General features: G+C 68.8%; 99 protein-coding genes, 1 other RNA gene and 1 pseudogene (2 of these 101 only partly in view). 47 read left to right on the top strand and 54 right to left on the bottom strand.

The genetic code is table 11. From position 1 onward, the window contains the following. From edd to pyk, 3 genes are all read right to left on the bottom strand, one after another. Positions 1-549, bottom strand: partial view of a phosphogluconate dehydratase gene (edd, locus tag ACSQ2B_RS18860; RefSeq protein ID WP_436052172.1) — the 5' portion only. It extends 1,263 nt beyond the left edge of the window; 549 of the gene's 1,812 nt are visible here — the first part of the coding sequence; its start codon is at positions 547-549; its stop codon lies off the left edge, out of view. 3 nt (positions 550-552) lie between these two features. Further along, positions 553-1,224: a 6-phosphogluconolactonase gene (pgl, locus tag ACSQ2B_RS18855; RefSeq protein WP_436052170.1), complete on the bottom strand. Its 672-nt coding sequence runs from the start codon at positions 1,222-1,224 to the stop codon at positions 553-555. A 170-nt stretch (positions 1,225-1,394) separates the two neighbouring features. Beyond that, complete coding sequence (pyk, locus tag ACSQ2B_RS18850) at positions 1,395-2,807, bottom strand: pyruvate kinase (RefSeq protein ID WP_436052169.1); 1,413 nt, start codon at positions 2,805-2,807, stop codon at positions 1,395-1,397. A 165-nt stretch (positions 2,808-2,972) separates the two neighbouring features. Between pyk and ACSQ2B_RS18845 the strand changes: the two genes are divergently transcribed. Continuing rightward, positions 2,973-4,865 (top strand): glycoside hydrolase family 15 protein, encoded by a 1,893-nt coding sequence (locus ACSQ2B_RS18845; protein WP_436052168.1) that lies wholly within the window; start codon positions 2,973-2,975, stop codon positions 4,863-4,865. A 22-nt stretch (positions 4,866-4,887) separates the two neighbouring features. On the opposite strand, the gene ACSQ2B_RS18840 is transcribed toward ACSQ2B_RS18845, so the two are convergent. Continuing rightward, complete coding sequence (locus ACSQ2B_RS18840; protein ID WP_436052166.1) at positions 4,888-8,427, bottom strand: PAS domain S-box protein; 3,540 nt, start codon at positions 8,425-8,427, stop codon at positions 4,888-4,890. A 57-nt stretch (positions 8,428-8,484) separates the two neighbouring features. On the opposite strand from ACSQ2B_RS18840, the gene ACSQ2B_RS18835 reads away from it, so the two are divergent. Then, a complete protein-coding gene (locus ACSQ2B_RS18835; protein ID WP_436052164.1) occupies positions 8,485-8,835 on the top strand; it encodes a hypothetical protein in 351 nt (116 codons plus the stop codon). A gap of 6 nt (positions 8,836-8,841) precedes the next feature. On the opposite strand, the gene ACSQ2B_RS18830 is transcribed toward ACSQ2B_RS18835, so the two are convergent. The 3 genes from ACSQ2B_RS18830 to ACSQ2B_RS18820 form a co-directional block, all read right to left on the bottom strand. Continuing rightward, positions 8,842-10,734, bottom strand: a complete 1,893-nt coding sequence (locus tag ACSQ2B_RS18830; RefSeq protein WP_436052162.1) for a PAS domain S-box protein — start codon at positions 10,732-10,734, stop codon at positions 8,842-8,844. A gap of 152 nt (positions 10,735-10,886) precedes the next feature. After that, a complete protein-coding gene (locus ACSQ2B_RS18825) occupies positions 10,887-13,319 on the bottom strand; it encodes a TonB-dependent receptor (protein ID WP_436052161.1) in 2,433 nt (810 codons plus the stop codon). Between the two features lie 21 nt (positions 13,320-13,340). Next, entirely contained in the window at positions 13,341-15,260 is a 1,920-nt protein-coding gene (locus ACSQ2B_RS18820; protein WP_436052159.1) for a sulfotransferase, read from the bottom strand. Positions 15,261-15,665: 405 nt separating this feature from the next. Between ACSQ2B_RS18820 and rpoH the strand changes: the two genes are divergently transcribed. After that, positions 15,666-16,553 carry an RNA polymerase sigma factor RpoH gene (gene rpoH, locus ACSQ2B_RS18815; RefSeq protein ID WP_436052158.1) on the top strand — a complete coding sequence of 296 codons (888 nt, stop codon included), beginning with the start codon at positions 15,666-15,668 and terminating at the stop codon, positions 16,551-16,553. Positions 16,554-16,749: 196 nt separating this feature from the next. On the opposite strand, the gene ACSQ2B_RS18810 is transcribed toward rpoH, so the two are convergent. Continuing rightward, positions 16,750-17,556, bottom strand: a complete 807-nt coding sequence (locus ACSQ2B_RS18810) for a response regulator (RefSeq protein ID WP_436052157.1) — start codon at positions 17,554-17,556, stop codon at positions 16,750-16,752. 79 nt (positions 17,557-17,635) lie between these two features. Continuing rightward, on the bottom strand, positions 17,636-18,922 hold the full coding sequence (locus ACSQ2B_RS18805) for an adenylosuccinate synthase (RefSeq protein WP_436052156.1): 1,287 nt from the start codon (positions 18,920-18,922) through the stop codon (positions 17,636-17,638). 197 nt (positions 18,923-19,119) lie between these two features. On the opposite strand from ACSQ2B_RS18805, the gene ACSQ2B_RS18800 reads away from it, so the two are divergent. Then, entirely contained in the window at positions 19,120-20,106 is a 987-nt protein-coding gene (locus ACSQ2B_RS18800) for a threonine ammonia-lyase (RefSeq protein WP_436052154.1), read from the top strand. Here ACSQ2B_RS18800 and ACSQ2B_RS18795 read toward each other — a convergent pair. From ACSQ2B_RS18795 to ACSQ2B_RS18785, 3 genes are read right to left on the bottom strand one after another with little or no spacing between them, the layout of a single operon-like run. Next, positions 20,103-23,237, bottom strand: a complete 3,135-nt coding sequence (locus tag ACSQ2B_RS18795; RefSeq protein ID WP_436052152.1) for an efflux RND transporter permease subunit — start codon at positions 23,235-23,237, stop codon at positions 20,103-20,105. The genes ACSQ2B_RS18800 and ACSQ2B_RS18795 overlap by 4 nt on opposite strands. Next, positions 23,237-24,331 (bottom strand): efflux RND transporter periplasmic adaptor subunit, encoded by a 1,095-nt coding sequence (locus tag ACSQ2B_RS18790; RefSeq protein WP_436052151.1) that lies wholly within the window; start codon positions 24,329-24,331, stop codon positions 23,237-23,239. Before ACSQ2B_RS18790 ends, ACSQ2B_RS18795 begins: the two co-directional genes overlap by 1 nt. A 14-nt stretch (positions 24,332-24,345) precedes the next feature. Beyond that, positions 24,346-25,800, bottom strand: coding sequence for an efflux transporter outer membrane subunit (locus tag ACSQ2B_RS18785; protein ID WP_436052149.1), 1,455 nt, complete (start codon positions 25,798-25,800; stop codon positions 24,346-24,348). Between the two features lie 328 nt (positions 25,801-26,128). On the opposite strand from ACSQ2B_RS18785, the gene ACSQ2B_RS18780 reads away from it, so the two are divergent. Further along, a complete protein-coding gene (locus ACSQ2B_RS18780) occupies positions 26,129-26,947 on the top strand; it encodes a DUF72 domain-containing protein (protein ID WP_436052147.1) in 819 nt (272 codons plus the stop codon). A 53-nt stretch (positions 26,948-27,000) separates the two neighbouring features. Here ACSQ2B_RS18780 and ACSQ2B_RS18775 read toward each other — a convergent pair whose 3' ends face one another. Then, a complete protein-coding gene (locus ACSQ2B_RS18775; protein WP_436052145.1) occupies positions 27,001-27,264 on the bottom strand; it encodes a DUF378 domain-containing protein in 264 nt (87 codons plus the stop codon). A 161-nt stretch (positions 27,265-27,425) separates the two neighbouring features. Further along, positions 27,426-27,734 (bottom strand): hypothetical protein, encoded by a 309-nt coding sequence (locus tag ACSQ2B_RS18770; protein WP_436052143.1) that lies wholly within the window; start codon positions 27,732-27,734, stop codon positions 27,426-27,428. Between the two features lie 243 nt (positions 27,735-27,977). Here ACSQ2B_RS18770 and ACSQ2B_RS18765 point away from each other — a divergent pair, with 243 nt between their 5' ends. Further along, entirely contained in the window at positions 27,978-29,957 is a 1,980-nt protein-coding gene (locus ACSQ2B_RS18765) for a methyl-accepting chemotaxis protein (protein ID WP_436052141.1), read from the top strand. 92 nt (positions 29,958-30,049) lie between these two features. Here the strand turns inward: ACSQ2B_RS18765 and ACSQ2B_RS18760 are convergent, their stop codons facing one another. Continuing rightward, on the bottom strand, positions 30,050-31,573 hold the full coding sequence (locus ACSQ2B_RS18760) for a DHA2 family efflux MFS transporter permease subunit (RefSeq protein WP_436052139.1): 1,524 nt from the start codon (positions 31,571-31,573) through the stop codon (positions 30,050-30,052). Positions 31,574-31,641: 68 nt separating this feature from the next. Further along, positions 31,642-33,171, bottom strand: a complete 1,530-nt coding sequence (locus tag ACSQ2B_RS18755; protein WP_436052138.1) for a DHA2 family efflux MFS transporter permease subunit — start codon at positions 33,169-33,171, stop codon at positions 31,642-31,644. A gap of 314 nt (positions 33,172-33,485) precedes the next feature. Here ACSQ2B_RS18755 and rpmH point away from each other — a divergent pair, with 314 nt between their 5' ends. The 7 genes and pseudogenes from rpmH to dapD all read left to right on the top strand — a co-directional run bounded on the left by rpmH (position 33,486) and on the right by dapD (position 39,108). Continuing rightward, positions 33,486-33,620, top strand: a complete 135-nt coding sequence (rpmH, locus tag ACSQ2B_RS18750) for a 50S ribosomal protein L34 (protein WP_293482274.1) — start codon at positions 33,486-33,488, stop codon at positions 33,618-33,620. Positions 33,621-33,659: 39 nt separating this feature from the next. Further along, complete coding sequence (rnpA, locus tag ACSQ2B_RS18745; RefSeq protein ID WP_436052136.1) at positions 33,660-34,055, top strand: ribonuclease P protein component; 396 nt, start codon at positions 33,660-33,662, stop codon at positions 34,053-34,055. Positions 34,056-34,066: 11 nt separating this feature from the next. After that, positions 34,067-35,874: pseudogene (gene yidC / locus ACSQ2B_RS18740) on the top strand (membrane protein insertase YidC). 59 nt (positions 35,875-35,933) lie between these two features. Then, complete coding sequence (gene yihA / locus ACSQ2B_RS18735) at positions 35,934-36,539, top strand: ribosome biogenesis GTP-binding protein YihA/YsxC (protein WP_436052617.1); 606 nt, start codon at positions 35,934-35,936, stop codon at positions 36,537-36,539. Between the two features lie 105 nt (positions 36,540-36,644). Next, positions 36,645-37,556 (top strand): acetylglutamate kinase, encoded by a 912-nt coding sequence (gene argB, locus ACSQ2B_RS18730; RefSeq protein ID WP_436052134.1) that lies wholly within the window; start codon positions 36,645-36,647, stop codon positions 37,554-37,556. Between the two features lie 20 nt (positions 37,557-37,576). Then, positions 37,577-38,239 carry a pyrimidine 5'-nucleotidase gene (locus ACSQ2B_RS18725; RefSeq protein WP_436052615.1) on the top strand — a complete coding sequence of 221 codons (663 nt, stop codon included), beginning with the start codon at positions 37,577-37,579 and terminating at the stop codon, positions 38,237-38,239. Between the two features lie 29 nt (positions 38,240-38,268). Further along, complete coding sequence (gene dapD / locus ACSQ2B_RS18720) at positions 38,269-39,108, top strand: 2,3,4,5-tetrahydropyridine-2,6-dicarboxylate N-succinyltransferase (protein WP_436052133.1); 840 nt, start codon at positions 38,269-38,271, stop codon at positions 39,106-39,108. A 125-nt stretch (positions 39,109-39,233) separates the two neighbouring features. On the opposite strand, the gene ACSQ2B_RS18715 is transcribed toward dapD, so the two are convergent. Beyond that, positions 39,234-39,689, bottom strand: coding sequence for a cupin domain-containing protein (locus ACSQ2B_RS18715; protein WP_436052132.1), 456 nt, complete (start codon positions 39,687-39,689; stop codon positions 39,234-39,236). A gap of 57 nt (positions 39,690-39,746) precedes the next feature. On the opposite strand from ACSQ2B_RS18715, the gene dapE reads away from it, so the two are divergent. Then, entirely contained in the window at positions 39,747-40,892 is a 1,146-nt protein-coding gene (gene dapE / locus ACSQ2B_RS18710; protein WP_436052613.1) for a succinyl-diaminopimelate desuccinylase, read from the top strand. A 66-nt stretch (positions 40,893-40,958) separates the two neighbouring features. Here the strand turns inward: dapE and truA are convergent, their stop codons facing one another. Both truA and fmt read right to left on the bottom strand, forming a co-directional pair. Continuing rightward, complete coding sequence (truA, locus tag ACSQ2B_RS18705) at positions 40,959-41,705, bottom strand: tRNA pseudouridine(38-40) synthase TruA (protein WP_436052131.1); 747 nt, start codon at positions 41,703-41,705, stop codon at positions 40,959-40,961. Continuing rightward, a complete protein-coding gene (fmt, locus tag ACSQ2B_RS18700) occupies positions 41,705-42,631 on the bottom strand; it encodes a methionyl-tRNA formyltransferase (RefSeq protein WP_436052130.1) in 927 nt (308 codons plus the stop codon). The genes truA and fmt overlap by 1 nt, the downstream gene beginning before the upstream one ends. Before the next feature lie 73 nt (positions 42,632-42,704). Here fmt and ACSQ2B_RS18695 point away from each other — a divergent pair, with 73 nt between their 5' ends. Then, a complete protein-coding gene (locus ACSQ2B_RS18695) occupies positions 42,705-43,049 on the top strand; it encodes a hypothetical protein (RefSeq protein WP_436052129.1) in 345 nt (114 codons plus the stop codon). A gap of 180 nt (positions 43,050-43,229) precedes the next feature. On the opposite strand, the gene def is transcribed toward ACSQ2B_RS18695, so the two are convergent. Together def and rmuC are read right to left on the bottom strand one after the other, a co-directional pair. Further along, complete coding sequence (def, locus tag ACSQ2B_RS18690; RefSeq protein WP_436052612.1) at positions 43,230-43,736, bottom strand: peptide deformylase; 507 nt, start codon at positions 43,734-43,736, stop codon at positions 43,230-43,232. Between the two features lie 52 nt (positions 43,737-43,788). Next, entirely contained in the window at positions 43,789-45,060 is a 1,272-nt protein-coding gene (rmuC, locus tag ACSQ2B_RS18685; protein ID WP_436052128.1) for a DNA recombination protein RmuC, read from the bottom strand. A 103-nt stretch (positions 45,061-45,163) separates the two neighbouring features. Here rmuC and ACSQ2B_RS18680 point away from each other — a divergent pair, with 103 nt between their 5' ends. Next, positions 45,164-45,457, top strand: a complete 294-nt coding sequence (locus tag ACSQ2B_RS18680; protein WP_436052127.1) for a DUF1330 domain-containing protein — start codon at positions 45,164-45,166, stop codon at positions 45,455-45,457. Between the two features lie 231 nt (positions 45,458-45,688). After that, entirely contained in the window at positions 45,689-47,170 is a 1,482-nt protein-coding gene (locus tag ACSQ2B_RS18675; RefSeq protein WP_436052126.1) for a DUF6880 family protein, read from the top strand. Here the strand turns inward: ACSQ2B_RS18675 and ACSQ2B_RS18670 are convergent. Together ACSQ2B_RS18670 and recR are read right to left on the bottom strand one after the other, a co-directional pair. Further along, a complete protein-coding gene (locus tag ACSQ2B_RS18670; RefSeq protein WP_436052125.1) occupies positions 47,146-47,724 on the bottom strand; it encodes a hypothetical protein in 579 nt (192 codons plus the stop codon). The genes ACSQ2B_RS18675 and ACSQ2B_RS18670 overlap by 25 nt on opposite strands. 12 nt (positions 47,725-47,736) lie before the next feature. Continuing rightward, a complete protein-coding gene (gene recR, locus ACSQ2B_RS18665) occupies positions 47,737-48,339 on the bottom strand; it encodes a recombination mediator RecR (RefSeq protein ID WP_436052124.1) in 603 nt (200 codons plus the stop codon). Positions 48,340-48,384: 45 nt separating this feature from the next. Here recR and ACSQ2B_RS18660 point away from each other — a divergent pair, with 45 nt between their 5' ends. Next, a complete protein-coding gene (locus ACSQ2B_RS18660) occupies positions 48,385-48,792 on the top strand; it encodes a GNAT family acetyltransferase (RefSeq protein WP_436052123.1) in 408 nt (135 codons plus the stop codon). 141 nt (positions 48,793-48,933) lie between these two features. On the opposite strand, the gene ACSQ2B_RS18655 is transcribed toward ACSQ2B_RS18660, so the two are convergent. The 3 genes from ACSQ2B_RS18655 to ffs all read right to left on the bottom strand — a co-directional run bounded on the left by ACSQ2B_RS18655 (position 48,934) and on the right by ffs (position 51,202). Continuing rightward, positions 48,934-49,260 carry a YbaB/EbfC family nucleoid-associated protein gene (locus ACSQ2B_RS18655; RefSeq protein ID WP_436052122.1) on the bottom strand — a complete coding sequence of 109 codons (327 nt, stop codon included), beginning with the start codon at positions 49,258-49,260 and terminating at the stop codon, positions 48,934-48,936. Positions 49,261-49,263: 3 nt separating this feature from the next. Beyond that, the gene (locus ACSQ2B_RS18650) at positions 49,264-51,078 is read right to left on the bottom strand and encodes a DNA polymerase III subunit gamma/tau (protein ID WP_436052121.1); all 1,815 of its coding nucleotides are present in this window, start codon (positions 51,076-51,078) and stop codon (positions 49,264-49,266) included. A gap of 31 nt (positions 51,079-51,109) precedes the next feature. After that, positions 51,110-51,202: signal recognition particle sRNA small type (gene ffs / locus ACSQ2B_RS18645), an RNA gene on the bottom strand. 94 nt (positions 51,203-51,296) lie between these two features. Here ffs and nudC point away from each other — a divergent pair. The 3 genes from nudC to ACSQ2B_RS18630 all read left to right on the top strand — a co-directional run bounded on the left by nudC (position 51,297) and on the right by ACSQ2B_RS18630 (position 53,912). Continuing rightward, positions 51,297-52,220, top strand: a complete 924-nt coding sequence (nudC, locus tag ACSQ2B_RS18640; protein WP_436052610.1) for an NAD(+) diphosphatase — start codon at positions 51,297-51,299, stop codon at positions 52,218-52,220. 62 nt (positions 52,221-52,282) lie between these two features. Next, the gene (locus ACSQ2B_RS18635; RefSeq protein ID WP_436052120.1) at positions 52,283-52,477 is read left to right on the top strand and encodes a hypothetical protein; all 195 of its coding nucleotides are present in this window, start codon (positions 52,283-52,285) and stop codon (positions 52,475-52,477) included. A 31-nt stretch (positions 52,478-52,508) separates the two neighbouring features. Beyond that, positions 52,509-53,912, top strand: coding sequence for a glycosyltransferase family 4 protein (locus ACSQ2B_RS18630; protein ID WP_436052119.1), 1,404 nt, complete (start codon positions 52,509-52,511; stop codon positions 53,910-53,912). Here ACSQ2B_RS18630 and ACSQ2B_RS18625 read toward each other — a convergent pair. Together ACSQ2B_RS18625 and ACSQ2B_RS18620 are read right to left on the bottom strand one after the other, a co-directional pair. Next, complete coding sequence (locus ACSQ2B_RS18625) at positions 53,879-54,724, bottom strand: prephenate dehydratase (protein WP_436052118.1); 846 nt, start codon at positions 54,722-54,724, stop codon at positions 53,879-53,881. The two genes, ACSQ2B_RS18630 and ACSQ2B_RS18625, sit on opposite strands and share 34 nt — an antisense overlap. Further along, positions 54,721-55,458 (bottom strand): 3-deoxy-manno-octulosonate cytidylyltransferase, encoded by a 738-nt coding sequence (locus ACSQ2B_RS18620; protein WP_436052117.1) that lies wholly within the window; start codon positions 55,456-55,458, stop codon positions 54,721-54,723. The genes ACSQ2B_RS18625 and ACSQ2B_RS18620 overlap by 4 nt, the downstream gene beginning before the upstream one ends. A 124-nt stretch (positions 55,459-55,582) precedes the next feature. On the opposite strand from ACSQ2B_RS18620, the gene ACSQ2B_RS18615 reads away from it, so the two are divergent. Further along, the gene (locus ACSQ2B_RS18615) at positions 55,583-56,242 is read left to right on the top strand and encodes a c-type cytochrome (RefSeq protein WP_436052116.1); all 660 of its coding nucleotides are present in this window, start codon (positions 55,583-55,585) and stop codon (positions 56,240-56,242) included. 14 nt (positions 56,243-56,256) lie between these two features. Here ACSQ2B_RS18615 and ACSQ2B_RS18610 read toward each other — a convergent pair whose 3' ends face one another. The 6 genes from ACSQ2B_RS18610 to ACSQ2B_RS18585 form a co-directional block, all read right to left on the bottom strand. Further along, positions 56,257-57,090 (bottom strand): NlpC/P60 family protein, encoded by an 834-nt coding sequence (locus tag ACSQ2B_RS18610; protein ID WP_436052115.1) that lies wholly within the window; start codon positions 57,088-57,090, stop codon positions 56,257-56,259. Continuing rightward, a complete protein-coding gene (locus ACSQ2B_RS18605; protein WP_436052113.1) occupies positions 57,087-58,466 on the bottom strand; it encodes a leucyl aminopeptidase family protein in 1,380 nt (459 codons plus the stop codon). The genes ACSQ2B_RS18610 and ACSQ2B_RS18605 overlap by 4 nt, the downstream gene beginning before the upstream one ends. Positions 58,467-58,531: 65 nt before the next feature. Continuing rightward, positions 58,532-59,059 carry an A24 family peptidase gene (locus ACSQ2B_RS18600; RefSeq protein ID WP_436052112.1) on the bottom strand — a complete coding sequence of 176 codons (528 nt, stop codon included), beginning with the start codon at positions 59,057-59,059 and terminating at the stop codon, positions 58,532-58,534. Between the two features lie 117 nt (positions 59,060-59,176). Further along, positions 59,177-59,347 carry a Flp family type IVb pilin gene (locus ACSQ2B_RS18595; protein ID WP_436052111.1) on the bottom strand — a complete coding sequence of 57 codons (171 nt, stop codon included), beginning with the start codon at positions 59,345-59,347 and terminating at the stop codon, positions 59,177-59,179. A 247-nt stretch (positions 59,348-59,594) separates the two neighbouring features. Beyond that, positions 59,595-60,368 (bottom strand): aminotransferase class IV, encoded by a 774-nt coding sequence (locus tag ACSQ2B_RS18590; RefSeq protein WP_436052110.1) that lies wholly within the window; start codon positions 60,366-60,368, stop codon positions 59,595-59,597. A gap of 207 nt (positions 60,369-60,575) precedes the next feature. Next, positions 60,576-61,349, bottom strand: coding sequence for a tyrosine-protein phosphatase (locus tag ACSQ2B_RS18585; protein WP_436052109.1), 774 nt, complete (start codon positions 61,347-61,349; stop codon positions 60,576-60,578). 118 nt (positions 61,350-61,467) lie between these two features. Between ACSQ2B_RS18585 and ACSQ2B_RS18580 the strand changes: the two genes are divergently transcribed. The 3 genes from ACSQ2B_RS18580 (at position 61,468) to ACSQ2B_RS18570 (ending at position 64,821) form a co-directional block, all read left to right on the top strand. Then, positions 61,468-62,043: a TMEM175 family protein gene (locus tag ACSQ2B_RS18580; protein ID WP_436052108.1), complete on the top strand. Its 576-nt coding sequence runs from the start codon at positions 61,468-61,470 to the stop codon at positions 62,041-62,043. Between the two features lie 11 nt (positions 62,044-62,054). After that, positions 62,055-62,912, top strand: coding sequence for an SGNH/GDSL hydrolase family protein (locus ACSQ2B_RS18575; protein ID WP_436052107.1), 858 nt, complete (start codon positions 62,055-62,057; stop codon positions 62,910-62,912). 136 nt (positions 62,913-63,048) lie between these two features. Continuing rightward, positions 63,049-64,821 (top strand): HWE histidine kinase domain-containing protein, encoded by a 1,773-nt coding sequence (locus ACSQ2B_RS18570; protein ID WP_436052105.1) that lies wholly within the window; start codon positions 63,049-63,051, stop codon positions 64,819-64,821. Between the two features lie 2 nt (positions 64,822-64,823). Here ACSQ2B_RS18570 and ACSQ2B_RS18565 read toward each other — a convergent pair whose 3' ends face one another. Next, positions 64,824-66,275, bottom strand: coding sequence for an AMP nucleosidase (locus ACSQ2B_RS18565; RefSeq protein ID WP_436052104.1), 1,452 nt, complete (start codon positions 66,273-66,275; stop codon positions 64,824-64,826). A gap of 98 nt (positions 66,276-66,373) precedes the next feature. Here ACSQ2B_RS18565 and ACSQ2B_RS18560 point away from each other — a divergent pair, with 98 nt between their 5' ends. From ACSQ2B_RS18560 to htpX, 3 genes are all read left to right on the top strand, one after another. Then, complete coding sequence (locus ACSQ2B_RS18560; RefSeq protein ID WP_436052103.1) at positions 66,374-67,624, top strand: dicarboxylate/amino acid:cation symporter; 1,251 nt, start codon at positions 66,374-66,376, stop codon at positions 67,622-67,624. 137 nt (positions 67,625-67,761) lie between these two features. Further along, complete coding sequence (locus ACSQ2B_RS18555; RefSeq protein ID WP_436052101.1) at positions 67,762-69,165, top strand: putative bifunctional diguanylate cyclase/phosphodiesterase; 1,404 nt, start codon at positions 67,762-67,764, stop codon at positions 69,163-69,165. A gap of 73 nt (positions 69,166-69,238) precedes the next feature. Beyond that, entirely contained in the window at positions 69,239-70,180 is a 942-nt protein-coding gene (gene htpX / locus ACSQ2B_RS18550; RefSeq protein WP_436052100.1) for a zinc metalloprotease HtpX, read from the top strand. Between the two features lie 10 nt (positions 70,181-70,190). On the opposite strand, the gene ACSQ2B_RS18545 is transcribed toward htpX, so the two are convergent. The 4 genes from ACSQ2B_RS18545 to ACSQ2B_RS18530 form a co-directional block, all read right to left on the bottom strand. Further along, positions 70,191-70,952: a hypothetical protein gene (locus ACSQ2B_RS18545; protein ID WP_436052098.1), complete on the bottom strand. Its 762-nt coding sequence runs from the start codon at positions 70,950-70,952 to the stop codon at positions 70,191-70,193. A 133-nt stretch (positions 70,953-71,085) separates the two neighbouring features. Continuing rightward, on the bottom strand, positions 71,086-73,173 hold the full coding sequence (locus tag ACSQ2B_RS18540) for a TonB-dependent siderophore receptor (protein ID WP_436052097.1): 2,088 nt from the start codon (positions 73,171-73,173) through the stop codon (positions 71,086-71,088). Between the two features lie 153 nt (positions 73,174-73,326). Then, positions 73,327-73,839, bottom strand: coding sequence for an energy transducer TonB (locus ACSQ2B_RS18535; protein WP_436052096.1), 513 nt, complete (start codon positions 73,837-73,839; stop codon positions 73,327-73,329). Between the two features lie 386 nt (positions 73,840-74,225). After that, positions 74,226-74,921: a phytanoyl-CoA dioxygenase family protein gene (locus ACSQ2B_RS18530; RefSeq protein ID WP_436052095.1), complete on the bottom strand. Its 696-nt coding sequence runs from the start codon at positions 74,919-74,921 to the stop codon at positions 74,226-74,228. Between the two features lie 180 nt (positions 74,922-75,101). Between ACSQ2B_RS18530 and ACSQ2B_RS18525 the strand changes: the two genes are divergently transcribed. Both ACSQ2B_RS18525 and ACSQ2B_RS18520 read left to right on the top strand, forming a co-directional pair. Beyond that, complete coding sequence (locus ACSQ2B_RS18525; RefSeq protein ID WP_436052094.1) at positions 75,102-75,917, top strand: SDR family NAD(P)-dependent oxidoreductase; 816 nt, start codon at positions 75,102-75,104, stop codon at positions 75,915-75,917. Positions 75,918-76,829: 912 nt separating this feature from the next. Beyond that, entirely contained in the window at positions 76,830-76,952 is a 123-nt protein-coding gene (locus ACSQ2B_RS18520; protein WP_436052093.1) for a hypothetical protein, read from the top strand. Here the strand turns inward: ACSQ2B_RS18520 and ACSQ2B_RS18515 are convergent. Continuing rightward, a complete protein-coding gene (locus ACSQ2B_RS18515; protein ID WP_436052092.1) occupies positions 76,931-79,375 on the bottom strand; it encodes a TonB-dependent receptor in 2,445 nt (814 codons plus the stop codon). The genes ACSQ2B_RS18520 and ACSQ2B_RS18515 overlap by 22 nt on opposite strands. Positions 79,376-79,888: 513 nt before the next feature. Here ACSQ2B_RS18515 and ACSQ2B_RS18510 point away from each other — a divergent pair. The 4 genes from ACSQ2B_RS18510 (at position 79,889) to ACSQ2B_RS18495 (ending at position 84,306) form a co-directional block, all read left to right on the top strand. Further along, positions 79,889-80,770: an LLM class F420-dependent oxidoreductase gene (locus ACSQ2B_RS18510; protein WP_436052091.1), complete on the top strand. Its 882-nt coding sequence runs from the start codon at positions 79,889-79,891 to the stop codon at positions 80,768-80,770. A 234-nt stretch (positions 80,771-81,004) separates the two neighbouring features. Further along, positions 81,005-82,174 (top strand): sulfotransferase family protein, encoded by a 1,170-nt coding sequence (locus tag ACSQ2B_RS18505; RefSeq protein ID WP_436052090.1) that lies wholly within the window; start codon positions 81,005-81,007, stop codon positions 82,172-82,174. Between the two features lie 17 nt (positions 82,175-82,191). Next, positions 82,192-83,265 carry a hypothetical protein gene (locus ACSQ2B_RS18500; protein ID WP_436052089.1) on the top strand — a complete coding sequence of 358 codons (1,074 nt, stop codon included), beginning with the start codon at positions 82,192-82,194 and terminating at the stop codon, positions 83,263-83,265. 204 nt (positions 83,266-83,469) lie between these two features. After that, positions 83,470-84,306, top strand: a complete 837-nt coding sequence (locus ACSQ2B_RS18495; protein WP_436052088.1) for a helix-turn-helix transcriptional regulator — start codon at positions 83,470-83,472, stop codon at positions 84,304-84,306. A gap of 9 nt (positions 84,307-84,315) precedes the next feature. Here the strand turns inward: ACSQ2B_RS18495 and ACSQ2B_RS18490 are convergent, their stop codons facing one another. From ACSQ2B_RS18490 to ACSQ2B_RS18480, 3 genes are all read right to left on the bottom strand, one after another. Further along, positions 84,316-84,486 carry a hypothetical protein gene (locus ACSQ2B_RS18490; RefSeq protein WP_436052087.1) on the bottom strand — a complete coding sequence of 57 codons (171 nt, stop codon included), beginning with the start codon at positions 84,484-84,486 and terminating at the stop codon, positions 84,316-84,318. Positions 84,487-84,583: 97 nt separating this feature from the next. Next, a complete protein-coding gene (ppk2, locus tag ACSQ2B_RS18485) occupies positions 84,584-85,513 on the bottom strand; it encodes a polyphosphate kinase 2 (RefSeq protein ID WP_436052086.1) in 930 nt (309 codons plus the stop codon). 110 nt (positions 85,514-85,623) lie between these two features. Next, complete coding sequence (locus tag ACSQ2B_RS18480) at positions 85,624-86,652, bottom strand: MBL fold metallo-hydrolase (RefSeq protein WP_436052084.1); 1,029 nt, start codon at positions 86,650-86,652, stop codon at positions 85,624-85,626. Between the two features lie 365 nt (positions 86,653-87,017). On the opposite strand from ACSQ2B_RS18480, the gene ACSQ2B_RS18475 reads away from it, so the two are divergent. The 5 genes from ACSQ2B_RS18475 (at position 87,018) to ACSQ2B_RS18455 (ending at position 88,326) form a co-directional block, all read left to right on the top strand. Next, positions 87,018-87,227, top strand: coding sequence for a cold-shock protein (locus ACSQ2B_RS18475; RefSeq protein ID WP_436052083.1), 210 nt, complete (start codon positions 87,018-87,020; stop codon positions 87,225-87,227). Between the two features lie 90 nt (positions 87,228-87,317). Continuing rightward, positions 87,318-87,506: a hypothetical protein gene (locus ACSQ2B_RS18470; protein WP_436052082.1), complete on the top strand. Its 189-nt coding sequence runs from the start codon at positions 87,318-87,320 to the stop codon at positions 87,504-87,506. 15 nt (positions 87,507-87,521) lie between these two features. Then, a complete protein-coding gene (locus tag ACSQ2B_RS18465) occupies positions 87,522-87,881 on the top strand; it encodes a DUF6481 family protein (protein WP_436052080.1) in 360 nt (119 codons plus the stop codon). 20 nt (positions 87,882-87,901) lie between these two features. Beyond that, complete coding sequence (locus ACSQ2B_RS18460; RefSeq protein ID WP_436052079.1) at positions 87,902-88,063, top strand: hypothetical protein; 162 nt, start codon at positions 87,902-87,904, stop codon at positions 88,061-88,063. Between the two features lie 2 nt (positions 88,064-88,065). Continuing rightward, a complete protein-coding gene (locus tag ACSQ2B_RS18455) occupies positions 88,066-88,326 on the top strand; it encodes a hypothetical protein (RefSeq protein ID WP_436052077.1) in 261 nt (86 codons plus the stop codon). A 13-nt stretch (positions 88,327-88,339) separates the two neighbouring features. Here the strand turns inward: ACSQ2B_RS18455 and ACSQ2B_RS18450 are convergent, their stop codons facing one another. Both ACSQ2B_RS18450 and ACSQ2B_RS18445 read right to left on the bottom strand, forming a co-directional pair. Continuing rightward, a complete protein-coding gene (locus ACSQ2B_RS18450) occupies positions 88,340-89,347 on the bottom strand; it encodes an amidohydrolase family protein (protein ID WP_436052076.1) in 1,008 nt (335 codons plus the stop codon). Positions 89,348-89,463: 116 nt separating this feature from the next. Next, positions 89,464-90,105, bottom strand: a complete 642-nt coding sequence (locus ACSQ2B_RS18445) for a carboxymuconolactone decarboxylase family protein (protein WP_436052075.1) — start codon at positions 90,103-90,105, stop codon at positions 89,464-89,466. Between the two features lie 220 nt (positions 90,106-90,325). Here ACSQ2B_RS18445 and ACSQ2B_RS18440 point away from each other — a divergent pair, with 220 nt between their 5' ends. Further along, the gene (locus ACSQ2B_RS18440; protein WP_436052074.1) at positions 90,326-91,195 is read left to right on the top strand and encodes a DMT family transporter; all 870 of its coding nucleotides are present in this window, start codon (positions 90,326-90,328) and stop codon (positions 91,193-91,195) included. Positions 91,196-91,208: 13 nt separating this feature from the next. Here the strand turns inward: ACSQ2B_RS18440 and zwf are convergent, their stop codons facing one another. After that, a complete protein-coding gene (gene zwf / locus ACSQ2B_RS18435) occupies positions 91,209-92,672 on the bottom strand; it encodes a glucose-6-phosphate dehydrogenase (protein ID WP_436052073.1) in 1,464 nt (487 codons plus the stop codon). 374 nt (positions 92,673-93,046) lie between these two features. On the opposite strand from zwf, the gene otsB reads away from it, so the two are divergent. From otsB to ligD, 3 genes are read left to right on the top strand one after another with little or no spacing between them, the layout of a single operon-like run. Next, positions 93,047-93,796, top strand: a complete 750-nt coding sequence (gene otsB, locus ACSQ2B_RS18430) for a trehalose-phosphatase (protein WP_436052072.1) — start codon at positions 93,047-93,049, stop codon at positions 93,794-93,796. Beyond that, on the top strand, positions 93,793-95,208 hold the full coding sequence (otsA, locus tag ACSQ2B_RS18425; RefSeq protein ID WP_436052070.1) for an alpha,alpha-trehalose-phosphate synthase (UDP-forming): 1,416 nt from the start codon (positions 93,793-93,795) through the stop codon (positions 95,206-95,208). The genes otsB and otsA overlap by 4 nt, the downstream gene beginning before the upstream one ends. 10 nt (positions 95,209-95,218) lie before the next feature. Continuing rightward, positions 95,219-97,861, top strand: a complete 2,643-nt coding sequence (ligD, locus tag ACSQ2B_RS18420) for a DNA ligase D (RefSeq protein ID WP_436052068.1) — start codon at positions 95,219-95,221, stop codon at positions 97,859-97,861. A 136-nt stretch (positions 97,862-97,997) separates the two neighbouring features. On the opposite strand, the gene ACSQ2B_RS18415 is transcribed toward ligD, so the two are convergent. The 5 genes from ACSQ2B_RS18415 to ACSQ2B_RS18395 form a co-directional block, all read right to left on the bottom strand. Then, on the bottom strand, positions 97,998-98,297 hold the full coding sequence (locus ACSQ2B_RS18415; protein WP_436052067.1) for a hypothetical protein: 300 nt from the start codon (positions 98,295-98,297) through the stop codon (positions 97,998-98,000). A gap of 136 nt (positions 98,298-98,433) precedes the next feature. Further along, the gene (locus tag ACSQ2B_RS18410; RefSeq protein ID WP_436052066.1) at positions 98,434-99,294 is read right to left on the bottom strand and encodes a Ku protein; all 861 of its coding nucleotides are present in this window, start codon (positions 99,292-99,294) and stop codon (positions 98,434-98,436) included. A 133-nt stretch (positions 99,295-99,427) separates the two neighbouring features. Beyond that, positions 99,428-99,913, bottom strand: a complete 486-nt coding sequence (locus ACSQ2B_RS18405) for a hypothetical protein (protein ID WP_436052065.1) — start codon at positions 99,911-99,913, stop codon at positions 99,428-99,430. Further along, positions 99,910-100,914 carry a hypothetical protein gene (locus ACSQ2B_RS18400; RefSeq protein WP_436052064.1) on the bottom strand — a complete coding sequence of 335 codons (1,005 nt, stop codon included), beginning with the start codon at positions 100,912-100,914 and terminating at the stop codon, positions 99,910-99,912. Before ACSQ2B_RS18400 ends, ACSQ2B_RS18405 begins: the two co-directional genes overlap by 4 nt. A gap of 564 nt (positions 100,915-101,478) precedes the next feature. Then, a complete protein-coding gene (locus ACSQ2B_RS18395; RefSeq protein ID WP_436052063.1) occupies positions 101,479-102,522 on the bottom strand; it encodes a ribonucleotide-diphosphate reductase subunit beta in 1,044 nt (347 codons plus the stop codon). 130 nt (positions 102,523-102,652) lie between these two features. Between ACSQ2B_RS18395 and ACSQ2B_RS18390 the strand changes: the two genes are divergently transcribed. Together ACSQ2B_RS18390 and ACSQ2B_RS18385 are read left to right on the top strand one after the other, a co-directional pair. Beyond that, a complete protein-coding gene (locus ACSQ2B_RS18390) occupies positions 102,653-103,321 on the top strand; it encodes a glutathione S-transferase family protein (protein ID WP_436052062.1) in 669 nt (222 codons plus the stop codon). Positions 103,322-103,344: 23 nt separating this feature from the next. After that, positions 103,345-104,412, top strand: a complete 1,068-nt coding sequence (locus ACSQ2B_RS18385) for a hypothetical protein (RefSeq protein ID WP_436052061.1) — start codon at positions 103,345-103,347, stop codon at positions 104,410-104,412. 7 nt (positions 104,413-104,419) lie between these two features. Here the strand turns inward: ACSQ2B_RS18385 and ACSQ2B_RS18380 are convergent, their stop codons facing one another. The 3 genes from ACSQ2B_RS18380 to ACSQ2B_RS18370 form a co-directional block, all read right to left on the bottom strand. Beyond that, positions 104,420-105,214, bottom strand: coding sequence for a lipid A-modifier LpxR family protein (locus ACSQ2B_RS18380; protein WP_436052060.1), 795 nt, complete (start codon positions 105,212-105,214; stop codon positions 104,420-104,422). Between the two features lie 240 nt (positions 105,215-105,454). Further along, positions 105,455-107,320 (bottom strand): ribonucleoside-diphosphate reductase subunit alpha, encoded by a 1,866-nt coding sequence (locus ACSQ2B_RS18375; protein WP_436052058.1) that lies wholly within the window; start codon positions 107,318-107,320, stop codon positions 105,455-105,457. Between the two features lie 591 nt (positions 107,321-107,911). Then, positions 107,912-109,096 carry an OmpA family protein gene (locus ACSQ2B_RS18370; protein WP_436052056.1) on the bottom strand — a complete coding sequence of 395 codons (1,185 nt, stop codon included), beginning with the start codon at positions 109,094-109,096 and terminating at the stop codon, positions 107,912-107,914. 668 nt (positions 109,097-109,764) lie between these two features. Here ACSQ2B_RS18370 and ACSQ2B_RS18365 point away from each other — a divergent pair. Together ACSQ2B_RS18365 and ACSQ2B_RS18360 are read left to right on the top strand one after the other, a co-directional pair. Continuing rightward, entirely contained in the window at positions 109,765-110,238 is a 474-nt protein-coding gene (locus ACSQ2B_RS18365) for a copper chaperone PCu(A)C (RefSeq protein ID WP_436052054.1), read from the top strand. A 100-nt stretch (positions 110,239-110,338) separates the two neighbouring features. Then, a protein-coding gene (locus tag ACSQ2B_RS18360; RefSeq protein WP_436052053.1) for a M13 family metallopeptidase crosses the window boundary here: on the top strand, positions 110,339-111,986 show its 5' portion. 428 nt of this gene lie beyond the right edge of the window; 1,648 of the gene's 2,076 nt are visible here — the first part of the coding sequence; it begins with the start codon at positions 110,339-110,341; its stop codon lies off the right edge, out of view.

Here is a 111,986-nt window from a genome sequence, read left to right as displayed (position 1 = left end):
CGAGCTCATCGGCCCGCCGGGCACGAAGATGGTCGGCAGGTGGCCGAAGGCGGCCGCGCCGATGAACAGGCCGGGCACGATCTTGTCGCAGATGCCCAGCATCAGGGCCGCGTCGAAGGCGTCGTGGGTGAGGGCCACCGCCGTCGACATGGCGATCACGTCGCGGCTGAACAGCGACAGCTCCATGCCCGGCCGGCCCTGGGTCACCCCATCGCACATGGCGGGCACGCCGCCGGCGTACTGGGCGGTCGCGCCGGCCTCGCGCGCGGCGCGCTTGATGATCTCCGGGTAACGCTCCAGCGGCTGGTGAGCCGAGAGCATGTCGTTATAGGCCGAGACGATGGCGACGTTGGGCGCGGTCGGGTCGCGCATCCGCGACTTGGCGCTGTCGTCCTCCGCGGCGAAGGCGTGGGCCCAGTTGGCGCAGGAGAGCTTGGCGCGGCCGGGGCCGGAATGGCGGGCGGCCTGCATCCGCTCCAGATAGTCGGCGCGAACCTCGCGGCTGCGCTCGACGATGCGCTCAGTAACTTCGGCGGTGACCGGATGCATGGATTAAACCTCGTGAGCCGGGGACCAGAGGACCCTGACAGGAACGCGTGTCTGAGCGATTAGCGCCGCGACCGGCAGGTCGGCGCCAAGCTGGGCCCGCGCGATTATTTCGCGCTTCGCCTCGCCGGCCACCAGAAGGAAGACGGCGCGGGCCTGCAGCAGGGCCGAAAGTGTCAGGCTGATGCGCGGCAAAGGCGGCTTGCCCAGCCCCGCAGGCACGGAAACGGTCAAAGCGGAGGATGCGGGGTCCATTGCGGCGGCGAGCCCTGGGTCGCCGGGAATCAGCGAGGCGATGTGGCCGTCCTCGCCCATGCCCAGCATCACCGCGTCGAACGGCAGAAGAACGGCGAGCGCGGCCGGGTCCGGCTCGGGCCACAGCGGCAGGAAGTGGGCCTTGGTCCCCTCGCCGACCAGCAGCCGCTCGCGCACGGCGCGCGCGTTGGAGGCCGGATCGTCCTCGCCGACGCAACGCTCGTCCGAAAGGGTCACCACCACCCGCGCCCAGTCGATCTCCGGCGCCTGGCGAAGCTGGTCGAACACCGGCCCCGGCGAGCGCCCGCCGGTGACGACCAGGCCGGCCCGGCCGCGGGTCTTGAGGCCCTCGGACAGCTGGCGCGCAATCCCATGGGCGGCGGCCTCCGCCGCGGCGGCCGTGGTGGGGAAGATCTCGATCATCGGGTCAGTCCTGCCGTCAGCCTCATGCGCCGAACGCCCCCTCAGTCGGCTTCGCCGACAGCTCCCCCGCAAGCGGTGGAGCATCTAACGGCCAGCTCCTCCACCGCGCAGCGGGGGAGGTGGCTCGCGCAGCGAGACGGAGGGGGCGTTCGGAGCACCCGCCATCAGCCTCAACGCCTGGGGGCGTGGGTCAGGCGCAGGATGTTGGCGGCGCCGGGGGAGCCCATCGGCACGCCGGCCAGGATCATCACCCGGTCGCCCGGATTGGCCAGGCCGATCGACAGCGCCATCTCGCCGGCGAGCTTGGGCATGTCCTCGGGATTGAGGATGTCCGGCACCACCCGGGGCTCGACGCCCCAGGCCAGCGCCAGGCGGCGCGCGGTCGCCAGGTTGGGCGTCAGCGCCAGGGTGGTGGTCAGCGGCCGCTCGCGCGACAACCGCAACGCGGTCTGGCCGGTCGCGGTGAAGGCCGCGACGCAGGCGGTGTGGGCGATGTCGGCGGCCTGGGTGGCGGCGGCGACCAGGGCGTCGGAGGCCTCCACATAGTGTTCGGCGGCCATCAGCTCGGGCCAGCGGGGATCCTTCTCCACACGGACGATGATGCGGTCCATGATCGCGACCGCTTCGAAGGGATAGGATCCCGCCGCGGTCTCGGCCGAAAGCATCAGGGCGTCGGCGCCTTCGTAGACCGCGCCCGCCACGTCGGAGGCCTCGGCGCGGGTGGGCGCGGGCGAGGTGATCATCGACTCCAGCATCTGGGTCGCGACGATGATCGGGATGCCGCGGTCGCGCGCCGCGCGGATCAGCTGCTTCTGAACCACCGGCACGTCCTCGGGGTTCAGCTCGACGCCCAGATCGCCCCGCGCCACCATGACGGCTTCGGAGAGGTCGAGGATCTCGTCGAGCACCTCGAGCGCGGCGGGCTTCTCGATCTTGGCCAGCACGCCGGCCCGGCCCTGCACCAGCTGGCGCAGTTCGGCCATGTCGGCGGCCCGCTGCACGAAGGACAAGGCCACCCAGTCGACGCCCTGGTTGAGCGCGAAGGCCAGGTCCTTGCGGTCCTTGTCGGTCAGCGCCGGAATCGGGATGGCGTTGCCGGGAAGGTTGAGGCCCTTGTGGTTGGAGAGCTTCTCGCCGGCCTCGACCACCGTCTCGGCGAAATCCGGGCCATGGGCGGTGACGCGCAGGCGCACCTTGCCGTCGTCCAGCAGGATGAGGGCGCCTTCGCGCAACGCAGCGAAGACCTCCGGATGCGGCACGCCGATCCGGGTGGCGTCGCCGAGCTCGCCGCTCATGTCGATGCGGAAGGTCTGGCCGGCGTGCAGCGCGGCCTTGTCCTCCTTGAACTTGCCCAGCCGCAGCTTCGGCCCCTGCAGGTCGGCCAGCACGGCCAGCGGCCGATCGACGGCCGCCTCGGCCTCGCGGACGGCCCGAATGGTCCGGGCGTGGGTCTCGTGACTTCCGTGGCTGAAGTTCACCCGGAAGACGTCAGCGCCCGCCATGGCGAGCTGGCGCACCTGCTCCGGCGTCGAGCTGGCGGGGCCCAGGGTGGCGACAATGCGTGCGCGGCGGGCGCGGATCATCCGGGTCCTCGTCGGTTCATGTGTTGGCGGCGACGTGCGAACGCGCAAGGGTCTCGCACAGCTTCGGAGCCAAGCATAGCCAATGAACGTTTAACGGGGCGTCAGCGGGAAATCGGGGGGGCCCGCGGCTCGTCCCCATCCACACGAAAACCGGAAAGTCCGTCATTGCAGCAGACGCTCGACCTGTTTCCGATCGGAAATTGCACCGCCAGCGCCCTCATCGACCGCGAGGGCCGCTTCGTCTGGGCCTGCGTGCCGCGCGTCGACGGCGATCCCTTCTTCTCGGCCCTGCTCAGCGGCCGCGAGCCGGGGTCGGCCGAGGCCCAGGGCCTGTGGGACATCCAGGTCGAAGACGCCCAGCGCATCGACCAGGCCTATGACCGCAACACCCCGGTGCTGCGAACGGTGATCACCACCCGCTCCGACGCCGCGGTGGAGATCACCGACTTCTGCCCGCGCTACCGCCATCAGGGCCGGACCTACCGGCCGCTGGCCTTCATCCGCATCATCCGCCCGCTCAGGGGCGCGCCGAGGATCACCATCCGGCTGCGGCCCACGGATGACTACGGCGCCAAGCCGACCGCCCAGACCGTGGGCTCCAACCACATCCGCTACGTAGGCCGCGAGGCGACGCTCCGGCTCACCACAGACGCTCCGGTCAGCCACATCCAGGCCGAGCGCACCTTCCGGCTGGAAGAGCCGATCGCGATGTTCCTGGGGCCGGACGAGAGCTTCGACGGCGACGTCGCCCACACCTGCCAGCGCATGCTGGCCCAGACCCTCGACGAATGGCGCGGCTGGGTGCGCACCCTCTCCGTGCCGCTCGAATGGCAGGAGGCGGTGATCCGCGCCGCCATCACCCTGAAGCTCTGCGCCTATGAAGAGACTGGGGCGATCGTCGCAGCCCTGACCACCTCCATCCCCGAGCACGCCGACGAGGACGGCAAGGCGCGCAACTGGGACTACCGGTATTGCTGGCTTCGCGACGCCTACTACGTCGTCCAGGCGCTGAACCGGCTGGGCGCGGCGGACATGCTGGAGAACTACCTGGTCTACCTGCGCAACCTGGTGGACCAGGCCTGCCGGGGCGACGCCCAGGCGCCCGCGCCCTCGCCGGCCGGGACGATCGAGACCTCGACGGCCCCCGAGCTCGCCGCGGCGAACGGCAAGGCCGGCCATGTCCAGCCGGTCTACGGCGTCGGCCTGGAGCCGGTGCTGACGGAATCCATCGCCCCGCACCTGGCCGGCTATCGCGGCATGGGGCCGGTGCGGGTCGGCAACCAGGCGCACGAGCACCTTCAGCACGACGTCTACGGCCAGATCGTGCTGTCCACCGTCCAGGCCTTCTTCGACGAGCGACTGTTCCGGCCGGCGACGAAGGACGACTTCCGCGCCCTGGAGCCGATCGGCGAACGGGCCTTCGAGCTGCACGACAAGCCCGACGCCAGCCTCTGGGAGTTCCGCGGCCGCGAGGCGGTGCACACCTATTCCTCGGTGATGTGCTGGGCGGCGTGCGACCGGCTCGCCAACGCCGCGACCAAGCTCGGCCTCGACGACCGAGCCGCCTACTGGTCGCAACGCGCCGCCACGGTGCGCGACACCATCGAGACCCGGGCGTGGAACAAGGACCTCGGCCGCTATGCGGCGACCTTCGAGGGCGACGGGCTGGACGCGAGCCTGCTCCAGTTCGTCGACGTGCGCTTCTGCTCGCCCGACCATCCACGGATGCAGGCCACGATGCGTGCGGTCGAGGAAGGCCTGAGGCGCGGGACCTTCATGCTGCGCTACGCCATGCCCGACGACTTCGGCGTGCCGGAGACCGCTTTCAACTTCTGCACCTTCTGGCTGATCGAGGCCCTGCACCTCTCCGGCCGCGGCGGCGAGGCGCGCACTCTGTTCGAGGAGATGCTGGGGCGGCGCACGGCCGCGGGCCTGCTGTCGGAGGACATCTCCTTCGACGGCGACGAGCTCTGGGGCAACTATCCACAGACCTACTCCCTGGTCGGCCTGATCAACTGCGCCGCCCTGCTCTCCGAGCCCTGGTCGAGCGTCCGGTAGGGCCTCTCACTCCAGGACGCTGCTAGGCGTCGACGAGGCCGCTCAACCGCGCCGTCCAGGAATGCAGGACGCCGCCGGCGTCCTGCACGGCCGCGCGCATGCGCACGAGCTCGGCGCCGAACGACTGGCCGTCGCGGCAGGCTTCTTCGAGGCGCCGCGCCGCCTCGCCCAGGGTCAACAGGCCGAGCGTGCCGGCCGTGCCCGCGACCTTGTGCGCGTCTTCCAGCAAGGTCGTCCGCTGCTCTATGAGGAAGCGCTGCGTCAACTGCTCCTGGAACATGCGAACGAGCTTGAGCGTCATCGCGGGGCCCATGGAGGTTTCGAAAGCCTCCTGGACCTGCCGCTCCTCGTCGCGGCGCTCGGCAGACTCGCCCTGCCCCAACCCTGCCGACACGCCCTCGAAGATGCGCGCCAGCGCGCGCTCCAGGTCCTGGGGCGCGAGCGGCTTGAGGAGATGGCCGTCCATGCCCGCCGCGAAGCAGCTCTCCACCTGTTCAGGCGTCCCGCTGGCGGTCAGGGCGAGGATCGGCAGCTGCGTATGTCCCGCCGCCCGGATCGCCTGGGTCGCCGCCAGCCCGTCGGTGACCGGCATGTGGACGTCCATCAGCACCAGGTCGAAGTGCTCGCGCGCCACGGCCGCCACGGCTTCCTGACCATCGCAGGCGAGATGCACCTCGCAGGCGTGCTGCTGCAGCATCTCGTGGAACAGCTCGCGGTTCAGCGCGACGTCGTCCACCACGAGGACGCGATGTCCAGGGTAGGTGGCGCGCCCTTGCGCGGCCTTTTCGCGGCGCGGCGCCATCCGCCCGCGCTGGAGCTCGACTTCGAACCAGAAGGTCGCGCCCTCCCCCAGCGCGCTCGACGCTCCGATGCGGCCGCCCATCAACTCCATCAGTTCGCGGGAGATGGCGAGGCCCAGACCCGTGCCGCCGAAGGTGCGCGTGACGGATCCGTCCGCCTGGGAGAAGCGTCGGAACAGGTGGGGGATCTTCTCCGGCTCCACCCCGATGCCCTGGTCGACCACCTCCACCTTCAGCCAGAGGCGGTCGTCTGGCCGAGGCTCGGTTGCGAGATGGACGGTGATGGCGCCCCTGTCGGTGAACTTCACCGCGTTCGACAGGAAGTTCAGCAGCACCTGGCGCAGGCGGTATTTGTCGCCCACCAGGACGCCGGGGTCCTCTCCGAGGATATTCAGCTCGAGCGTCTTTTCCGTCGCCTGCGGCTCGACCATCGAAAGCGCTTCGGAGATCATGTCTCCCACGCTGAACGGCCGCGCCTCCAGCTGGACCGCGCCGGCCTCCAGCTTGGAGAAGTCGAGCACGTCGTTGATCAGGCTGTTCAGCGCCTCGCCGGCTCCACGCACCAGCAGGATCCGCCGCCGGTCCTCGTCGGTCAGGTCCTTGCTCTCCGCCAGCAGGCGCGAGAAGCCGATGACGCCGTTCAGCGGCGTGCGCAGCTCGTGGCTCATATTGGCGAGGAATTCCGACTTCGCGCGGTTGGCGGCTTCCGCCGCGTCCTTCGCTGTCGCCAGTTGATCCGTTATGGCGGCGAGCGCCTGCCTCTGGCGCTCCAGCGCCTCCTGAGCCTCGACTCGCTCCGTCTGATCCTGGACCTGGGCGATGAAGTGCCGTGGTTCGCCGGTCTGCGAGCGCACGATCGAGGTGGACAGATGCACCCAGACGACGCGCCCGTCCTTCCTGATGTAGCGCTTGTCGAGGTTATAGCTCTGGACCTCGCCCCTGAGCAGGCGGTCCACCAGAGCGAGATCCTCGTCCAGGTCGTCGGGGTGCGTGATCTGCTGGAACGTCATCTCCAGCAACTCTTCCTCCGAATAGCCCAAGATCCCGCAGTAGGCCTGATTGACCTTGTTGAAGCCCCCGTCCAGCCTGACCAAGGCCATGCCGATGGAGGCGTGGGTGAAGGCGGTCTCGAAGACCTCCATCTGGGCCTTGCGCTCGCTGATGTCATACATCAGCGAGGTGTATCGCCAGCCCTTCGCCGTGCAGGTGGCGCTCACGGCGGCTTCGACGGGGATCTCCGGGCCGTACTTCCGCAGCGCCATGAATTCGAAGCGTTGATTGAGGGAGGTGGGTTTGCCTGTCGCCTTGAATTGCTCGAGCCTCGCGGCGTAGGCGCCTCGATCCCGCAGCGGAACGAGGATGTCGTGCAGGACCTGTCCGACGACTTCGTCCAGGCGCCAGCCGAAGGTCAGCTCAGCGGAGCGATTCCACTCCACGACGCGTCCCGCTTCGTCGAGGCTGACGACCGCCATGTGGGCGTCGGCGATGATGCTGCTGGCGCGCGCCTCGGTGGCCGCCAGCTGCTCTTCGAGGCCGCGTCGTTCGGAAATGTCGCGGATGACGGCGATCATTTCGTGCGGCCGTCCCGCCTCGTCGCGAACCAGCCGGAAGCGGGTCTCCACCCACACCACATGGCCATCGTGATGCAGGGCGCGGTGCTGCAGGGTGGCTTCCTCCCGGCCCGCCGCCAGCTCGGCGATGGTGGCCAGGATCAGCGGCCGGTCGTCCGGATAGACGAAATCCTGCACGTGGCCGCCGGCCATTTCGTACGGACGATAGCCGAGGAGGGCATGAACGGCGGGCGAGACATAGTCTGAAGATCCGTCGAACCGGATGCTGGTGATCACGTCGGCCATGTTCTCGGCCAGCAGCTTGTAGCGCGCCTTGCTCTTCTGCAGCGTTTCGAACGCGCGCTGGCTGTCCGTGATGTCCTGCACCACGCCCAGGAAGCCGATCACCTCCCCGCGTTCGTCGAATTCGCAGACGCCGCGCGTATGCACCTCCCGGAACTCGCCGTTCGGGCGCCGCACCCGCCGGTGCTCGTCGTAGCTCGTGCGGGCGTTCACGGCCTTATGGAAATCCGTGAGCGCTTCGGGCGCCGAGGTCTCAAACAGGGCCTGCAGGTTTCCCGTGTCCAGCCCCTCGGGGCGACAGCCCATGATCCGATAGATTTCGTCCGACCAGGTGATCGCCCCGGATTTCAGGTCGAGGCGCCAGTGACCGACCGCCGACATCGCCTCGGTCATGGTCAGGAGCCGGCGCTGCTCCGCCAGGTCGCGCTCGGCGCGCCCGCCCTCGAGTTGATCGACCACCCGCCGGGCCAGGCTCTGCAGGCAGTCCAGCTCGGCGTCCGACGGCCGCGCTCTGGGTACGGTGTCGATGACGCCGAGCATCCCCAGATGGCGTCCCTCGCGGCTGGTGATCATGGCGCCGGCGTAGAAGCGGACAAAGGGCGCGCCGGTGACGAGGGGACTGACCGCGAAGTGCGGATCCTGGCGGGCGTCCTCAACGACCATGACGCCGTTGGGCGGCAGCTCCAGCACGTGGCTGAAGAAGGCGTCGGGCGGGGCCGCCGTGATCTCCAGGCCGATGCGGGCCTTGAACCACTGACGTTCGCCGTCCAGCAGCGAAACGATGGCGATCGGCGCCTGGAAGATATGGGCCGCAAGCTTGGTGATCTCGTCGAACGCCGGCTCGGGTTCCGTATCGAGAATGCGATAGGACAGCAGCGCCTCAAGGCGCTTGCGCTCGGTGTCGGACATCCGCCTCAGGTCCCTACCTTGGGCTTGAGTCTGATCGAGCCGCACGCAAAAGTATATATGTCACGGGGTCGCACGACCTTTGCGAGCAATGCCCGCGTCGCCGCCGGGCAGGTGGAAGAGATTGACCGGCGCGGAACCATCTCGGCCTACGGGCGTCCCTTCGGCATGACCGACACATCCCAAGGCGAGGCGCTCGTCGCCGCCAACGCCCTGATCAGCCGCCTCGAGGACCTGGTCGCCGACCATCTGTCCAAGGGCGACGCCCTCGACGAGAAGGAGGCCTTCTACCAGCTTGTCGAGGCCTTGGAGACCGCGCCCGAGATCGGCAAGCTGCGCCTGGCGCTCGGCGACGACCCGCATCGGTTCGGCGAACCGACGCCCGTCGCCGCAGGCGACAATACTGGCTGAGCGGCCTCAGAGCTTCGACATGGCCATGCTGATCCGGCACACCAGCCCGCCGGGTTCGAAGCTAAGCGTGGCGGAGCCGCCCAGCTCGCGCGGCAGGTTGCGCTCGATCAGCCGCGAGCCAAAGCCCTTGCGGCTCGGCTGGACCACCGCCGGGCCGCCGGCTTCCCGCCAGGTGATCGTCAGCGTCTTCTCGGCGATGATCCAGAACACCTCCACGCGCCCCAGCTCGACGGAGAGCGCGCCGTACTTCACCGCATTGGTCGCCAGCTCATGGACGGCCAGCGAAAGCGCCACCGCCGCCTGCGGGGCCAGCCAGACCTCGGGGCCCGCACAACGCACGCGCTCCGGCGCATGCATGACGAAGGGCGCCAGCGTCCGCTCGACCACCTCCGCCAGCGTCGCCCCCTCCCAGTTGCGTTCGGTGAGGATGTTGTGCGCCGCCGACAGGCCGAGGAGCCGGCTCTCCAGCCGGGCGAACGCGTCCTCGGGATCGACCGCGCCGCGCAGGCTCTGGGCGGCCATCGACTGGACTGTCGCCAGGGTGTTTTTCACCCGGTGGTTCAGCTCGTTGATCAGCAGCTTCAGATGATCTTCGTGTTGCTGCTGGTCGGCGACATCGGTGCAGGAGGCGAACCAGCGCGTGATGCGGCCATCCGCGCCGCGGATCGGCACGATCCGGGTCAGGAAGGGGCGGAACACCCCGTCGTAACGCCTGAGCGGAAACGTCATCTCAAAGGGATCGCCGGTCGCCACCGAGCGGCTCCAGCGTTCGCGGACGATGGGAAGGAATTCTGGGTCGTGAACACCCTCCCCGGTCCCGCCGTCCAGCGTGTCCGGGCTGATGCCGGTGTATTCGTGCCAACGTCGGTTGCACCAATAGGCGTGACCGTCGGCGTAGGCCATCCAGCAAAGGATCGGGATGTTGTCAGCCAGGGCGTAGAATTCCTCGGCTCGCGCCCGATCCGACTCTTCGGCCGCCTTCCGTTCGGAGATGTCCTCGACGATGGCGATGAAATAGGCCGCGGCGCCGTCGGACTCGCGCGCCAGGGAGGCCGTGAGGTTGACCCAGACCGGCTCGCCGCTCCGGCGGATGTAGCGTTTCTCCGTCGAATAGGTCTGGATGGCGCCGGCGGCCAGGGCTGCGGCCTGCTCAAGGTCCCGCGCAAGGTCATCGGGATGGGTGATCTGGGCGAAGGTGAGGTCGCGCAGATCGGAGGCCTGATAGCCGGTGATCAGGCAGAAGCGCTCGTTGACCTCGAGGAAGCGGCCATCAAGCGCGGCTCGCGCCACGCCGACCGCCGCCTGGTTGAAGACCGCGCGATAACGCGCCTCGGCCGCCGCCGCCGCCAGCCGCGCCTCGGCCACTGGCGCAAGCTGCGCCACCGAGATCGCCAGGCCCGAGGCGTCGGCGATGGTCTGCAGCAGGTCGAGCTCGTCCGCGCTCGCCTTGTGCTTACGCGACCAGTAGGCGCCGATGGCCGCGAAGGGCTCGCCCCGGCGAACCGGAGCCAGCGCCAGGCTGCGCACGAAGGTCGGCCGGTAGGCGTCGTGCGGAATGCGATCGTCCGCATAGATGTCGGCTATCGCCACCGACTGGTTGTGGGTCATGCACCAGCCGGAAATGCAGGCGGTCATCGGGAAGCGCCGGCCCTTCCAGAGCGGGGTGACGGCGTCCTCGTCGGCGTAGTGGCAGAGGTTGCCGTCCCGCAGGACGAAGGTGGCGCCGTCGGCCTTCAGGAGCGACCGGACCGCCTGGGTGACGATCTCCGTGGTCTCGGTCAGGGTCGGAACGACGGCGAGCCGGCGGATCACGGCGACCAGTCCCGCCACGTCCGAACCGCTGTGCGGCGCATGGGAGGACCTCGCGCCCGGCGCCACCAGATTGTTGGAAAAGCTCACGCTTCTGCCCTCACAACCATTCCGAGCATCATTCGCGAACAACGCGTGAAGTAGCAAGGCGGTCAAGCGCCGCACAAAAAAGCCTGGCGCCGACGCCAGGATCTCCGCCTCGGCGCGCACAGGCGCCGAGGCGGGCGTCTATCCCATCGCCGTCAGAACTTCTGGCCGAAGCGGACGCCAAGCGTCATCGGCTGGATCGGCACCACATAGACCGCCTTCGGTATGCCCGGCACGTCGGCGGCGCAGACCTCCACGGTGCAGGGCGTGTAGCGGTTGACCTGGCCGTGCGAGTTGAAGACGTTCTTCACATAGACTTCGACGCTGGTGCGGTCCTTCTCGATCCCCGCCGACAGATCGGTGACAGCGTAGCCCGGCATGGAGCCGAGGAACTCCACGTCCGAGGTGCGAAGCCCGACCTGGGTGCGGTTCTGGTAGACGAAAGAGCCCTGGGCATGGGCGTTCCAGCCCATCAGCTCGAAGGTGTAGCGGGCGGTCACATTGCCCTTGAACGGCGGGGTGTAGGGCAGACGCGCTTTGTCGGGGGCGACGATGTCCGCCCCGGAGCAGGTCGGGATGATGTCGCCGGTGTCGGGGTCTGCGCCGCAGAAGTTCCGCGCCAGCCGAGCGTTGTTGTAGGCGAAGCCGCCGGACAGGGTGAGGTCGGAGGTGGCGCGCCATTCCACCGAACCCTCGACGCCCTTGATGGTGGCCGCCGGCGCGTTCTGCACGACGGTCAGGCTGTTGAGGCCCAGGAAGGAGAACTGGAAGGCGTTCCACTTCTCGTAATAGGCGGCGAGGTTGACGATCAGGCTGCGGTCGAACCAGGCCGACTTCAGGCCGATCTCGTAGTTCTTCAGCTTGTCCGCCGCGTAGGGACCAAGCAGGCCGTTGCGGTTGAGGCCGCCCGGCCGGTAGCCGGTGGAATAGGTCGCATAGACCAGCCGGTCGCGGTCGAACTTGTAGGTGCCGTTGAACCGGTAGGTCTCGCCCGAGCCTGTGACCACCTTGTTCAGGTTCACGCAGGGCAGGTCGTGATAGGTGGTGAGGAACTGGCAGTTGACCGAATTCGCGCCCATGCCCGAGCTGTAGCCGGTCAGTTCGTTGTAGCCGGCGCCGAAGCCGTAGAAGCCCGCCAGCGAGTTCCGGTACTTGTAGGTGCGGACCCCGGCGGACAGGCTGAGCTGTTCGGTGACGTCGAAAGTCGCCTGGCCGAAGGCGGCCTTGTCCTTGTCGACGCGCTGCTGGTTGGTCAGCCAGATGGTCCCCGGATAGCCGGTCGGCGAGAGCGCCGGGTTGAAGCCAGCGATCTGGTAGTTCTGGAGGATCCAGTGGTCCTGCTGCTCCCAGAACAGGCCGGCGATGAAGTGCAGCCGGTCGCTGGACGGCGAGACGATGCGCAGCTCGTGGCTCTGCTTGCTGAACCGGTCGCGCCCGGTGATCGACTGCTGCGGCGTGGCCAAGGGCGCGCCGCTGGCGTCCTGCCAGTAGGCCCCTGAGCCGTAGGCCGCGTCGTAGAAGATCGAATAGTCCGTATAGTCGGTCGTCGAATCAACCCGGCGCTTGAAGTAGCCGCCGGAGTAGACGAGGTCGTACTTGCCGATCTTGCCGTTGATGGTCAGCGCGGCCTGGGCCCAGCGGTCTTTGAAGCGATCCGGCTGGAAGCGGTTGACCTGCAGGAAGCCGACGCTCGGCTGGTAGCCGAAGACCCCTTTGTACTTCTGCTCCTGGGCGATGATCGTGGGCGAGATCGTCCAGTTCTCGTCCAGGTCCACCTTCAGCGCGGCGCGGCCGCCGAAGGTGTCGGTGGGGTTGAAGTTCTTCTTCGCCACGGCGGCGTTGTCGATGGTCGCGCCGGAGGTCGGGAAGGTGCGCGTGGCGGGCGTGTTGTCGATGAAGCCGCCGTCGCGCTCGTACCAGCCGACCAGGCGCACGGCCGCCTTCTCGCCCAGCGGCTGGTTGACGAAGCCCTCCGCGATATAGCCGGCCTCGCCGTGATCGACGTAGGTCCCCTGCAGGTCATAGCCGGCGTGGAAGCCGTCGGTGGTCGGCTTGTTGGTGATGATCCGCAACGTCCCGGCCTGGGAGCTGGCGCCATAGAGGGTCCCCTGCGGCCCGGGGAGGACTTCGATCCGCTCCAGGTCGTAGGCGTGGACGTCGAGGACGCCGCCGATGGTGGTGATCGGCTGCTCGTCCAGATAGACGCCGACGCTCGGCAGCGGGCCGGAGTGGTTGGCGTTGTCGCCGCTGGAGACCCCGCGCATGTAGATGCTGGTCTGGCTGGGGGCCAGGGTCTGGAAGGTGACCGAGGGCGTGTACTTTATATAGTCCTGGAACTGGTTGACGTTCAGCCGCTCCAAGGCGACCGCGCCGAGCGCTTGGATGCTGGCCGGCACGTCCTGGATATTCTCCGAGCGCTTCTGCGCCGTGACGACCACCTCGGCGATGGTGTTGGCGTCGCCTTCGGCGGCGGCCCCGGCGGCCAAGGCCGGCAGCGGACTGAGCATGGTGCCCGCCAGCAGCGCCCCCACCATGGCCCTGCGGCGTCCGGCGCGCAGCATGCGCGCCGCTTCGAGATCGACGTTCATCTTAAACCCCCTCTTGGTCCTTCACGGAACGGCGTCTTCGCCGCTCGTCCCGCTTCGATAGGTCGTGAGCGCCGCCCCCAGCGCGGTTGCGAGCGGCGCGAGCCAGGGCTCGAAGCGCCGCCATTGGTCCAGGCCGTCGCGGAAGATCGGCCGGCGCACCTGCTCCGAGCTGGCGGTGCGCACCGCCCGCTCGTTCTCGTAGAAGCGCAGGCAGGCCGGATCGAAATCCAGGCCGCAGTAGTCGAGCAGCCGGCGGGTCTCGCCCTCCAGGTCCTCGACCATCTGTTCGTAGAAGACCCGATGGACCCGGCCCGGCAGCACCTCGTCGAAGTGCGCCATCAGCTCCACATAGTCGCGGTAGTAGAGGCCGAGGTCAGCGAGGCCGTAGGAGAAGTGCTGGCCGCGCGCGAAATGCTGTTTGAAGGCCGAGAAGCAGGCGCCCATCGGATGGCGCCGCGCATCGATGATCTTCGCCCGCGGAAGGATCAGCTGGATCAGGCCAGTGTGGACGAAGTTGTTCGGCATCTTGTCGATGAAGAAGGGTCGCGCCGACTTCCGCTGGACCCGGGTGCGCTCCAGGAACTGCTCGCCCAGTTCGCGCAGCCGGTCGGGGGAGAGGCCCTCGACGGCGGTCGGATAGCCGTCGATCTCCTTGGCCAGGGCCGCCAGGTCCGGCAGCTCCATCGTGCCTTCCACGTCCGGATGGCTCGATAGCACCTGCTCGATCAGGGTCGAGCCGGAGCGCGGCAGGCCGACGATGAAGATGGGATCGGCGGCGTCGCAGCCCTGGCCGGCGCGCCGGTCGAAGAGGTCCGGCGTGAACGCCGCCCGGATGCGATGCATCTGCTCGGTCGCCGCCGCCGCGTCATAGCCGACCTGCTCGCGGCGCAGGCGCGCGCCCTCGACATAGGCCGCGAAGGCCGGCGCGTCCTGGCCGGCGTCTTCCAGCGCCTTGCCGTCGGCGTAGTGCAGGTGGAGGCGGTCGTCGTCCGACAGCTCCGGCCGCGCCAGTTCGCGGCGCAGGACCGCCAGGTCGTCGTCCGAAAACCGATGGGTCTTGAGATTGGCCAGGCTCCACCAGGCCTCGCCCAGTCCGGGCTGCAGGGCGATCGCCCGGTGATAGGCCTCGACGCTCTCGGTCTGCCGGCCGAGCGTCCGCAGGGTATGGCCAAGGCTCAGCCACAGCTTCGACTGGTCGGGGTGGCGCGCCAGCACCGTCCTGTAGAAGGCGGCGGATTGCTCGTACTCGCCGACCAGGGTGAGGGCTGCGGCCTTCAGGCCGATGAAACCCATATTGTCGGGCTCGACGGCCAGCAGCCGCTCGACCTGCGCCAGCGCCTCGGCGCCCCGGTTCTGGCGCTGCAGGACGACGGCCAGGGTATGGCGCGCGCCGAGGAAGCTGGGCGCCAGCTCCAGGCAGCGGACCGCCAGCGCCTCGGCGTCGGCGTAGCGGCCGAGCCGGGTCGCCAGCTCCGCCAGCATCCGCATGGCCGCCACGTCGGTGGGGTGGGCCTTCAGCCGCTGCTTGAGCTGCTGCTCGGCCTCCGGAAGCCGGTCCTCGGCGAGGTCGCCGGCGGCGGCCATCAGCAGCGGATCATGCACCGCATATTCGATGTGCCGCAGATAGGCCTCGTCGGCGGTCTCGGGCTCGTCGGCGGCGACCGCCAGATCGCCCAGCGCCAGCCAGACCGCAGGCGATTGCGGGGCGAGGCCGAGGGCGTGCTGCAGGGCCGCGCGGGCGTGGTCGAGACGGCCGAGCGCCTGCTCGGCGGCGGCCAGGATCAGCAGGGCCTCGACGTGCCGAGGCGCGACCTTGAGGATCTCCAGGGCCTGCAGGAGGGCGGCCTGCGGACGCGGGCCCAACAGCCGGCGCGCGTAGTCCAGAGCCACGCCCAGCTCGCCGAAGTCCTCCCGCCGCTGCTGCAAGACCGCCGAATCCATCGCACCTCCGGGCTCGACCGGACGAGCGGGCGGGCGGGGTGTCAACGGAGTTGCGGGCGCGCCTCAGGCTACGGCGGTGCGGCGCCTAGGAACTAGGCGCGCGCCGAATTCATCGTCACACGAGGTCACGCGAGCCGCGAACCCGGCCCCAGGAAGAGATCTCGCCCTGCGCCGCATCAACGACAGCGCAACCGCCCCGAGAGAACCTGTCGCACTTGTAAGAATCCTTGCCTTGAAGCCGCCCCGATGGAGGAATAAATACCCTAGCGGTGTAGTCGGACATTCGGGCCGCCTCCCCCGCATCTAGCTCTACCGCAACCTCGTTCCTATCTGAGGGGTTGGGGGACATGGTGTGCTTGCGCAACCTCGCGCGACGGCCCGCGTCCGGAAATGAGGGGATAGTCCATGGCCGTGAACGCGCTCGCCGTGATGTCGCCGGAAGGCGGCCTGAGCCGGTATCTCTCGGAGATCCGGAAATTTCCCATGCTGGCCAAGGACGAGGAGTTCATGCTCGCCAAACGCTGGCAGGAGCATGAAGACCCGCAGGCGGCCCACCGCATGGTCACCAGCCACCTGCGCCTCGTGGCGAAGATCGCCATGGGCTACCGCGGCTACGGCCTGCCGATCGGCGAGGTGATCTCCGAGGGCAACGTCGGCCTGATGCAAGCGGTGAAGAAATTCGACCCGGACAAGGGCTTCCGCCTGGCGACCTACGCCATGTGGTGGATCCGCGCCTCGATCCAGGAATACATCCTGCGGTCCTGGAGCCTGGTGAAGATGGGCACCACCGCGGCGCAGAAGAAGCTGTTCTTCAACCTGCGCAAGGCGAAGTCCGAAATCGCCGCTCTGCAGGAAGGCGACCTGCGCCCCGACCAGGTGAGCCAGATCGCCACCAAGCTCGGCGTGCTCGACGAGGAGGTCATCTCGATGAACCGCCGCCTCGCCGGCGGCGACGCCTCGCTGAACTCGCCCCTGCGCGCGGACTCGGAATCGGAATGGCAGGACTGGCTGGTCGACGATACGACCCCCAGCCAGGAGACCGTGGTCGCCGACAGCGAGGAGCGGACCATCCGCATGAGCCTGCTCGAGGAGGCGATGACCGAGCTCTCCGACCGCGAGCGGCACATCCTCACCGAGCGGCGTCTGAAGGACGAGCCGACCACGCTCGAGGAGCTCGCCGCCCAGTACGGCGTCAGCCGCGAGCGGGTACGCCAGATCGAGGTCCGCGCCTTCGAGAAGCTGCAGAAGTCGATGCGGACGGCCGCTGTGGAACGGAACCTGGTGGACGCGTAGGGCGAGTAACGCCCCCTCCGGGGGAGAACTATCGCCTAAATGCCCGTCATCCCGGACGGCCGCAGGCCGATCCGGGACCCAGGGCCGCCGCACTGCAGGACCCCCTGGGTCCCGGATCGCCGCTTCGCTCCGGCCGGGATGACGGCTCAGGTTGAAAGCATATGCAACTGCCCTGCCTCACAGGGGGGCATCTGACCTAAGCCGCGTGGCGCGCATCGCGGCCGCCGTAGCCCAGCAGCGACTGGGCGCGGCGGCTGGCTTCGGCTGCGTTCAGTCCGCCGGCGCCAGCGACTTCGAACAGGTAGCGGTGCAGCTCGTTGGTGGCCATCGCCAGGCGATTGTCGGAAACCTCCGAGGCCGCGAGCGTCAGCTCGGTGGTCTGGGCGAGCAGGGCGCGCAGCGCTTGGGTCGGGTCACGGTCGATGGCCGACAGCGCCGAGCGGACGATCTTCAGGGCCTCGGCGATGCGCACCGCCTGCGGCGGCGCGGGCTGGTCGGAGAGCCGCTTCAGCGGCCCCTGGTACTCCGCCGAATTGAACCGGCGCCGGTCCGGGCCGACATAGTCCATCGCCTCCACCCAGCCGCGCGAATGCAGAGTCACGGCCTCCAGCCGGCGGGTCAGGTCCTTGACCGTATAGGGCCGGCGGACGAACTCGTGCGCGCCCGCGTCGCGGCCGGCGAGGATCGCCGCTGCGGGGGCCTGGTGGGTGACCAGGATCACCGGCGCTTGGCGGCAGGCCAGGCGCCCCCGCCGCAGGGCCCGCGTGAACGCCGCGCCGTCGACGGTGTCGGACGAAAGCTCGCAGAAGATCACCTGAGGATCGACCTTGTCGGCCATCTTCAGCGCCTTGGCGTTGGTCGGCGCCATCCACAGATCGGGCTGGCACATGTCGCGCAAAAGCTCGCCGAGCATCCGCGCGCTGTTGGGCTGCGGATCGACGATCAGCACCCGGCGCAGCATGGGCGACATGCGTTGGGTCGTCTTGGCGATTTGGTTGAACACGGCAGGCTCCAGGCGTCTGCCTGTCCTAGCGCGCGGTCTGTAAAGAACGCCTTGACGGACCCCTGTTCCGCGGCCCGAATTAGTCCTGGAACGGATCGCGCATCAGGATGGTGTCGTCGCGCTCCGGGCTGGTCGAAAGCAGGGCCACAGGCGCGCCGATCAGCTCCTCGATGCGGCGCACATATTTGATGGCGTTGGCCGGCAGGTCGCGGGTGTCGCGGGCGCCTGCTGTGGTCTCGCTCCAGCCGTCCAGTTCTTCGTAGACCGGCTCCAGCGACGCCTGCGCCTTCAGTCCGGCGGGGAAGTAGCTGAGGGTCTCGCCGTTCAGCTTGTAGCCCGTGCAGACCTTCAGCTTGGAGAAGCCGTCCAGCACGTCGAGCTTGGTCAGCGCAATGCCGCTGATGCCGTTCAGCGCCACCGACTGGCGGACCAGGGCGGCGTCGAACCAGCCGCAGCGCCGCGCCCGGCCGGTGACCGTGCCGAACTCGTGGCCGCGCTCGCCCAGCCGCTGGCCGACCTCGTCGAACAGCTCGGTCGGGAACGGCCCTTCGCCCACGCGGGTGGTGTAGGCCTTGACGATCCCCAGCACGAAGCCCGCGCCGCGCGGGCCGATGCCGGAACCCGCCGCCGCCTGGCCGGCCACGGTGTTGGAGGAGGTCACATAGGGATAGGTGCCGTGGTCGACGTCGAGCAGCGCGCCCTGGGCGCCTTCGAACAGCACCCGTTTGCCGGACTTGACGATCTCGTCGAGCAGCAGCCAGGCGGGACGGGCGAAGGCCAGGATCTGCGGCGCCAGCCTCTCCAGCTCAGTCAGCAGGGCGGCGGCGTCGACGTCCGGCAGGCCCAGGCCGCGGCGCAGTGGCGTGTGGTGGGCCAGCAGCCGGTCGATCTTGGCCTCCAGCGCCGAACGGTCGGCAAGGTCGGCGACGCGGATCGCCCGACGGCCGACCTTGTCCTCGTAGGCCGGGCCGATGCCGCGGCCGGTGGTGCCGATCTTGTTGGTCGCGACCGCCTCGCGCGCCTGGTCGAGGTCGCGATGCAGCGGCAGGATCAGGCAGGCGTTGTCGGCCAGCACCAGCAGGTCCGGGGTGATCGCCACGCCCTGGCCGGCCAGTTTCTCGATCTCCGACAGCAGGTGCCAGGGGTCGACCACGACGCCATTACCGATCACCGACAGCTTGCCCTGCACCACGCCGGAGGGCAGCAGCGACAGCTTGTAGGTCTTGCCGTCGACCACCAGGGTGTGGCCGGCGTTGTGGCCGCCCTGGAAGCGCACGACCACGTCGGCGCGGTTCGACAGCCAGTCGACCAGCTTGCCCTTGCCCTCGTCGCCCCACTGAGCGCCGATCACCGTCACATTGGCCATGGATATGTCTCTTCGACCCGCCTGGAGGGACCCAGCCGCCCTTCGACAGGTGCTCGGCGGATGGGCTTGGTCGGTTGTAGCGCACAAAAACCGGTTCGGCGGCGCGCGGGCGGTTTAGACGAGACCGAGGCCGGCCTCAAGAGGGCGCCGCGTCGGAGGGCTTCGCGGCCCCCGCGGGGCGCGGTATCTCTTCACCCATGCCCGCCCCCAGCGTCACCCTCGCCGACATCGAAGCCGCGGCCCGGCGTATCGCCGGCATCGCGGTGGAAACCCCGCTGATCGAGAGCCCGGCGCTCAACGAGCGGCTGGGGGCCCGGGTGCTGATAAAGCTCGAGACCCTGCAGCGCGTCGGCGCCTTCAAGTTCCGCGGGGCCTACAACCGCCTGTTCCAGCTGGACGTCGGGGCGCGCCGGCGCGGGGTCGTGGCCTTTTCCTCCGGCAACCATGCCCAGGGCGTGGCGCTGGCGGCCCGGCTGCTGGGGATTCCCGCCCTGATCGTCATGCCGTCCGACGCGCCCGAGGTGAAGGTGGCCGCCACCCTCGGCTACGGGGCGGAGGTGCATCGCTACGACCGGCTGACCGAGAGCCGCGAGGCGATCGCCGCCGCCATCGCCTCGGAGCGCGGGGCCGTCGTCGTCCCGGCCTTCGACGATCCGCACATCATCGCCGGCCAGGGGACGGTGGGGCTGGAGCTCGCCCGACAAGCCGCGGCGGTCGGCGCCCACCTGGACCTGGCGCTCGCGCCGGTCAGCGGCGGCGGCCTGCTCGCAGGATTGTCGATCGCACTGAAAGCGCAGGCGCCCGACGTCGAGATCTGGGGGGTCGAGCCCGCCGGCTTCGACGACCTGCGCCAGTCGCTGGAGGCCGGCCGGCGGGTCGCCATCACCCCGCCGGGCCGATCGCTGTGCGACGCGCTGGAAAGCCCCGTCCCCGGCGAGCTGACCTTCCCGATTCTCCAGCGAAACCTCGCCGGCGCGGTCGCGGTCACCGACGCCGAGGCCGCCGAGGCGATGCGCTACGCCTTCGGCGCGCTGAAGCTGGTGGTCGAGCCCGGCGGATCCGCCGGATTGGCCGCCCTGCTCGCCGGTCGCGTCGAGGTCGCCAGCCGCACCGTCGGCCTGGTGCTGTCCGGCGGCAATGTCGATCCCGAGCTTTTCGCCCGGGTGATAAGAGGCGAGCTCTAGCCCGCCTCCTCCGGCGTGGCGGCCGGAGCCGGCTCGCGCGGCGTCACCACCTTGGCGAGCTTGGGGCGCAGCCACTGTTCGAAGTCGTCGATGAACTCGTAGACGACCGGGACCAGGAACAGCGACAGGGCCGTCGAGGTGATCAGGCCGCCGATCACGGCCACCGCCATCGGTTGCCGGAACTCCGACCCCTTCTCCAGCGCGAGCGCCGTGGGGAGCATGCCGGCCGCCATGGCCAGCGTCGTCATGATGATCGGACGCGCGCGCTCGTGGCAGGCCTCCAGCAGGGCGGCGCGCTGGGTCATGCCCCGGCGCTCGCCCTCGATGGCGTACTCGACCAGCAGGATCGAGTTCTTCGCCGCCAGCCCCAGCAGCATCAGGAAGCCGATCAGCGAGGGGATCGACAGCGAGAGGTGGAAGATCAGCAGCCCGAGGAAGGCGCCGCCCACCGCCAGCGGCAGGGCCGAGAGGATCACGACCGGCTTGAAGAAGGACTTAAACAGCAGGATCAGCACGCCGTAGATCATGCCCACGCCGGCGAACACGGCCAGGCCGAAGCTGCCGAACAGCTCCTGCATGAACTTGGTGTCGCCGGTGGCCGCCGGGCGCACGCCCTTGGGCGGGCTCTTCATGATCGGCAGCGCCTGGACCGCCTTGGCGGCGTCGCCGAGCACGACCCCGGCGTTCAGCTCCGCCTGGACCCCCATCTGACGGGCGCGGTTGAGGCGGTTGATCTGGCCGGGCCCCGCCTGGAACTGGACATCGGCGACGGCGCCCAGCGTGGTCACGCCGCCGGCCGCGGTCGGCACGCGCAGATTGCGGATGCGCTCCAGGTTCGAGCGCGCATCGGCGGGCAGGCGCACGCGGATCGGGATCCGGCGCTCGCCCTCGTCGAACTTGGCGACATTGGCGTCGATGTCGCCGGTGGTGGCGATCCGGGCGATCGAGGCGAGGGTGTCGGTCGAGACGCCCAGGCGCGCGGCTTCGTCGAACCGCGGCCGGATCACCACCTCCGGCGAGGTCGGCGGCGTCGACGGGCGCGCGTCGTTGAGCACCTTCAGCGTCCGCATCTGGCGCTCGAGCTCGGCTGTCGCCGCCTCCAGCGCCTTGGGGTCGTCGCCGGTCAGCACCTGCTGGAAGCCGGCCTGGCCCTGGATATCGAGGAAGTTCAGCCGCGCGTCCGGGATGGCCAGCAGCCGCTCGTGCACGCGTGAGCGGAACGCGTCCCCGCTGACCGTCCGCTTCGGCTTCAACAGGACCGTGGCGGTGCCCGTCTGCAGGTCGGTGCCGCCGAGATTGAGGCCCGCGCCTCCGGTCGAGCCGATCTGGACGAAGACGTCGCTGACCTCCGGCTGATTCTGGAACAGGGCGCTGACGTTCGAGGCGGTGCGCTCCATGTCCTGGACAGTGGCGCCCGGCGGGCCCTTGATGCCGACGTAGAGGTAGTCGGGGTCGCCGACCGGCTGGAAGCCCTGCGGCAGCAGGGGCACGAGCGCCAGCGAGCCCAGGAAGATGACGCCGCCCGCCACGGAGGCCACGATCCGGTGGTCGAGCGCCCACTCCAGGACCCGGCGATAGCGGCCCTCGAACGGCTTCGGCACGTGCGGACGCACCGAGGGTTTCAGGAAATAGGCCGCCATCAGCGGGGTGAGCAGGCGCGCGGTCAGCAAGGAGAACAGCACCGCGACGGCCACCGTCAGTCCGAACTCGCGGAAGAACTGGCCGCCGATGCCCGGCATGAAGCTGACCGGGGTGAAGACCACGACGATGGCCATGGTCGTGGCCACCACCGCCAGGCCGATCGCGTCGGCGCCCAGCATGGCCGCGGCGTAGGGCCGAAGCCCCGCGGCGACGCGTTTCTCGATGTTCTCGATCTCGACGATGGCGTCGTCGACCAGGATGCCGATGACCAGTGTCAGGGCGAGCAGGGTGACCACGTTCAGCGAGAAGCCGACCGCCTGCATCACCAGAAAGGTCGGGATCAGCGAGATCGGCATGGCGAAGGCCGTAATGACCGTCGCGCGCCAGTCGCGCAGGAAGAAGAACACCACCAGGGCCGCCAGCAGCATGCCTTCGATCAGCACGTGCTGGGTGGCGCTGAAGCTGGTGCGGGTCTCGTCGACCGAGGAGAAGATCCGGGTGAACTTGACGCCCGGATGGCTCTTTTCCATCTGGGCGAGCTTGGCGATGACCGCGTCGTCCACCGCGACGTCGCTGGCCTCGCGCGTCTTCATCACCTGGAAGCCGACCACCGGCCGGCCGTTCAGGCGCGCGAAGCCGCGCACCTCCGAGGTTCCGTCGCCGATGTCGGCCACGTCGGTCAGCTTCACGAAGCCGCCCGTCCCGGTCGGGATGGTGAGGTCGCGCAGCTGGCGCAGGGTCTCGACGGAGCCGACGACCCGGAGCGTCTGCTCGCGGCCGCCGATGTCGAGCCGGCCGCCCGGCGCCTCGGTCTGCACCCCGCGCAGGGCGTTGTTGATCTGGTAGGCGGTGAGGCCGCGCGCGGCCAACCGGTCGGGATCGACCAGGACGTTGATTTCGCGGTTCACGCCGCCGACGCGCGACACCTGGGCCACGCCGTTGGCCGACTGCAGCTCGCGCGAGATGGTGTCGTCGACGAACCAGGAGAGGTCCGCGTCGCTCATGCCCGGCGAATAGACCGCATAGGTCAGGATCGGGGCGGAATCGATCTCCACCCGCTTGACGATGGGTTCGTCGATGTCGCGAGGCAGGTTGGCCCGGATCCCGTCCATGGCCGAACGGACCTCGTCGGTCTTCTTCTGCAGATCCTCGCCCATCTCGAACTGGATGGAGGTGGTCGACACGCCCTGGGTGACGGAGGACTGGATATCCTCGACATTGGAGATGCCCGCCATCGCGTCCTCGACCGGACGCGTGATCTGGGTCTCCATCTGGGCCGGCGCCGCGCCGCTCTCGGTCACGGTGACCGTCACCAGCGGGAAGGTGATGTTCGGGAACTGCTTCACCGGCAGGCCGCTGTAGGCGATCATCCCCGCCAGCATCAGCGCGAGGAAGAGCACCGCCACCGGCACCGGGTTGCGGATCGCCCAGGCGGAGATCTTGAAGCCGCCGTCCTGCGGGCCTTCGGGCTCGTGCGGGGCGTCGCTCATCAGCGGGTCACCGCCGTCTGAACCGCGCCTTCCACAGGCCGCACCAGATCCCCGTCAAGCAGGAAGCTCGCCGCGTTCGCCACGACGCGCGATCCCGCCGGCGGGCCGTCGGTCAGCTGGACCAGCCCCGAGCCGCGCAGACCGGCGCGCACCGGAACCTGCTTCACCCGGTTGTTGGTCTGCAAGACCATCACGCTGGCGCCGTTGGCGTCGTAGCGCACCGCCGTCTCGGGAACCGCCAGCGCCTTGCCGGCGGCGTCGGTGAACACCGCCCGGCCGTAGCCGCCGGCGCGGATGTCGTCGCGCACGGGCAGGGCGAGCCGCACGTAGCCGAGCTTGGTTTGCGGATCGATCTGCGGGCTGATCAGGCGGACCGACCCGGTCACCACCGCGCCGCTGGGCAGGGTGACCTGGGCCTGCTGGCCCGGACGGACCCGGGCCAGGTCGTCTTCCGAGAGCTGCGCCTGCAGCTCGACCTGGCCGTCGGCGGCGATCCGGAACCAGGCGTCCGTTCCGCCGGCGGACAGGTCGCCCGGACGCACGGTCTTCTCGAGCACCAGGCCGCTGACGGGCGCGACGACCTGCAACTTGGCCTGGCGGACGCGAAGGTCGCGCAGCGCCGCGGCCTGGGCGTTGGCGGTCGCGCGGGCGGCGCGGGCCTGGAAGCGGCGTTGGGCGATCTGCTCCTGACTGAGCACGCCTTGGTCATCGAGACCTTTCACCCGCGAGGCCTGGTCCTCGGCCTGGGCGGCCTGGGCCTCGGCCTGGGCGAGCTGGGCCTGTTGCTGGGCGACCTGGCTCTCGATCAGCGCCGGGTCGAGGCGGACCAGCACCTGGCCCCGGCGGACGTACTGGCCGACATCGGTCAGCACCGCGGCGACCCGGTAGCCGGTGACTTCCGGCAGGACGGCGGCTTCCTGGCGGGCGACCAGGTCGCCCGAGGCGGCCAGCGCGCCGGCGATGGCGCGCGGCTCGATGCGCACCACCGTCACCGTGCGCGCCTGGGCCGGCGCCGCTTTGGGCTCAGCTTTGTGGCAGCCGGACAGCGCCAAGGCGGCGCCGAGGGCGAGAAGGGCGGTCGTCGGTCGTCTCATCCGGTCAAGTCTCATTAGGCGCCGCGATCAGGGGCCGGCGTAAGGGTCGCCTGCGGTTTGGAAGGGGCCTCGCCGCCGGACCAGCCGCCGCCGATGGCCTTGTAGGCCTGCACGGCCCGACGCACGGCCTCCACCTGGGCGGAGGTGAGCTGGGTGCGCGTCGCGCGCCAGGACTGTTCGGCCGAAAGGGTGTCCTGCAGATCGTTCAGGCCCAGGCTGTAGCCCAGGCGCGCCGCCTTGAAGGCGCGCTGGGCGCGGGCTTCGCCGTCGGTCAGCAGGGCGACGCGGCGGCGGTCGGCGTCGAGCCGGACCAGCGCCCCCTCAGCCTCGCCGAAGGCGGTCTGCACCGCCTTCTCGTAGCCGGCCGCCGACTGTCGGGCGCGGGCGTCATAGACCTTGGCCTGCGCCAGCAGGCTCGGGATGTTGAGCACCGGCTGGCTGACGGCCCCGCCGAGGCTCCAGCTGGTCGAGGCGTTGGTCGAGTCGCCCTGGATGGTCTTGGACCACCCGTAGCCCGGCTTCAGGGTGAAGGTCGGCAGGAAGGCCAGCCGAGCCACCGTCACGCTGCCGATCGCCGCCCGCAGCTGCGCCTCCGCCTGGCGCACGTCGGGCCGACGGCGCAGAAGCTCGCTGGGGACCGCCGCCGGCACGACCGGCGCGGCGGCGACGAAGGGCTGCACGTCGATGCTGCTGGTGGGCTCCACGGTCCGTCCGGCGAGGATCAGCAGCGTGCGGCGCTGGACCTGCAGCTCCGCCTCGAGCGAGGCGACCTGGGCCTCCGACTGCGAGAGGTCGCCGGCGACGCGGTCCGCGTCCGCGGTCGTGGCGAGCCCGGCCTGGGCGCGCTTGGCGGCCAGCTCGTAGAGCTCGCGCTGGATGCGCGCCGTCTCGCGCGCGTCGGCCAGCTGGATGGCCAGGCCGCGCGCCTGGAAATAGGCGTCGGCGACCTGGGCCGCGAGACTGGTGCGCGTCCCCACATAGTCGAAGCCCGCGGCGGCGACATCGGCGTTCGCCACCTTGCGGGCCGCCAGGAAGCGCCCGAACAGGTCCACCTCCCAGCTCACGTCGAAATTGGCCGAATAGCTTTCGGTGGCCCCGCCGCTGGTCAGGCCGGGGATCTCGATGCCCGGAATGACCAGGCCGCCCCGGGTGTCGGTGCGCGTCGCCGAGCCCTTGGCGTCGCCCTGGGGCAGGAACTGGAAGAGGGAGCTCTGCCGGCTGGCGCGCGCCTCGAGCAGGCGCGCGGCGGCGCTCTTCACGTCGGGATTGGCGACCAGCGCCTGGTCGATCAGGGCGGTCAGTTGCGGATCGTCGAAGGTCGTCCACCAGCGGTCGAGCGCCACCGCGCCGGCGGGCGCCGGCTGGGGCGCCTCGTAGGCGACGGGCAGGCGCAGATCCGGCTTCGGCGCGGAGCCGCAAGCGGCGAGCGCAAAGCAAAGGGGCGCGGCGATGTAGACGACGGAACGCATGGATGTTGTTTTCAGGCCGGTTGACCCCGGCGGTTATCCCCCCGTCGGCGAAGATGCGCCGCCGGCTGGGCTAGTTGTTGGACGCACATCGTGACCGGCGCAAGAACCTCGCCGACACACCCCTCCCAAAACGCCCCTCCCCCGCGCGCATCGTCTGCGGACGCCTCGCAATCTCCGCTTACGCGGAAATGCTTCATGGTGTGAAGTGTATTGTCTGTAAGGTTAAGGCCGGGTTGTTTCGGGCGGGCTCGAGCCTCCGCGACGTCTGGCCCGCCAGCCTGCCTGCGACTAGGTTGCGGGCGGCGGTGGCGGTCGAGGAAAGAGCGTCGTGAAGAAGACGGGTGTCATCCGGGCGGGGATCGGCGGCTGGACCTTCGAGCCCTGGCGCGGGGTCTTCTATCCGAAGGGTCTGAAGCAGGCGCAGGAGCTGGAGTACGCCTCCCGGCGCCTCACCGTCATCGAGGTCAACGGCACCTACTACTCGACCTTCAAGCCGGACAGCTTCGCCAAGTGGCGCGCCGCCACGCCCGACGGTTTCAAGTTCTCGATCAAGGCCTCGCGCTTCTGCACCAACCGCAAGGTGCTGGCCGACATGGGCCAGTCGATGGAGGTCTTCCTGAACCAGGGCCTGGTCGAGCTGGGCGACCGGCTGGGACCGATCCTGTGGCAGTTCATGGGCACGAAGAAGTTCGAGCCGGCGGATTTCGAGGGCTTCCTCAAGCTGCTGCCGGATCGCCTCGAAGGCCTGCCGCTGCGCCATGTGGTCGAGGTGCGGCACGACAGCTTCAAGGATCCGGCCTTCCTCGCCCTGTGCCGCAAGTACAAGGTCGCCGTCTGTCTCGCCGACCACGAGACCTATCCGCTGATCCCGGACGTCACGGGCGACTTCGTCTATGCGCGGCTGCAGACCGGATCGGACGACATCGAGACCGCCTATCCGCCCGCCGAACTGGACCATTGGACCGAGCGGTTCCGCATCTTCGCCGCCGGCGGCCAGCCCGAGGACCTTGCCTGCATCGATCCCGCGACTGCACCGGAGCGGACTCCGCGCGACGTGTTCGCCTTCTTCATCCACGAGGGCAAGGTGCGCGCACCAGCCGCCGCCATGGCGCTACTGGAACGCGTCGGCGAGCGTCCGGCGGACTGACCCCAAGGTCGCGGCGGCGGGAGAACTCGCGCGCTCCCGCGCCGGACATCAGATCAGTGGCGCAGGTGCGGCATATGAAAGCCGCCTTTGGAGCCTTCCGCGTAGGGCTCACTGACGCTGAGCGACTTGAACCAGGGCAGGATCTGCCAAAGGGCCGACAGGCCCACCAAGCCGTAGACGACCCGGGCCCCGGCGGTCATGTCGCCGCCAAAGATACTCGCCACCACGTCCATGCCGTGGCCGCCCACGGCGACGAGGCCCCAGTTCAGCCCGCCAAGGATCGCCAGGGCGAGGGTGATCAAGTTCAGCCATCTCATCGGTCGTCTCCACATCAGGGAGAATATTGCAGCTGCAACACAAAATGCTCGACATGCTGCGATGTTCCTCAGGCGAGGCGACCTGGCCGGCAACGCAAAACGCCTCCGCGCGGGGTGCGCGGAGGCGTTTCGAAGGCCGACGTCATGGACGTCCGTAAGGACTAGCCGCCGCCCGGGAAGCGCAGCGGAACCTTCACCTGGCCGGTCCGCGAGCCGATCGGCAGAACTTCGGCCACGCAGAGCGCCGCCTTGTCAAAGCCCTTGCCCGGAGCGCTCTCCGAGAGAACCTTGCAGCCGGACAACTTGCCGGCGTCGGCATTACAGTCCAGCATCACGGTGGCCGCGTCCCTGGTGTTCGCATTCTTAGACAAACAGCGCGACATGCTTTCTTCAAAAGACGCCGCAGCAGTGGTGCTGACAAGAGCAAGGCTCAAGCCGACCCCACCCATCACAGCGATGACGTTCTTCATCTCTCCAACCTCGTCCTAACCTCGAAAAGTTGGGAAAGTATCGGGGACAGTCGTTAAAATAAGCTGTTCGGATCCGACCGTTATTACTAAGATCCCGTAAACCATGACGACGTCTGGTCGCAGCAGGGGGACGGCACAAGGATTCATAGTGAAAAGTCCGCCACGACAGATCGGTTTGGTCACGAACCGTTAGTGGGATCCGATCATCATCCCCGCAAATCGAGCTGTATGCAGGGGGAGTCAATGAAACGCGTCAGGCTTGAAGACCTGCCATTGGTCATCAAGATCGGCTTTGCGCCGGCGTTCGCGGTCGCGATGCTGGCCTTGCTGTCAGTGGGCGCAATCGTGCTCCAGAAGAACGAGCTGCGAGAGTTGCAGGGGGTGGTCCACACGGACATGCCCAACAGCATGCGCATGCAGAAGATCTCTGAGCGCATCACCGCGGTTCACGGCGAACTCTACTTCCTGCTGACGCACGCGGCGGCGAAGATCGACGCCGACCAGATCGAGAACAAGTCCAAGGCTCTGCTGGCCGAGGTCGACTCGATCCGCACCGAGGTCGGCGTCGCGCGCACCGCCGCGCCGCCGGAGATGCGCCCGCAGTACGACAAGCTGCTGAAGGACCTGAAGGAGACCCGCGAGGGTCTCGACGTGGTCTGCGCCATGATGACCGCCGATTTCGCGACCGCCGCCGGCTTCGCCGCGCCCTTCGAAGAGCAGTACTCGAAGATGAGCGGGACCCTGCGCGAGATCGTCACCAAGGCCCAGCAGCAGACGGATAAGCAGGCCCAGGCCAGCGAAGAACGCTCGCGGGTGGCGCAGACGATCACCATCGTCGCCTCCTTGAGCACCATGCTGGGCGCGGCCGTGATCGCCTGGTTCCTGACGATGAACATGAAGGGCGCCGTGCAGAAGATCGCCGGGGCCACCGAGAAGCTCGCCCGCGGCGACGCCCAGGTCGACCTGGACGCCATCGCCCGCAAGGACGAGCTCGGCGCGATCGTCAGCTCCCTGACCGTCTTCCGCGACAACCAGCTCCACCTGGAGCGGCTGCGCCAGGAGCAGGACGCCAACCGCACGGCGACCGAAGAGGATCGCCGCCGCGCCGAGGCCGCCCAGCTGGCCGTCGCCGAGGAGCAGAAGCTGGTGGTCACCTCGCTCGCCGAGGGGCTCGACCGGCTGGCGGCGGGCGACCTGACCATCCGCCTCGGGACCGCCTTCCCCGGCGACTACGAGAAGCTGCGCACCGACTTCAACGCCGCCGTCGAGAAGCTCGAGGAAGTTCTGCGGGCCATCGCCACCTCCACCGCCTCGATCAGCTCGGGCTCGGCGGAGATTTCCAACGGCTCCGAGGACCTGTCCCGCCGCACCGAACATCAGGCGGCGACGCTCGAGCAGACCGCCGCGGCGCTCGATGAGATCACCGCCACGGTCCAGAAGACCGCCAGCGGCGCGAGCGCCGGCCGCGAGGCCGTCAGCGCCGCCAAGGGCGACGCGGAACGCACCGGCGACGTGGTGGGCCGCGCCGTGGTGGCGATGAACGCCATCGAGAAGTCGGCCAAGGAGATCAGCCAGATCATCGGCGTGGTCGACGAGATCGCTTTCCAGACCAACCTGCTCGCCCTGAACGCCGGCGTCGAAGCCGCGCGCGCCGGGGACGCCGGCAAGGGCTTCGCCGTCGTCGCCTCCGAAGTCCGCGGCCTGGCCCAGCGCTCGGCCGATGCGGCCAAGGAGATCAAGAGCCTGATCTCGGCCTCCTCGCAGCAGGTCGGCGAGGGCGTGTCGTTGGTCGGCGAAGCGGGCGACGCGTTGCAGCGCATCGTGGCGCACGTCAACGAGATCTCGGGCCTGGTGGGCGAAATCGCCTCCTCGGCCCGTGAAGAAGCCCAGGGCCTCGCCGAGGTGAACACCGCCGTCAACCAGATGGACCAGGTCACCCAGCAGAACGCCGCCATGGTCGAACAGGCCACCGCCGCCAGCCGGATGCTGACCGAGGAGACCAAGGAGCTTTCGCGCCTAGTCGGCCGCTTCAGCATCAGCGGCATGGAGACGCTGCAGTACGCCAACGCCGGCCGCGCCGAGCCCGCCGCCCGGGCGCCGCGCGCGCCCGCCCCGGCTCCGGCCCGCGCCCCGGCCTACTCGGCGCCGATGAGCATCGGGGCCACCGCCCTGAAGGCCCAACCGGCGTCGCAGACCGTCGCGGACGATTGGGAAGAGTTCTAAAGCCGACCCCCTCGGCCAAAACCGCCTTCAGAGGAGCGCCGTTCTGCGGCGCTCCTTTTTCTTTGCCACGGAGGTCTTCCTAGCGCGGACGATCAATCCGGATGGACTTCCAGCGCCTCGGCCGGCGCCGACCTCGCCGGCCGCGGGATCAGGATCAGCGGGACCATGACGAGGCTGATCAGGGCCATCCAGGCGAAGACGGTGTCGTAGCCGATCATGGCGCCCTGCCGGCTAACTTCGGCGTTCAGGCCTTCGAGCCCGCCGCCCCCGCCGTCGAACGCATGGGGCAAAGACCAGCGGATCACCGGATCGCTGGGGACGATGCCCGCCGCCAGCCGCTCATGAGCCGTGGCGGTTTGCGCGATCAGACTGGCCTGCAAGAGGGCGATGCCCAGGCTGGAGCCCATGGTGCGGACGACATTGCCCAACACCGCCGCCTCCGTGCGGTGGGCCGGGTTCAGGGTGGCGAACCCGAGGACCGAAAGCGGGCCGAACATCATGCCCATCCCCATCCCCTGGATGAAGCCCGCGAGTTCGATCGGCTTGGCCGTCATCATGAGGTCGAAGTGGGCCATCTGCCAGAGCGACAAGAAGGCGACGGCCACGCCCATTCCCATCGTCAGACGCGGCCCCACCTTGCGCATCAGCAAGGGCGTGACGGCGAAGACGCAGATCGAGCCGAACCCTCGGTACATGCTGGTGACCCCGCTTTGGTAGGCGGAATAGCCGAGCAGGTTCTGCATGAAGGTCGGCAGCAGGGCGCTGGTCCCGAACAGCATCGCCGACATCAGGAAGCTGAAGGCCGAGGTCGTGATGAAGTTGCGGTCGGCGTAGAGGTCGCGGTGGAAGAAGGGATGATCCGACGTCAACGTCTGGATGACGAAGACGTAGACGCTGCAGCCCGCCAGGATCGCATAGAGCCAGATCTCGCTGGAATAGAACCAGTCCTGGCCGGGCCCGCGGTCCGCCAGCAGCTGGATCGCGCCGGTGGCCAGGACGAGGGCGCCGAAGCCGAGGAAGTCGAAGGGCCGCTCGCGCCCGCCGGAGTCCGGCTCCAGGGCCACATAGACCATCACGAAGGCCAGGATGCCGAAGGGCACGTTGATGTAGAAGACCCAGCGCCAGGAGAAGTTCTCGGTCAGGAAGCCGCCCAGCGTCGGCCCGAGGATCGGCCCGACCATGATCACGGCGCTCCACAGGGCCATGACCCGCGGCATCAGGCGCTGCGGCCACAGGTCGAGGACGGCCGCCTGCGAGATCGGCATCATGGCCGCGCCGGCGAAGCCCTGCAGCAGCCGGAAGGCGACCATCTCCGGCAGGTTGGTGGCGATCCCGCAGAGGATCGAGGCGGCGACGAAGCCCACGATGGAGATCAGGAACAGCGGCTTGCGGCCGATCTTCAGCGACAGCCAGCCCGACAGCGGCGTCATGATCGCGGTGGCCACGATGTAGGACGTCAGCACCCAGGTGATCTGGTCCTGCGACGCCGAGAGGCTGCCCTGGATATGCGGCAGGGCGACGTTGGCGATCGTCGAGTCCAACGAGTTCATCGTCGTGGCCAGCATCATTCCGCCGGTCGCGATCAGGCGCGGGGCCACGTCGTTCTTGGAACTCATTGCGGTCCAGGCTCCTCCCGGCGGGACCATAGTCCGCGGGCCTCGGCCTTGGCCAGTTTCCGGGCCGCCTACTCGACGTGGATCTCCTGCAGCTTCTCGCCCCGCGTCCGGGCGGGCCGCATCATCAGGACCAGCGGCACGATCAGCACCGTGCCGACGCCCATCCAGGCGAACACCGTGTCATAGGCCATCATGGAGGCCTGTCGGGAGACCTCGCCGTTGATCGCCTCCAGCCCGCTCAGGGCGCCGTCGAGGATCTGCGGCATGGTCCAGCGGATCACCGGGTCCGACGCGATGACGCCCCCCGCCAGCCGCTCATGGGCCGTGGCGCTCTGCTGGATATAGGCCCCCTGCAGGGCGGCGATCCCGAGGCTTCCGCCCAGGGTCCGGAACATGTTGGAGAAGACCGCCGCCTCGGTGCGGTGCTCGGTCTCCAGGGTGGCGAAGGCCAGCACCGTGAGCGGATTGAAGGCCAGCCCCTGGCCCAGGCCCAGCAGCATGCCGGCGGTCTCGATCGGCCGCACGTCCATGGACAGGTCGAACTGGCTCATGCGCCAGAGCGCCACCGCCGTCACCACGAGACCCAGCATGATCGTCCGGCGCGGCCCGAAGCGGGCGGCGATGAAGGGCGCCAGCGTGAAGGAGATCAGCGAGCCGATGCCGCGCGGCATCATCGCCATGCCGCTCTGCATCGCCGAATAGCCCATCAGGTTCTGCATGAAGCTCGGCAGCAGGGCCGTGGTCGACAACAGCAGGGCCGAGAGGAAGACGGCGAAGCCGACCGAGCTCATGAAGTTCCGATCGCGGAACAGGGCTAGGTGGAAGAAGGGGTGCTTGGCGGTGATGGTCTGGACGACGAAGACATAGGCGCCGCAGGCCGCCAGGACCGAATAGAGCCAGATCTCGCGCGAGTCGAACCAGTCGAGCGCCATGCCCCGGTCGGCCAGCAGCTGCACGCCGCCGGTGAAGAACACCAGCGCCAGGAAGCCCACCCAGTCGAATGGTCGCTCCCGTCCGCCGCGGTCGCGCTCGAGCGCCAGATAGGTCATGCCAAAGGCCAGGGCCCCGACGGGCAGGTTGATATAGAAGACCCAGCGCCAGGAGAGGTGCTCGGTCAGGAAGCCGCCGAGCGTCGGGCCCATGATCGGCGCCACCATGGTGACGGCGCTCCAGATGGCCATCACCTGCGGGATCGCCGGCTGCGGCCACATGTCAAGGATCGCCGCCTGCGACAGCGGCATCATGGCGGCGCCGGCGACGCCCTGCAGAAACCGGAAGAACACCATCTCCGGCAGGCTGGTCGCCATGCCGCACAGCATGGAGATCGCCACGAAGCCGACGATCGAGATCAGGAACAGCGGCTTGCGCCCCAGCTTCAGGGCGAGCCAGCCCGACAGCGGCGTCATCAGCGCCGTGCCGACGATGTAGGAGGTCAGCACCCAGGTGATCTGATCCTGGGCGGCCGAGAGGCTGCCCTGGACGTGGGGCAGGGCGACATTGGCGATGGTGGAGTCGAGCGCCACCATGAGCGTGGCGAGCATCAGCCCGCCGGTGGCGATGACGCGCGCGCCCTTCCCAGACTTCTCGTCGGATATCATGGACTGAGCACGCCTCCCTTTGAGAAACAGTAGTCTGCTTCGCGCCCTTGGCCAGTTTGCGGCCCGACCGTCATTGGTTTTATCGACGGGGCGATCCTATGCGCGATCGTCGCCCGATCCACACTCGAGGGCGCGGCTGAGCTGCTGCGGAACGCTATCGGGATGGTCCCCCGGACGAGCCCGGCTATGACGGATAGAGGGGATTGAGGGTCCGAATTTCATCCGACGCCGGCAAGAGAATCGGCGCTGGCCGTTGACTCCTCCCTGGGGTTCCACTATCCACCGCGCCTCGATTTTCGACCCGGAGCCTCACTGTGAAGCGGACCTTTCAGCCGTCGCGCCTCGTGCGTAAGCGCCGCCACGGCTTCCGCCTGCGCATGTCCACCAAAAATGGACAAAAAGTGCTCGCTCGCCGTCGCGCCAAGGGCCGTAAGCGCCTCAGCGCTTAATCCCACGGACCAAGCGTCATCTGCGCTATGGGTGTCGGCATGGCCGACCCCGCCTTCGCCATCGAACGCCTGAAAAAGCGCGCCGAGTTTCTGGCTTGCGCGCAGGCGCCGTCCTGCGCCCGCGGCGCGGTGGTGGTTCAGGCGCGGCCACGTGAAGACGATCAGCCGCTGGTGCGGGCCGGTTTCACCGCGACAAAACGCATCGGCGGCTCTGTCCAGCGCAATCGCGCCAAGCGGCGGATGCGCGAGGCCGCAAGGCTTCTGCTGCCCGATCTGGCCCGCCCAGGCGTCGACTATGTCTTCATCGCCCGGGGCGGGTTGATCACGCGCCCATGGCCGCGTCTGCTTGACGATGTGAAAAGCGCGCTGATAAGGCTCGCCGCCGAACGCGATGGCCGGCCCCGCGACCCTGCGCCCGCCCTGCCCGCAGATTGAGCTCTTCCCCGATGCAAGACGAATCCAACCGCAACACGATCATCTTCCTCGTGTGCGCGGTCTTCCTGTTCTTCATCTACCAGCACTTCGTGCTCGATCCCGCGGCCGCCCGCCGGCAGGCCGAGGTGCGCGCGCAGGCTGCGGCCCAGACCGCCGCCGCCCAGACCGGCGCCGCCCAGGCGGCGCGCCGGCGGCCGGCGCCGCGGCCCCGGTGACCCGTGCTCAGGCCGTGGCCGCCAGCCCGCGCGTGGTCATTGACACGCCCGCTCTGAAGGGCTCGATCGCGCTGAAGGGCGCGCGCATCGACGACCTCTACATGACCCAGTTCCGACAGACGGTGGACAAGAGCTCGCCGCCGGTCGAGCTGCTGCGTCCCGAAGGCGCCCCGCACGCCTGGTTCGCCGAGTTCGGCTGGACCGGCGCCAACGTCGCGGGCCTGCCCACCGGCGACACCCTCTGGACTGTGACGCAAGGCTCGACCCTGACGCCCGGCCATCCCCTGGTGCTCACCTCCGCCAACGGCCAGGGCCTGACCTTCACGCGCAAGATCGAGGTCGACGACCGCTTCATGTTCACGGTCACCGACACGGTGGCCAACGCCACGGCCCAGCCGGTGACGCTCGCCCCCTACGGCTCGATCCAACGCCAGGGCGTGCCCACGGGCAGCGAGAGCAGCCAGATCGTCCACGAAGGCGCGGTGGGCGCGCTCGGCATGGACAATCCGACCCTCAAGCTCATCAAGTACAAGAAGTGGGCGAAGGACGGCGCGACCGGCGAAATCCCCTCGAAGAGCGGCTGGGTCGGCATCACCGACAAATACTGGCTGGCGGCGCTGATCCCCACCCAGGGCCAACAGTTCGAAGGCCAGTTCCGCGACACCAAGATCGGCGACCTCGACGTCTTCGACGCCAACTTCGTCGGCAAGTCGCGCACGATCCAGCCCGGCCAGCAGACCACCGAAACCACCCGCTTCTTCAGCGGCGCCAAGGTCGTCCCCGTGCTGCGGGACTATCAGAAGACCCTCGGCATCCCCCGCTTCGACGCCGCCGTCGACTGGGGCCACTTCTGGTTCCTCACCCGGCCGATCTTCTCGTTCCTGGAATTCATCTTCCACTACGTGGGCAGCTTCGGCGTCGCCATCCTGCTGCTGACGGTGGCGGTGCGGGCGATCTTCTTCCCGATCGCCCACAAGCAGTACGAATCCATGGCCAAGATGCGCAAGGTGCAACCTTTGGTCGAGGAGATGCGCAAGAAGTTCAAGGACGACCCGGCCAAGCAGCAGCAGGAGCTGATGGCCCTCTATCAGCGCGAGAAGGTCAATCCGCTGGCGGGCTGCCTGCCGATCCTGCTGCAGATCCCCGTCTTCTATGCGCTCTACAAGGTGCTGACCGTCACCATTGAGATGCGCCACGCCCCCTTCATGGGCTGGATCAAGGACCTCTCGGCGCGCGACCCGACGACCCTTTGGAATCTCTTCGGCCTGATCCCCTGGGTCCCGGCGCATGCGCCGCTGGTCGGCGGCCTGCTGGACACCACCCTGCACGTGGGCATCCTGCCGCTGCTCTACGGCTTCACCCAGTGGCTCAGCATGGCCATGAGCCCGCCGGCGCCGGATCCCATGCAGCAGAAGATCATGCAGCTGATGCCGATCATCTTCACCTTCTTCATGGCGCCGTTCGCCGTCGGCCTGCTGATCTACTGGACCTGGAGCAACGTCATCACCGTCGTCCAGCAGTACATCCTGATGCGGCACTACAAGGTCGACACTCCGATCGACCGGCTGCTCAGCCGCTTCGGCGGCAAGAAGGCCGCAGGGTGAGCGACTCCACGCCCTCCAACGCTGGACCTTTCGACGACGACGCGCTCGAGGCGGCGCGCATCCTGTTCGCCCACGAGACCACCTTCCTGATGGGGGCGGCCGCCATCACCGGCCTGCCCGAGCCGGACCTGCCGGAGGTGGCCTTCGCCGGCCGCTCCAACGTCGGCAAGTCCTCGCTGATCAACGCGGTGGTCGGCCGCAAGGGGCTGGCGCGCGCGTCGAACGAACCCGGCCGGACGCGGGAAGTGAACTTCTTCGTGCTCGACGAGCGACTGCGGCTGGTCGACCTGCCCGGCTACGGCTTCGCCAAGGTGAGCCGCGACACCGCCCGCAAGTTCCAGAACCTCGGCCGATCCTACCTGCGCGGCCGACCGAATCTGAAGCGCGCCTATCTGCTGATCGACGCCCGGCACGGATTGAAGAGCGTCGACGACGAGGCGCTCGACGCCTTCGACCAGGCCGCAGTCTCCTACCAGATCGTCCTGACCAAGTCGGACAAGATCAAGCCGGCCGAGGTCGCCAAGGTGGTCGAAGACACCGCCAAGGCCATCGCCAAGCGCCCGGCCGCCTTCCCGCGCGTCCTCGCCACCTCCTCGGAGACCGGCCTGGGCATCGCCGAGCTGCGCGCCGAAATCGTCGCGGCCTGCATGCTTCAGCTTCCCTGAGCACCCGCCCTCTCCATCAAGGGGAGGGCGTTGTCGTCCTGCGTTGATGACACGGCCCCCGGGGTCCGCTATCGAGCCCAGCGAATTCAGAGCCTGGGGCGCGAGTTGAGCGACACCGAAAATCAGGGCTGGGCGACCGCCAAGACGCTCGCCGAGGCCCTCCCCTATATCCAGATCTATGACCGCGAGACCGTGGTCATCAAATACGGCGGCCACGCCATGGGCGAGGAGCAGGTGGCGAAGCTGTTCGCCGCCGACGCCGTGCTCTTGAAGATGCTGGGCGTGCACCCGGTGGTCGTCCACGGCGGCGGACCGCAGATCTCCGCCTGGCTCGCCAAGGCCGGCGTGAAGTCGACCTTCGTCGACGGCCTGCGGGTCACCGACGAGGCGACCATGGAAGTGGCCGAGATGGTCCTCTCCGGCGCGATCAACAAGGAGATCGCCAGCTGGATCACCCAGGCCGGCTCCGAGGCCGACGTGCGCGGCGTGGGCCTGTCCGGCAAGGACGCCCGGCTGATCACCGTCGAAAAGGTCCAGCGCACCCGCAAGGTCGCCGACTCCGACGAGGAGCAGATGGTCGACCTGGGGTTTGTCGGCGAGCCCAAGAAAATCGACCCGAAGCTGCTCCAGGCGCTGATCTTCGCCGAAGAGGACTACATCCCCGTCGTGGCGCCGATCGGCGTCTCCGAGACCGGCGAGACCTACAACATCAACGCCGACACGGCGGCCGGCGCCCTGGCCCGGGCGCTCGACGCCAAGCGCATGCTGCTTTTGACCGACGTGGCCGGCGTGCTCGACAAGAACGGCGAGCTGATGCGCCAGTTGACCGTCGCCGAGGCGCGCAAGGCGATCGAAGACGGCGTCGCCACCGGCGGCATGATCCCCAAGCTCGAGACCGCCATCGCCGCGGTCGAGGCCGGCGTCGAAGCCGTGGTCATCCTCGACGGCCGGCGGCCGCACGCCATGCTGGTGGAGCTGTTCACCGAACACGGGGCGGGCACGCTCGTCTGCAAATGAGCGGCGACCTCAGCCCAGACCTGAGGCCCGATCTAAGGCATGTGACGACCTGGCTCTTCGACCTGGACGACACCCTCTATCCGGCGGAGTCGGGCCTCATGGCCGAGGTGGTGCGGCGGATGACCCAGTATGTCATGCAGGTCACCGGTCTGCCGTACGACGAGGCCTTCCGGCTGCAGAAGACCTATCTGGCCGAACATGGGATCACGCTGCGCGGCCTGATGCTGAATCACGGCGTCGATCCCAACGCGTTCGCCGCCGTCTTCCACGACATCTCGCTCGACATCCTGGCCCACGACCCGGACCTGGTGGCGGCGATCGAGGCCCTGCCCGGCCGCCGCCTGATCTTCACCAACGCCGACCATCATCACGCCGAGCGGGTGCTGGAGCGGCTGGGGCTGACCCACCTGTTCGACGACGTCTTCCACATCGGCACCTTCGACTACACGCCCAAGCCCGATCCCGCGGCCTTCGCCCGGATGTGCGCCGAACATGCGATGGCGCCGGCCGAGGTCGCCTTCTTCGAGGATTCGGAGCGCAACCTGAAGCCCGCAGCCGAGCTCGGCATGACCACCGTGCTGGTGGGGGCGCACGCCCAGGCCTCCACCGCCCCCTTCGTTCACTTCCGCACCGAGCGCCTCACGCCGTTCCTGCGGGCTGCGCGCCTGCGCCCAGGTTCGTAAGACGACAAGACCCGTAAGAAGAGAAGACCATGACCACCATCACCGCCGACGACCTGAAGACCCAGATCGAGCAAGCCTGGGAAGCCCGCGACGGCGTCTCCACCGCCACCACCGGCCCGGTGCGCACGGCGGTCGAGGAGACGCTGGAGCGCCTCGATTCCGGCGCGCTCCGCGTCGCCGCGCGTCAGGCCGACGGCCGCTGGGAGGTCCAGCAGTGGGTCAAGCAGGCCATCCTGCTGTCCTTCCGGCTGAACCCCAACGCCGTGGTGCACAGCCATTCGCCCGGCCCCTTCTGGGACAAGGTCCCGACCAAGTTCGCCGGCTGGGACGTCCCGCAGTTCGAGGCCGCCGGCTTCCGAGCCGTCCCCGGCGCCATCGTCCGCAGGGGCGCCTACATCGCCAGGAACGTCGTCCTGATGCCGTCCTTCGTGAACATCGGCGCCTTCGTCGACGAAGGGACCATGATCGACACCTGGGCCACGGTCGGCTCCTGCGCCCAGGTCGGCAAGCACTGCCACATCTCCGGCGGTGCGGGCCTCGGCGGGGTTCTCGAGCCCCTGCAGGCCAACCCGACCATCATCGAGGACAACTGCTTCATCGGCGCCCGCTCGGAAGTCGCCGAGGGCGTGATCGTCCGCCAGGGCAGCGTGCTGTCGATGGGCGTCTACATCACCTCCACCACCCCGATCATCCACCGCCAGACCGGCGAGGTCATGTACGGCGAGGTCCCGCCCTATTCGGTGGTGGTCTCCGGTTCGCGGGCCAACAAGGACCCGTCGCTGCCGTCGACCTACTGCGCCGTGATCCTGAAGACCGTCGACGAGCGGACGCGCTCGAAGACCGGCGTCAACGAGCTGCTGCGGGACTGAACAGTCCCCTTTCCGTCATGGCCGGGCTTGTCCCGGCCACCCATGAACACGGCCCAGCATCGGTGTGCATGGGTTCCCGGCACAAGGCCGGGAATGACGGTGGGGGAGAGGGTAGAGAGAATCCCTCAGTACTTCGTGCCGTCGCGGTGCAGGTAGCCGTCCGATCCCGCCGGCGCGATCATGTCGATGTCGGGGTAGTCGCAAGCGTCCTCGGCGGGCCGTCGCGAGCCCACCTCCAGCAGCACCAGCTCCCGGTCCGAGCGGTTCTGGATGTGGTGGCCGTTCGGCGCGCCGGCCGGGAAACCCGCGCAGTCTCCCGCCTTCAGCGCCTGCTCGCCCTCGTCGGTGACCAGCACGCCCTCGCCCTCCAGCACATAGACGAACTCGTCCTCGGCCGTGTGCCAGTGGCGCTGGGCCGACCACTGGCCCGGCGGCAGGCGCAGCAGGTTGACGCCGAACTGGGTCAGACCGGCGGCGTCGCCGAGCTTCCGGCGCGTGCGGTCCCGGCAGGGCGCATCGTGCGGCGGCGGGTAGCCGGTCCCGCTGCGGGTCGGGGCCTTTTCGACGTCGATCTTGGGCATGCGGCGTTTCCGGTCTAGAGCACGACGGAATTCTAGAGTGCGACGAAACCGGGGGCGATCTTGATCGATGCCGTCAACCTGACGCGGGAGCTGATCCGCCGTCCTTCCGTGACCCCGGCCGACGCCGGTGCTATGGACGTCGTCGAGCAGACGCTGAAAGGCCTGGGCTTCGCCTGCCGCCGGATGCGCTTCGGCGAGATCGAGAACCTCTACGCCCGCTACGGCGCCGCCCGGCCGAACCTCTGCTTCGCCGGCCACACCGACGTGGTGCCGGTGGGCGACGCGGCGGCCTGGACGCAAGGCGCCTTCGCCGCCGAGATCATCGACGGGGTGTTGGTCGGCCGCGGGGCGGTCGACATGAAGGGCGCCATCGCCGCCTTCGCCGCCGCCGCCGCCAAGGCCATCGACGCGGGACAGGTGAAGGGCTCGCTCTCCTTCCTGATCACCGGCGACGAGGAGGGCGTGGCGCTCGACGGCACCAAGAAGGTGGTCGAGGCGCTGATCGCCGAGGGCGAGGCGGTCGACCACTGCGTGGTGGGCGAACCGACCTCGGCGCAGATCTTCGGCGACATGGTCAAGGTGGGGCGCAGAGGCTCGATCAACGCCGATATCCTGGTCGAGGGTGTCCAGGGCCACGTGGGCTATCCGCACCGCGCGGCCAATCCGGCGCGGGTGCTGATCCCCCTGCTCGCCAGGTTGCAGGCGCGTGTGCTGGATAATGGCTACCCGGAGTTCCAGCCGTCGAACCTGGAAATCACCCTGGTCGAGATGCCGAACACGGCGACCAACATCATCCCGGCCTCCGCCCGGGCCCGGCTCAACATCCGCTTCAACCCGAGCCACACCGGCCAGGCGCTGGCCGAGTGGATCGCCGCCGAAGCCGCGGCCGCCTCCGAGGGCACGAAGTGCAAGGTGACGGTGACGCCGCAGATCAGCGGCGAGGCCTTCCTGACCGAGCCCGGCCCTTTCACCGACGTGGTCGCCGCCGCCGTCGCCGAGGTCACCGGCCATCCGCCGGAGCTCTCCACCACCGGCGGCACCTCCGACGCCCGTTTCATCCGCGCGCTGTGTCCCGTGGTCGAGGTGGGCCTGGTCGGGACCACCATGCACCAGGTCGACGAGCGCACCCCGGTGGCGGAGATCGAGCGCCTGCAGACGGTCTACGAGCGGCTGATCGACCGGTACTTCGCAGCGTTTGGGTAATTTCAGATGTCATCCCGGTCTTTCGCTGCGCGAAAACCGGGATGACGTTGGTGTGGGCGGAACGCGCTACTCGCCCTCGTATCCCACGTACGTCAGATAGAGCCCCTCGGCCGGCGCCACCTGGCCGCAGGCTTTGCGGTCGCAAGCCTCGAGGGCGGCCTTCAGATCCGCAGCGGTCCAGCGCCCGACGCCCACCTCGGCCAGCGAGCCGGCCATCGAGCGCACCTGGCGGTGCAGGAAGGACCGCGAGGCGAAGTCGAGCAGCACCGCCTCGCCCTCGCGGCGCACCTTGGCGACGTCGAGCGTCTTCATCGGCGACTTCGCCTGGCAGCCCAGGTCGCGGAAGGTGGTGAAGTCGTGGTGGCCGACCAGGGCCTGGGCGGCCTCGTGCATGGCCTCGGCGTCGAGCGGCTTCTTCACATGCCAGACCCGGCCCTGATCGAGGGCCGGCGGGCTCTTGCGGTTGAGGATACGGTAGAGATAGCGGCGCTCGCGGGCGGAAAAGCGCGCGTGCCAGCCGCCCGGCGCGACGGAGGCGTCCAGCACCACGATCGGCTCGGGAACCAGGTGGGCGTTCAGGGCGTCGCGCACCACCTCCGGCTTCCAGTCCTTCTCCAAGTCGATGTGGATCACCTGGCCGGTGGCGTGGACGCCGGTGTCGGTGCGGCCCGCCGCGTGCAGCCGCAGGGTCTGGCCGCAGAAGCCCTGCACCGCCCGTTCGATCGAGCCCTGCACCGAGGCCAGTCCCGCCTGGGCCTGAAAGCCGTGATAGGGCCGCCCGTCGTACTCGATAACCAGCCGGTAGCGCGGCATCAGAGACACCTTGTCCCGGCGGCCACGGGCTGGCCGCGCAGGAAGACCTCGGCGTCCTGGGCGCCCTTGCCCTCGCGCTGGACCCTCAGGAGCCGCACAGCCCCCTCGCCGCAGGCGACCAGCAGGCGGTCGTCGAGAACCGTCCCCGGCTCTCCCTGGGCCTCCTCGAAGGCCGACAGCAGGGCCTTCACCCGGACTTCGCCCTTTTCGGTCGGCAGCAGGAACCAGGCGCCCGGGAAGGGCGACAAGCCGCGGATCTTGCGGTCGAGCTCGCGGCCGGACCTGGTCCAGTCGAGCCGCGCCTCCTTGGGGCGGATCTTCTTGGCGTAGGTGACGCCGTCATCGACCTGCGGCGTCGCCGTCGCGCGGCCGGCCTCGATCTCCGGCAGGGTGCGGACGATCAGGTCGGCGGCCGCAGCGGCCAGGCGGTCGTGGACCCCGCCGGCGGTGTCCAGCGGACCGATCCGCACGGTGGCGATCGCCAGCACCGGGCCTTCGTCGAGGCCCTCGGTCATGCGCATCACCTCGACGCCGGTCATCTCGTCCCCGGCCATCACCGCGCGCTGGATCGGGGCCGCGCCGCGCCAGCGCGGCAGCAGCGAGGCGTGCAGGTTGAAGCTGCCGAGCCGGGGCGCTTCGAGCACCTCCGCCGGCAGGATCTGGCCGAAGGCCACCACCACGGCCGCATCGGCGCCCAGGGCCGCGAAGGCTTCGATCTCGGCCGGGTCGCGCATGGAGGCCGGCGTGCGCACGGCAATGCCGCGGGCCTCGGCGAAGGCGTGGACGGCGGACGGCTTCAGGGCCTGGCCGCGGCCGCGCGGGGCCGGCGGCTGGGAGTAGGCGCAGACGATCTCGTGTCCGGCCTCCACCAGGGCGGCGAGGACGGCGACGGAAAATTCGGGAGTGCCGAGGAAGGCCAGACGCATGTGCAGCGTTTACCGTTCAGGGAACTCACAGGAAAGCTTGGCCGTTGATTGGCCGATCTTGGAGGAGACTTCCATGCGCACCCATGTCACCGCCTTCGTCCTGGGGTTCGGCCTGGCCGTCGCCGGCTGCAGCCCGGCCGAGCAGCAGAAGACCAAGGCCGACACCCAGGCCGCCGGCCAGGACGTCAAGGAGAGCGCCCAGAAGGTGGGCGACGAGATCAAGGAGGGCGTCAAGGACGTCGGCGTCGACCTGAAACAGGTCGCCAACGACCCTGACGTGAAGAAGGCCCAGGGCGAAGTGAAGTCGGCGCTCAAGGACCTCGGCGTCTCAGTCAAGAAGGCCGCCAAGGAAACCAAGGACGAGGCGAAAGACGCCGGGAGCAACGCCAAGGACGCGGCGAACGACGCCAAGGGCTGAGGCGGCGGCCTGTCAGCGGCGAAGCGAGCGGATAGGCCGCAACGCCCCTCCGTCTCGCCTTCGGCGATCCACCTCCCCCGCCGCGCGGTGGAGGATCTGGGCCGAAGATGCTCCACCGCGTAGCGGGGGAGCTGTCGCGAAGCGACTGAGGGGGCGTTCAGCTTCGGCCCCGGTCGCTCCCTAAGCCGCTCGCAGTTTCTTGACCTTCTTCACCGCCTGCTCGCGCTTCAGGCGCGAGAGGTGGTCGATGAAGAGGACGCCGTCGAGGTGGTCCATCTCGTGCTGGATACAGACGGCGAACAGGCCCTCGGCGTCTTCCTCGACCGTCTCGCCCTGGTAGTTCAGGTAGCGCAGCCGGACCTTCGACGGGCGCTGCACCTCGTCGAAATATTCCGGGACCGAGAGGCAGCCCTCTTCGTAGCCCAGGGTCTCTTCCGACGACCAGAGAATCTCCGGATTGACGAAGTAGCGCGGGGCCTTGGGCTCTTCCTCGCGGGCCAGGTCCATGACGATCACCCGATGGGGCTCGCCGATCTGGATGGCGGCCAGGCCGATGCCCGGGGCGTCGTACATGGTCTCCAGCATGTCATCCATCAGCGCCCGCAGGGCGTCGTCGACGCCGGCGACGGGCTGCGACACCTGCTTCAGGGCCGGATGGGGGACGGTGAGGATTTCGCGGATGGCCATGTCGCGGAGGTAGGTTGCCAATTCCCGAGCGTCAAGGTCGGCGATTATAGCCTCAAATCTCGTCGCCGGCGACAAGACGCATCGGCGCGGTCTCGGCGACGGAGAGCTTGGTCAGCGGACGCACCGTGCTCTCGATCGGTTCGAGGGCGGCGATCTCCTTGCCCTCGTGGTCGACCTTGAGGTCCTCGAAGCGCTTGGCCTGGGTCAGCACCTGACTTTCCAGGGAGGCGGCGAAGCGGTTGTAGCGATCGACCGCGGCGGTCAGCGCCTTGCCCACCGAGCCGGCGTGCTCGCCCATCACCGAAATGCGCTTGTAGAGCTCGCGCCCGAGCTCGGCGATCTTGCGGGCGTTGGCCGCCTGCTCCTCGACCCGCCAGCCATAGGCCACGGCCTTGCACAGGGCGAAGAGGGTGCTGGGGGTGACGATCACCACCCGCCGCTCCATGGCGTCGGTCATCAGGTCCGGGGCGCGGTCGAGGGCGGCGGCCAGCGCCGAGTCCAGCGGCACGAACATGGCCACGAAGTCCGGCGAGGCGTCGAACTGGTCCCAGTAGGCCTTGGCCGATAGCCCCTGGACGTGGGCTTTCACGCTCTGCACGTGGCGCAGGCCGCAGGCGTCACGGGTCAGCTCGTCGGTCGCGTCCTGCAGCTCCAGATAGGCGTTGAGCGAGCATTTGGCGTCGATCACGAACACCGCCCCGCCCGGCAGGCGCACGGTCACGTCCGGACGCCGGCGACCCTCTTCGGTGTCGGTGGAGGTCTGTTCCTGGAAGTCGAAACGGTGAGCCAGGCCCGCGGCCTCCAGCACATTGCGCAGGGTCTGCTCGCCCCAGCGGCCCTGGACGCCGGCCCCGCGGCGCAGCGCCTGGGACAGCTTGCGCGCCTCGTCCTGGGTCGCCGTCGAGGCGGCCAGCAGCTGGGCGATCTGTTCCTTCAGGCCGCCGTTCTCCTCGGCGCGGGTCTTCTCGACCGCCGCCACCTGCTCCTGGAACTTGGCCAGGGTGTCGGCGACCGGCTTCAGCTGGGCCTCGATGCGGGCCTGGGCGAGGACCTCGCGGTTGCGGAAGGTTTCCTCGGTCTGCTTGACCAGGGCCTCGGCGACCACCTGCGCCGATTGCGCCGCCTGGGCCTTGGAGAGCTCCGCCTGGGCCGCCTGCTGCTGCTCCAGCATGTTGGCCCGCGCCTCGGCGGCCGTAGCCCGCTCGGTCAGGGCGAAAGCCCGCAGGTCCGCGACCCCGGCGCGCCGGCGCTCCAGGAAGCCCCAGGCGATCGCCGCGGCGGCGACAAGGGCGCAGACCAGCGCCGCGAGAAGAGAGGCGTTCATGGTGCGTTCTTAGCGCACGCGGTGAGTCGAGGATAGCGCGGCCTCTGGACGCGCGCGGCGCCCTCGCTCTAGCGTGGTCGCAGAACACGAAAAGGAAACGCTCATGGTCGCCTACGTCATCTTCCTGCGCGAAAGCCCGATCCACACGCCGGCCGAAATGGCCGAGTACCAGCGCAAGGGCCAGCTGAACCCACGCGACCCGAAGATGATCCCGCTGGCGGTCTATGGCCCGCAGATCACCCTGGAGGGCGAGGCGCCCGACGGCGCGGTGATCCTGCAGTTCCCGACCGTCGAGGACGCCAAGGCCTGGTACAACGGCCCCTACAAGGAGACCGCCCTGCACCGGCAGGCCGCCGCCGACTACCGCGGCTTCATCATCGAGGGCTATCAGCCCTAGCTGCATCTTGGGGAGGACAAAGAGGGCGTCTAGGATCGTGGCGACTCATCCTCGCGACTAGATCCTCGATGTCGGACGTCTTCCCCGCCACGCCTGAAGATTGTCTTCGCGCCGCCGCCGGCGACGGCGCCTACGGCCGCGGGCTCGCCTACTTCGAGCAGGGCCGGGTGGAGCTTCTGGTGTCGAACGCCGCACGCGCGGTCGCCAGCGTCCACGGCACGGAGGTCTATCGTGTCGAGCTGCACCGCGTCTCAAGCCGCCTGGCCGGGCGCTGCGAGTGTCCAGCTCAGCCCCTTCTGCAAGCACATGGTGGCCGTGGCGCTGGCCGCGCCACAAGGCGCGGTCAACCGGTTCGGCGCCCTGCGCGAGCACCTCCTCGCCCAGCCGCCGGAGGCGCTCGTCGGCCGGCTGCTGGACCTTGCGGAACGGAACGAGACGCTGCGCCGGTCGCTCGAGCGGGAGATTGCCGACGCCTCCGAGGACGACGCGGCGCTCGTGCGGCGCTACCGGCGCGACCTCGAAGACGCGATTGAGGCGGCCCGCGATCCGGGCTCTTGGCGTTCGGCGAACGACTTCGCCGAGCTGAGCGCGGCGATCGACGCCTTGTCGCGCCTGGCCGACAGACGGCCAGGGCCGGCGCTGGAGCTGACCACCTATCTGCTCGACGAATTCCTGGAACTGAGCGGCGAGGTGGGCGATTCCGAGGGCGAGCTGTACGAGCTGGGCCGTCAGGCCTGCGAGATCCACCTCCGGCTCTGCGCCGCCCGGCGGCCTGACCCGGCGGAACTGGCCGAACGGCTGCTCGACTGGGAGCTGAACGCCGTCACCGACCTCTTCCACGCCATCCACGAAGACTATGTCGACATTCTCGGCGTCGAGGGGATCGCCGCGCTCACCCGGCAGGCGCAAGAGCTGTGGGCCGTCCTGCCGCCGCTGAAGCCCGCGACCTACGATCCGCGCCGCACGGTGCTGAAGGCGATCCTCGACCGGTTCGGCGCCCAAGATCTGGATGCGCGTATTGCGCTCCGCAAGGCGGAGTTGGCCGCACCCGCGGGCTATCTGGAAATCGCCGACATGCTGGAGGCCGCCGGGCGGGAAGCCGAGGCGCTCAAGTGGCTGGAAGAGGCGCTCTGGGTGTTCGAGGATCGGCCGGACCGGGGTCTTCAGGGCCGCGCCGCGGATATGATGTTGAGGGCGGGGCGGGTGAAGGAAGCGCAGGCGCTGCTCTGGCGCGTGTTCGAGCGCGAGCCGGGTTTCCACACCTATGTGGCGTTGCGGAAGCCCCCCGATGCGCCTTCGCTGGCGGCGAAGGCGCAGGCGCACCTCCGCGCCCGGGCGGAGACGGCGAAAGCCGATCGCGCCTCGTGGTACAGCGCAGCGGCCACGCTGTTCGACATCCAGATGGAAGAGGGCGACTTCGACGCCGCCTGGGAGACGGCCGGGCGCTTCACCCTCGGCGACATGCGGCTGGGCCAACTTGCGACGGCGACCCTGCAGACCCACCGCGACCGCGCGCTCGCTGCCTTCCGCACCCTTGCCGAAGATTGCATCCGCCGGGGTGGGGCGGGGAACTACGACGCCGCGATCGGCTGGATCCGCCGCAGGGGCGAGGCCAAGCCCAACGCGGCCGAGCAGGCGGCCTGGATCGAGGATCTTCGGCTGCGGTACAAGGCCAAGCGCACCTTCATTCAGAGGTTGCCGCCAGCGCCCTGATCCCGATCGGGCGAGTGACCTTCAAGCGGTGCGAGCAGCAGTGCCTCGACGTCGACCGGAGCTTTCGCGCGACGCACCACCGTAGGCCACAGATCGAACGGCGGGGCCGCGACCAGCGCCGGCGCCAAGGTCACCAGATGCAGGTCGTCGTTCAGGTGGACGCGCTGGCCCCGCAAGCCACAATGATGCGCCTCGCACATCGTGCGTGGCCGGCATTCGCGGTAGCGGCAGATCCGGCCAATGTAACGACCCTCACCCTCCGCCAGAAAAACATCCGCCGCCAGATTGATCGCGTTGCACCGCCCCTTCAGCCGCCGGCCGATCGGCGCAAGCTCGGCGAGGTCGAGTCCCTCGTCCAGCAGGACGAGAACGTCCGTGTCCTTGGGCGCGGGCTTGAGCGTCGCGAGCGAGCCCAGCAGAGAGATGCGCCGCACGCCAACGCACTCGCTCGCCGCACGCACGAAAGCAAGCGTCTCGCTCAGCAGGACCTCGCGCGGATTGGCGACCGAAGGTCGAGGGCTGTCATCGTATTCGCGGCGCCGCCCTCTCCGCATGTCGCTCCGCCTCTAAGCCGGCCGGCGGGCGCGCATGGCCTGGGCGATGGTGCCGTCGTCCAGCCAGTCGAGTTCGCCGCCGACCGGCACGCCACGGGCCAGCATGGTGACCTCCACGCCGCTCGCGACCAGCCGGTCGGCGAGGTAGTGAGCGGTGGTCTGGCCGTCGACGGTGGCCGGCAGGGCCAGCACCACCTCGCGCACCACGCCGTCGGCGGCGCGGCTCAGCAGCGGCCCTACCCGCAAGGCCTCGGGGCCGACGCCGTCCAGGGCCGAGAGCAGGCCGCCCAGCACATGGTAGCGGCCGCGGAAGGCGCTCGCCCGCTCCATGGCCCAGAGCGCGCCGACTTCCTCGACCACGCAGAGCAAGGTGCGGTCGCGCTGCGGATCGGAGCAGATGGCGCAGGGGTCCTGGGTGTCGAGCGCGCCGCAGACCGAACAGACCTTCACCCGCGCCGCTGCTTCGGCGAGCGCGTCGGCGAGCGGGGTCAGCAGCTGGTCGCGCCGCTTCAGCAAGGCCAGCGCCGCGCGCCGCGCCGAGCGTGGCCCGAGGCCTGGCAGCTTGGCCAGGAGGCCGATCAGGCGTTCAATCTCGGGTCCGGCGGAGCTGGCCAAGGCGATTCCTTGCGGGGCTTTAGGCGGCATAGATGGAGGCGCGCGGTGCGGATTGTCGAGATCGCCGACGACGATATCGAAGCTGTGGTCGCGCTATGGGAGCGCTGCGGCCTGACCCGGCCGTGGAACGATCCGCGCGCGGACATCGCGCTCGCCCGCCGCACGCCGACCTCGACCGTGCTGGTGGGCAGGGCGGATGGCGCGATCGTCGCCACCGCCATGGCAGGGTCGGACGGCCACCGGGGCTGGGTCTACTACCTCGGTGTCGATCCCGCCGCGCAGGGCGGCGGCCGGGGCCGCGAGATCATGCAGGCGTCCGAGGACTGGCTGCGCGCCCAGGGCGTACCGAAGATGCAGTTGATGGTCCGCGGCGAGAATGTCGGGGCGCGGGGGTTCTATCAGCGGATCGGCTACGAGCTTCAGGACACCTTGGTGTTCGGCAAGCGGTTCTGAGGCGGCGGCGCCGAACGCCCCCTCAGTCGCTTCGCGACAGCTCCCCCGCTGCGCGGTGGAGCATCTACGGCCCAGATCCTCCACCGCACCGCGGGGGAGGTGGCTCGCGTAGCGAGACGGAGGGGGCGTTCGGCCCCGCCGTCAGAACTTCGGCATCCCCGGAATGCCCATGGCCGCCAGAGGACCTGCGGCCTCGCGCATCACCTCGGCCTGCTGGGCGTCGAGCTTGCGCTTGGCGTCGGCGTGGGCGGCGACCACCAGGTCGGAGACCACCTCGGCCTCGCCAGGCTGCATCAGGCTTTCGTCGAGGTCGACGCGGGCGAGCTCGCCCGAGCCCTTCAGCGTCACCTTGACCATGCCGCCGCCGGAGGTGCCCTCGATCGAGAGTTCCGCCAGCCTCGCCTGGGCGTCGGCCAGCTTCTGCTGCATGGCCTGGGCCTGTTTCATCAGGGAGCCAAGGTCTTTCATGGCCTAGTCCTCGTCGCTATCGGCTTCGTCCACCGGGGCCACATCGGCCGCCTCCGGCTGCGGCAGGTTGCGGATGCTGACGATCTCCGTCCCCGGAAACGCGGTCATCACCGACATGATGAAGGGGTCCTGCTCGATCCGCGCGCGCTCTTCGCGACCCTGGCGCTTCTGGCGCTCCCAGGCGCTCTCGGCGCCGCCGCCGCCCTGGGCGGCGATCAGCCAGCGTTCGCCGGTCCATTCCTTCAGCCGCGCGACCAGGCGCTGGGCCAGGTTGTTGGGCGCGCCGGGGGCCGGCTCGTACTCGATCGCGCCGGGCCGGAAGCTGATCGGCCGCACATAGCGTTCGACGTCGAGCTTCAGGGTGATGTCGCGCTTCTTGTCGATCAGGGCGAGCACGTCGTCGAAGCTCTTCAACGCCGCGCTGGCGATCGGCTCGTTCGACGGTTGCGACTGGGGCTGGGCGAAGCTGCGGGCCACGGCGGTCGCGCCGCCGCCGCCGCTGGCCGCCGATCCACCGCCGCCGCCCGAGGGACCCGCGCCCCCGCCGAGCGAGTCGCCGTTCTGCAGCCGCTTCAGCGCCTCTTCCGGCCCCGGCAGGTCGGCGGCGTAGGCCAGCCGCACCAAGGCCATGTCGACGGCGGCCGCGGCGTCCGGCGCGCGGCGCACCTCGTCATAGGCCTTCAGCATCAGCTGCCAGAGGCGCGACAGGACGCCCGCCGAGACCGCCGCGCCGATCGCCGCCAGCCGGCCGGCCTGTTCCTTGGGCATGATCAGGGCGTGCGCCCCCACCGCCTTGGCGACGGTCGCGCCATGGCAATGGTCGAGCAGGTCCAGCATCACCTGGTCCGGATTGGCCCCGAAGCCGTAGAGGGTGCGGAAGGTCTCGATGGCCGGCCCGGCCTCGCCGCGCATAAGCTGTTCGAAGAGGGTGATGGTCTGGGCCCGGTCGGCCAGGCCCAGCATGTCGCGGATCGAGGCGGCGGAAACCGTCATGCCGGACTCGGCCTGGACGATGGCCTGGTCGAGCATCGACTGGCCGTCCCGGACCGAACCCTCTGCAGCGCGCGCAATGAGCATCAGTCCCTCGGCCTCGACGCGGGCGCCCTCGTTCTCGCAGATCATTTCAAGATTCTTGACGAGGACGTCGGGTTCCACCCGGCGCAGGTCGAAGCGCTGGGTGCGCGACAGGATGGTCACCGGAACCTTGCGGATCTCGGTGGTGGCGAAGATGAACTTGGCGTGCGGCGGCGGCTCTTCCAGCGTCTTCAGCAGCGCGTTGAACGCCCCCGTCGACAGCATGTGCACTTCGTCGATGATGTAGACCTTGTAGCGGGCCTCGACGGGAGCGTAGCGCACGCCCTCCAGCAGTTCGCGCATGTCGGCCACGCCGGTGCGGCTGGCGGCGTCCAGCTCCAGGACGTCCATGTGCCGGCCCTCGATGATCGAGCGGCAATGCCGGCCCTCGTCCTTGAAGTCGATGGTCGGCTCGTGGACCGTCTCGGTCTCGTAGTTCAGGGCGCGGGCGAGCAGGCGCGCGGTGGTGGTCTTGCCGACCCCGCGGACGCCGGTGAGCATGAAGGCGTGGGCGATCCGGCCGCTGGAGAAGGCGTTGCGCAGGGTGCGCACCATCGCTTCCTGGCCGTAGAGGTGCTCGAAGGTGCGGGGCCGGTATTTGCGCGCGATGACGGTGTAGGCGGCGGAGTCGGCGTCGGACCCGGAGTCCGCCGGAAGCGCCGGGGGCGCGGCATCGCCGAACATGTCGCCCGTATTGGGGTCACGTTCCGGCGGCTCGTCTTCTGGCAGGAAGTCTTCGGCCATTGAGCCCCTTGCCGACCCAAGGGTGGCGGAATGAGGTGGAGATCACGACCCGAGCGTAACTCGTTACGGCTGCTTCCTTCCGGACCTGACCGGGTTGGCGAGGCGATCGCCCGTGATCTCCGCCCCCTATATCGCTGTTGAGGCCCGCTCGCGCAAGCCGGGGACGTAGCTTGCGCGCGCACATGACGCGCAAGCCGCCGCGGCGTAAGACTCAGGCCATGGCCCTCGACCTCTTCCTGAACACCTTCGCCGGCAATCCCCTGGACCGCGCGAGCGACCGCCGCGCCGACCCGGACTGGCTGGCGCGACAGCTCGCTTCGCAGGACAGCCTCGGCGTGGCGCTGTGGAACGGACGCCCTCTGGTCGAGGACGGCCCGGACGGGCTGCAGCTCAGCTACCTGCCGGCGAAACTGATCGGCGAGCTGGCGGGCGGGACCGAACGGCTGCTGTTCCTGGGTCTTTCGAAGGAGCGGGCGGTGTTCGCGGTCGATCTGGAGGGCCAGGCCGACCCCACCGCCCAGACGCTCGAGGGGCTGGGCCGGTTCGAGGACCTGCGGCCGCTGGCGATGACCCTGCCAGCGGCGGACGCCGCCATCATCGCGACCGCCAAGGCGATGTTCGAATGGCGCCGGCGCCATCGCCGCTGCGCGGTCTGCGGCGAGCCCTCCCATCCGGCGGACGGCGGCTGGAAGCGGGTCTGCGAGGCCTGCGAGGCCGAGCACTTCCCGCGCACCGATCCCGTGGTGATCATGCTGCCCCATCACGGCGACCGCTGCATGCTGGGCCGCCAGGAGGTCTGGCCGCCCGGCATGTTCTCGGCGCTGGCCGGCTTCCTGGAGCCCGGCGAAGCGATCGAGGAGGCCTGCGCCCGCGAGGTCAGCGAGGAAGCCGGCCTGCGCGCGGTCAAAGTCCGCTACCACTCCAGCCAGCCCTGGCCCTATCCGTCGTCCCTGATGATCGGCCTCCTGGCCGAGGTCGAGGACGATGAAGGCCAGCCGGACCAGACGGAGCTGTCGGAAGTCCGCTGGTTCACCAAGGCCGAGGCCCGCGACCTGCTCGCCGGCAAGATCGAGGGCCTGTTCGCCCCGCCGCCGAGCGCCATCGCCCACCAGCTGATCAAGGCCTGGGCGGAGGAGGCCTAAGCACGCAGGGCGAGCGAAGGCCGCGAAATTCATGCTAGCGTGGCGCTTCACGGGAGGCGTCGATGGCTTCGCGCGTTCGGATGGCTTGGGCCGTGTTCGCGGTCGTCGCGCTCCTGCTCCTGGGCGGACTGCAGATCTGGGGCGCCTATGCGACGCGCGGCCTGGTGATCGAGGCGACCCATGCCGTGGATTCGACGACCGACATCGAAGGTGAGAAGGCGCGCCAGGAAGTCATCGGCAAGCGCATCGAAAACTGAGGCGACACTCCCGCATTGCCGCCTCGATGCGGTGAAGGTCCTGAACCTCGACCTCGAGGGCGCGGACTTGCGGCGTATCGGCTCGGGCTGGCGCGGCGTGCCGTGGGAGGCGACGCGCAACTGGCGTCGCGCGACCTTCGATCCGCAGGTCGCCGCCGACCTGGCTGATCGCTACGGCGCCGAAGCCGTTGACATCGATATCCTGATGCTGATGTGGGAGGCGCCGCCGTACGTGGCCGGCGGCACCTGGACCGCCTGTTATCACCTGATCCGGCGCCTGCGCCGACGCGGCGCCAAGGTGACGGTGGTCGTGCCGTGGGAGCGCGAAAAGATCGCCGACAACCCATTCGGTCTGGATGTCCCTATCCTGGCGCTGGGCATTCGTCCGCCGCCATCAAACGCTTCCGCCTACGGCGCGCCCGCCTGGTCCAGCTACGGCGGGGCGGGATACAGCCCGTACAACGCCTACGGTCCTTACAGCGCCTACGACGGCGCGGGGCTCTCCGGATCGGCGCTGTTCGGCCTGATCGAAGAGTTCCGCCGCCGGCTCGAAATCCTGGCGGCCAATCTCAAGCCCGACGTGATCCACGCCCACGACTGGGTCACCTTCGAAGCCGCCCGCTTCGCCTCCGAGCTCACCGGCGCGCCCTGGGTCGCCCATTTCCATTCGACCGAGCGCGACCGTCGGCCGGACGCGCCGGACGAGCTGACGCTGCGGATCGAGCGGATGGGCGTGGACTCCGCCGCCGCGCTCGTGACGCCGGGCGCCGGGACGCGCCGTCAGCTCGTCGCCGACCACGGTCCCAAGGCCCAGGCCGCCGTCGCCATTCCGAACCTGCTTTCAGATGATCCTGTTTCGACCCGCGAGATGGGCCGCTTCGAGACGCGCCGGGTCGTCTTTGTCGGCCGACTGAGCGCGCAAAAGGGCCTGGACCGCTTCGGCGAACTGGCCCGCGCGGTGCGCGCGACCACGCCCAACGTCGCCTTCGAGGTCTTCGGGGAGGGCGAACAACAGTATCTTGGCAGGAGCTACGGCCTGACCATGCGCGGCGCCCTGCCCTGGGACCGGCGCGGCGAAGCCTTCGCCGGGGCCAGCGTCCTTGTCGCGCCGTCGCGGTCCGAACCTTTCGGCATGGTGGTGCTCGAAGGGATGCAGCATCGCACGCCGGTGATCTATCCGGCGGCTTCAGGGGCGGCTGAAGCGCTGGAGAACGGCGTGAAGGTCGATCCCGCCGACATTGCGGCGATGGCCCGCGAGGTCACGCGCCTCCTCGGCAGTCTGTCGGATTGGGAAGCCGTCGTCCGCAGCCAGGCGACGGAGATCGACGCCTATCCGACCCGACCGGACGACGACCTGCTGATCGCGCTCTGGCGGCGCCTGGCCCCCGCCCCGCCCGAGGCTCACCCCCGCGCCCGGAACGGGTCGGCCGGATAGACGCCGAGGATCTCGAACTTCTCGGAGAAGAAGTGCAGCTCGTCGAAGGCCCGGGCGACCGAACGGTCCTCGGGACGGCCCTCGACCTCGACATAGAAGAAGGTCGCCGTGAAGCTGCCTTCCTCCATGTAGCTCTCGAGCTTGATCATGTTCACGCCGTTGGTCGCGAACCCGCCGAGCGCCTTGTAGAGCGCCGCCGGCAGGTTCTTCACCCGGAACACGAAGCTGGTGATGCAGGGCGCGGTGAAGGGCGGCGGGGCCGGGTCCGGCTCGGCCGTCATCACCAGGAAGCGGGTGGTGTTGTTGTGCTCGTCCTCGACGTCGCGGACCAGGATCTCCAGCCCGTACATGTCCGCCGCCAGCTCCGGCGAGACCGCCGCCCGGGTCGGATCGGGATGTTCGGCCAGCATCTTGGCGGCGAGCGCGGTGTCGCCGACCGGCTCGGTCTTCAGGCCCAGCTTGCGCAGGGTCTTGCGGCACTGGCCGAGCGCGATCGGCATGGAGGAGGCGTACTTGACCTGCTCCAGCTTCACGCCCGGATTGACCATCAGGTGGAAGTGGATCGGCTTGAACCGTTCGCCGATGATCCTGAGCCCCGAGTCCGGCAGCAGGTGGTGCACGTCGGCGACGCGGCCGGCGATCGAATTCTCCACCGGGATCATGCCCAGTTGGCAGTCGCCGGAGCGCACCGCCTCGAAGGCGTCCTCGAAACTGGGGTGCGGGATCGGATCGTATTCCGGATAGGCCGCCTGGCAGATCTCGTGGCTGTTGGCGCCCAGCTCGCCCTGGAAGGCGATGCGTCGCTGGCTCATCGAAGACCTCTTGCATGCGCCCGCGCCTGTTCGAGATCGGCGGGAGTGTCGACGGAGATAGGGGCGGCCTCGGCGACCGCGGCCCAGATCGAGAGCCCGAGTTCCAGGGCGCGAAGCTGTTCCAGCTTCTCCCGGAGTTCCAGGGGCGAAGGCGGGGCGGCGTTGAAACGTTCCAGGGCCGCGCGGCGATAGCCGTAGATGCCGATATGGCGCCAGACCGGCGCCTCGCCGTAGAGGGTCGAACGGGTGAAGTAGAGCGCCCGGCCGCTCCGGCCATCCGGCTGCAGGGCCAGCACCGCCTTGACCACGTCCGGATTGGCCCGGTCGGCGAGCGAGCTTTCCGGCGCGACCACGGTTGCGATGTCACATCCTGCCTCGCGACCGAGCAGGGCGACGCAGTGGGCGAGCACCGACGGTTCGACGAAGGGCATATCGCCCTGCAGGTTGACCACCAGATCGTGGCGGCCCTCGGGATCCAGCTCGGCCAGGGCGGCGAGGATGCGGTCCGACCCCGATGGCAAGGCCGGATCGGTCAGAACCGCCCGGCCGCCGGCGTCCTGCACCGCCTCGACGATTTCCGCGTCGCCGGCCGCCACCGCCACCGGCCCGGCGCCCGCCGCTTCGGCCTGGCGCAGAACCCGGACGATCATCGGAATCCCCTCGATATCCGCAAGCGGCTTCCCCGGCAGACGGGTCGCGGCCATGCGCGCGGGGATGAGGACGATCGGGTTCATGGTATCGCTTGGGCGGTTGCGCCCGCGGCGGTAGCGTGTAAGAGAGCCGGGCGCAATAAGGGGCGGGATTCCCGCGCTTTCGCCGAGCGTAAAGCCGGCCGTGAGAGGGCACGAAAACAAGACTATGAGCGACCTTACCTTCAACAAGGTCGCCGGCGCAGTGCTGGCGACGGGTCTGGCCATCTTCGGCCTTCGCGAGCTCTCCAGCGGCATCTTCGCCGACGAAAAGGTCGAGAAGCCCGGCTACGCCGTCGAAGTCGCGGCCGAGACGGGCGGCGCAGCCGCCGCGGCCGACGTTCCGCCCGACTGGGGCACGGTCCTGCCGAAGGCCGACGTGGCCGCCGGCGAGGCTGTTTTCGCCAAGTGCCAGTCCTGCCACAACTTCACTGCAAACGGCACCGGCCCGGACCTGTTGGCCGTCGTCGGCCGCAAGCCGGGCTCGGAAGCGGGCTTCGCCTATTCGCCGGCCATGGAAGCCTTCGCCGCCAAGCAGCCGATCTGGGATTACGAGCACGTCTACGAGTTCGTGAAGAACCCGCAGGCCTATATCCCGGGCACGAAGATGACCTTCGTCGGACTGAAGAAACAGGAAGACCGGATCAACCTCATCGCCTTCCTGCACACCAAGGGCTCGACCCTGCCGATCCCGGCGCCGAACCCGGCGGCGGCGGCTCCGGCGGCTGGTAACGCCACGGCCGCTGCGGCGGGCAATGCGACCGCTCCGGCCGCCGGCACCGCCGAGGTCGCCGCGGCCGGCAATGCTCAGGCGACCGCCGCCAAGTAAGGCGATCTTCTAGACTACGGTCTGCGAAAGGCGGTGGGCTCTCCAGAGCCCGCCGCCATTATGCGTTCTATGGCCCTGTCGAGCGACTCGACCGCCACGGCCATATGGTGGGCGTTGGCGTGCAGGATGCGCTGGGCGTCCAGCCCGATCGCCACATGGCCCCTCCAGAAGACCAGGTCGTTGCGGGCGAACGCGCTGCGGTCGATCGGCCGGCCGAGGGCGGCTTGCATGTCGGCGTCGCGCGGACAGGCCTGGCCGCAGGCCAGGAGCGCCTGTTGCACCAGCCCGGAGCAGTCGAGCCCCAGGCTCTCGCGCCCGCCCCACAGATAGGGGGCGCCGAGATAGCGCTCGGCCACGCCCGCGGGATCGCGCGCGAAGACGCCGATCGGCGCCAGGTGCTCCACGGCCATCCAGCCTGCGCCTGCGACCCGCGCCAGTCGGCCCTCGACGGCCTCGACGGTCGCAAGCGCGTTCAGCGAGTAGGGTCCGCCGGCCTTCGACTTGATGCTGGGTTCGGCGAAGGCGTAGGTGCGGATCGCCGAGATCCGGTGGGTCGGAACGAGGTCCGCCGGCGCCAGCGCCGCAGCCGCGACGAAGCCTACATAGCCGTCGCGACGCGCCTGGCCCCAGAGGAAGGCGCCCTCCTCTTCGATCGCCTCGAAGACCTCGCCGAACAGCAGCTGGTCCATCTGCTCCGACGCGGCGTCGGGCGCGCGATACAGCCCCGCGGCCGGGACGATGCAGCGCAGCGGCTTCGGATCGAGATAGACCTCGGCGGCGAGCACGCCCTCCAGCCCGCGGGCGGCGATTCCGTCCCGCAGCGGTGTGACCCGCGGATCGAAGCTCACGCGAAACGCTCGCGAACCATGGCGTAGAGCGCGCGGATCGCCTGGGCCTCGCCCCCGGCGGGCCGGCCGGGCGAGCCCTTCGAATTCCAGCCGAAGATGTCGAAGTGCGCCCAGGGCCCGGCGGGCGCGAAGCGCTGCAGGAAGAGCGCCGCCGTCACCGCGCCCGCCTGGGCCCAGGCGTCGGGATCGTTCTTCAGGTCGGCGATATCGGAGTCGAGCGCCTCGGCGTAGCCCTTCCACAGCGGCAGGCGCCACAGCGGGTCGTTCTCGGCGTCGGCATGGCGGCCGATGGCGGCGGCGAGGTCCTCGTCGTCGGTGAAGAAGGGCGGGAGGTGCGGGCCCAGCGCCGCGCGCGCCGCCCCGGTCAGCGTCGCGAGGTCCAGCGTCAGGGCCGGCTCCAACTCGGCGGCGCGGGTCAGGGCGTCAGCCAGGATCAGCCTTCCTTCCGCGTCCGTGTTGCCGATCTCGATCGACAGGCCCTTGCGCGAACCGATCACGTCGCCGGGCCGCATGGCGTCGCCGGAGATGGCGTTCTCGACCACAGGCACGAGCACGACCAGACGCACCGGCAGGCGCGCAGCCATGATCATCCGGCCAAGCGCCAAGGCGTGCGCCGCCCCGCCCATGTCCTTCTTCATCAGCCGCATGCCGGAGGAGGGCTTGATGTCGAGGCCGCCGGTGTCGAACACCACGCCCTTGCCGATCACCGCGACCAGCGGCCGGCCGGCCTCGCCCCAGGCGATCTCGATCATCCGCGGCGCGCGCTCAGGCGTGGCGGCCCGGCCGACCGCATGAACGGCAGGATAGTTGGCCTCCAGCAGCCCCTCGCCCTCGATCACCGTGATCTGGGCGGCGTACTGCTCGGCGATCTCCCGGGCGATGGTCTCGATCTGCAGCGGCCCCAGGTCGTTGGCCGGGGTGTTGATCATGTCGCGGGCGAGCGCGCAGGCGTGGGCCACCTGACGCACCTCCTCGAGGTCGACGCCTTCGACGACGAGGCGAGGTCGTTCGCCGGCCGGCTTCTTGTAACGGTCGAACCGGTAGCTCCCCAGCGCGAAGGCCAGCGCGGCCTGGTCGCGAGCCACCTCGGCCGGCGCCTGGGCGAGACGATAGATCCCCGGCGCAAGCTTCGCCGGCAGGGCGCGGAAGGCCATCGGGTCGCAAACCCCGCCGAGGCCGACCAGCACGAGCTCCAGCACGCCCTCGGCGTCGGGAACGCTGAGCACCTGACCGGCCCGGCCCTTGAATTCGGCGAAGCGCGCCATGGCCTGGACGAACGGCGGCTGGGTCTCCAGGAAGGCCTGAGCCTCGTGGTCGGCGACGGCGTGAAGGGGAACGACGGCGCCTTCGGACGCGGCGAGAATGACTTCGGACATCGGTCTCTCAGGCGAGGAACGTCAGGGAACGGCCGCGCGCAGGACGCGGTCCCGATCTCTTCACACTAGTGAGCCGTCGCCGCCTGCACCAGGGTCGAGGCGGGGAAGGCGGCCAGGGCGCCCACCGCAATCGCCACCCCGTAGGGCACGCTTTCGCCGGGCTCGGCGAGGCGGGCGAACCAGGCCGGGCCGGCGAGCACGAACGTCCGCGCCGCGGGCGCGCGCAGGCTGAGCAGCAGGAGCGACAGCGCGCCGCCCGACAGGGCCGTGACCGCCAGATAGCTCTCCACCGACGGCCAGCCGATCCACAGCGCCGCAGCGGCGAACAGCTTGGCGTCGCCGCCGCCGATCCAACCGAGGGCGAACATGGCCACGCCGACCGCCAGGGCGCCCGCGCCCACCGCCAGGTTCAGGCCGACGGCGCCCAGCGACATGCCGGCCGCCAGGCCGGTTCCCGCCGCGAGCGCAAAGCCGGCGATCAGCGCCAGCGAGATCCAGTTGGGAATCCGATAGCTCACCAGGTCACGAACCCCGCCCAGGATGACGAGGGCGGGAAAGATCATCAGGACGACGGTCAGGACAGCGTGGATCATCGGGCCTCCGGAGCCTGCAGCATGGCGACAGCCCGTGAACAGACGGTTGCGCCAGACAGCAAAAAAGCCCCCGGAGCGGCGCTCCGGGGGCTCTCTGTCGCCAAATGTGCGGCGAGATTAGCCGGCTTTGACAGCGTCCTCGATGTCCTTGAACTTGGCGTTCAGGCTGGTCCCGACGGTGGTCAGGGTGCCGATGAGCACGGCGGCGATGAGCGCGGCGATCAGGCCGTATTCGATCGCCGTGGCGCCGGATTCGTCCGTCAGGAAGCGGGTCATGAACTTCGACATTGCTCGATCTCCTTTAGCTGCGAGCAGACTGTTGAGGGATCAAGCCATTGGCCTGCTCGCCCCGAATGCATGTACAAATTCGCCCCGCCCGCTTAAGTCGGAGTGAAACGTCAAGGTGTACGCATCGTTTACTATAGAATCCCGACTCAGGACGTCTGAGACACCTCTGGCGATGTCTTGTCGTTCGCATTCCGATCTAAAATGAGATGACCATCCAGACTCCTCTCAAAGAGGAGTCAGCGGGCGTCTACTGAGCGTCAAGGGCGCGGGCGAGGTCCGCGACCAGGGCGTGGGGCGAAAGGCTGCGGCCGTCCAGCGCCGCGACCGGCCGCAGGCCGATCAGGGCGTTGGTGAGGAAGACCGCCTCGGCGGTCGCCAGCGCTTGCGGTCCGGCCCGCGTCTCACCGACCGCCACGCCCAGCTCGCCCGCACAGGCCAGCACCCGCGCCCGCGTCACGCCGGCCAGCGCGCCGCACTCGAGGGCCGGCGTGAACAGCCGCCCCTCGGAGATCCAGAAGAGATTGGCCGCCGCCGCGCAGGCGAGCTCGCCGCGGGTGTTCACCATCACCGCCTCGTCGGCCCCGCTGCGCCGCGCCTCGGCGCGGGCCAGAACATTGTCGAGATAGCTGAGGGTCTTCAGCCGCGTCGCCGGCGACTGGTCGTTCCGGCGGACCTCGGCGGTGATCAGTCGGGCCGGGGTGGCGGCGACCGGGGCGGCGGCGGCCGTCGCGATCATCCGCGGCCGAAGCCCGTCTGGCCGGTCGAGCCCGCGGCCGCCGGAACCGGCCGTCAGGGTCAACCGCACGGCGGCGCGCGCGCCCTGCAGCTTCGCCTCGGCCAGGGCCTGGCGCATCCGCCGCCTGGCCTCCGCCGGGTCCGGCGCCGGCAGGCCGAGGGTCGCACAGCCCGACGCCAGGCGATCGAGATGGGCCTCGAGCCGCACCAGGGCGCCGTCCTGCGCCAGCACGGTCTCGAACAGGCCGTCGCCCAGGGTGAAGCCGCGGTCGTCTGGCGGGATCACCGGGCGACCCGCGTCACGCCGCCAGGCGCCGTTCGACCGCGGCGGTGGAAGCTCGGCATCATCACTCCGTGAAACACGTGCTGGTGATTAGGCGCCAAGGACGCCCCGGCGCAATCCTAGCCTCAGGCTTCTCCGAGAGGTCTGTCCCTGAGGCGCCCGTCGCGATTGGCGGAATCGCGGCGGGCGTATCGCGTCTGGCGTCCGGCCCTAGGCCAGAAGCCGTTCGTGCAGGCGCTCGCGCAGGGGGGCGTCGAGCCCCAGGGTCTGAGCCAGGTAGCCCTCGATCGAGCCGTCGCGCTCGGCGATCACCCCGAGCGCACGCTCCAGATAGTCCGGATGCACCGAGACCGCGACGCGCAGCGCCTCGTCCGTCGGCCGGCGTCCGATGGTGGATTCCAGCCAGGACCCAAGGAACTGCATCTTCGCCGTGAGCCGCGCCTCGTCGTTGGTCAGCAGATAGTCCTGCAGAATGTCGTCCCGGTGCACGCCGGCCACATGGTGGGTGAGCGCGCAGATCAGACCGGTGCGGTCCTTGCCCGCCGCGCAGTGCACCAGCACCGCCCCGTCCGCCTCGGCCAGGGCCTGAAAGTAGCGCCGGAAGAGATCCACGTGCCGCGGCTCGTAGGGCGCGCGGGCGTAGAAGTCGGCGGCATGGGCGAAGAACCATTCGGCCGAGAGGTCCGCTTCCCGCACCAGCGCCTCGAAATCCAGATGCTCCTCGGCGAGGTCGTTCTCGACCACCCGGCAGGCGAAGTCCTCCCAGCGCCGCGACGGCTCGCGCTGGCGCTCGTTCGGCTGGCGCAGGTCGACGATGACGGCGAGGCCCAGCTCGCGCAGGCGCGCAAGGTCCGCGTCGCTGGCCCAGTGATGATTGGCCGAGCGATAGAGCCGCCCGCGCTTCAGCGCCCGCCCGCTGGCCGTCGCATAGCCGCCGAAATCCCGGAAATTGTGGATGCCGTCGAAGTCGAAGTGCCGCGTCATGGCCCGACCCTAGCGTCGGCGCAGGCGGAAATCGAGACAGGCCCGCGCCCCCGCGGCCCTAGACCGGCGTCGAGCCGCCGTCTAACGAGGGTTTCGGGACTTGGCGCAGGGGGGTGTGATGAATCGGGACCGGCTGACGGCCTTCACCGACGGCGTGCTCGCCATCATCATCACCATCATGGTGCTGGAGCTCAAGCCGCCGCACGGGGCGACGCTGCACGCTCTGGCCGAGCTTTGGCCAGTCTTCCTCAGCTATGTGCTGAGCTTCGTCTACATCGGCATCTACTGGAACAACCACCACCACTTCTTCCAGCTGGTCAAGACGGTGGACGGGGCGGTGTTGTGGGCCAACATGCACTTGCTGTTCTGGCTGTCGCTGATCCCGTTCGCCACCGCCTGGACGGGCGAGAACCATTTCGCCGCCGCGCCCACCGCCCTCTACGGCGCCTCCCTGCTGATGGCGGCCGTCGCCTGGTTCATCATGCAGCTGGTGATCGTCCGCACCCAGGGGGCGGAATCGCCGCTTCGCCAAGCGCTCGGCCGCGACCTCAAGGGCAAGCTTTCGCCCCCCCTCTACCTGAGCGGCATGGCGCTGGCCTTCGTGAGCCCCTTGGCGGCCAACCTGATCTACGCTGCCGGCGCCGTCCTCTGGCTGATCCCCGACCGGCGCGTCGAGACCACCCTTCGCAGCTGACCGGATATCCCATGACCTTCGCTCGCTCGCTTCGCTTCGGCCCGTCGATCCCCGTGCTGCTGGGGCTCGCCGCCCTCGCCCACGCCGGCGGACCGGCGCGCGCCGATCCCCTGCCGCGGAGCGCGAAATATGTCGCCATGGGCAGCTCCTACGCCGCCGGCCCCGGGGTCACCTCCTCGGCGGATGCGCCGGCGAACCGCTGCCAGCGCTCGGCCGACAACTACGCCCATCAGCTGGCGCGCCGCCGCGGCCTGGCGCTGACCGACGTCAGCTGCAGCGGCGCCACCACCGCCAATCTGCTGGGTCCCTGGGGCGACCTTCCGTCGCAGCTCGACGCCGTCGACGGCGACACCCGCCTGGTGACGGTCACCATCGGCGGCAACGACCTCGGCTATATCGGAGGCCTGATGGCCGCCTCGTGCCGGAGCCTCGCCGTGGGCGCCGCCGTAAAATGTCCGACGGTCCCGGCTCCCACGGAACAGGCCTTCACGGACGTCGAGGCGAACATGGGTCGCATCGCCGCCGAGGTTCGGCGCCGCGCCCCTGACGCCCAGCTGGTCTTCGTGGAATATCTCACGGTGCTGCCGCCGGACGGGACCTGCAAAGCCACGCCGCTCACCGAGGCTCAGGCCGACGCGGCCCGCCAGGTGGCCCGGCGCCTGTCGCAGATCACTGCGCGGGCGGCGAAGGCCGGCGGAGCCGAACGGATCGCCGCCGCGACGCTCTCCAAGGGTCACGACGCCTGCGCCAAGGACGCCTGGACGAACGGCTACCCCCGGCCCGGCGCACCCGTGAAGGGGATGTTCTACCATCCGAACCTGGAAGGCATGACAGCGATCGCCGACGCCCTCGACCGTCGGTTGCGGTAGATGCGCTGAGGCGAACGGCGATGTACAAAGTATTCGCGTTTTACGGGATCGTAGGATTTAAGCGCCCGCAGATTGCGGCGCAGCAGGCCTCGTGATCTTTTCGACTTCCGACCAGCCAAAGACAGGCGCGGCGCTCGTGACTGCGAAGAGCCCTCCCCGCCCCACCAAACCGGGGCCGATCCTGAAGCAGCTCCTCCCGGGCGCCACGCGCGGACCGCTGGTTCGATGGACCGGCGCCCTGGCGGCCTTCCTGGCGAGTCTCAGCCTGCGCCTCTTGGTCAGCGACGTGATGCCGCCGGGTGTTCCCTTCGTCACCTTCTTCCCGGCCGTCATGGCCGCCGCCTTCTGGGCTGGGGCCGCGCCGGCGATCGTTGTCGCCGTCCTGTCCGGCCTGGCCGCCTGGTTCTTGATCCTCACGCCGGGCGCCGTGGCGGTCACGCCGGGCACGATGACGGCGATGGCCTTCTTCGCCTGTGTCTGCGCCATGCTGATCTGGCTGACCCATCGGCTCACCACCGAGCGGGGGGCGCACGCCGCCCGCGAGGCCCAACTGCGCGCCATCATGGACACAGTGCCCGTCGGCATCGCCCTCTACGACCTGCCCTCGGGCCGCATCCTTGACGGCAGCCGCTACATGGAGCGGATGGTTCAGCGCCCGGTGCTCAACTCGCCCGACATCCATGCCTATGCGGAGTGGGTCTGCTACCACGCCGATGGATCGCGGGTGGCGGTCTCCGAGTACCCGCTGGCGCGCATCATGCTGGAGAACGCCGAAGCGCCCGAGCTGGAAGCGCACTACCAGCGCGGCGACGGGGCGCGGATCTGGATCCGCATCATGGGCCGCCCGATCCGCGATGCGCACGGAGAGGTGACCGGCGGGGTCATCGCCATTGTCGATATCGACGCCGAACGCCGCGCCCAGCAGGAGGCGCAGCGGCTGGCGGACGAATTCCGGGCGCTGGCCGACAACATCCCGACCCTCTGCTGGATGGCCCGGCCGGACGGCCACATCTACTGGTATAATCAGCGCTGGCACGACTACACTGGCAGCTCGGCCACACGCCCCGAAGGGTGGCGGTGGGCGGAGGTCCACGACCCCGCCTTCCTGCCGTCGGTTCAGGCGCGCTGGGCGCGCTCGCTGGAGACCGGCGAGCCCTTTGAAATGACCTTCCCGCTGAAGGGCGTCGATGGGGTCTTTCGACCCTTCCTCACCCGGGTCGTGCCGATCCGCAACTCGGTCGGCCAGGTCACCCGCTGGTTCGGCGTCAACATCGAGGTCAGCGCGCAGCAGCGTCACGAACAGCAGCAGCAGGTGCTGATCAACGAGCTGAACCACCGGGTGAAGAACACCCTGGCGACCGTCCAGTCGATCGCCGCCCAGACGCTGCGCAGCGGCGCGGACCCCGGCGAGGTGTTCCAGAACTTCGAGGCCCGCCTGCTCAACCTCTCGGACGCCCACAACCTGTTGACCCAGCGGAGCTGGGAAGGCGCCAGCGTCGGCGAGCTCGTCGAGCGCGCCTCGCGTCCGTTCAAGGCCGCCGAGCGGACCGCCATCGAAGCGCACGGTCCGTCGGTCTGGCTGAAGTCGGAGAGCGCGCTCGGCCTGGCCATGGCGCTGCACGAGCTGGTGACCAATGCGGCGAAGCACGGCGCGCTTTCGACGGAGGCCGGACGGGTGGAGATCCGCTGGACCTGCGAGCCGCAGACCGGCGCCTTCCAGCTCAACTGGACGGAGCGCGGCGGGCCGGCCGTCGCGCGGCCCGGGCGCCGGGGCTTCGGGCTGCGCCTGATCGAGCGCGCGCTGGCCGGAGAGATCCGCGCCAGATCCCAGCTCGACTTCCGGTCCGAGGGCCTGGTCTGCACGATCAACGCGACGCTGCCCGCGACCGCCCTGCCGTCCGCGGCCTGATCCTACCTGAACGGCGGCTCGTCAAAGCTGCGCAGCTTGCGCGAATGCAGCCGCGCGCCCTCCTCGCGCAGCAGGTCGAGACTGGCCAGGCCGATCTGCAGATGCTGGCCGATGGCGCGCTCGTAGAAGGCGTTGGCCTGGCCCGGCAGCTTGATCTCGCCGTGCAGCGGCTTGTCGGAGACGCAGAGCAGGGTCCCGTAGGGGACGCGGAAGCGGAAGCCCTGGGCGGCGATGGTGGCGGACTCCATGTCGATGGCCACCGCCCGGCTCTGGTTGAAGCGCAGGGCGCTCTTCGAATAGCGCAGCTCCCAGTTCCGGTCGTCGGTGGTGATCACTGTGCCGGTGCGCAGGCGGCGCTTGAGGATCTCGCCCTCCTCGCCGGTGACGATCTCGGCGGCGCGGTTCAGCGCCACCTGGACCTCGGCGATCGCCGGGATCGGGATCTCCGGCGGCAGCAGCCCGTCCAGCACATGGTCGTCGCGCAGGTAGGCATGGGCCAGCACATAGTCGCCGATGGTCTGGGAGCCGCGCAGGCCGCCGCAGTGGCCGATCATCAGCCAGGCCTGGGGCCGCAGCACCGCCAGATGGTCGCAGATGGTCTTGGCGTTCGACGGCCCCACGCCGATGTTGACCAGGGTCACGCCCGCGCGGCCCTCGGCCATCAGGTGGTAGGCGGGCATCTGGTGCTTGCGCCAGGGCGCCGCCGCGACCATCGCCTCCGGATCCGGGGTCTCGGCGGTGACCATCACCTGGCCGGCGGCCGAGAGCGCCTGGTAGGGGCCGCCCGTCTTCAGCTGGGCGCAGGCCCAGCGGACGAACTCGTCGACGTAGCGGTGGTAGTTGGTGAACAGCACATACTGCTGGACGTGCTCGGCGGGCGTGCCGGTGTAGTGCGCGAGCCTGGCCAGCGAGAAGTCGGTGCGCAGGCCGTCGAACAGGGCCAGCGGCCGGGGCGCGTCGGGCGCGGCCAGCAGGGCGCCGTCCGCGACCTCGTCGCCGATGTTGGCGAGCTCGGTGGTCGGGAAGTAGCGGGCGATCTCGGCCGAGCCGTATTCCGCCAGCGCCTGGTCGGCGCTGCCTTCCAACACATAGGGGAAGGGGATCTCCTGCGTCGAGCGGCCGACCTCCAGCTCGATCTCGAAATCCTGCAGCAGCAGCGACAGCTGTTCGATCAGGTAGGGGCGGAACAGGTCCGGGCGGGTCACCGTCACCGCGTACCGGCCGGGGGCGGCGATGCGGGCGAAGGCGCGGCTGATCCGCGGGAAGGCCTGGCCCGCCGGCCAGGTCAGCCGCAGCTCCGGATAGGCGAAGGTCCCGTTGCGGCGGCTGTCGGCGGTCGGCGGCGGCCCGCCGTCGAGGAAGGTGCGCAGCGCGGCGCGCAGGGCGGCCACGCTGGCGCCGTACTCATGCTCAAGCTGGTCTACAATTCGGGCGGCGTCGGTCTTTGCGCTCATGTGGTCTTATACCTGCGGCTTGCGGACGCGACGAGACGCTGGGACAAGAACGGGATCGAGCTCCTCCTACGTCGGAGGGGTCGACGGGGGATCCCACGATGAACCGCCTCTTCACCACCCTCGTGGTGGCCGCCATGGTGCTGGGCGTTGTCGCCGGCTGGGGCATCCATGAGTGGTCGAGCCCGGCCCAGGCCAAGACCTGGGCCGAGAACCTGTCGATCATCACCGACGTCTTCCTACGGCTGATCAAGATGATCATCGCCCCGCTGGTCTTCTCCACCCTGGTGGCCGGCATCGCGCACATGGAAGACGCAGGAGCCGTGGGCCGGGTCGGGGTCAAGGCGCTGGGCTGGTTCATCTGCGCCTCGATCGTCTCCCTGACCATCGGCCTGATCATGGTCCACCTGCTGCAACCCGGCGTGGGCCTGCACCTGGCCATTCCGGACGCCGGCCAGGCCGCCGCCACGGTGGACGTCTCGAAGTTCACCCTGAAGGGCTTCATCACCCACGTGGTCCCCGCCTCCATCGTCGAGGCCATGGCCAACAACGAGATCCTGCAGATCGTCGTCTTCTCGGTCTTCGTCGGCACCGCCGTGGCGGCCATCGACGACCGCGCGCCGGCGGTCCTGGCCCTGGTCGAGCAGATCGCGGCCATCATGCTGAAGGTGACGGGCTATGTGATGCGCACCGCGCCGCTGGCCATCTTCGCGGCCTTGGCCGCCACCATCGCGACGCAGGGGATCGAGGTGCTGGGCGCCTACGCCCGCTTCGTCGGCGGCTTCTACCTGTCGCTGGGCCTTCTCTGGGCGGTCCTGATCGGCGCCCTGTTGCTGGCGGTGGGGCCCCGCGCGCTGAGCCTCGTGGCCGGGATCCGCGGCCCCGCCCTGCTGGCCTTTTCGACCGCCTCGTCGGAGGCCGCCTATCCGCGCACCCTGCAGGAGCTGCAGCGCTGGGGCGTCTCGAAACGGGTGGCGAGCTTCGTCCTGCCCCTCGGCTACTCGTTCAATCTGGACGGGTCGATGATGTACTGCACCTTCGCCACCCTGTTCATCGCCCAGGCCTATGGGGTGTCGATGTCGGTCGGCCAGCAGCTCACCATGCTGTTCCTGCTGATGGTGACGTCGAAGGGGATGGCCGGCGTGCCGCGCGCCTCGCTGGTGGTGATCGCCGCCACCCTCGCCTACTTCAAGCTTCCCGAGGCGGGCCTGCTGCTGATCCTGGCGGTCGACCACCTGCTCGACATGGGCCGTTCGGCGACCAATGTGGTCGGCAACACGGTGGCCGCCGCCGTGGTGGCGCGCTGGGAGAACCAGATCGAGGAGCCGGAGCCGGTCCCAGTCCCGGTGTAGGGGGGCGCAGTGTAGGGGAGGCGCGGCGTAGGGCGCTGCAACAGGGCTAACGCGGCTTAGCCATTTCCCTTTACCGGGGATTCGCCTCACGGGGCGAAGGTGCGGGCTTGTCCCACCGAGGCCCTTGCGTACCCGTCGTGCCGTCGCAGTCCACCATCATCGACGACCTGGCCGCGCGCGTCGCCGAGCTCGAAGCCGAGCGGGCGATGATGCTGGACCGGGTGCGCACCGACGGTCTGACCGGCCTGCTCAATCGCGGCGCCTTCACCGCCGCCCTGGCCCAGAGGGTCGCCGCGGCCAAGGCGGACGGCGAGCCCCTGGCGCTGTTCGTCATCGACCTGGACCGCTTCAAACAGGTCAACGACACCCTCGGCCACACCGGCGCGGACCTGCTGCTGGCCGAGGTGGGCGCGCGCCTCAAGGCCGATGCGGCGCTGGGCGAGCAGGTGGGCCGGCTGGGGGCCGACGAGTTCGCCCTGATCACCGCCGATCTCGACATCGCGCGGCGCGCCGAACGCCTGCTGGCGGTGCTCTCCCAGCCCTTCTCGATCCACGGCCGCGCGCTCGCGCCCGGCGTCAGCGTCGGCGTCGCGGCCTGCCCGACGGACGCGGCCGAGGCCTCCGACCTGCAATGTTTCGCCGACCGGGCGCTGCATCGCGCCAAGGACCTGGGCGGCCGCCGGTGGTCGCCCTTCGACACCGAGCTGAAGGCCGAGAACGAGCGGCGCCGCACCCTCGAGCAGGAGCTGCGCCGCGCCATTCCCGCCGGCGAGATCGAGCCCTGGTTCCAGCCGGTGGTGGACTCCGCCGACGGCCGCACCGTCGGCGTCGAGGTGCTGTGCCGCTGGCGTCACCCGCAGGAGGGCCTGCTGGCGCCTGCGGCCTTCATCCCGATCGCCGAGGAGCTGGGCCTGATCGGCCGGATCGACGAAGCCGTCTTCGAGGTCGCCTGCGCCCGGGCCGCCCCCTGGGTGGCCGAGGGCCTGATCTCCAGCGTCTCCTGCAACGTCTCGCCGCGGGATCTGATGGACCCGGCCTTCTCGCGCAAGCTGATCGGCCGGCTGGCGATGACCGACCTGCCGCCGACCGCGCTCACCGTCGAGATCACCGAGACCTTCCTCTTGCAGGACATGGCGCTGGCGCGCCGGCACATTGAAAGACTGGCGGCCCGCGGGGTGAACATCGCCCTCGACGACTTCGGCACCGGCTATTCCAACCTGCGCGCCCTGATGAACCTGCCGATCCAGACGGTGAAGCTGGACCGCAGCCTGATCGCCGACATCGCCCGCAACCCGCGGGTCTCCAAACTGGTCTCCTCGATGATGCACGCCGCGCGCGCCCTGGGCGTCTCGGTGGTCGCCGAAGGGGTCGAGGACGAGGCCCAGGCGATCATCCTGCGCGCCGCCGGCTGCAACCGGATGCAGGGCTACTGGTTCGCCCGGCCGATGGACGCCGAGGCTATGGACGCCCGCCTCGCCGACCAGCGTGACACCGTGCGCGACCCGCTCATCGACCTGGCCCGGCGGATGTCGGCGCGCTAGGCGCCGCAACGCCCCTTCAAGCGCCGCCGCGCCTCCCCATATTTCCAGCGGGACACAGACCCCCCACGGAACCATGCGCAACCACCTTCGCACCTTCATGCTGCTGGCGGCCCTGACCGCCGTCTTCGTCGCCGCTGGCTATATGGTCGGCGGGCCCACCGGCATGCTGATCGCCTTCGTCCTGGCGGCGGCCATGAACCTGGTCAGCTACTGGAACGCCGACAAGATCGTGCTCTCCATGTACCGGGCCCAGCCGGCGGACGAGAACGACCCCGACCCGCTGATTCGCAACTACGCCGTCGACGTGCGCGAGCTGGCGACGCGGGCCGGCCTGCCGCCGCCGCGGGTCTTCATCATCGACCAGGACCAGCCCAACGCCTTCGCCACCGGCAGAGACCCGGCCCACGCCGCCGTCGCCGCCACCCGCGGCCTCTTGGCGATGCTCGACCGGCGCGAGATCCGCGGCGTCATGGCCCATGAGCTGGCGCACGTGAAGAACCGCGACACCCTGACCATGACCGTCACCGCGACCATCGCCGGCGCGGTCTCGGCCCTGGCCAACTTCGGGGTCTTCTTCGGCGGCCGCGACGAGAACGGCCGACCGGCCGGCATGCTGGGCGCCATCCTGGTCGCCGTCCTCGCCCCGCTGGCCGCCGCCCTGGTGCAGATGGCCATCAGCCGCGGCCGCGAATACGAGGCCGACCGCGAAGGCGCCGCCATCAGCGGCGATCCCCAAGCCCTGGCCTCGGCCCTGCGCAAGATCGACGCCTACGCCCGCGGCGGCGTCTACAACCCCGACGCCGAGGCCCACCCGGCCACCGCCCACATGTTCATCATCAACCCGCTGGCGGGCAAGGGCGGCGACAACCTCTTCTCCACCCACCCGGCCACCGAGAACCGCGTCGAGGCCCTGCTGGGCATGGCCGGCGAGGCCGCGCGCGCGCCGCTGCGGCGGAGCCGTGGGGATGGCACGGCTGTGCCGGTGACGGATGCCCGGCGCGGGCCTTGGGGGTAGTCGGCGGGGATCAGGGCGAGGCGGCGTCCGGGCGAGGCGGCCTGGGGGGCGGCCTGCGGACCGGACCTGCGGCGCAGATCGCGGCGGGCGGCGGCGGGTCCGCCCATGTCAGCGCCATCAGCGGCGAGGCCGCCACGCCGGCGTCGATCTCCGCCTGCGCCCAGGCCTCCTCGGCCAGCCGGCTCCAGTCGGGCGAGAGGCCCAGGTCCCGGCAGATCCGGGCGATGGTCTCGCTGACCGGCCGCGCCATCAGGTCGCCGTAGATGTCGTCGTCGTCGAGGCGCTCATAGGCCTCGTCGGCCAGCCGGTCGACCTCGTCCGCGTCCGCCAGCTCGGCCTTGATCACCCGCTCGACGATGCGCTCCACCCGCGCCTTGCGCGCGGCCTCGAGCTGCTGGCGCGCGGCGCGCGCCCCGGACTGACGGCGGCCTTCGCACTCGTCCAGCGCCTGCAGGTCCTTGATCACCCTCGCCTGCAGGGCGAGCGTCAGGCGCACGGCCCGCGCTGCACGCCCGTAGGCGAGCGCGAGGTCGCCCTGCACCACCTGAACCGGCTGCGGCCGGACCGTCTCCGGCGTCGAATCTTCCGGCCCCGATCCTTCGTCCGCCGCCGCCATCGCCTGCCGCTCGATCGCCAGGGCGACGTTGAGCCCCGCCTCGGCCAACCGCCCCAGAACCCACAGCTGCCGCTCGATCAGGGCGCGCGCCGTCTCCGCGGCCCTGGCGGGCGCCTGGTCTTCGGCCTGGATTGAGACTGTGGTCGGCTCGGTCATGAGCGAACAAATCAAGAACGAAAAGCTTTGATTTGTCAAGCCGCCACTGGCGGTCGGGGCGGATCGCAGATCATGGGCTGTCGCCGAATTCGCCGGTGACGGAGGACGACCGGCGAGGATGGCCGGGGAAAGATCAGAACCGATAGCCGATCGTGCCCATGACGTTGCGCGGGGCGCCCATGAAGCAGTCGCCGCGGTCGAGGCAGGAGGCGTAGTAGCTATCGTTGAACAGGTTCGTCGCATTGACCGTGAAGCGCCACTTGTCCCAGGTGACTTCCGCCAGGGCGTCGACGGTGGTGTTGCTGGGCGTGACGATGGTCCAGGCCGGGCCGACGGAGCTGCGCTTGCCGGTATGGACGACACCCGCACCGAGGCGCAGTTGCGCGCCTTGGCCGATCCCGAACGTCTTGGTCGTCCAGGCCGAGGCGGTGTGCCGCGGCATGTAGATGAAGTACGGGCTGTCGCTGGATGTGAGCTTGTTATAGCCGTAGTTCGCCAGCAGCTCGAAATCGCCGGGCAGGGTGCGGCTCGCCTCCACCTCGACGCCCTTGGTGATGAGCTCGCCTGACTGGAGGCGGACGCCCGGCGTCGGGCCGTCGATCGGGCGACCGGATTCCTTGATGCGGAAAGCGGTGATGGTGACCAGCGTGTTGACGTCGGGCTGCCATTTGACGCCGGCTTCGTATTGCGCGCCGGTCTGTGGCTTCAGCCGTATCAGGTCGGTCGCGGCGGGCGTGATGGGCAGGAAGGATTCGGCGTAGCTGAAGAAGGGAGAGAAGCCCGCGCCGAGTTCGCCGATGATGCCGGCGCGGAAGGTCGTGGCCTCGTCGGTGGCGTTGGCGCCGTTGGAATAGTGCGATCTCACCCGATCGCGGCGAGCTCCCAGGACGACCGAGACCCGGTCCCAGACGCGAATCTGGTCCTGGACGTAGAAGCCCAGCTGCTTCTGTGTATCGGTAGACCAGTTGGGGCTGATGGTCGGGATCGTTAGTGCGTCGTAGTCGATATTGTAGATGTCGACCACTTCATAGCCAAATCCTCCGCGCTTCTTGACCTTGTTCCAGCTATAGTCGGCGCCAACCAACAGCGTGTGCTCGACTGCTGAACCGGTTCCGAACTTGAACTGGAGATTGTTGTCGGTCGAGAAGACGTTCGTGCCCGCGATGCTGCCCTCGCTGTAGAGGCCGATCGTGCGCCCCGCCGGATCGAGATAGGGGTTGGTCGGGTTGGAGTAACTGTCGGGATAGTGGGTGAAATAGGAAAGGTCGCTGTCGATGTAGCGCGCCTTGACGCTGAGCTGGATGTTCTCGCTGAAGCGATGCGTAACGCTGCCCCCGCCCTGGAGCGTGCGGCCGTCGTAGCGGTCCCAGCCGGGCTTGCCGATGAAGAGATAGCGGTCGAGCTGTTCAGGATTGTTCGGATTGTCCCGGAAGGTTCCGATGATGGGCAGGAATTGCGGAGTCGAGCCGCCGTCATCCTCCTGATAGAGGCCCAGCAGGGTCACGTCCGTGTCGGGCGTCGGCCGCCAGCGGAGCGAGGGCGCGAACATCACGCGGTCGTCGGGGACATGCTTGACATAGGTGTCGGCGTCGCGGACGCGGCCAACGGCGCGGATCGCTAAAGTGTCGGACAGGGCCAGGTTGACGTCGCCCATCAACTCCTTGCGATCGTGGCTGCCATAGGTGGCGCTAAGTTCGCCGTGCGTATCGAAGGCGGGGGTTTTCGACACCAGGTTGACAAGGCCGCCGATCGAACCTTGGCCGAAGAGCACGGAAGCTGGGCCGCGCACGACCTCCACCCGGGAGAAGTTGTACGGGTCGGAAGTGATGCTGGCGTAGTAGCTGAAGATGTCCCGCATGCCGTCGCGAAACTGCAGCGCGTCGATGCCGCGGATGACGAAGCTGTCGACGCGGGTGTCGCGGCCGTACGGATTGGCGGTGATGCCGGCGGTGTAGCGAACCGTGTCGCTGATGTTGACCGCGCCTTGCGAGAGGAACTGGTCCGCAGTGACGACGGTGATCGGCTGTGGCGTTTCGATTAGCGGCGTTTCGGTCTTTGTGCCGGCGAACTTCTCGTTGCGGGCGGCGGTGACGATGACGGTGTTTTTTTCGTCGCCGTCGCGCGAGGTGCTGGCGTCCACCGCATCATCGGCTCGGGCGCCGGTGGCCGAAAGGGCTATGGCCGCGGCGCTGCACAATGCGATCGTTCGGACAAAGCCCATGATATCCCCACTTTTGCGAGCCAGTCTCAACTACCGGAGATGGTTAGAGATAATGACAGTCATTCGCAATAGTGGATGTGGACAGCACGGCGGTGGGTGCGGTGACGGGAATTCGGCGACAGGTTATCCTGTCATCGGAAGGCTCAAGAGCCTCTACTGCGTTTTTGCCGCGAGCTCGGCCGCCGCTTCGGCGCAGGTTTTTCCTTCGCCGACGGGCAGGTCCGCCGGTAGCTGAAAACGCATCTTAAACCTGAACTCTCGCCCCACGATTGTCTGGCCGGACCGTTTGCGGGGGTTTAGTTCAAGGTCGCTGGCGAACCTTACGATGGCGTCTCCGAAGCGGCAGTCTAGTGGCGTTTCCGAGATGACGCGGCAGGCCTCCAGGGTGTGCTTGGCGGAGATCTGGCAGATGACCTCCGCGGCTCCTTCGACGCCCGCTTTCTGTGCGACCTCCGGGTAATGGCGGCCGCCGAGCGTTCCGCGCTCTCTGACTACAACGTCACGGCTCGTCAGCTCATCCGCCGCGGAGGCCGGTAAAGCAGGCAGGAGCACACTCGCCACGGTGACAAGCATCGAGCGCCTGAAGCGCAGCTTCATGGAGATCCCCTGGCGGCGTAGAGGCGTTGGAACGACGGCATCCGCAACACCGATCATCGACTTGAGCATGGCGCCCTCCCATCACCATGTGAAGTTGACCCTCTGAAAACCCCCGCTCCTAAGAGAGTCGTCGATTGCCCCGAACGTCCGGATTCCGGACTCACTCGAGGGTCCGCTCCAGGCGCCCAGTCGGACAATCACAGACGGGCGGTGGACTTGGTGTCCGTCGGGACACCAGGAGCCATAGATCTCATGGCGGCCATGATGCCCGCCGGTATCGGCAACTCAAGGACGACGGCGAACGCCGCCGCCGCGTCGCGGCGCGCCCGCAGGGCGCGTCCTTGACTTGCCGATACCGGCGGGCTCGCATCTACCGTGAGATTTAAGGCGGGGAAGCATCTTCGCGATGCCAGCCCCCATCACGTCTCGCCCACCAATTTCCCGGAGGTCGGCAGTTACACGCCGAGCCACTCAAGCCCTCCGGGCAAGCTCCCGCAGGCGTAGTCGACCTGGAGCACGCGCCGGCGCATCGGTTCCGACGCGCGCTCGGAGGCGTGGACGATCGGCGTGGCGTACAGCCAGACGTCGCCGCAGGCGGCGATGAACCAGGCGACCCCACATCGTTCGACGGCGGCCGGAACATCCGTCTCCGCGATCCGCCCTAACCGATGGGATCCCGGCGCAATCAGCAGCGGAGCGTTGGACTCCGGCACGGGATCGAGATGGACGCGAAGAGTGGTCATCGACGACAGGATTTCGAAGGGCGGCGCCACGTGCAGGGCGCCGTGCTTGCGGGTCCATGGGCCGAATCCTTCCAGGTCCACCCGCCCTCGCACCGCGATAACCCGGTCCTGGCGCCAGGCCAGCGACCAGTTCGTCGCTGGCGTCTTGTCGAAGAGGATCGCCCGGACCGGCTGCGGCGGCCCCGCCATTGTGGAGGTGGCGATCGCGCCGACAGGACCGCTCGGATCCAGGAAGGGCCGAAGCCCCTCGACCTCGAACAGCCTCACGCCCGCCAGATCCGCCGGCTGGTCCGCGAGGATCGCGCGGAGGGTGGCGAGCGCCGCCTCGTCCAGGGCGGCGGGAAACAGCTGAGCGCCGTCCGCCTGCAACTGAAACCTGTCCGGCGACGTGTGCACGAGGGGAGCCATGGAAATACGTAACGTTTCGGCTCCGGCTGCTCAACGGCGCTCGCGAGCGCCGTCCACACCATCACCGAATTTGATGGCAAGGCGCATTGACGGGCGCAGTCCGGCCGCCCTCGCGCTAATCTGCAACTCATGAGCCAAATTGACCTGAACCTTCCACCCATCTCGGACGGCGGGGCAGCCGTGATCACCGGCGCGGCGAGCGGCATCGGGCTGGCCGCCGCGCGGCGGTTCGCAGCGCTCCGAATGCCCGTCGTCCTGGCCGACTTGTCAGGCGAAAAACTGCGCGCCGCAGAGATCGCGATCCGCGATGCCGGCGGCCGCGTCGCCGCCGTGCCGACCGATGTGTCGAAGCCTTCCGACCTGGAGCGGCTGCGTGACCTGACGCACAGTCAGTTCGGCCATGTGGGCGTCCTGATGCTGAATGCCGGGATCGGCGCCAATCCGGGGGGGACCTGGCAGAACCTCGACGCCTGGCGGGCCTTGATGGAGGTCAACCTCTGGGGCGTGATCAACGGTGCTCAGGCGTTCTTGCCGGCGATGGTCGAGGGCGGCCGTCCGGCGTACGTGATCGCCACAGGATCCAAGCAAGGCATCACCACCCCGCCGGGCAATCCCGCCTACAATGTTTCGAAGGCCGCCCTGAAAACCTACACGGAGGCCCTGCAGCACGAATTGCGGAACACCGTAGGCGGCAGGATCAGCGCGCACCTTCTCATTCCCGGCTTCACCTTCACAGGCCTGACTGGCGGGGGTGGGCTCAATGAGAAGCCGCCGGCGGCCTGGACCGCCGAGCAGGTGGTCGAGTTCATGTTGGAGAGTCTCGGGCGGGGCGACTTCTACATCCTCTGCCCCGACAATGACGTGGCGCGAGCGTTGGACGAGAAGCGCATGTCCTGGGCGATGGGTGACCTGATCGAGAATCGCCCAGCTCTCTCGCGTTGGCATCCCGATTGGCAGGAGCAGTTCGAGGCGTTCATCTCGGGGCGAGACGACTAGTTTTCAACTGCGCTCCCGGTTTTCGCAAACTGCTCGTCTCCGAAGGGGTTCGGAAGGTCCCTGTGTGGTGTTCGCCAGGATACCAGGGGCCATAGATCTCATGGCGGCCAGGATGCCCGCCGGTATCTGCCGTGAGATTTAAGGCGGGGAGGCATCCCGCGATGCCTGGCCCCCAATCGAAGACATGGGGATAGCTATCCTGTCCCCACCAACCAAACCGGCAGCGAGGAATAGAGGCCTGCCAGGGACAGGAAGGCCACGAACGTCAGGAGCTGTTGAAACCGGCCGTCCGGCCGTTGCACGGCGACCAGTCCCCGCTCCCTATCCCAAGGCGCCGACTCCCGCGCCAGCAACATCCACCAGTTCATCCCCATCGGGATCAGACTGATGACCGGCAGGAAAAACCAGCACCCTGCGAATACCACCGCGGCCTCCCGCCTGATCGCCTGCGAATTACGGAATTACGGTGACAGTGTACCAATTGACCGCTTCCGTCGTGGCCGAGGCAGGACCGACGCAAACCGCGATCACAGGCGCGGTGGCTCAGGTGTTCGCCAGGACACCAGGAGCCATAGATCTCATGGCGGCCATGATGCCCGCCGGTATCGACAACTCAAGGACGGCGGCGAACGCCGCCGCCGCGGCGCGGCGCGCCCGCAGGGCGCGTCCTTGACTTGCCGAGACCGGCGGGCTCGCAACTGCCGTGAGATTTAAGGCGGGGAAGCGTCCCGCGCCGCCAGTCCCCGAGATGGCGGGGAGGTATTCCGAGGACACGATGCCTAACTACCCTGCGTGATCGCGAAAAACGGAGGCGCTACCCCCGTCGCCCAGCAAAGCAGCCAGAAATAGGCGCCTGCCGATCGCAAAGCGTCAAGAACGAAAGCGGAACGGAGAGCGCTGGAGCCGTCCCGAATGATGGCCGACCTCTTCCGCAAGAAGCTCAAGCCGCGCCAAGACGAAAAGAGCCGGGCGGTTGCTGCCGCCCGGCTCGTCTTCGCGACCTTCAGTTCAGGTCAGCGCGATCCGAAGGCGTAGCGGACGTTGAGCCCGAACTCCCGCGGCGCGGTCATGCTGAGGCCGGCGGGGGCGAGCCCGCCGCTGTAGGTGGTGACGCCGGTGTTGGAGGCGCCCAGGATGTTGAAGGGCGTCGTCAGCGGCGTGCTGCTGCGGCTCAGCACCCGTTCGGTCTTGGTGATGTTCTTGCCGTAGAGCGACACCTCCCAGGCGCCGCCGTGGTCGCGGACGCCGAGGAAGATGTTCAGCAGCGCATAGCCCTTGTAGTCGTCGACGGCGTTCGACGGGTCGTTCTGCGACTTGCCGTAGAGCGAGAGCAGGCCGCGGACATAGCCGTCCATGTTGCCCGACAGGGGCCTGTAGTATTCGGACATGACGGTGCCGGCCCACTTCGGCGCCAGCGAGGCGCTGAAGGCGACGTCGCAGGCGCTGATGGTGCCGCCGCCGGTCGCCGCCTGGATCTGGGCGACCGTCGGGATGGAGGACCCGGTGTCCGGAACGCCGTCGCGCGGGAAGTAGTCGTTGCAGGGCACCGAGCCGTTCTTGATCTTGCTCTTGGCGTAGCTGCCGTTGGCGGAGATGTTCCAGTTGTCGAGGATCTGGTAGCTCACCTCCCCTTCCAGGCCGTCCACCTTCACCGGCACCGCGGCGACGAAGTTGAAGGGCGCCGGCACCCGCTGGAACAGGGTCGGCGGGGTCGTGGTGGTGTTCGCCGCGGTCTCGACGAAGAAGACTCCCGACGAGGACCGGTAGGGATAGTTCTTGAAGTCCTGGTGGAAGGCGGAGACGTTCACGCGCAGGCGCTTCTCCATGAGGGTCGACTTGAAGCCGACTTCATAGGACTTCGACCGTTCCGGGCCGAGCAGCAGGAACGAGTTCTCCAGCGGGGACCGCGCCAGGCTGAAGTCGCCGATGACGGTGATCGGCGGACGCCAGGAACTGCCCGTGCTGGCATAGACCATCAGGTCGTCGCCGAACTTATGCTTGGCCGAGACCGAATAGATGATCGGATTGTCGTGCTTGTCCTCGTTGGCGGCGGCCAGGACGTTGCCGGCGACGCGCAGGGAGCCGTTCGACCGGAAGTCGATGTAGCGCAGGCCGCCGGAGATTTCGGTCGCGTCGTCCAGGTGGAACGTCAGGTTGCCGAAGATCGACTCTTCCCGGCTCCCGCCAAGCCGCTGGATCGGCGTGAGGACGACCGTTCCGAACGTGGCGGCCGACGGCTGGCCGAAGAGGACCACCGTCGGGGTGAACAGGTTCGTCGGCGCGGTCTGCTGCTGGTAGAAGGCGCCGACGATGTAGTCGAACCTGCCGAACACCGGCTGTTCCGACGAGAGGCGGATCTCGTGCGCCCAGGTTTTCGAGTAGGTGTGGGTGGCCTGGCCGTAGCCCTTGGTGAAGGCCTGGAAGTTCGGCGGGAAGAAGTCGCCGACGTCGTTGATCTGCAGCGAATTGAACACCTGCCGGTTCATCTCGCCCACATAGTTCAGGCGCTGTCCGGCGAAGGACCACTGGCTCTGCAGGTTGAGGTTGTCGAAGCGCTGGCGGATGCGACGCGGGGCGTCCTCGACCGACAGCCGGTCGTCGGCCTCGATGAACACCGGGCTGGCCGCCGCCGTCGGGTCGACGATGCTGCGGGACTCGACCTGGTCGAACGAGCGGATCTTCTGGTGCAACTGCTGGTAGGTGACGCCGAAGGTGAGATCGGCGGTCGGGTCGAACCGGACGCTGATCCGCCCGCCCCGAGTCGCCGAATGAGGCTCCTGGCTGCTGCGGATGCTGTTGACCAGGGTCCCGTCGTTCTCGTCCCAGACGCCGGCGAGGCGGACCGCCAGCATGTCCTTGATGATCGGCAGGTTCACCGCGCCCTGCGCATTGAAGCCGCCGATGTCGGTGGCCGTCGAGCTCACATAGCCGCCGACCTCGCTGAGGTGCGGCGCATGCGTGGTGACCGTCATGGAGCCGGATGGCGAGGCGCGGCCGCGCAGCGTGCCCTGCGGGCCGCGCAGCAGCTCGACCTGGCCGACGTCGAACATCGCCTGGAACAGGTTGCCGGCCGAGATCGGCGCGTCGTTGAAATAGAACTCGACCGTGCCGTTGTTGCCGCTGGCGTTCACGTCGTAGTTGACGCCGCGCACCGAGGCGGTGGCGCCGATGCCGTTGGCGTTGTTCGACATGCTGAGACCCGGGATCACTGCCGCGATCTCGTCGAACCGGCGGATGTTCAGCTTGTCCAGGGTCGCGGACGTCACCGCGTTGATCGACACCGGAACGTCCTGCAGGACTTCGTTGCGACGGCGTGCGGTCACGATGACTTCGCCAAGCGTAGCCGATTCCGCCGGCCCGGCGGCGGGCGCCGCCCCGGTCGTCGGCTGGGCGCTGGCGGCGGACGCCAGGGCCAGGAAGCTCGACCCTGCGAGCGCCATAAACATGCGTGTTTTCATCTAGTCCTCCCCGAATGGTCTTTTTTTGATGTCGTGGTCGCCTTGCCCGGGCGGCCGACGCCTGAGCCGTCGCCGCCTGCCCGATCGCAGCATGCCTAGCTGGCGGACCTGCTCTTGAGAGCCTTGTCCGTAAGCGTTTTGATCTTCAGAACTCGCCCCGCGGGCCCGAGATCAGGTCTTCTCCGGCCCGGCGCCACGCGTACGTGGCGGCGTGCGGCGCGGAGACATGAGACCCGCAATTCCCGGCGAAAAGCGTTCCACCCCCTTGAGTTCTTATCGGTCGCGCCGTGAGCGGTGCGACATCCATTGCGCGGAAATAGGCGCACGTTTCCTCGCGCGGTCAATTCGTTTCCGTCCGGTAGCGATCGCGCCGCGGCGACCGTAGCGCGGATGCACCAGTTGGCGGTTTGACGGCTTCGCGGAGAACCGCCCTGACGCGTCTCGAACGGTGGTTGCAGGATGCTCCATTGCGGCTCTTAACTCCTGCTCCGGCCGTCAGCGAAGGCGTCGACCATGCACCTTGATCTGCACGTGATGCGCTTCGACTGGGCTGGCGGGCCGACGGGCATCGGTCCTGGCGTCGAGCGGCTCGCGCGTACGGCCGAAGCCGCCGGCGTTCGGGCGCTCTCGTTCATGGACCACTATTTCCAGATGGAAGCCGTGGCGCCCGCGGAGGACCCGATGCTTGAGGGATACACAGCCCTCGGCTTCGTGGCGGCCCTCACCCAGCGCCTGCGCCTGCGTTTGCTCGTCACGGGGGTGACCTACCGGCATCCCGGTCTCCTGGCCAAGATCGTCACGACGCTCGACGTGCTGTCTGGCGGACGCGCCGAGCTTGGGTTGGGCGCGGCGTGGTACGAACGGGAACATCGGGGGCTGGGCGTCCCATTCCCGCCGATCCGCGAGCGCTTCGAGCAACTCGAGGAGACGCTGCAGATCTGCCTGCAGATGTGGAGCGACGACAACGGCCCCTTCGAGGGCAAACATTACCAGTTGGCCGAGACCCTCTGCTCGCCGGCCCCTGTGTCCTCGCCGCGTCCGCGGATCATGATCGGCGGCGGGGGCGAACGGAAGACGCTGCGGCTGGTCGCCCAATACGCCGACGCCTGCAACTTCTTCGGGCCTCCCGAGGAGGTCGCCCATAAGGTCGGCGTGCTTCGACGGCACTGCGAGACTGTCGGGCGCGACATCCGCGAGATCGAGGTCACGGCCCTGCTCCAGGCGCAGGACGGCTGGACCGCCGACGATGTGGTTCGCAGCGCGGAAGCCTATGCGGCCGTCGGCGTCGCCACCGTCATGACCTCCGCTCCCGGGCCCGATCCGGCGGCGGCGCTCGAGTCGGTGTACGGGCCTGCGGTGGAACGCCTCGCAACGCTCCATCCAAGGCCGCTCTGAAGGGGACAATTGCGCTCAAGCGAACGCAATCAGAGACAGGCGCCCTCACCGCACCCCCGCCCGCGGCAGAACCACCCGCTCCACCGCGTCCGGCGGCGTGCGGTCGACCATAGCAAAGCCACGCCACGTCCGGATGACGTCAGGGCGTCCGTCTGGCGGAAATCGCCGGCATTGCGCCAGGGCCCGCCCGCGCCGAAACTCCCGGCAACAAGAACAAGAGGGAGGAAACGGCCTGTGACACGCGCCGCCGGACGCAGCCGCGCCTCGGAGCTGATCGACCGGGCGAAGGCTGCGGTCTCGCTGGAGGACTTCGGCGACGACGGCTTTCGCGAGGGCCTCGAGATCCTGGTCGCCTCGGCCGACGCCGAGGCCCGGTTCACCGAGACCGGCCGCGCGGCCTTCGACGGCCAGATCATCGGCTTCCTGGGCCAGCGGCTGCAGGTCGAGGACTGGTACGCCCGCCACCCGGAGATCGACGAGCAGGAGATCACCGCCCCGCTGATCGGCCTGGGCCTGCCGCGCACCGGCTCGACGGCGCTGAGCTGCCTCCTGGCCGAGGACCCGGCCGTGCGCTTCATCCGCACCTGGGAAGGGATCACCCCCTGCCCGCCGCCGCGCAAGGAGACGGAGCACACCGACCCGCGCATCGCCATCGCCGAAGAGTCGATGGCCCGGCGCAACGTCCTCTTTCCGCGGATGAAGATCATGCTGCCCTCGACCGCCACCGGGCCGACCGAGTGCCAGACCTTCATGGGCCACGACTTCAAGTCCCAGCTCTTCCAGGCCTTCGCCCGCATCCCGACCTATACGGATTGGCTGAACTACCGGGCCGACCTGGTCCCCACCTACCGTTACGTGAAGCGGGTGCTGAAGCTCCTGCAATGGCGCTGCCCGCCGACCCGCTGGCGGCTGAAGAACCCCTCGCACTCGATGTTCATCACCGCGCTCGACGAGGTCTTCCCCGACGCTCGCTACTGGATGACCCACCGCGACATCGGCGCGGTCGTGCCCTCGGTGTGCGACGTCTACTACGAGCTGTCGAAGGCCTATTCGGACGAGGTCGACACCAGGTTCCTCGGCGAGCAGAACTCCGCCTGGACCGAGCTCGGCCTGCGCCGGGTGATCGCCTTCCGCGACGCCGGAAATGACGACCGCTTCTTCGACATCCACTTCGCGCCCTTCCAGAAGGACCCGTTCCCGATCCTGGAGAAGCTCTACGCCTTCCTCGGCGAGGGGCTGACGGCGGAGACCCGTGCGCGGATGCAGGCCTGGCGCGAGGCCATGCCGCGCGACAAGCACGGCGCCGCGCCCCACGATCCGGCCGCCTTCGGCATCGACCTCGCCGCCTTGCGCCAACGGTTCGGCTTCTACGCCGAGCGCTTCGACGTCGCGCCCGCGGCCTGAAAATGGGAGATTTGACCATGGCGGACGACCTCTGGACCGGCGGTCTGGACCCTCAGCTCGACTACATGTTCCCGACCAAGCCCGAGGATCCGGAGATGCGCGAAAGCGCCTCGATCTGGCTGTTCGAGGAGAACGGCGCCTTCGGCTTCCCGCGCATCGGCATCGAGGCCCAGGGCGCGGTCTGGGAGAACCACCGCTACGACGCCAATTTCGCCTTCGCCGACGGCCGGGTGCTGCGCGAGAGCACGCGCGCGCCGACGCTGTCGCCTCGGGGATCCGACGGCAAGGCTTCGGTCCTGGGGGCCCAGGGCCTGCAGTTCCGCTGCATCGAGCCGTTCCGCAAATGGGCGGTCAGCTTCGACGGAACGCCCTATGACGGCACGGTCCAGGAGCAGATCCGCAGCGAGTTCGACGTCTACGCCGACGGCGATCGCAGCCATGGCCTGGAGGGCCGCAAGCGCCCGCCGCTGTCCTTCGACGTCGAGCTGACCATGGTCACCCCGTCCTGGGTGCAGGACTACCGGCCCGAAAATCTCGCCCGCATGTCGGAGCAGGAACAGATCGACGCCGGCCTGATGGGCTTCGGCTACCGCATCGAGCACCTGTTCCGCGGCGAGGGCGTCCTGCGGCTCGACGGCGAGACTCGCGCGTTCAAGTGCCTCGGCTCGCGGATCCACCGCCAGAGCGTCCGGCCTATGGGCGCATTCCGCGGCCATTGCTGGCAGTCCGCCGTCTTCCCGGACGGCCGGGCCTTCGGCTACATCGCCTATCCGCCGCGCGCGGACGGTTCGACCTACAATAACGGCTACGTCTATCAGAACGGCCGGATGTATCCGGCGCGGGCCACCAAGATCCCCTTCCTGCGCAACATCATGCCGCGCGGCGACGACGTTTCGCTGGAGCTGGAGTCGGAGCTGGGCGTCGCCCGGATCGAAGGCGCCACCACCCTGGCCACCTTCCACATCGGCAATCCCGGGGTGAACGGCCTGAGCAACCAGCAGAGCGGCGTCCGCTACAGCTGGGACGGGCTGACGACCTTTGGGATGATCGAGCGGTCCTCGCCGGCGGATCTGACGAAGATCGTGCTGTAGGGCGGAGAGCGCCGAACGCCCCCTCAGTCGCTTCGCGACAGCTCCCCCGCAAGCGGTGGAGCATCTACGGCCCAGATCCTCCACCGCGCAGCGGGGGAGGTGTCGGCGAAGCCGACGGAGGGGGCGTTCGGCGGCGCCCCCCTGCCCACGCCCGCCATTGCGCGCTAGGCTCGGCCTCCACTTCTGGCGACCAAGAGCCTGCCCATGGACCTGATGACGGTCGACGCCGAGCTTCGCGTGCCCGACGCGACGGCCCGGCTCGCCCAGTTTCACCACGACGGCCCCAGCGACTACGTCTTCAACCAGGACGCCTGGTGGATCGACCTCGGCCTGACGCCGCGGCCGACCAATACGCGGGCGCGCTACGTCGACGGCTGGAGCCCGCACCGCTATGTCCGGGTGGGGACCATGATGCTGGTCCCCGCCGGCCACGCCCTGCAGTTCCGCACTGACGGCGGCAGCATGGCCTCGATCGTCTGCCTGATCCGCCCGGAGCTGGTCCGCAAATGGACTGAGGACGAGCTCGACTGGACCGACCGCCTGCTGGAAGCCAACCTCGACGTCGCCTCTTCCGCCCTGCGCGCGCCCCTGCTGCGGCTGGCCGACGAGCTGCGCCATCCGGGCCTCGCCGGCGCGGCCATGGCCGAGCTGCTGATGGGCCAGGTGACGATCGAGCTGGCGCGCCACTGCGCCGCCCTGAAGGACGCTCCCGCCTCCGGCGGCCTCGCCGCCTGGCGCCTGCGGCTGATCGACGAGCGCCTGGCCCAGGTCGGGCCGCCCCCCGGCCTCGACGAGCTGGCGGGGCTCTGCGCCCTCTCGGTCCGCCAGCTGACCCGCGGCTTCCGCGCCAGTCGCGGCCGGCCACTGGGCGAGCACATCGCCTGCCAGCGCGCCGAGCTCGCCAAACGCCGCCTCGTCGGCGACGAGAGCCTGAAAGAAATCGCCCACGCCCTGGGCTTCGCCAGCCACTCCAGCTTCACCTCGGCCTTCCGCCGGGCGACCGGCGTCACCCCACGGGAGTTCCGGCTGCGAGTGCGGTAGGACCTCGCGTCAGGGCTTCGGCTTGAGATCGGGGCGGGCGGCCAGGAAGGCCTCGCGCTCCGCGGCCGTCAGGACCTTGGCGGGCTTGCGGCGCGACACCTTCGGCGTCGGCGGCTCGTAGACCCGGCTCGGCGCGGACGGGCGCTTCAGGTCGGAGAGCTTTTTCGGCGGCGGTTTCATCGGCGTCTCCCCGCGATCCGCCCCTTGGCGCGACGCCCCATCTCTATGGCACATCCCGATGGGAGAGATTGGCGCGAAGCGCAGCGTCGGGCGCGCATCAGCCTTTGATCGTTCCGTAGACGTCCGGCACGAACATTTCGGCCGGCACCGGGACGCGGAAGTAGTCCTCATGGCGCACGCGGTCGGGCAGCTGCACCGGCGGATGCTCCACGGGATTGTAGGGGATCTGCGTCAACAGGTGGCTGATGCAGTTCAGCCGGGCGCGCTTCTTGTCCACGGCTTCGACCACCCACCAGGGCGCCTCCGCAATGTGGGTGCGCTCGAGCATGACTTCCTTGGCCTTGGTGTAGGCTTCCCAGCGACGCCGGGATTCCACGTCCATCGGGCTCAGCTTCCACTGTTTCAGCGGATCGTGGATCCGCATGTTGAAGCGGAATTCCTGCTCCTCGTCGGTGATCGAGAACCAGTATTTGATGAGGATGATGCCGGATCGAACCAGCATCCGTTCGAACTCCGGCGCCGAACGAAAGAATTCCTCGTATTCCGCCTCGGTGCAGAACCCCATGACCCGTTCGACGCCGGCCCGGTTGTACCAGCTGCGGTCGAACAGGACGATTTCGCCGCCCGCCGGCAGATGGGCCGTATAGCGCTGGAAATACCATTGGGTGCGTTCACGTTCGTTGGGAGCCGGCAGGGCCGCCACACGACAGACGCGAGGGTTCAGGCGCTGGGTGATGCGCTTGATCGCGCCCCCCTTGCCGGCCGAGTCGCGGCCTTCGAAGATCACCACCACCTTGAGCTTCTGAGTCTGCACCCAGTCCTGCAGCTTCACCAATTCGCCCTGCAGGCGGAACAGCTCCTTGAAGTAGACCCGCCGGTCGAATTGCTCGCGCTCGGGATGGTCCTCCAGGTCGGCAATGATGTTCTCCAGCCGCTGGTCTTCCATTTCCAGTTCCAGCTCTTCGTCGAAATCGTCGGCGATCGCCTGCTGGATCCGCTGCAGGGCGGTCTGGCGGTCGAGGGTCATGGCTCGCTCCGTGGTGTGCGTCTCAGCACAAAGCGCCGGCGCATGACATCCGTGCGAACACTGCGGGCAGACGGACGATAAACATCCCGCCGCCCCGGCGACGAGCAGGCCTAGACGGTCAGCGGATGGCCGGCGTCGCGCCAGCCCTTCAGACCGCCCTCGAGCGCCGTGGCGCGGAGATAGCCCAGCTCGCGCAAGGTCGCCGCCGCCAGGGTCGAGATCTTGCCGAACTCGCAGCAGGTCAGGATCTTCGCCGTGGGATCCGGCAGCTCGGAATTGACCCGCAGCTCCAGCTGGCCGCGCGGCAGATGGATCGCGCCCGGGATATGGCCGGCCTCGAACGCGTCCTTTTCCCGAACATCCAGGATCACCAGGTCGCGACTGTTGCCGCCCACCCGCAACGCCAGTTCGGCGAGCGACATGAAGGGCAACTTGGCCGCGGCCTCGGCGAGCAGCTGCGAGACCGGCTTGGCGCCGGTCATGTTCGTCCGCAGCGCCTCGGTCAGGTGGGTCGGCGCCGACAGGTCCAGGCTCTGCATCATCGCCACGAAGTCCGCACGGTCCCGCTTCTGCAGACGCGGGTTGTCCGCGATCTCCGCGCCGATCGTCGAATGCGACCGGCCCTTGTAGTCGTGGGCCGGGAAGACCAGGGTTTCGGGCGGCAGGGTGAGGAGCTTCTCGAACAGGCTCTCGTAGAGCTCGTGCGGATCGCCCGTCGGCAGGTCGGACCGTCCGGTCCCGCCGATCAGCAGGGTGTCGCCGGTGAAGACCCGGTCGCTCATCACCAGGCACATGGAGTCGCGCGTGTGCCCCGGCGTGTGGAGGGCCTGCAGCCGCAGCTCGCCGACGATCAGCATATCCCCGTCGTCGAGCCGGAGGGCGGCGTGCGGCGCCGGGCTCAGCCGATGCATGACCACCGGCGCGTCGAGCGCCTTGCCGAGCTCGCGGCCGCCGGAGAAATGGTCGGCGTGGGTGTGGGTGTCGATGACGTAGCGCAGGTCCAGGCCCAGCTGGTTGATATGCCCGCGATACTCCCGCACCCGCGACAGCTCGGGATCGATCAGCACCGCCGCCCGCGTCGAGCTGCAGCCCACCAGGTAGGACTGGCACCCCCCGGTCGCGATCTGCTCGAACAGCATGGCGCTTCCTCCGCGCGTGACAGGTTGAACATTCCGCCGGAACAGCCCGGTCGGCAACTCCCCAACGGGCCATGTGAGCGCCGGCGGGCGACGCAGTTTGTGACGTGGAGCAAGCGCTCCAAGCCGCCTTCGGCGACGACCTTCGCCGCCGGGTCCGACAAGAAATTCTACGGAGACGAAGGTTTCGCTAGCTTTGCGCCGTCGGGTGTGGGATAAGTCCGTCATCGACTTGCGCTGGGCTTCGGTTGCTCTCCGCGCTTGATCTTCGGATCGAGCTCCAGGCCTACCAAAAACCTCTCCGACAATTTGATCTCACGCCTCACAAGAGGCGCGCGAATATTTATACTTCTAAGAGAGATAATCTCATGACGACCGGCACCGTGAAGTGGTTCAACCCGACCAAGGGCTTTGGCTTCATTCAACCCGACGACGGCGGCGCGGACGTTTTCGTCCACGTCTCGGCGGTCGAGCGCTCGAGCCTCGGCTCGCTGCATGAAGGCCAGAAGCTCAGCTTCGAGCTGGAACGCGATCAGCGCAGCGGCAAGATGTCCGCTGGCCAGCTGCAAGCTGTCTAAGACGCGCCCTGTCGGCTTGCCGATAGGATCTAGGATGGGCGGTCGGCGCGAGCCGGCCGCCTTTTCAGCTCACTGATTGACGTTATGACCATGTCCACCATCGAACGCGCATTCACCCTGGCCCGCACTGGCAAGTACGCCACCCTGGCCCAGCTTCAGCTTCAGCTGAAGGAGGACGGCTGCCGCGCCGTTGAGACGCTGCTGTCGCCGCGCTCCATCAAAGATCACTTGGTCGCCATCTGCGCTGCATCGTCAAAGGCGATGCGGGTCGACGGCTGACCGCCGAAAGCGAGTATGAACGACAAACTCAAGACCGGCTTCGCTGACCGGCTGAAGACGTCTGCCGCCGCCAAACAGGCGCTGCTCGACAAGCTGCGCCCCAAGCCGACCCAGATCGACCCGCAGCATGCCGAACGCGCCAAGCTGCGGGCAGCCGAACTGGAGGCCGTGCGTGAAGAACGCGCCGCCGCTAAGGCCGCCAAGAAGCAGGCGGCCGCAGATGCGGAACTCGAGATCCAACGCGCCCAAGCCGCCGCCGAAGAGGCCGCGCTCGAGCTCAAGCGCGGTGAACGCAAGCAGCGCAAGGCGCTGTCCGCGGCTGAGGCCAAGGCTGCGCGCGACGCAAAGTACGCCGCCCGCAAGGCCCGGAAATAGCCCACAGGTAAGGACAAGCCATGGCTCGTAAGCCGAACTACCAGTTCGAGCGGATGGAACGCGATCGGGCCAAGGCCGCCAAAGCCGCCGAGAAGGCTGCTGAAAAGGCCAGCCAACGCGAGCGCGATCAGGCCGCGGGCGACGGCCAGGCCGGCGTGACGTCGCCGAAGACAGAGAACTAACTATGCAAGACGGCGTCGCCTACAACCACCAGACCGTGATCCTGGATGGCGAGACCTTCACCGACTGCGAATTCGCGGCCTGCCGCCTGGTCTACGCCGGCGGCGAGCCGCCGCGGTTCAAGGGCTGCCGCTTCGACGACTGCGAATGGAAGTTCGAAGACGCTGCGGCGCACACCCTCTCCTACCTGAAGCTGATGTGGAACGTCGGCGCCAAGGCCGCGGTTCAGACGACGATCAAGGAGATCACCGTCGCCGGACGCTGATCGCCGCCGCTAGCTAGAGCGCGATCCGGTAGGCCTCCGCCGCTGTCCGGCGGAACAGGCGCTCCTTCTCATCCTCCGAACAGCCCCGGGCGATAATCTTGAAGGCGTTCCAGGTCGCGCCGTAGCCGCCGGACGCCTTGTCCGGCGGGAAATTGCTCTCGAACATGCAACGCCGCGGCGTGAAGGCCTCGATGCAGGTCTCGATGTAGGGCCGCCAGTTGGCGGCGAGAGCCGCCGACGACGCCTCCCCGATCTCGCCGCCGATCGGCTGCGACAGATCCATGCCGAGCCCGCCCAGCTTGACGAGGACATTGGGATGGCGCGCGAGCGCGGCGATCTTCTGCGCCCACTCGGCGCGGACCTCCGCCGCGCGCCCGGCATAGGCGCCCTGGGCCTCCGGGGTCCCGACATGGTCGAGGATGATGGTCAGGTCCGGAAGCGCCGCGGCGAGGTCGATCACCTCGTCGAGCTGGGTATGGAAACACCAGACGTCGAGGCTGAGGCCCATGCGGGCGAGCACGCGCGCGCCGTCGACAAATTGCGGGCGCCGCATCGCCTCGCGGGCGCGCGGATCGCAGGGCGCGCCGAACATCCCGGCCTCGCTGAAGCCTGTGGCGCCGCGCACGCCGCGGAATCTTTCCCCGGCCCTCGACACATGCGCCTCGAGCACCGCCGCCACGCCGGCGCCGAGCAGGAGGTCCGCGCCGCCCACGATGCGGTGCGCGACCCGGCAGGAGCCATAGCCGCCGCTGGCGCTCATCGCGGCGACGCCATTGGCGAATTCGGTCTCGCCCAGCGACCTGAGCTCAGGGGGGCCGTCCTGCCGGTACATGGCGCGGCATTCGACGAAAACCGTGTGGGTGATGTTGTGGCCGCTGCTGGCGACCGTCCGGAGCAGCTCGGGCAGGAGGAAGGTCTGCGGGACCTGCAGGGCGCCCGGCGCCGGCTGGATGTCCCAGAGGTGGAGGTGCGGATCGATGATCGGCCGCAGGGGATCGAGCGGCTGTTCCTCGGGTCTCATGCGCAGGCCCTCCCATCGTCCGTCAGGACGCGTTGTCGCCGTGCGGCCGGGTCAGCGGCCAAAACCGTTGGGCGAGAGGCGAACCCGCCCCCCGCCTCATGGGCCGGCCGACCGCGTCAGCGATAGGTGAGGCCGGGGTTGTCGGAGGCCAAACGCATACGCAGGGCGTTCTGCACCAAGGCGGTGGCGACGTACTGGCCGACCATCATCGGAAGTTCGATCAGCTGTTGCTCATTCCAGCTCTTGGCGAGGGTGGCCCAGGTCGCGTCCGAGATCGCCTGTTCTGACAGCAGCTCCTCCACGGCGCGCAGAAGCGCGGCGTCGTGCTCGCTCCAACCCGGTGCGGCGGCCCCCAGGATCACCCGCTCGATCTCCTCCGGCGTCACGCCATAGCGTTGGCTGATGTCGACGTGCTCGCCCCATTCATAGGGCGCGCGCATCAGCCAGCCGACGCGCAGCACGGCCAGTTCACGCTCGCGCGGCGACAGCGCGCCTTTGAAGATGGCGGCGCCCATTTCCATCTGGCAGCGGAAGATCTCCGGATGCTTGACCATGGTCAGGCAATATTCGGGAATGTCGGCGCTAGGGGCGAGACCGACCGCAGCGCGGATGCGGTGGACCAGATCCTTGGCGTCCCCGCTCAACTCTTCGGCCCTGAGCGGTTCGATCCGTTGCGGCTTGCCGGTGATCTCGGCTTCGCGCGCGGCGATCGCCTCCGGATCGTAGCCGCTCCGCTGCGCAATAAGCGATCCGTCCATCCATCTCCCCTTTGTGGTCTTCTGGCGACACGTCCCGGATGAGAGCGCGTTCCACCGCCGGTTTCTCCCAACATAGCCTCCCCCTGGCTGGACGGGACAGCCCATTTGTCGGGCTCGGGCAGGACCGGTGTTGACCGCCAGGGCGCAACCCCTCCAAACCTGGGCGGTGTCGCCGCCCGCCCATCCCCACGCTCCGGTCCACCGTCCCCTCTTGGGGATCGTGCTCCGCGTCTCGGCCATGGCCTGCCTGGCGCTGATGTTCGCGCTGGTGAAGTGGTGCGGCGACCAGAGCGTGCCGGTCTTCGAAATCATCCTCTTCCGCAACCTCTTCGCCTTCGTTCCCCTCGGCCTCTACATCTGGCGGACCACCGGCTTCGAGGTGCTGAGGACGCAACGTCCGTTCGGTCATCTCGCCCGCTCGGCCGTGGGGCTGGCCGGCATGGTCTGCGGCTTCTCGGCGGTCCAGTATCTCCCGCTCTCCGAAGCCACGGCGCTCCAGTTCGCCTCGCCGCTGTTCATGACGGCGCTGTCGGCGCTGCTGCTGGCCGAGCCGGTCGGGCGACACCGGTGGGCGGCCGTCATCCTGGGCTTCATCGGGGTGATGATCATGGCCCGCCCCCTGCCTGGCCAGATGAACCTGGTCGGCGTGACCTTCGGCCTGCTCAGCGCGCTGGGAGTCGCGGGCGCCATGGTCGCCATCCGCCAGATCGCCGACACCGAGCGGGGACCAACGATCGTCTTCTATTTCACGCTCGCCGGCACGGTGCTGGGCCTGATCGGATCCCTGCTGTTCGGCTGGACCATCCCGGACGCCAGGACCCTCGGCCTCCTGGTCCTGGCCGGGCTCGTCGGCGGGGTCGGCCAGCTCTTCCTGACCGAGGCGCTGCGGGTCGCCCCCATCGGCGTGGTGGCGCCCTTCGACTACACCCAGCTGATCTGGGCGGCCCTGCTGGGCCTGGTGATCTGGGACGAGTTCCCGCACCCCGCCACGCTTGTCGGCGCCGCGATCGTGACCGCCAGCGGGATCTACATCCTGCACCGGGAACTGCAGCGCCTGCGGAGCGCCACGCCGGCGGGCGAGGCGATCTAACGAGTAGGCGGCTTCAGTCGGACCAGGCCCGGCCCGCCCGCTCGATCAGGGCGAAGGCGCCGGCGGGACCCCAGCTGCCGGCGGCATAGGGCTTGGGCGTCAGGTTGGCCTCGCGCCAGGCCTCGGCCACGCCGTCGATCCAGCGCCAGGCCTCCTCCACCTCGTCCCGGCGGACGAAGAGGGTCGAATTGCCCCGGATGACGTCGAGCAGCAGGCGCTCATAGGCGATCGGCCGGCGCGCGCCCGGGCCTTCGTAGGTGCTCAGCAGGGACAGCGACAGCGGCATGGACTGCAGGCGCATGCCGCCGGCGCTGACGCCGGGGGCCTTGTTCATCAGGGTGAGCTTGATGTCCTCGTCCGGCTGCAGGTCGATGACCAGGCGGTTGGCGACGAGGTCGTCCCGGGCCTGGGCGCCGAAGATGGAATGGGGCACGGGCTTGAACTGGATGGCGATCTGGGTGCGCCGTTCCGGCAGGCGCTTGCCGGTGCGCAGGAAGAAGGGCACGCCGGCCCAGCGCCAGTTGTCGATGTCGGCGCGCAGGGCCACGAAGGTGTCGATGCCGCTCGCCTGGCCGCGCTCGGCCTCGTAACCCTTGACCTGTTTGCCGCCGACGACGCCCGGGGTGTACTGGCCGCGGATGGAGTTGTTCTGGGCGTCGAGGCGGGTGAAGCGGCGCAGGGATCGCAGCACCTTGACCTTCTCGTTGCGCACGGAGTTCGGCTCCATGTCCGCCGGCGGCTCCATGGCCACCAGGCAGAGCAGCTGCAGCATGTGGTTCTGCAGCATGTCCCGCAGCGCGCCGTACTCGTCGTAGTAGGGCCAGCGCTCGCCCACCCCTTCGGTCTCGGCCACGGTGATCTGCACGTGGTCGATGGTCAGGTTGTTCCAGAGCGGCTCGAACAGGGTGTTGGCGAAGCGCAGGGCGATCAGGTTCTGCACCGTCTCCTTGCCCAGGTAGTGGTCGATCCGGAAGATCCGCTTCTCGGCGAACACCGCGCCGACGGCGACGTTGATCTCGTCCGAGGTCGCCAGGTCGCGGCCGATCGGCTTCTCCAGCACGATGCGCGTCTGGTCATGGGCGAGGCCGGCGGCGGCCAGCGCCACGCAGACCCGGCCATAGAGGCTGGGCGACAGCGAGAAATAAAACATGGGCGCCTGTACGCCCTCCAGCATCGGCGCCAGCTCGCGCGCGCCGGCCTCCGTGGTGGCGTCGGCGGCGGTGAACTCGAGGCGAGGCTCGAAGCGTTTCCAGACCGCCTCGTCGAGGCCTTCGGAGCGCGCCAGGAGCAGCTCGCGCACCTGGGCGACGAACTCCTCCCGGGTCAGGTGGGCGCGCGCGGTGCACAGCACCTTGAAACCGTCGGGCAGGAAGCCGTCGGCGTCGAGGAAGTAGAGCGAAGGCAGCAGCATGCGCCGGGACAGGTCGCCGGTGGCGCCGAAGAGGAGGATGGCGTCCGCCTGCCAAGTCTCAATCATGCCGCACGCCTTTTCGCGAATACAGGGCCCGGGATGCGCGGATTGCGCGGGGGCCGTCAAGCCCGGGCGGGGGATTGGGAGAGGACCGCGCGGACGAAGTCTAGCGCGTGCCCGTTAACGCTCTCTCAGCCGCCTTCGCAGGTGCGAAAAAACCGCGAGACGCAGACATCATCGTCCTCCCCGGACGGTTTCAAGGCCGATCCGAGGCAGCGCCACGGCCCTGGGCTCCCGCCCTGCGCCACGCTTCGGCCGGGATGGCGGTCGAGGATGACAGCGACGTTCCGACCCGCCCCCGGTCAACTTCACCGTGACCTGGGGGATCGCTCCGGGTCGTTTGCGCGTTTGCCAAATGTTTCGAGGGACCGAAACTGTTCATGACGACCCAAGGGATCACGGCTGCCCTGCCGGCGCCTACAGCGTTGCGCCTCGACGAGATCGCGCTGTTTCTCGATCTCGACGGCACGCTTGCGCCCATCGCCGCGCGTCCTCAGGACGTGCGCCCCGATCCACGGCGCACCAGTCTGCTGGAACGGCTCAGCCGGGCGCTGGGCGGGCGGCTGGCGGTGGTCAGCGGCCGCACCCTGGCTGACATCGACCGCATCCTCGAGGGGCGCGTGAGAGCCGTGGCGGCGGTCCACGGGCTGATCCTGCGGGATTCCGAGGGTCGGGTGACCCAGGCCGAGCCGCATCCGGCGGTGGGCGAGGCCAGCCGTCGTTTTCGCGACTTCGCCGCCCGCGACTCCGGCCTGCTCGTCGAGGAGAAGGGGTTGAGCGTCGCCCTGCACTACCGTCTGGCCCACGCTGAAGGCCCGGCCGCCCGGGCCTGCTCCCAGGCTTTGGCCGAGGAGACCGGCCTCTACCGGCAGACCGGCGACATGGTCGAGGAGCTGCGCACGCCGGGCCCCACCAAGGGCGACAGCGTGGCCGCCTTCCTGCAGCTGGCGCCCTTCGCCGGCGCGCGGCCGGTGTTCGTCGGCGACGACGCCACCGACGAGCACGGCTTCGAGGCGGTCCAGGCGGTGGGCGGGATGGGCGTGCTGGTCGGCCCCGGCCGTCAGACGGCGGCGCGCTTCCGCCTTTCCGGGGTCGAGGCGGCGCTAGCCTGGCTGGAAGCCGCCCTATGAGCCGGCTGATCGTCGTCTCCAACCGCGTCACCCCGCCGAGCGCCGCCGGCGAGGAGAGCGTCGGCGGCCTGGCCATGGCGCTGGCCGCGGCGCTGCGCGAATACTCCGGCCTGTGGTTCGGCTGGAGCGGCAAGACCACGCCCGAATTCACCGGCCAGCTGGCGATGCAGAAGATCGACGGGGTGACGGTCGCCACCGTCGACCTCGAGGACGCCGACGTCGACGAGTACTACAACGGCTACGCCAACAAGACGCTCTGGCCGCTGTTCCACTATCGCCAGGACCTGACCGCCTACGACCGCGCCTATGGCGAGGGCTACGAGCGGGTCAACAGCCGGTTCGCCGAGACGCTGCGCCCGCTGATCGAGCCGGACGACCTTGTCTGGATCCACGACTACCACCTGATCCCGCTGGCCCGCGAGCTGCGCCAGCTGGGGGTGAAGAACCGGATCGGCTTCTTCCTGCACGTGCCCTGGCCGGCCTACCAGCTGATCACCACCCTGCCCGGTCACAAGCAGCTGGTGCAGGCGATGTTCGACTACGACCTGGTCGGCTTCCAGACCGCCGAGTACCAGCAGGCCTTCGAGGAATATGTGCAGAACGAGGCCAGCGGCGAACAGACCAGCCCGGGCCTCTGGAAGGCCTATGGCCGCACGGTGCAGGTGGGCGCCTATCCGATCGGCATCGACGCGGCCGACTTCGCCAAGCTGGTGCGTTCGTCGCGCGCGGTGCGGATGAACGACCTGATGAGGGCCTGCACCGTGTTTCGCCGGCTGATCGTCGGCGTCGACCGGCTGGACTATTCCAAGGGGCTGGAAGAACGGTTCATGGGCTTCGAGCGCCTGCTGGCCGACAGCCCGGACATCCGGCGCGAAGTGCTGATGCTGCAGATCGCCCCGGTCAGCCGCGAAGGCGTCGAGGCCTATCAGGAGATCCGCGCCCGGCTCGACGCCCTCTCCGGCCGGATCAACGGCGAGTTCGCCGACATCGACTGGGCGCCCTTCCGCTATGTGAACAAGAACTACCGGCGCGACGAGCTGGCCGGCATCTACCGCGCCGCCAGCGTCGGCCTCGTCACGCCTCTGCGCGACGGCATGAACCTGGTGGCCAAGGAGTTCGTCGCCGCCCAGGACCCGGAAGACCCCGGCGTTCTGATCCTCTCGCGCTTCGCCGGCGCCGCGCGTCAGCTGACCGAGGCCCTGCTGGTCAATCCGAACAGCCCGGAAGAGCTGGCCGAGGCGCTGAAGCGGGCGCTGGCGATGGAGCGGCCGGAGCGAATCCGCCGCTGGAGCGCTCTGTTCGATAACGTCCAGCGCGAGGACGTCACCGCCTGGCGCGACGCCTTCGTCGCCGATCTGTCGGAGATGGGGGCACAGGCGACCGCGCTGGCGAGTGGAAGAATGGCCAGTTGAAGGAGGCCCGATGGCCGTCGAACCGAAGCTCGACCGCTACCGCGCCAAGCGCGACTTCTCGAAGACCGCCGAGCCGGCCGGGGCTGAGAAGACCAAGCCGTCGAACCGGCTGCGGTTCGTCATCCAGAAGCATGCGGCCAGCCGGCTGCACTACGACTTCCGCCTGGAGCTGGACGGCGTGTTCAAGTCCTGGGCGGTGACCAAGGGCCCCTCCCTTGATCCGCACGACCGCAGGCTGGCGGTCGAGGTCGAGGACCATCCCCTCGACTACGGCGATTTCGAAGGGACCATCCCCCAGGGCCAGTACGGCGGCGGCGTGGTGATGCTGTGGGACCGCGGCTACTGGGATCCCGAGCCCGGGACCGATCCGCACCGGGGCCTGAAGGCTGGCGACCTCAAGATCGTGCTTGACGGCGAGCGGCTGAAGGGCGGTTTCGTCCTTGTACGGATGACGCGCCGCGAGCGCGAGAAGACCGACAACTGGCTGCTGATCAAACACCACGACGGCTACTCGGTCGAAGAGAACGGCGAGCGGCTGATCGACGAGGCGGTGACCTCCATCGCCTCCGGCCGGACCATGGAGGAGATCGCCGCCGGCAAGGGCAGGGGCGCCAAGCCCTTCATGACCGGCGGCCGGGCGCGGGCCTCGGCCAAGGCGGTCTGGGGCTCGAACCGCGCCCAGGATCCGCCGCCTGCCGCAGCGCCCCTGAAGACCGCGCCGCCCCCGAAGCTGAGGAAGGAGTCCGGCCTGCCGGGCTTCGTCCCCCCGCAGCTGGCCAAGTCGGTCGACCGGCCGCCGCAAGGGTCCGGCTGGGGTCATGAGATCAAGTTCGACGGCTACCGGCTGCAGCTGCGGGTGGAGGACGGCGAGGCGCGCCTGAAGACCCGCACCGGCCTCGACTGGACGCCGAAGTTCAAGGAGATCGCCAAGGACGCCGAGGTCCTGCCCGACGGCATCATCGATGGCGAGGCCTGCGCCCTGGACGCCAACGGCGCGCCGGACTTCCCGGCCCTGCAGGCGGCCTTGTCCGACGGCAAGACCTCCGACCTCGCCTTCTTCGCCTTCGACCTGCTGTTCGCTGAGGGCGAGGACCTGCGCGGCCTGCCGCTGCGCGAACGCAAGGCGCGGCTGAAGGCCCTGATCGACAAGGCGGGCAAGCGGCTGGGGCCGCGCATCCGTTTCGTCGACCATTTCGAAGCCCCGGGCGACGCCGTCCTGCAGTCGGCCTGCCGGATGGCCCTGGAGGGCATCGTCTCCAAGCGGCTCGACGCCGCCTACCGCTCGGACCGCGGCGAGACCTGGGTCAAGTCCAAGTGTCGCGCCGGCCATGAGGTGGTGATCGGCGGCTGGACGGGCGAGGCTGGCCAGCTGCGCTCTCTGCTGGTCGGCGTCAATCGCGGCGACAAGCTGGTCTATGTCGGCCGGGTGGGAACCGGCTTCGGCCGCGACACCGTCGCCCGGGTGCTGCCCAGGCTGGAGCCGCTGGAGATCGCCCAAAGCCCCTTCACCGGCCCGGGCGCGCCGAAGAAGGAGGCGAACGTCCATTGGGCCTCGCCCGAGCTGGTCGCCGAGATCGAGTTCGCCGGCTTCACCGGCGGCGGCATGGTCCGCCAGAGCGCCTTCAAGGGCCTGCGCGAGGACAAGCGGGCCGACCAGGTGGTCGCCGAAACGCCGGCCCCTGTGGAGGAGGTCGAGGTCGCCGAGCCGGATCCTGCGGCGAAATCCAAGGCCCCCCAGAAGGCAAAGGCCGGCGACAACGTCGTCCTCGGCGTGACCATCTCCAGCCCGGACAAGGCGCTCTGGCCTGACGGGGGCGACGGCCGGCCCGTCGCCAAGCTGGACCTCGCCCGCTATCTGGAAGCCGTCGGGCCCTGGATGATCGAGCACGTGAAGGGCCGGCCCTGCTCCATCGTCCGCACGCCGGACGGCATCCTCGGCGACCAGCGCTTCTTCCAGCGCCACGCCGGCAAGGGCTCCTCGTCGCTGATCGGCGAGGTGCAGGTCTTCGGCGACCACAAGCCCTACCTGCAGGCTGACCGCATCGAGGCGCTGATCGCGCTCGCCCAGGTCGCCGCCGTCGAATTCCACCCCTGGAACTGCCAGCCCTTCCAGCCCGAGGTTCCCGGCCGCCTGGTCTTCGACCTCGACCCCGACGAGGAGATCCCCTTTGATCGGGTGATCGAGGCGGCGCTGGAGGTGAAGGCGCGGCTGGAGGCGGTGGGCCTGGTCGCCTTCTGCAAGACCACCGGCGGCAAGGGACTGCACGTCGTCACGCCGTTGAAAAGCGGCAAGGGAGAAATGGACTGGCCGACCGCCAAGACCTTCGCCCAGGACGTCTGCCTGGCGATCGCCGCCGACGCGCCGGACCGCTACGTGGTCAACATGGCAAAGGCCAAGCGGGTCGGCCGGATCTTCCTCGACTATCTGCGCAACGACCGCCTTTCGACGGCGGTGGCCCCGCTCTCACCCCGGGCGCGGCCCGGCGCGCCGGTCTCCTTCCCGCTGGTGTGGAAGGAGGTGAGGCCCGGGCTGAACCCGAAGGCCTTCACCCTGCGCACGGCGCCTGCCCTGCTGAAGAAGACCAAGGCCTGGGCCGACTATTGCGACGCCGAACGCCCGCTGGCCGAGGCGATCGCGAAGTTGAAGCGCTAGCGCCGAACGCCCCCTCCGTCTCGCCTTCGGCGATCCACCTCCCCCGCTGCGCGGTGGAGGATCTGGGCTGAAGATGCTCCACCGCGTAGCGGGGGAGCTGTCGCGTAGCGACTGAGGGGGCGTTACGGCGCTGACGTCAGAGGGTGCGGCCGACGCCGTGCTGGCGGATCGGAAAGGCGGCGACGGCGGAGCGCTCCGCGCGCTTGCGCACGAAGGTCTCGACGTCGGCCCGTAGCCGGGCCAGCTGCGCCCGCGAGTCCGCGCCCTCCGCCAATCCCGCGAGGCCCACATAGGCCGGCGGAAAGGCGGCGATGCGGTGCAGCAGGACGTCGAGCCGCTCGTCGTCAGGCGAGGCTCGCCGCGGACTTCGGCCGATCAGCGTCGTCGCCTCCTCGAGAGCCGCCAGATATTCGCCCAACTGCAGATAGTCGGACATGCGGGAACCTCCAGGCTTGGCCTCCCCGTCCCTGTCCATAGATAGGTTCTCGCCAAGCTCGGCGAAAGCGGCGCCGCGGGATATCGCATATGCGCCGAGCGTCCCCGCCGTCCGCTTCGGGGGACAGCTGCCTTGATTAGGCCCGCTTTTTCGCCGCCGGCTTCCTGGCTGCGGGCTTCTTGGCCGGCGCCGCGCCCTCGCGCGCCGGCTTGCGCCGTTCGCCGCCGCCCTGGCCCAGGCTGCGTCGCAGCGCCTCCATGAGGTCGATGACCTCGGCCTCCTTCGGCTCGGCCGGCGCGGTGACGGTGGATCCCTTCTCCTTCTCCTTGATCAGGGCCCGGAGCGCGTCCTCGTAGCGGTCGTTGAACTGGCTGGGGTCGAAGGGCCCTTCCTGCTGCTCGATGATCTTGGCGGCGATCTCGATCATCTGCGGATTGGGCTTGATGTCCGGGATGCGGTCGAAGACCTCCGCCGCGTCCTTCACCTCGCCTTTGGTGCGCAGGGAATAGGCGAGGATGCCCTTCCCTCGCGGCTCGAGCGCCATCAGCCGCTCGCGCTGGTGCATGACCAGCCGGCCGAGCGCGACCTGGCCGGCCTTGGTCATGGCTTCGCGGATGACCGTGAAGGCCTCGACCGCCATGTCGCCGTCAGGAACCAGGAAGTAGGGGTCGTTCCAGTAGAGCCGATCGATGTCCTCCTCATCGACGAAGCGCTCGATGTCGAGGGTGCGGGTGGTCTCCAGCCGGACGTTCTTGATCTCGTCGTCGGTGATGACGACGTAGCGGCCCTTCTCGATCTCATAGCCCTTGACGATCTCCGAGCGCTCGACCGGCCCCGTCTCCGGGTCCGTCGGGATCATCTTGATGCGGTTGTGGGTGGTCCCGTGCAACATGTTGAAGTGCACCTCGCCGGTGCGGGCGGTGGCGGTGTAGAGCGCCACCGGGCAGCTCACGAGGCTCAGGCGCAGGTAGCCCTGCCAGGTCGGACGCGCAGCCATGCCGGTCTCCGGAAGAAATCCAGAGTCGGAAACGCGGGTGTAGGGGAGAAAGTTCGGGGTCGGGGGCGGACGTCTCAGCCATGGCGATCGCTGGAGATGCGCGGCGCAGCGGGGGTAAGTCGCGCCGTTGGCGTCAAGCTCCCGCGGGCGGAGCATCGTCCACCGTCTGGAGCCTGACGCAGGGGATGTCGCTAAAGGCGCCGCTGGGGCGGTTTGCGCCCGCGCGCTCCGAGAGAATTTCGTCTTCGTGGAACCAGCCGACATCGTGGAACCGCGGGTCTGCGGCGAGCGCGTCGCCAAATCGGCTCATGAGTTCGACAAAGTCGCGGTGGTCCCCGCCGAAAATCCGCCAACGCGCGGACAAGTCCTGAATGATCACCAGATACCCCTCGATCAAGGACACCTGGCACCAGAGCCGCAGTTTCCCGCACCGGAAGCGGAAATCCCAACCGCGATGAGCAGCGGATTCCACGGCCCTTACCTGGCACCCCAGGCCCGCGAAGATGCTGCTTAAGGCGGCGGCGACGGGCCTGCCGCCCAGCTGGACAAAGTCCGTCTCGCTCTCAATCTGCTCCGTGGGGAGGTCGGAGGTGAACTCCGCATAGGTGCGGAGGGTCATCGCTGACCGTCGTCCGGACCGAAGGAATCGATGGGCCAGCCAAGGCCCCCCAAGGTCCCAAGGGCGGCGGCCTTGGTCTGCCACGGCGTTCCGTACCAGGCGCGGGCAGCCGGGCCATATTTAGTCCAGCCCAGCTTCTTGCCACTCCAACCACCGCCGCCGAACGCCGCCTTCACTGGACCGCCATGGTACTTGGGATCGATCGCATAGTGATACTGGTAGAACACTCCTCTGGGCGTCCCAGGCGGGGGTAGCTTTCGGTTGAAGACACTCTCACTGATGATCGCCGGAATGGGTCTGCCGCCGGGAAGCTTCGTGGCCCGCGGTAGCGGGGCATGGCTCCCCATCGTCTTTGGATCGGGCGTGGCCATGTAGTTGACGACACGATCGGGAGTGCCGGGCGGCAGGTCTGGGATCGCGGCGCGGCCCTTCGAGAGCGCTCGAAGCTCCGGGATGCTCCTGAGTTCGGCGGCCGCACCGATCAGTCCCGCGACATTGAACAGGCCCTCGCCGACATTCATACCGGTATTGAACTGGTTGCGAAATTCGCCCGCGGGCGTTGGGGCCAAGAGCGCAGGCTTCGCGTGGAGATACACATTCGAACCGACGCCAGTCCGGTTAAGGTCGCTGAGGATCTTATGTGGATTTGAGCTCCGGTTGGCCACATAATCCAACGCGCCTTTACCCGCCCGGAACACGTCATCCCACGCGGCTTGGCCCTTCGGTGAGCTCTCGGCGTCCGTCGGATCGAAGAGCCGGCTGACAAAGTTCAGGCCCGCAAACGCGTCTTGCCCTGCGTGGAATGCGCCACGGGGCACCCCCGTCGCCAGGCCAGCAATTGATCCGGCTTCACCAGCCAGCCTCTTGGCGACCTCACTTCGAGTGGGCCAGCCTACTCTAGGCTGGGCAGCCTCCTCGGCTTCGATCCGCCGTCGGTAGTCTTCGTGCTCACGTTGCTTGCGCGCGACATACTGCTTTCTGGATTCCGCCACCACTGCCATTACACCGGCAGAAGCCGGCGCCCCTTACCAGCCAATCGTAGAGCACGGCCAGCGCGCCCACTCGCCTCATGATGGCGTGGTTCGGCCCGACGTCAAGAACATATCAAGAACTCCGGTGTCTGAAGTCTGCTCTCGAAAGGCATTCTAGCGATGGGATTGCCCATCCCAGCGATCGCCTGTCCGCGAACGTCACGTGGTCGTGGCTAGGTGTTCGTCAGGACACTAGGAGCCATAGATCTCATGGCGGCCATAATGCCCGCCGGTTTCGGCAACTCAAGGACGGCGGCGAACGCCGCCGCCGCGTCGCGGCGCGCCCACAGGGCGCGTCCTTGACTTGCCGAAACCGGCGGGCTCGCATCTGCCGTGAGATTTAGCGCGGGGACGCGTCCGAAGACGCGCGCCCTCCAATATGTGTCATCCCGGTTTCGCGAAGCGAACACCGGGACCCATGAACACGGCGTGTCGATTTGAAGCGGGACCGTTGTGCGCGAGCGGGCTCGTCCGGTGTTCATGGTTCCCGGACAGCCGCTGCGCGGCTTCCGGGATGACATGTGAGAAAGGGACTCACTCCGCCGGTAGGGTGCTCTCCGAGCGCTTCGACAGCATCTTGTCGAACTCGGACCAGACGCCGTCCTGGCCATGCCATTGGCCGCGGGTGGCGGCCTTGGAGTATTCGGTCGAGCGGGCTTCGAAGAAGTTGGCGTGCTCGACGCCCGACAGCATGGCCTGCAGCCAGGGCAGCGGGTTTTCCTTGGCGCCGTAGACCTCCGGCAGGTCCAGCTGGCGCAGGCGCCAGTCGGCGATGAAGCGGATGTATTTCTTGATGTCGTCCGGGGTCATGCCCTGGATCTCGCCGGCCTCGAAGGCCAGGTCGATGAACTTGTCTTCCAGGCCCACCACCGTCTTGCAGCAGTCGACGATGTCGTCGGCGACCGACTTGGTGACCGCGCCGGTCTCCTTGTTGAAGGCGTGGTAGAGTTTGACGATCCCCTCGCAGTGCAGGCTCTCGTCGCGCACCGACCAGGAGACGATCTGGCCCATGCCCTTCATCTTGTTGTGGCGCGGGAAGTTCATCAGCATGGCGAAGCTGGCGAACAACTGCAGCCCCTCGGTGAAGCCGCCGAACATGGCCAGGGTGCGGGCGATGTCGGCGTCGGAGTCGACGCCGAAGGTCTGCATGTAGTCGTGCTTGTCGCGCATCGCCTGGTAGTCGAGGAAGGCCGTGAACTCGGCCTCGGGCATGCCGATGGTCTCGAGCAGCAGGGCGTAGGCGGCGATGTGGATCGTCTCCATGTTGGAGAACGAGGCCAGCATCATCTTCACCTCTGTGGGTTTGAAGACGCGGCTGTAGCGCTCCATGTAGTTGTCGTTCACCTCGACGTCCGACTGGGTGAAGAATCGGAAAATCTGGGTGAGCAGATTGCGCTCTCGATCGTTCAGCTTGGTGGCCCAGTCTTTCAGGTCCTCGCCGAGCGGGACCTCTTCGGGCATCCAGTGGACCTGCTGCTGCTTCTTCCAGAAGTCGTAGGCCCACGGATAGCGGAACGGCTTGTAGGCGAACGAGGGCGTGAGCAGGCCGGACAGCTGGCGGGTTTTAGGCTTGGTCACGGACATCTTACCTCGGACGGAATCGCTCGGCGGCGGAACGACCAGATGAGGGTAGCAGCAGATACTTCAACATCTAGCGCCAAGTTAACGCACCCTCCCAACATGTTGTGAACAGCCTGGGGATAACACCATGCCTGGCTACATCGTCTACGGAGCCCGCGGCTCCGGCTCCACAGCGGTCGAAGCGGCCCTGACGCTGGCCGGCGCGCCCTATGAGGTCGTCGAACTGGCGCCCTTCGACAGCGCCTCCGACGCCGCGGCGCTCGCCCCCATCAATCCGATGCGCCAGGTGCCGGCGCTGGTCCTGCCATCAGGCGAGTTGATGACCGAGAGCGCCGCCATCCTGATCCATCTGGCGGAGCGGCATCCGGACGCAGGCCTGGCCCCCGACGCCGCCTCGCCGCTGCGGCCGCGCTTCCTGCGCTGGATGAATTTCATCTCCGCCCAGATCTACGCCCTCTACTGGGTCCGCGACGACCCCAGCCGGTTGGCGGCGGACAAGGCCCATGAGGCGGTGCTGCTGGAGCGCACGGCCGCGCGCATCCGCCAGTCCTGGGCGACGATGGACGCCGGGATCGAGCCCGCCGGACGCTTCCTGCTGGGCGACGGGATCTCGATGCTGGACCTCTATCTGACCGTGGTCTCGCGCTGGGGTCCGCGGCGGGCCGCCTTCTACGCCGCCGCCCCGCGCCTGGCGCCCATCGTGCGGGCGGTGGACGTCGAGCCCCGGCTCGCCAGCTTCTGGGCCGAGCGGTTTCCCTTCGACGACGGCCGGGAGGTCGAGGCTTTGCCTGGGTGACGCCTGGCGCTAGGTCTCCCGTCATGAACGATCGCGCAGATCGCGCCCAGGCGCTCGCCGAGGAGGGCCGCGCCCTGCAGCGCCAGGGCCGGCTGGAAGCCGCCGAAACGCGCTTGCGCGAGGCCGTCGCGCTCGCGCCGACCGCCGGCCGGCTGCACGATATCGCCGTCATCCGCCAACTGCTCGGCGACCACGCCCAGGCCGAGGCCGGCTTTCGCCAGGCCCTGGCGCTCGATCCCGCGGCCCCGCGGATGCGCGCCTCGCTCGGCCTGTCGCTGCTGGCGCAAGGCCGGCTGGCCGAGGGCTTCGTCCTCTACGACGCCTGGCGCCAGATCGCCGACAGCGAGACGCGTCCGGCGCCGGACCTCGGCGCGCCGCTCTGGTCGGGCGAGGAGCTGGCGGGCAAGAACGTCCTGGTCTGGGGCGAAGAGGGCTTCGGCGACCAGATCATGTACGCCCGCTTCGCGCCCCTGCTGCGCGAGGCCGGGGCCGAGGTGATCTGGGTCTGCCACCCGGCGCTGGTGCGCCTGGTCCGCGAAGGGCTGGGCATGCCGGCGATGGCGGCCCAGGGCGCGCTCGCCATCGAGGGTCTGGACTATGCGGTCCCGACCAGCCGCCTGCCGGTGGTCTTCATGCAGCGGCTTCAGGCGCCGCCGCCCGCCCCCTATCTGCGGCCCCCGCGGCCGAACGCGATCGAGGGCCTGAGGGTGGGGGTGGTCGCCCGCGGCAACCCGGATCACGACAACGACCGCAACCGCTCCCTGCCGCCGCCGGCGGCTGAGGCGTTGATGGCCCTGCCCGGCGCGGTCAGCCTGCTGCCGCAGGACACCGGCGCGCGCGACTTCTGGGACACCGCCGGGATCATCGCCGGCCTCGACCTGGTGATCTCGGTCGACACCTCGGTCGCCCATCTCGCCGGTGCGCTCGGCAAGCCCGTCTGGCTGCTGCTGCCGGCGATCGGCTGCGACTGGCGCTGGGGAACGGGGCGCAGCGATTGTTCCTGGTACGGCGCGATGCGGCTGTTCCGCCAGACGACGGCTGGCGACTGGGCCGGCGTGCTGGACGAGGTGCGCGCGGCGCTGGGCGGCTAAGCCTCGCCTATTGCCCCGGCCTGACGGCGAAGGAGAAGGCGACGAGGGTGTCGGGCTTGGATTCGTAGCCGTAGTAGGTGTGCTCGGCCTTCACCTCGCGATGGAGGACGCCCAGCGACGTCTGCGTCGCGCCCTTGCGCCAGCCGACGCCGACCTGGGCGTCGCCGACAAGCTTCGAGCTCTGGTCGGTGGTCCAGCCGGCGCGATCCCAGCCGCCCTCGCCGTGCAGCATGTTGAGGCCGACGGCGCGACCGCTGGCGGCGGCGAACAAGTACCAGCGGCCCGTGTCACCGAACCGCGCGCCGTCGCTGACGCCAATCGCATTGAACCCGGCCAGAACCGCGCGATCCTTCTTTTTGCTCAGCTCCAGCCGGGCGCCGGCTTCGGCCAAGCCGCCCTGCGGGGTGACGCCCACCGCCGCGTGCGGCGAAAGGTCGACGCCGAAGCGCCGGGTTTCGAACGACACCGCGCCTGGCCAGTCGCGCACCAGGCTGACCTCATAGGCCTGGGCCTCAGCGGCGCGGGCGAGCGCCAGGCCGCCCGGACCGGCGAGCGGATCGGCGACGCTGACGCGCAGCCGGGATTTGGGGGTCAATTGAACATGGGTGGAGCGCCAGGCGTACGAGGCGGCGTCGGCGTCCGGCGTGGCCTGGTCGAACAGGGCGGTGAGCGAATCCTGAGGGGCGAGCGTGAGGGACGGTCCACGTCCCGGCTCAGCCGCATCAACGGCGCCCGCAGCGGCGAGCCCGCAAATTCCAACCCCGCAAATTCCGACGAGGTGCAGCCCAGCCCAGCGCCGCATATGCGCCTCCCAGCCCGCAGTAAACCGCGGATGAAGTTAGCTTTTCATACCTGAGTTAGAACGTCGACATCAAAAGAGTTCCAGCAAGTTCGGCGCCAACGGCGGACCGATCTGAATAGCGCGCAATCACTGAGCAGCCGATTGGCGTCGAGGCGCCGAAACGCAAAGGGCCGGAGCAGGGTTCCCCTGTCCGGCCCGTCCGTCGCCTCGAAAGGCGGCGATTGCGATGCGGTCAGCCGCCTATTGGCAGGCGAGGCATTCCTCGTAGTCGGTCTTGCCTTCGTCCGGGATTTCGATGTGCACGATGCCCTCGCCCCCGGCGTGGGCCGCGCGCTGCACCGATTTGGAACGCAGGTAGTAGAGCGACTTGCAGCCCCGCTCCCACGCCTGCCAGTGCAGCATGTGCAGGTCCCACTTATCGACGTCGCCGGGCAGGAAGATGTTGACCGACTGCGACTGGCAGACGTCCGGCGTGCGGTCGGCGGCCAGCTCGATCACCCAGCGCTGGTCGATCTCGAAGGCGGTCTTGAAGATGTCCTTCTCGTCCTGGTTGAGGAACTCGAGGTGCTGCACCGAGCCCTCGTTCTCCAGGATCGAGTCCCAGACGCCCGCGGTGTTCTGGCCCTTCTCGTCGAGCACGCGCTCCAGATAGGGGTTCTTCACCGCGAACGAGCCCGACAGGGTCTTGTGGGTGTAGATGTTGGCCGGGATCGGCTCGATGCCGGCGCTGGTGCCGCCGCAGATGATCGAGATCGACGCCGTCGGCGCGATCGCGATCTTGTGGCTGAACCGCTCCATCACGCCGCGTTCGGCCGCGTCCGGGCAGGGGCCGCGCTCGGCCGCCAGCTTGCGCGAGGCCGCGTCGCAACCCCGGCGCAGGGTCTTGAACAGCCGCATGTTCCAGGACTTCGCCAGCGCGCTCTCGAAGGGCACGTTCTGGCCCTGCAGGAAGGAGTGGAAGCCCATCAGGCCCAGGCCGACCGAGCGCTCGCGCTGGGCGGCGTAGACCGCGTGCCTCATCTCCGGCGGGGCGCGGACGATGAAGTCCTGCAGCACGTTGTCGAGGAACCGCATGATGTCCTCGAGGAAGGTCGGATGGTCGCGCCACTCGAGGAACTTCTCGGCGTTGACCGACGACAGGCAGCAGACCGCGGTGCGCTCCTCGCCCAGGTGGTCCTTGCCGGTATGCAGCATGATCTCGGAGCAGAGGTTCGACTGGCGCACGCTCAGGCCCAGCTCGCGCTGGTGCTGCGGCATGGCCCGGTTCACCGTGTCGGCGAAGATCAGGTAGGGCTCGCCGGTCTGCAGGCGGATCTCGAGGATCTTCTGCCAGAGGCTGCGGGCGTCGACCTCGCGGATCACCTCGCCGGTCTTCGGCGAGCGCAGGCCGAACATGGCGCCCTCGCGGACGGCCTCCATGAACTCGTCGGTGATCGAGATACCGTGGTGCAGGTTCAGGGACTTGCGGTTGAAGTCGCCCGAGGGCTTCCGGATCTCCAGGAACTCCTCGATCTCCGGGTGGTGGACGTCGAGGTAGACCGCCGCCGAGCCGCGGCGGAGCGAGCCCTGGCTGATGGCCAGCGTCAGCGAGTCCATCACGCGGATGAAAGGGATGATGCCGCTGGTCTGGCCCGCGCCCTTCACCTTCTCGCCGATCGAGCGCACGCCGCCCCAGTAGGTGCCGATGCCGCCGCCGTTGGAGGCCAGCGCCACGTTCTCGTTCCAGACGCTGACGATGCCTTCCAGATTGTCCGGCACGGCGTTCAGGAAGCAGGAGATCGGCAGGCCGCGCGCCGCGCCGCCGTTCGACAGCACCGGGGTGGCGGGCATGAACCAGAGGTTCGAAATATAGTCGTAGATGCGCTGGGCGTGCTCGGCGTCGTCGGCGAAGGCCGTGGCCACGCGGGCGAACATGTCCTGATAGGACTCGCCGGCCAGCAGGTAACGGTCCTCAAGCGTGGTCTTGCCGAAATCGGTCAGCTGGTCGTCCCGGCTGCGGTCGACTTCGACCTTCCGAACGAGCTGCAGTTGCGGCCGCTCGGCGCGCTTATCGCCCCGCTCCGGACCGCCTGCGATCTCAACCTTGGCCGCTTCGCTGCTGCTCATGTCCCAAAACCCATTACAATCAGGAGCTTCGGCGCGGATCGCCTAGAACCCCTGGTCCCCCTACATCTTGTGGGCCCAACACCCACGTGACCCATATATGGGGACCACGTTGGCTAAGGAGTCGTCAATGCGGCGAACCATCCGCCCCCAGCCTTTTTTACTAACGAGCCCTTAAGCACGAGGTTTCTCCCTCGGGAGATGGCGTCTGCCGGGCTGGGCGGCGAGGGCGGCTTCACGAGACTGTGAACGGTTTTTGGGCGCTTGCCAGGTCAGCGGCCACGCCGCGGCGATCAGCATCCGGCCGCCCGGCGCCGCCCGCAGCGAGAGGCGCGCGCCGAGTCGCGGGGCGTCGGCGAATCGATAGCCGTCCCTCCGCCACCATCATTCCCGGCCCTGTGCCGGGAACCGATGCACACGGAGAGACTGAGACCGTCCTGCGCCGTCGACGTTCATGGGTGGCCGGGACGGGCCCGGCCATGACGGAAAGACGGCTTAGCCCCCGTCCATGGCCCCTAAGGCTGGAAACGCAAGAAGCCCGGCCTTTCGGCCGGGCTTCCGCTAGAGCATCCGACGAACCGTCGGCGATCGAAATCAGAAGTTGATGTCGATCGTCGAACGACGGTTCAGCGGTTCCTTCACGCCGTCGCCGGTCTGCACGGCCGGCAGGGTCTCGCCCTTCCAGTCGACCGACAGGGCGGTCTGGGCGACGCCCGAACCGACCAGAGCATCGGCGACCGCCTTGGCGCGGCGTTCCGACAGACGCGTGTTGTAGGCCGGCGAACCCGAGGTGTCGGTGTGGCCGACAACCACGACGCGGGTGGCGTTGCCGCCGCTGGCGTAGTTGGCCGCTTCGGTGACCACCGCCTGGGCTTCCGGCGTCAGGATGTACTGATCAAACGGGAAGTAGACGATGAACTGCTTGGCCTCGTAGGCCGGCGCCGGCGGCGGGGGCGGGGGAGGCGGCGGGGGAGGCGGAGGCGGGGGCGGCGGGGGCGGAGGCGGCGGGGGCGGCGGCGGCGCGAACGAGTAACGCACGCCGACGGTCACCGAGGAATCCCGCAGCTCGCCTTGGAAGGTGCCCGGCTGGATGCCGCCGGAGGCGACGTTGGTCGAGCGGAAGTTCATGTCGGACGTACCCAGGTAGCGGTACGTCAGGTCGACGTTCAGACGGTCGGTGGCCTTCCACGCAACACCGGCGATCGCCTGCCAGGCGAAGGCGGTGTCGTCGTCGTCGATCACCAGGTTCTGGATCGCCGGATTGGTCGCGGAGATCACGCCCGGGATGTTGGAGAACTGGCCGGTCGTCTTCAGCTTGGAGCGGGCCGCACCGACGCCGACGCCGATGAACGGGTTGATCGCGGAGTTCGGCAGCACGTCGTAAATGACGTTGGCCATCAGGGTCCACGTCTTGTTGTCGCCGTCCGGCGAACCGCAAGACGGCGCCGCCGTCGAGCGCGACACGCCGGGCGTGCAGAGCGCCGCGAAGCTGGTCGTGCCCGGATTGCGGGTGATCGCCGACTCGATGTCGCCCTGGCGATAGCCAAGCTCGCCTTCGATGCGCCAGTGGTCGTTCAGCTGGTAGCCGAGACGGCCGAAGCCGGCCCAGTCGTCCTGCGTCCGCAGGTCGACCGCAACGCCCGAGGACGTGTCGAAGTTGGTCGTTTCAGGCCAGTGGTAGCCCAGGTCGACAGCGCCGTACCAGCCGACTTGCGCGGCTGCGCCGGAGGCGGCGAACACCGCTGCCAGGGCTGCGCCCGCCAGGAGTTTGAACTTCATTCTCAGAGCCCTCTCGTTGCCCTCAATGCTGCGGCCAATTGACCCAGCATCCTTATAACAAGGCCGCCGATTCACGTAAGTGTCACCGAAGCCACACTTGGAACGCAAAGTTCGCCAGCCACGCGAACCGATGCCAGGACTTTAGGTGCAGTTCCCCTCATCAATCAACTGTGGGGAGAGGAAAGATCCTCTGCGTGACCGATACGACGCACCTGGCTTGCGCCGGAAGGCCACTTGTTTGCTTGAGACACTCGCAAACAACTATTCACCGCTCGAGTGGAGCGGCGCCAAAGACACTCGAAAAGCTTATCTTTTCTTGTAAAGCGGTAAGGACGCCGCAGCGCGGGAACTTCCGAAGATGGCGGCGTCGCCGCCAGCCCCCAATCACGCACCCGCGGTTCGCGTCCCCCCTCATTCCGCCCCTTTCGAGCCCTATCCAGGCCCCCAAACGCCCATAGCGGCGCTTTGTTCCCCACCCGCCTTGGGGCGGCTGTTTCTTGCTCGCCGCATTTCCGGCGCCAAACCGGCAACATCGCCTTAACGCGCGACCATGTCGAAGCTTGGGCGTTGTCTAGCGGCTGGACAGCCGGCTCACCAAACCCGAGAGGGGCCCGACAGACACCGCGCACGCCCCCGAATTCGCCCTATTCCCGATGGAGCTTCGCCTCATGAAAGCAGCCCTCGCCGCCCTCGCCCTGTTCGCCGCCGGCGCCCAGCCCGTCGCCGCCCTCGCCGCCTCCATCGAGGCGGTTCAACCCTGGAGCCGCCCCGCCGCCGCCGGGACGACCGGCGCCGGCTACATGACGCTCGTCAACCACGGCAAGGCGGACGCCCTGATCGGCGCCGAGACCCCTCTGGCGCAAAAGGTCGAGATGCACACCTCGACCATGGCCGGCGGGGTGATGGGCATGGTGCAGGAGACCCGCGTCCCGCTGGCCGCCAGCGGCGCGGTCAGTTTCGCGCCCGGCGGCCGCCACCTGATGTTCGTCGGCCTGAAGCGCGCCCTGCGCGTCGGCGACCTTGTTCCGGCGACCCTCAGCTTCGCCAGCGGCGAGAAGCTGAAGGTCGATTTCATCGTCGGGACCAGCGCCGCGACGATGCCGATGGAGCACGCCGATCATATGAACATGCCGGGCATGTGAGGAGCCCGGCGCCCGGCCGGGATCCTGACGAAAATGTAACGTGTGACACGACCCGGACGCGTCAAGCTGCGCGAAAGCTGAAGTGACAGAGACCAAGCCGATGAAGACTTTCTGGCTCGCCGCCACCGCCGCGGCGGCCCTGACCAGCGCTGCGCCCGCTTTCGCCGAAGATGCGGGCCCCGCGACGGTCGCCGCCTCGCCGGCCGCCGCCGCCCTCACCGAAGCCCCGCGCATGGGTTCGTGGGGGTTCGACCTGGCGGGCCGCGACCCCGGCGTCGCGCCCGGCCAGGACTTTTTCAAATACGCCAACGGCGCGTACGTCGAACGCCTGGTGATCCCGGCCGACCGCTCCCGCTACGGCGCCTTCGACCTGCTGCAGGAGCTGTCGCAGAACCGTATGCGCGCGGTTCTCGACAAGGCCGCCGCCGAGCCGCACGCGACCGGCGAGCGCGGCCAGGTCGGCGCCCTCTACCGCAGCTTCATGAACGAGGCGCAGCTCGAGGCCCTGGGCGCCAAGCCGCTGCAGGCCGAGCTCGACGCGGTGCGCGCCGCGCGCAGCAAGAGCGATGTCGCCCGGCTGATGGGCCACGGCCAGCTCGGCTTCGGCGGCAGCTTCTTCGGACCCGGGATCGCCGACGACGCCAAGGCGCCGATGCGCTACGCCGTCTATCTCGGACAGGCGGGCCTGGGCCTGCCCAACCGCGACTACTATCTCAAGCCGGAGTTTGCGGCGAAGAAGGCCGCCTACGAGGCCTATGTCGCCCAGATCCTGACGCTGGCGGGCTGGACCGATCCGCCGGGCGCGGCCAAGGCCATCGTCGCCATGGAGACCGAGATCGCCGAGGCCTCCTGGACGCTGGAGGACCGCCGCGACGACTCCAAGACCTACAACCCGATCGCCACGGCCGAACTCGCGACCTTCGCCCCGGGCTTCGACTGGAGCGCCTTCCTGGCCGGCGCCGAGCTCGCCAAGGTCGACCGTGTCGTGCTGGCGGAAAATACGGCGATCCCGAAGATCGCCGCCATCTTCGCCAAGACCCCGCTCGACACCCTCAAGGCCTGGCAGGCCTTCAACATCGCCGACCAGGCCGCCCCCTATCTGTCGAGCCCCTTCGACCAGGCGCACTTCGCCTTCCGCGAGAAGACCCTGCAGGGCCAGCCGGCGCAGAAGGCGCGCTGGAAGCGCGGCGTGGGACTGGTCGACAGCCAGATCGGCGAAGCGCTCGGCAAGCTCTACGTCGCCGAATATTTCCCGCCCGAGAGCAAGGCCAAGATGGTGGAGCTGGTCTCCGGCATCCGCGGGGCGATGAAGGGACGCATCGAGAAGCTCGACTGGATGAGCCCCGAGACCAAGACCAAGGCGCTCGAGAAGCTGGCCAAGTTCACGGTCAAGATCGGCTACCCCGACAAGTGGCGCGACTATTCCGGCCTGACGATGAAGGACGACGACCTCTACGGCAACGTCGAGCGCGCGGTCAGTTTCGAGTGGCGCCGCGAGGTGAACCGGCTGGACCAGCCGGTCGATCGCACCGAGTGGGGCATGACCCCGCCCACCGTCAACGCCTACTACCAGCCGACCCGCAACGAGATCGTCTTCCCGGCGGCCATCCTGCAGCCGCCCTTCTTCGATGCGAACGGCGACCCGGCGGTGAACTACGGCGGCATCGGCGGGGTGATCGGCCACGAGCTGACCCACGGCTTCGACGACCAGGGCCGCAAGTCCGACGGCGACGGCAAGCTGACCGACT

The organism is Phenylobacterium sp. LjRoot225 (genome assembly GCF_964252855.1).
Lineage (GTDB): Bacteria > Pseudomonadota > Alphaproteobacteria > Caulobacterales > Caulobacteraceae > Phenylobacterium.
Note: the sequence above shows the minus strand (reverse complement) of the source record. Positions and strands in the feature narration are given on the sequence as shown.

Bases quoted from the DNA above. Each gene is read 5' to 3' on its own strand.
- pgl (WP_436052170.1), bottom strand. From the start codon at position 1,224: ATGATCGAGATCTTCCCCACCACGGCCGCCGCGGCGGAGGCCGCCGCC.
- pyk (WP_436052169.1), bottom strand. From the start codon at position 2,807: ATGATCCGCGCCCGCCGCGCACGCATTGTCGCCACCCTGGGCCCCGCC.
- ACSQ2B_RS18840 (WP_436052166.1), bottom strand. From the start codon at position 8,427: ATGTCCGACACCGAGCGCAAGCGCCTTGAGGCGCTGCTGTCCTATCGC.
- ACSQ2B_RS18835 (WP_436052164.1), top strand. From the start codon at position 8,485: ATGTCACGGGGTCGCACGACCTTTGCGAGCAATGCCCGCGTCGCCGCC.
- ACSQ2B_RS18825 (WP_436052161.1), bottom strand. From the start codon at position 13,319: ATGAACGTCGATCTCGAAGCGGCGCGCATGCTGCGCGCCGGACGCCGC.
- ACSQ2B_RS18820 (WP_436052159.1), bottom strand. From the start codon at position 15,260: ATGGATTCGGCGGTCTTGCAGCAGCGGCGGGAGGACTTCGGCGAGCTG.
- rpoH (WP_436052158.1), top strand. From the start codon at position 15,666: ATGGCCGTGAACGCGCTCGCCGTGATGTCGCCGGAAGGCGGCCTGAGC.
- ACSQ2B_RS18805 (WP_436052156.1), bottom strand. From the start codon at position 18,922: ATGGCCAATGTGACGGTGATCGGCGCTCAGTGGGGCGACGAGGGCAAG.
- ACSQ2B_RS18800 (WP_436052154.1), top strand. From the start codon at position 19,120: ATGCCCGCCCCCAGCGTCACCCTCGCCGACATCGAAGCCGCGGCCCGG.
- ACSQ2B_RS18795 (WP_436052152.1), bottom strand. From the start codon at position 23,237: ATGAGCGACGCCCCGCACGAGCCCGAAGGCCCGCAGGACGGCGGCTTC.
- ACSQ2B_RS18790 (WP_436052151.1), bottom strand. From the start codon at position 24,331: ATGAGACGACCGACGACCGCCCTTCTCGCCCTCGGCGCCGCCTTGGCG.
- ACSQ2B_RS18785 (WP_436052149.1), bottom strand. From the start codon at position 25,800: ATGCGTTCCGTCGTCTACATCGCCGCGCCCCTTTGCTTTGCGCTCGCC.
- ACSQ2B_RS18775 (WP_436052145.1), bottom strand. From the start codon at position 27,264: ATGAGATGGCTGAACTTGATCACCCTCGCCCTGGCGATCCTTGGCGGG.
- ACSQ2B_RS18770 (WP_436052143.1), bottom strand. From the start codon at position 27,734: ATGAAGAACGTCATCGCTGTGATGGGTGGGGTCGGCTTGAGCCTTGCT.
- ACSQ2B_RS18765 (WP_436052141.1), top strand. From the start codon at position 27,978: ATGAAACGCGTCAGGCTTGAAGACCTGCCATTGGTCATCAAGATCGGC.
- ACSQ2B_RS18760 (WP_436052139.1), bottom strand. From the start codon at position 31,573: ATGAGTTCCAAGAACGACGTGGCCCCGCGCCTGATCGCGACCGGCGGA.
- ACSQ2B_RS18755 (WP_436052138.1), bottom strand. From the start codon at position 33,171: ATGATATCCGACGAGAAGTCTGGGAAGGGCGCGCGCGTCATCGCCACC.
- rnpA (WP_436052136.1), top strand. From the start codon at position 33,660: ATGGCCGACCCCGCCTTCGCCATCGAACGCCTGAAAAAGCGCGCCGAG.
- dapD (WP_436052133.1), top strand. From the start codon at position 38,269: ATGACCACCATCACCGCCGACGACCTGAAGACCCAGATCGAGCAAGCC.
- ACSQ2B_RS18715 (WP_436052132.1), bottom strand. From the start codon at position 39,689: ATGCCCAAGATCGACGTCGAAAAGGCCCCGACCCGCAGCGGGACCGGC.
- truA (WP_436052131.1), bottom strand. From the start codon at position 41,705: ATGCCGCGCTACCGGCTGGTTATCGAGTACGACGGGCGGCCCTATCAC.
- fmt (WP_436052130.1), bottom strand. From the start codon at position 42,631: ATGCGTCTGGCCTTCCTCGGCACTCCCGAATTTTCCGTCGCCGTCCTC.
- ACSQ2B_RS18695 (WP_436052129.1), top strand. From the start codon at position 42,705: ATGCGCACCCATGTCACCGCCTTCGTCCTGGGGTTCGGCCTGGCCGTC.
- def (WP_436052612.1), bottom strand. From the start codon at position 43,736: ATGGCCATCCGCGAAATCCTCACCGTCCCCCATCCGGCCCTGAAGCAG.
- rmuC (WP_436052128.1), bottom strand. From the start codon at position 45,060: ATGAACGCCTCTCTTCTCGCGGCGCTGGTCTGCGCCCTTGTCGCCGCC.
- ACSQ2B_RS18680 (WP_436052127.1), top strand. From the start codon at position 45,164: ATGGTCGCCTACGTCATCTTCCTGCGCGAAAGCCCGATCCACACGCCG.
- ACSQ2B_RS18670 (WP_436052125.1), bottom strand. From the start codon at position 47,724: ATGCGGAGAGGGCGGCGCCGCGAATACGATGACAGCCCTCGACCTTCG.
- ACSQ2B_RS18655 (WP_436052122.1), bottom strand. From the start codon at position 49,260: ATGAAAGACCTTGGCTCCCTGATGAAACAGGCCCAGGCCATGCAGCAG.
- ACSQ2B_RS18650 (WP_436052121.1), bottom strand. From the start codon at position 51,078: ATGGCCGAAGACTTCCTGCCAGAAGACGAGCCGCCGGAACGTGACCCC.
- nudC (WP_436052610.1), top strand. From the start codon at position 51,297: ATGGCCCTCGACCTCTTCCTGAACACCTTCGCCGGCAATCCCCTGGAC.
- ACSQ2B_RS18635 (WP_436052120.1), top strand. From the start codon at position 52,283: ATGGCTTCGCGCGTTCGGATGGCTTGGGCCGTGTTCGCGGTCGTCGCG.
- ACSQ2B_RS18625 (WP_436052118.1), bottom strand. From the start codon at position 54,724: ATGAGCCAGCGACGCATCGCCTTCCAGGGCGAGCTGGGCGCCAACAGC.
- ACSQ2B_RS18620 (WP_436052117.1), bottom strand. From the start codon at position 55,458: ATGAACCCGATCGTCCTCATCCCCGCGCGCATGGCCGCGACCCGTCTG.
- ACSQ2B_RS18615 (WP_436052116.1), top strand. From the start codon at position 55,583: ATGAGCGACCTTACCTTCAACAAGGTCGCCGGCGCAGTGCTGGCGACG.
- ACSQ2B_RS18605 (WP_436052113.1), bottom strand. From the start codon at position 58,466: ATGTCCGAAGTCATTCTCGCCGCGTCCGAAGGCGCCGTCGTTCCCCTT.
- ACSQ2B_RS18600 (WP_436052112.1), bottom strand. From the start codon at position 59,059: ATGATCCACGCTGTCCTGACCGTCGTCCTGATGATCTTTCCCGCCCTC.
- ACSQ2B_RS18595 (WP_436052111.1), bottom strand. From the start codon at position 59,347: ATGTCGAAGTTCATGACCCGCTTCCTGACGGACGAATCCGGCGCCACG.
- ACSQ2B_RS18585 (WP_436052109.1), bottom strand. From the start codon at position 61,349: ATGACGCGGCACTTCGACTTCGACGGCATCCACAATTTCCGGGATTTC.
- ACSQ2B_RS18580 (WP_436052108.1), top strand. From the start codon at position 61,468: ATGAATCGGGACCGGCTGACGGCCTTCACCGACGGCGTGCTCGCCATC.
- ACSQ2B_RS18575 (WP_436052107.1), top strand. From the start codon at position 62,055: ATGACCTTCGCTCGCTCGCTTCGCTTCGGCCCGTCGATCCCCGTGCTG.
- ACSQ2B_RS18565 (WP_436052104.1), bottom strand. From the start codon at position 66,275: ATGAGCGCAAAGACCGACGCCGCCCGAATTGTAGACCAGCTTGAGCAT.
- ACSQ2B_RS18560 (WP_436052103.1), top strand. From the start codon at position 66,374: ATGAACCGCCTCTTCACCACCCTCGTGGTGGCCGCCATGGTGCTGGGC.
- htpX (WP_436052100.1), top strand. From the start codon at position 69,239: ATGCGCAACCACCTTCGCACCTTCATGCTGCTGGCGGCCCTGACCGCC.
- ACSQ2B_RS18545 (WP_436052098.1), bottom strand. From the start codon at position 70,952: ATGACCGAGCCGACCACAGTCTCAATCCAGGCCGAAGACCAGGCGCCC.
- ACSQ2B_RS18540 (WP_436052097.1), bottom strand. From the start codon at position 73,173: ATGGGCTTTGTCCGAACGATCGCATTGTGCAGCGCCGCGGCCATAGCC.
- ACSQ2B_RS18535 (WP_436052096.1), bottom strand. From the start codon at position 73,839: ATGCTCAAGTCGATGATCGGTGTTGCGGATGCCGTCGTTCCAACGCCT.
- ACSQ2B_RS18530 (WP_436052095.1), bottom strand. From the start codon at position 74,921: ATGGCTCCCCTCGTGCACACGTCGCCGGACAGGTTTCAGTTGCAGGCG.
- ACSQ2B_RS18520 (WP_436052093.1), top strand. From the start codon at position 76,830: ATGATGGCCGACCTCTTCCGCAAGAAGCTCAAGCCGCGCCAAGACGAA.
- ACSQ2B_RS18515 (WP_436052092.1), bottom strand. From the start codon at position 79,375: ATGAAAACACGCATGTTTATGGCGCTCGCAGGGTCGAGCTTCCTGGCC.
- ACSQ2B_RS18510 (WP_436052091.1), top strand. From the start codon at position 79,889: ATGCACCTTGATCTGCACGTGATGCGCTTCGACTGGGCTGGCGGGCCG.
- ACSQ2B_RS18500 (WP_436052089.1), top strand. From the start codon at position 82,192: ATGGCGGACGACCTCTGGACCGGCGGTCTGGACCCTCAGCTCGACTAC.
- ACSQ2B_RS18495 (WP_436052088.1), top strand. From the start codon at position 83,470: ATGGACCTGATGACGGTCGACGCCGAGCTTCGCGTGCCCGACGCGACG.
- ACSQ2B_RS18490 (WP_436052087.1), bottom strand. From the start codon at position 84,486: ATGAAACCGCCGCCGAAAAAGCTCTCCGACCTGAAGCGCCCGTCCGCG.
- ppk2 (WP_436052086.1), bottom strand. From the start codon at position 85,513: ATGACCCTCGACCGCCAGACCGCCCTGCAGCGGATCCAGCAGGCGATC.
- ACSQ2B_RS18480 (WP_436052084.1), bottom strand. From the start codon at position 86,652: ATGCTGTTCGAGCAGATCGCGACCGGGGGGTGCCAGTCCTACCTGGTG.
- ACSQ2B_RS18475 (WP_436052083.1), top strand. From the start codon at position 87,018: ATGACGACCGGCACCGTGAAGTGGTTCAACCCGACCAAGGGCTTTGGC.
- ACSQ2B_RS18470 (WP_436052082.1), top strand. From the start codon at position 87,318: ATGTCCACCATCGAACGCGCATTCACCCTGGCCCGCACTGGCAAGTAC.
- ACSQ2B_RS18465 (WP_436052080.1), top strand. From the start codon at position 87,522: ATGAACGACAAACTCAAGACCGGCTTCGCTGACCGGCTGAAGACGTCT.
- ACSQ2B_RS18460 (WP_436052079.1), top strand. From the start codon at position 87,902: ATGGCTCGTAAGCCGAACTACCAGTTCGAGCGGATGGAACGCGATCGG.
- ACSQ2B_RS18455 (WP_436052077.1), top strand. From the start codon at position 88,066: ATGCAAGACGGCGTCGCCTACAACCACCAGACCGTGATCCTGGATGGC.
- ACSQ2B_RS18450 (WP_436052076.1), bottom strand. From the start codon at position 89,347: ATGAGACCCGAGGAACAGCCGCTCGATCCCCTGCGGCCGATCATCGAT.
- ACSQ2B_RS18445 (WP_436052075.1), bottom strand. From the start codon at position 90,105: ATGGACGGATCGCTTATTGCGCAGCGGAGCGGCTACGATCCGGAGGCG.
- zwf (WP_436052073.1), bottom strand. From the start codon at position 92,672: ATGATTGAGACTTGGCAGGCGGACGCCATCCTCCTCTTCGGCGCCACC.
- otsB (WP_436052072.1), top strand. From the start codon at position 93,047: ATGACGACCCAAGGGATCACGGCTGCCCTGCCGGCGCCTACAGCGTTG.
- otsA (WP_436052070.1), top strand. From the start codon at position 93,793: ATGAGCCGGCTGATCGTCGTCTCCAACCGCGTCACCCCGCCGAGCGCC.
- ligD (WP_436052068.1), top strand. From the start codon at position 95,219: ATGGCCGTCGAACCGAAGCTCGACCGCTACCGCGCCAAGCGCGACTTC.
- ACSQ2B_RS18415 (WP_436052067.1), bottom strand. From the start codon at position 98,297: ATGTCCGACTATCTGCAGTTGGGCGAATATCTGGCGGCTCTCGAGGAG.
- ACSQ2B_RS18410 (WP_436052066.1), bottom strand. From the start codon at position 99,294: ATGGCTGCGCGTCCGACCTGGCAGGGCTACCTGCGCCTGAGCCTCGTG.
- ACSQ2B_RS18405 (WP_436052065.1), bottom strand. From the start codon at position 99,913: ATGACCCTCCGCACCTATGCGGAGTTCACCTCCGACCTCCCCACGGAG.
- ACSQ2B_RS18400 (WP_436052064.1), bottom strand. From the start codon at position 100,914: ATGGCAGTGGTGGCGGAATCCAGAAAGCAGTATGTCGCGCGCAAGCAA.
- ACSQ2B_RS18390 (WP_436052062.1), top strand. From the start codon at position 102,653: ATGCCTGGCTACATCGTCTACGGAGCCCGCGGCTCCGGCTCCACAGCG.
- ACSQ2B_RS18385 (WP_436052061.1), top strand. From the start codon at position 103,345: ATGAACGATCGCGCAGATCGCGCCCAGGCGCTCGCCGAGGAGGGCCGC.
- ACSQ2B_RS18380 (WP_436052060.1), bottom strand. From the start codon at position 105,214: ATGCGGCGCTGGGCTGGGCTGCACCTCGTCGGAATTTGCGGGGTTGGA.
- ACSQ2B_RS18375 (WP_436052058.1), bottom strand. From the start codon at position 107,320: ATGAGCAGCAGCGAAGCGGCCAAGGTTGAGATCGCAGGCGGTCCGGAG.
- ACSQ2B_RS18370 (WP_436052056.1), bottom strand. From the start codon at position 109,096: ATGAAGTTCAAACTCCTGGCGGGCGCAGCCCTGGCAGCGGTGTTCGCC.
- ACSQ2B_RS18365 (WP_436052054.1), top strand. From the start codon at position 109,765: ATGAAAGCAGCCCTCGCCGCCCTCGCCCTGTTCGCCGCCGGCGCCCAG.